This is a genomic window from Psychrobacter sp. PSP (genome assembly GCF_024085615.1).
Classification (GTDB): Bacteria; Pseudomonadota; Gammaproteobacteria; order Pseudomonadales; family Moraxellaceae; genus Psychrobacter; species Psychrobacter pacificensis.
Map to the genome: position 1 here is coordinate 1 of NZ_JABLTF010000006.1, position 115343 is coordinate 115343.

At 43.1% G+C, this 115343-nt stretch carries 92 protein-coding genes, 1 other RNA gene, 2 pseudogenes and 1 other annotated feature (1 of these 96 running past the window's edge); of the genes and pseudogenes, 37 read left to right on the plus strand and 58 right to left on the minus strand.

The features are described from left to right. Positions 1-325: 325 nt before the first annotated feature. Both HL061_RS01430 and HL061_RS01435 read left to right on the plus strand, forming a co-directional pair. Positions 326-1219: a hypothetical protein gene (locus HL061_RS01430; RefSeq protein WP_093071343.1), complete on the plus strand. Its 894-nt coding sequence runs from the start codon at positions 326-328 to the stop codon at positions 1217-1219. 198 nt (positions 1220-1417) lie between these two features. Beyond that, positions 1418-1663 carry a hypothetical protein gene (locus HL061_RS01435; RefSeq protein WP_201605693.1) on the plus strand — a complete coding sequence of 82 codons (246 nt, stop codon included), beginning with the start codon at positions 1418-1420 and terminating at the stop codon, positions 1661-1663. Between the two features lie 30 nt (positions 1664-1693). Here the strand turns inward: HL061_RS01435 and HL061_RS01440 are convergent. Then, positions 1694-2035: pseudogene (locus HL061_RS01440) on the minus strand (transposase); the annotation flags it as partial. Positions 2036-2231: 196 nt separating this feature from the next. On the opposite strand from HL061_RS01440, the gene HL061_RS01445 reads away from it, so the two are divergent. Next, a protein-coding gene (locus tag HL061_RS01445) for an IS3 family transposase (protein ID WP_240366511.1) occupies positions 2232-3451 on the plus strand; the annotation gives its coding sequence in 2 pieces (ribosomal slippage) (positions 2232-2517 and positions 2517-3451; 1221 coding nt in all). Continuing rightward, positions 2507-2623 (plus strand) — a sequence feature (AL1L pseudoknot). It overlaps the preceding gene by 117 nt. A gap of 195 nt (positions 3452-3646) precedes the next feature. Here the strand turns inward: HL061_RS01445 and HL061_RS01450 are convergent. The 8 genes and pseudogenes from HL061_RS01450 to HL061_RS01485 form a co-directional block, all read right to left on the minus strand. Further along, the gene (locus HL061_RS01450) at positions 3647-4099 is read right to left on the minus strand and encodes a hypothetical protein (RefSeq protein WP_045455634.1); all 453 of its coding nucleotides are present in this window, start codon (positions 4097-4099) and stop codon (positions 3647-3649) included. Then, entirely contained in the window at positions 4093-6018 is a 1926-nt protein-coding gene (locus HL061_RS01455; protein ID WP_252962435.1) for a hypothetical protein, read from the minus strand. Before HL061_RS01455 ends, HL061_RS01450 begins: the two co-directional genes overlap by 7 nt. Next, positions 5984-6367, minus strand: a pseudogene (locus HL061_RS01460) (transposase family protein); the annotation flags it as partial. The gene HL061_RS01455 and the pseudogene HL061_RS01460, both read right to left, overlap by 35 nt. An 8-nt stretch (positions 6368-6375) precedes the next feature. Next, positions 6376-6816: an IS5/IS1182 family transposase gene (locus HL061_RS01465; protein ID WP_071001767.1), complete on the minus strand. Its 441-nt coding sequence runs from the start codon at positions 6814-6816 to the stop codon at positions 6376-6378. A gap of 45 nt (positions 6817-6861) precedes the next feature. Beyond that, positions 6862-7311, minus strand: coding sequence for a hypothetical protein (locus tag HL061_RS01470; RefSeq protein WP_252962436.1), 450 nt, complete (start codon positions 7309-7311; stop codon positions 6862-6864). Next, the gene (locus tag HL061_RS01475; protein WP_252962437.1) at positions 7304-8584 is read right to left on the minus strand and encodes a site-specific integrase; all 1281 of its coding nucleotides are present in this window, start codon (positions 8582-8584) and stop codon (positions 7304-7306) included. Before HL061_RS01475 ends, HL061_RS01470 begins: the two co-directional genes overlap by 8 nt. Before the next feature lie 120 nt (positions 8585-8704). Beyond that, positions 8705-9973 (minus strand): integrase arm-type DNA-binding domain-containing protein, encoded by a 1269-nt coding sequence (locus HL061_RS01480; protein WP_045455641.1) that lies wholly within the window; start codon positions 9971-9973, stop codon positions 8705-8707. 1309 nt (positions 9974-11282) lie between these two features. Next, on the minus strand, positions 11283-11768 hold the full coding sequence (locus tag HL061_RS01485; protein ID WP_071001566.1) for a hypothetical protein: 486 nt from the start codon (positions 11766-11768) through the stop codon (positions 11283-11285). Between the two features lie 210 nt (positions 11769-11978). On the opposite strand from HL061_RS01485, the gene HL061_RS01490 reads away from it, so the two are divergent. Further along, complete coding sequence (locus tag HL061_RS01490; RefSeq protein ID WP_071001567.1) at positions 11979-12647, plus strand: hypothetical protein; 669 nt, start codon at positions 11979-11981, stop codon at positions 12645-12647. A gap of 130 nt (positions 12648-12777) precedes the next feature. Here the strand turns inward: HL061_RS01490 and HL061_RS01495 are convergent, their stop codons facing one another. From HL061_RS01495 to yghU, 6 genes are all read right to left on the minus strand, one after another. After that, positions 12778-13533 (minus strand): M90 family metallopeptidase, encoded by a 756-nt coding sequence (locus HL061_RS01495; RefSeq protein WP_071001568.1) that lies wholly within the window; start codon positions 13531-13533, stop codon positions 12778-12780. 378 nt (positions 13534-13911) lie between these two features. Next, complete coding sequence (gene uvrA / locus HL061_RS01500) at positions 13912-16479, minus strand: excinuclease ABC subunit UvrA (protein ID WP_071001569.1); 2568 nt, start codon at positions 16477-16479, stop codon at positions 13912-13914. 234 nt (positions 16480-16713) lie between these two features. Continuing rightward, positions 16714-17958, minus strand: coding sequence for a DUF819 family protein (locus tag HL061_RS01505; protein WP_071001570.1), 1245 nt, complete (start codon positions 17956-17958; stop codon positions 16714-16716). Between the two features lie 264 nt (positions 17959-18222). Beyond that, positions 18223-19839 (minus strand): DEAD/DEAH box helicase, encoded by a 1617-nt coding sequence (locus HL061_RS01510; protein ID WP_093071043.1) that lies wholly within the window; start codon positions 19837-19839, stop codon positions 18223-18225. Positions 19840-20404: 565 nt separating this feature from the next. Next, positions 20405-21487 (minus strand): DUF1176 domain-containing protein, encoded by a 1083-nt coding sequence (locus HL061_RS01515; protein ID WP_093071040.1) that lies wholly within the window; start codon positions 21485-21487, stop codon positions 20405-20407. 243 nt (positions 21488-21730) lie between these two features. Further along, the gene (yghU, locus tag HL061_RS01520) at positions 21731-22570 is read right to left on the minus strand and encodes a glutathione-dependent disulfide-bond oxidoreductase (RefSeq protein ID WP_093071037.1); all 840 of its coding nucleotides are present in this window, start codon (positions 22568-22570) and stop codon (positions 21731-21733) included. Positions 22571-23074: 504 nt separating this feature from the next. On the opposite strand from yghU, the gene HL061_RS01525 reads away from it, so the two are divergent. Continuing rightward, positions 23075-24451, plus strand: coding sequence for a DHA2 family efflux MFS transporter permease subunit (locus HL061_RS01525; protein WP_093071035.1), 1377 nt, complete (start codon positions 23075-23077; stop codon positions 24449-24451). Positions 24452-24607: 156 nt separating this feature from the next. Here HL061_RS01525 and bfr (HL061_RS01530) read toward each other — a convergent pair whose 3' ends face one another. The 3 genes from bfr (HL061_RS01530) to HL061_RS01540 all read right to left on the minus strand — a co-directional run bounded on the left by bfr (HL061_RS01530) (position 24608) and on the right by HL061_RS01540 (position 26207). Continuing rightward, positions 24608-25090: a bacterioferritin gene (bfr, locus tag HL061_RS01530; RefSeq protein WP_071001574.1), complete on the minus strand. Its 483-nt coding sequence runs from the start codon at positions 25088-25090 to the stop codon at positions 24608-24610. A 62-nt stretch (positions 25091-25152) separates the two neighbouring features. After that, positions 25153-25641, minus strand: a complete 489-nt coding sequence (gene bfr / locus HL061_RS01535; protein WP_093071032.1) for a bacterioferritin — start codon at positions 25639-25641, stop codon at positions 25153-25155. A 374-nt stretch (positions 25642-26015) separates the two neighbouring features. Then, positions 26016-26207, minus strand: a complete 192-nt coding sequence (locus tag HL061_RS01540) for a (2Fe-2S)-binding protein (RefSeq protein WP_058025142.1) — start codon at positions 26205-26207, stop codon at positions 26016-26018. 306 nt (positions 26208-26513) lie between these two features. Between HL061_RS01540 and HL061_RS01545 the strand changes: the two genes are divergently transcribed. Further along, positions 26514-26843, plus strand: coding sequence for a metalloregulator ArsR/SmtB family transcription factor (locus HL061_RS01545; protein ID WP_071001576.1), 330 nt, complete (start codon positions 26514-26516; stop codon positions 26841-26843). 127 nt (positions 26844-26970) lie between these two features. Here the strand turns inward: HL061_RS01545 and cysA are convergent, their stop codons facing one another. The 5 genes from cysA to HL061_RS01570 all read right to left on the minus strand — a co-directional run bounded on the left by cysA (position 26971) and on the right by HL061_RS01570 (position 32320). After that, positions 26971-27693 (minus strand): sulfate ABC transporter ATP-binding protein, encoded by a 723-nt coding sequence (gene cysA, locus HL061_RS01550; RefSeq protein WP_075107598.1) that lies wholly within the window; start codon positions 27691-27693, stop codon positions 26971-26973. A 97-nt stretch (positions 27694-27790) separates the two neighbouring features. Beyond that, a complete protein-coding gene (cysW, locus tag HL061_RS01555; RefSeq protein ID WP_093071030.1) occupies positions 27791-28729 on the minus strand; it encodes a sulfate ABC transporter permease subunit CysW in 939 nt (312 codons plus the stop codon). Position 28730: 1 nt separating this feature from the next. Next, positions 28731-29615, minus strand: a complete 885-nt coding sequence (cysT, locus tag HL061_RS01560; RefSeq protein WP_071001578.1) for a sulfate ABC transporter permease subunit CysT — start codon at positions 29613-29615, stop codon at positions 28731-28733. A gap of 227 nt (positions 29616-29842) precedes the next feature. Next, positions 29843-30934 (minus strand): sulfate ABC transporter substrate-binding protein, encoded by a 1092-nt coding sequence (locus HL061_RS01565; protein WP_093071053.1) that lies wholly within the window; start codon positions 30932-30934, stop codon positions 29843-29845. Positions 30935-31192: 258 nt separating this feature from the next. After that, positions 31193-32320, minus strand: coding sequence for a sulfate ABC transporter substrate-binding protein (locus HL061_RS01570; protein WP_252962438.1), 1128 nt, complete (start codon positions 32318-32320; stop codon positions 31193-31195). Between the two features lie 366 nt (positions 32321-32686). On the opposite strand from HL061_RS01570, the gene HL061_RS01575 reads away from it, so the two are divergent. Further along, a complete protein-coding gene (locus HL061_RS01575) occupies positions 32687-33205 on the plus strand; it encodes a hypothetical protein (protein ID WP_071001580.1) in 519 nt (172 codons plus the stop codon). Between the two features lie 104 nt (positions 33206-33309). Here the strand turns inward: HL061_RS01575 and sat are convergent, their stop codons facing one another. Continuing rightward, positions 33310-34572 (minus strand): sulfate adenylyltransferase, encoded by a 1263-nt coding sequence (gene sat, locus HL061_RS01580; protein WP_071001581.1) that lies wholly within the window; start codon positions 34570-34572, stop codon positions 33310-33312. 355 nt (positions 34573-34927) lie between these two features. Here sat and HL061_RS01585 point away from each other — a divergent pair, with 355 nt between their 5' ends. The 3 genes from HL061_RS01585 to HL061_RS01595 are packed head-to-tail and all read left to right on the plus strand — an operon-like array spanning position 34928 to position 37873. Then, positions 34928-36613 (plus strand): nitrite/sulfite reductase, encoded by a 1686-nt coding sequence (locus HL061_RS01585; RefSeq protein ID WP_212563540.1) that lies wholly within the window; start codon positions 34928-34930, stop codon positions 36611-36613. Next, positions 36606-37196 carry a DUF934 domain-containing protein gene (locus tag HL061_RS01590; RefSeq protein ID WP_240366433.1) on the plus strand — a complete coding sequence of 197 codons (591 nt, stop codon included), beginning with the start codon at positions 36606-36608 and terminating at the stop codon, positions 37194-37196. The genes HL061_RS01585 and HL061_RS01590 overlap by 8 nt, the downstream gene beginning before the upstream one ends. Positions 37197-37234: 38 nt before the next feature. Then, positions 37235-37873: a phosphoadenosine phosphosulfate reductase family protein gene (locus tag HL061_RS01595; RefSeq protein ID WP_058025150.1), complete on the plus strand. Its 639-nt coding sequence runs from the start codon at positions 37235-37237 to the stop codon at positions 37871-37873. A gap of 44 nt (positions 37874-37917) precedes the next feature. Here HL061_RS01595 and HL061_RS01600 read toward each other — a convergent pair whose 3' ends face one another. Continuing rightward, positions 37918-38097 (minus strand): SDR family NAD(P)-dependent oxidoreductase, encoded by a 180-nt coding sequence (locus HL061_RS01600; protein WP_240366432.1) that lies wholly within the window; start codon positions 38095-38097, stop codon positions 37918-37920. Between the two features lie 310 nt (positions 38098-38407). Between HL061_RS01600 and cysG the strand changes: the two genes are divergently transcribed. From cysG to HL061_RS01615, 3 genes are all read left to right on the plus strand, one after another. After that, complete coding sequence (cysG, locus tag HL061_RS01605) at positions 38408-40030, plus strand: siroheme synthase CysG (RefSeq protein ID WP_252962452.1); 1623 nt, start codon at positions 38408-38410, stop codon at positions 40028-40030. 153 nt (positions 40031-40183) lie between these two features. Then, a complete protein-coding gene (locus tag HL061_RS01610) occupies positions 40184-41800 on the plus strand; it encodes an exonuclease SbcCD subunit D C-terminal domain-containing protein (protein ID WP_252962439.1) in 1617 nt (538 codons plus the stop codon). Between the two features lie 64 nt (positions 41801-41864). Beyond that, entirely contained in the window at positions 41865-45740 is a 3876-nt protein-coding gene (locus HL061_RS01615; protein WP_252962440.1) for an SbcC/MukB-like Walker B domain-containing protein, read from the plus strand. 135 nt (positions 45741-45875) lie between these two features. Here HL061_RS01615 and HL061_RS01620 read toward each other — a convergent pair whose 3' ends face one another. Both HL061_RS01620 and HL061_RS01625 read right to left on the minus strand, forming a co-directional pair. Beyond that, positions 45876-50720: an NAD-glutamate dehydrogenase gene (locus HL061_RS01620; RefSeq protein WP_252962441.1), complete on the minus strand. Its 4845-nt coding sequence runs from the start codon at positions 50718-50720 to the stop codon at positions 45876-45878. Between the two features lie 146 nt (positions 50721-50866). Beyond that, positions 50867-51148 carry a hypothetical protein gene (locus HL061_RS01625; RefSeq protein ID WP_071001589.1) on the minus strand — a complete coding sequence of 94 codons (282 nt, stop codon included), beginning with the start codon at positions 51146-51148 and terminating at the stop codon, positions 50867-50869. A 139-nt stretch (positions 51149-51287) separates the two neighbouring features. On the opposite strand from HL061_RS01625, the gene purD reads away from it, so the two are divergent. Together purD and HL061_RS01635 are read left to right on the plus strand one after the other, a co-directional pair. Beyond that, entirely contained in the window at positions 51288-52598 is a 1311-nt protein-coding gene (gene purD, locus HL061_RS01630) for a phosphoribosylamine--glycine ligase (protein ID WP_093071009.1), read from the plus strand. A gap of 391 nt (positions 52599-52989) precedes the next feature. After that, positions 52990-54384 carry an AarF/ABC1/UbiB kinase family protein gene (locus HL061_RS01635; RefSeq protein WP_212563533.1) on the plus strand — a complete coding sequence of 465 codons (1395 nt, stop codon included), beginning with the start codon at positions 52990-52992 and terminating at the stop codon, positions 54382-54384. 86 nt (positions 54385-54470) lie between these two features. Here the strand turns inward: HL061_RS01635 and HL061_RS01640 are convergent, their stop codons facing one another. After that, positions 54471-55127, minus strand: a complete 657-nt coding sequence (locus HL061_RS01640; protein WP_093071005.1) for a DUF938 domain-containing protein — start codon at positions 55125-55127, stop codon at positions 54471-54473. 182 nt (positions 55128-55309) lie between these two features. Between HL061_RS01640 and HL061_RS01645 the strand changes: the two genes are divergently transcribed. Together HL061_RS01645 and HL061_RS01650 are read left to right on the plus strand one after the other, a co-directional pair. Further along, positions 55310-55501, plus strand: coding sequence for a DNA gyrase inhibitor YacG (locus HL061_RS01645; RefSeq protein ID WP_093071003.1), 192 nt, complete (start codon positions 55310-55312; stop codon positions 55499-55501). A 41-nt stretch (positions 55502-55542) separates the two neighbouring features. Then, entirely contained in the window at positions 55543-56724 is a 1182-nt protein-coding gene (locus HL061_RS01650) for an aspartate aminotransferase family protein (protein WP_093071001.1), read from the plus strand. A 108-nt stretch (positions 56725-56832) separates the two neighbouring features. Here HL061_RS01650 and HL061_RS01655 read toward each other — a convergent pair whose 3' ends face one another. The 7 genes from HL061_RS01655 to HL061_RS01685 form a co-directional block, all read right to left on the minus strand. Beyond that, entirely contained in the window at positions 56833-57732 is a 900-nt protein-coding gene (locus HL061_RS01655; RefSeq protein WP_071001594.1) for a LysR family transcriptional regulator, read from the minus strand. A 234-nt stretch (positions 57733-57966) separates the two neighbouring features. Then, entirely contained in the window at positions 57967-59880 is a 1914-nt protein-coding gene (dnaX, locus tag HL061_RS01660; RefSeq protein WP_252962442.1) for a DNA polymerase III subunit gamma/tau, read from the minus strand. A gap of 158 nt (positions 59881-60038) precedes the next feature. Next, positions 60039-61565 (minus strand): lysine--tRNA ligase, encoded by a 1527-nt coding sequence (lysS, locus tag HL061_RS01665; protein WP_093070814.1) that lies wholly within the window; start codon positions 61563-61565, stop codon positions 60039-60041. Positions 61566-61648: 83 nt separating this feature from the next. Beyond that, complete coding sequence (locus tag HL061_RS01670) at positions 61649-61999, minus strand: transcriptional regulator (protein WP_071001597.1); 351 nt, start codon at positions 61997-61999, stop codon at positions 61649-61651. Next, a complete protein-coding gene (locus HL061_RS01675; RefSeq protein WP_071001598.1) occupies positions 61989-62297 on the minus strand; it encodes a type II toxin-antitoxin system HigB family toxin in 309 nt (102 codons plus the stop codon). The genes HL061_RS01670 and HL061_RS01675 overlap by 11 nt, the downstream gene beginning before the upstream one ends. A gap of 104 nt (positions 62298-62401) precedes the next feature. Further along, positions 62402-63493 (minus strand): peptide chain release factor 1, encoded by a 1092-nt coding sequence (gene prfA / locus HL061_RS01680; RefSeq protein ID WP_058024705.1) that lies wholly within the window; start codon positions 63491-63493, stop codon positions 62402-62404. Positions 63494-63729: 236 nt separating this feature from the next. Continuing rightward, complete coding sequence (locus HL061_RS01685) at positions 63730-64875, minus strand: beta-ketoacyl-ACP synthase III (RefSeq protein WP_071001599.1); 1146 nt, start codon at positions 64873-64875, stop codon at positions 63730-63732. Between the two features lie 278 nt (positions 64876-65153). Here HL061_RS01685 and pnuC point away from each other — a divergent pair, with 278 nt between their 5' ends. The 3 genes from pnuC (at position 65154) to HL061_RS14010 (ending at position 66851) form a co-directional block, all read left to right on the plus strand. Next, positions 65154-65858, plus strand: a complete 705-nt coding sequence (gene pnuC, locus HL061_RS01690; RefSeq protein ID WP_071001600.1) for a nicotinamide riboside transporter PnuC — start codon at positions 65154-65156, stop codon at positions 65856-65858. Continuing rightward, positions 65830-66408, plus strand: a complete 579-nt coding sequence (locus tag HL061_RS01695) for an ATP-binding protein (RefSeq protein ID WP_240366416.1) — start codon at positions 65830-65832, stop codon at positions 66406-66408. The genes pnuC and HL061_RS01695 overlap by 29 nt, the downstream gene beginning before the upstream one ends. A gap of 152 nt (positions 66409-66560) precedes the next feature. Further along, the gene (locus HL061_RS14010; protein ID WP_227674283.1) at positions 66561-66851 is read left to right on the plus strand and encodes an inner membrane CreD family protein; all 291 of its coding nucleotides are present in this window, start codon (positions 66561-66563) and stop codon (positions 66849-66851) included. A gap of 109 nt (positions 66852-66960) precedes the next feature. Here HL061_RS14010 and HL061_RS01700 read toward each other — a convergent pair whose 3' ends face one another. Next, a complete protein-coding gene (locus tag HL061_RS01700; protein WP_071001602.1) occupies positions 66961-67644 on the minus strand; it encodes a YetF domain-containing protein in 684 nt (227 codons plus the stop codon). Positions 67645-67931: 287 nt separating this feature from the next. Here HL061_RS01700 and HL061_RS01705 point away from each other — a divergent pair, with 287 nt between their 5' ends. The 3 genes from HL061_RS01705 (at position 67932) to HL061_RS01715 (ending at position 70024) form a co-directional block, all read left to right on the plus strand. After that, positions 67932-68846 (plus strand): DMT family transporter, encoded by a 915-nt coding sequence (locus HL061_RS01705; protein ID WP_093070804.1) that lies wholly within the window; start codon positions 67932-67934, stop codon positions 68844-68846. Between the two features lie 176 nt (positions 68847-69022). Beyond that, on the plus strand, positions 69023-69394 hold the full coding sequence (locus tag HL061_RS01710) for an MliC family protein (protein WP_083328816.1): 372 nt from the start codon (positions 69023-69025) through the stop codon (positions 69392-69394). A gap of 300 nt (positions 69395-69694) precedes the next feature. Next, complete coding sequence (locus HL061_RS01715; RefSeq protein ID WP_071001605.1) at positions 69695-70024, plus strand: hypothetical protein; 330 nt, start codon at positions 69695-69697, stop codon at positions 70022-70024. 70 nt (positions 70025-70094) lie between these two features. Here HL061_RS01715 and hrpA read toward each other — a convergent pair whose 3' ends face one another. The 5 genes from hrpA to HL061_RS01740 form a co-directional block, all read right to left on the minus strand. Further along, on the minus strand, positions 70095-74309 hold the full coding sequence (gene hrpA, locus HL061_RS01720; RefSeq protein WP_252962443.1) for an ATP-dependent RNA helicase HrpA: 4215 nt from the start codon (positions 74307-74309) through the stop codon (positions 70095-70097). A 234-nt stretch (positions 74310-74543) separates the two neighbouring features. After that, complete coding sequence (locus HL061_RS01725) at positions 74544-74861, minus strand: hypothetical protein (protein WP_186474445.1); 318 nt, start codon at positions 74859-74861, stop codon at positions 74544-74546. A gap of 1 nt (position 74862) precedes the next feature. Beyond that, positions 74863-75450: a DUF1543 domain-containing protein gene (locus HL061_RS01730; protein ID WP_071001608.1), complete on the minus strand. Its 588-nt coding sequence runs from the start codon at positions 75448-75450 to the stop codon at positions 74863-74865. A 68-nt stretch (positions 75451-75518) separates the two neighbouring features. Further along, on the minus strand, positions 75519-75701 hold the full coding sequence (locus HL061_RS01735; RefSeq protein WP_071001609.1) for a hypothetical protein: 183 nt from the start codon (positions 75699-75701) through the stop codon (positions 75519-75521). A gap of 633 nt (positions 75702-76334) precedes the next feature. Next, positions 76335-77756, minus strand: coding sequence for a DASS family sodium-coupled anion symporter (locus HL061_RS01740; protein ID WP_212563531.1), 1422 nt, complete (start codon positions 77754-77756; stop codon positions 76335-76337). Between the two features lie 388 nt (positions 77757-78144). Between HL061_RS01740 and HL061_RS01745 the strand changes: the two genes are divergently transcribed. Further along, entirely contained in the window at positions 78145-78309 is a 165-nt protein-coding gene (locus tag HL061_RS01745) for a hypothetical protein (protein WP_212563530.1), read from the plus strand. A 64-nt stretch (positions 78310-78373) separates the two neighbouring features. Here the strand turns inward: HL061_RS01745 and HL061_RS01750 are convergent, their stop codons facing one another. The 3 genes from HL061_RS01750 to HL061_RS01760 all read right to left on the minus strand — a co-directional run bounded on the left by HL061_RS01750 (position 78374) and on the right by HL061_RS01760 (position 80024). Then, entirely contained in the window at positions 78374-78877 is a 504-nt protein-coding gene (locus HL061_RS01750; protein WP_252962444.1) for a YoaK family protein, read from the minus strand. A 25-nt stretch (positions 78878-78902) separates the two neighbouring features. Continuing rightward, positions 78903-79079, minus strand: coding sequence for a DUF1275 domain-containing protein (locus HL061_RS01755; RefSeq protein ID WP_240366410.1), 177 nt, complete (start codon positions 79077-79079; stop codon positions 78903-78905). A 135-nt stretch (positions 79080-79214) separates the two neighbouring features. Then, entirely contained in the window at positions 79215-80024 is an 810-nt protein-coding gene (locus HL061_RS01760) for an enoyl-ACP reductase (protein WP_071001612.1), read from the minus strand. Between the two features lie 384 nt (positions 80025-80408). Here HL061_RS01760 and folE point away from each other — a divergent pair, with 384 nt between their 5' ends. Beyond that, positions 80409-81005: a GTP cyclohydrolase I FolE gene (gene folE / locus HL061_RS01765; protein ID WP_212563529.1), complete on the plus strand. Its 597-nt coding sequence runs from the start codon at positions 80409-80411 to the stop codon at positions 81003-81005. A gap of 473 nt (positions 81006-81478) precedes the next feature. Here folE and HL061_RS01770 read toward each other — a convergent pair whose 3' ends face one another. From HL061_RS01770 to ffs, 11 genes are all read right to left on the minus strand, one after another. Continuing rightward, positions 81479-82783: an iron-containing alcohol dehydrogenase gene (locus HL061_RS01770; protein ID WP_212563528.1), complete on the minus strand. Its 1305-nt coding sequence runs from the start codon at positions 82781-82783 to the stop codon at positions 81479-81481. A 183-nt stretch (positions 82784-82966) separates the two neighbouring features. After that, positions 82967-84634, minus strand: coding sequence for a dipeptide ABC transporter ATP-binding protein (locus HL061_RS01775; protein WP_252962453.1), 1668 nt, complete (start codon positions 84632-84634; stop codon positions 82967-82969). 16 nt (positions 84635-84650) lie between these two features. After that, positions 84651-85709 carry an ABC transporter permease gene (locus HL061_RS01780; RefSeq protein WP_071003610.1) on the minus strand — a complete coding sequence of 353 codons (1059 nt, stop codon included), beginning with the start codon at positions 85707-85709 and terminating at the stop codon, positions 84651-84653. A 62-nt stretch (positions 85710-85771) separates the two neighbouring features. Beyond that, complete coding sequence (yejB, locus tag HL061_RS01785) at positions 85772-86842, minus strand: microcin C ABC transporter permease YejB (RefSeq protein ID WP_212563526.1); 1071 nt, start codon at positions 86840-86842, stop codon at positions 85772-85774. A 101-nt stretch (positions 86843-86943) separates the two neighbouring features. Further along, the gene (gene gloB, locus HL061_RS01790; RefSeq protein ID WP_212563525.1) at positions 86944-87723 is read right to left on the minus strand and encodes a hydroxyacylglutathione hydrolase; all 780 of its coding nucleotides are present in this window, start codon (positions 87721-87723) and stop codon (positions 86944-86946) included. Between the two features lie 145 nt (positions 87724-87868). Then, a complete protein-coding gene (locus HL061_RS01795) occupies positions 87869-89701 on the minus strand; it encodes an extracellular solute-binding protein (RefSeq protein ID WP_212564511.1) in 1833 nt (610 codons plus the stop codon). 295 nt (positions 89702-89996) lie between these two features. Continuing rightward, positions 89997-91133, minus strand: a complete 1137-nt coding sequence (serC, locus tag HL061_RS01800; RefSeq protein ID WP_212563524.1) for a 3-phosphoserine/phosphohydroxythreonine transaminase — start codon at positions 91131-91133, stop codon at positions 89997-89999. Between the two features lie 92 nt (positions 91134-91225). Further along, positions 91226-92116: a DNA polymerase III subunit psi gene (locus HL061_RS01805; RefSeq protein WP_071001618.1), complete on the minus strand. Its 891-nt coding sequence runs from the start codon at positions 92114-92116 to the stop codon at positions 91226-91228. Between the two features lie 62 nt (positions 92117-92178). After that, the gene (locus HL061_RS01810; protein WP_252962445.1) at positions 92179-95121 is read right to left on the minus strand and encodes a M48 family metalloprotease; all 2943 of its coding nucleotides are present in this window, start codon (positions 95119-95121) and stop codon (positions 92179-92181) included. Positions 95122-95160: 39 nt separating this feature from the next. After that, on the minus strand, positions 95161-95757 hold the full coding sequence (locus HL061_RS01815) for a LemA family protein (protein WP_071001620.1): 597 nt from the start codon (positions 95755-95757) through the stop codon (positions 95161-95163). 209 nt (positions 95758-95966) lie between these two features. Further along, positions 95967-96063: signal recognition particle sRNA small type (gene ffs / locus HL061_RS01820), an RNA gene on the minus strand. Positions 96064-96315: 252 nt separating this feature from the next. On the opposite strand from ffs, the gene HL061_RS01825 reads away from it, so the two are divergent. After that, entirely contained in the window at positions 96316-97032 is a 717-nt protein-coding gene (locus tag HL061_RS01825) for an SIMPL domain-containing protein (RefSeq protein WP_071001621.1), read from the plus strand. A gap of 106 nt (positions 97033-97138) precedes the next feature. Here HL061_RS01825 and HL061_RS01830 read toward each other — a convergent pair whose 3' ends face one another. Both HL061_RS01830 and glnA read right to left on the minus strand, forming a co-directional pair. Next, positions 97139-97831, minus strand: coding sequence for a DUF4124 domain-containing protein (locus tag HL061_RS01830; protein ID WP_071001622.1), 693 nt, complete (start codon positions 97829-97831; stop codon positions 97139-97141). 222 nt (positions 97832-98053) lie between these two features. After that, a complete protein-coding gene (gene glnA, locus HL061_RS01835) occupies positions 98054-99463 on the minus strand; it encodes a type I glutamate--ammonia ligase (protein WP_071001623.1) in 1410 nt (469 codons plus the stop codon). 810 nt (positions 99464-100273) lie between these two features. Here glnA and HL061_RS01840 point away from each other — a divergent pair. From HL061_RS01840 to HL061_RS01860, 5 genes are all read left to right on the plus strand, one after another. Continuing rightward, positions 100274-100897, plus strand: a complete 624-nt coding sequence (locus HL061_RS01840; RefSeq protein ID WP_071001624.1) for an aminodeoxychorismate/anthranilate synthase component II — start codon at positions 100274-100276, stop codon at positions 100895-100897. Between the two features lie 100 nt (positions 100898-100997). Further along, complete coding sequence (trpD, locus tag HL061_RS01845; RefSeq protein ID WP_071001625.1) at positions 100998-102119, plus strand: anthranilate phosphoribosyltransferase; 1122 nt, start codon at positions 100998-101000, stop codon at positions 102117-102119. Positions 102120-102191: 72 nt separating this feature from the next. Next, on the plus strand, positions 102192-103067 hold the full coding sequence (trpC, locus tag HL061_RS01850; RefSeq protein ID WP_071001626.1) for an indole-3-glycerol phosphate synthase TrpC: 876 nt from the start codon (positions 102192-102194) through the stop codon (positions 103065-103067). Positions 103068-103174: 107 nt separating this feature from the next. Next, complete coding sequence (locus HL061_RS01855) at positions 103175-103906, plus strand: Smr/MutS family protein (protein ID WP_071001627.1); 732 nt, start codon at positions 103175-103177, stop codon at positions 103904-103906. 171 nt (positions 103907-104077) lie between these two features. Next, entirely contained in the window at positions 104078-104710 is a 633-nt protein-coding gene (locus HL061_RS01860; RefSeq protein WP_071001628.1) for a DNA-3-methyladenine glycosylase, read from the plus strand. Between the two features lie 40 nt (positions 104711-104750). Here HL061_RS01860 and HL061_RS01865 read toward each other — a convergent pair whose 3' ends face one another. Beyond that, positions 104751-106721, minus strand: a complete 1971-nt coding sequence (locus tag HL061_RS01865; RefSeq protein WP_071001629.1) for a mechanosensitive ion channel family protein — start codon at positions 106719-106721, stop codon at positions 104751-104753. Between the two features lie 400 nt (positions 106722-107121). Here HL061_RS01865 and HL061_RS01870 point away from each other — a divergent pair, with 400 nt between their 5' ends. The 6 genes from HL061_RS01870 to HL061_RS01895 form a co-directional block, all read left to right on the plus strand. After that, the gene (locus tag HL061_RS01870) at positions 107122-109035 is read left to right on the plus strand and encodes a TonB-dependent receptor (protein ID WP_071003612.1); all 1914 of its coding nucleotides are present in this window, start codon (positions 107122-107124) and stop codon (positions 109033-109035) included. Positions 109036-109369: 334 nt separating this feature from the next. Next, entirely contained in the window at positions 109370-110794 is a 1425-nt protein-coding gene (gene ahcY, locus HL061_RS01875; protein WP_071001630.1) for an adenosylhomocysteinase, read from the plus strand. 13 nt (positions 110795-110807) lie between these two features. Further along, positions 110808-111656, plus strand: coding sequence for a methylenetetrahydrofolate reductase [NAD(P)H] (metF, locus tag HL061_RS01880; protein ID WP_071001631.1), 849 nt, complete (start codon positions 110808-110810; stop codon positions 111654-111656). A gap of 297 nt (positions 111657-111953) precedes the next feature. Then, positions 111954-112820: a 16S rRNA (uracil(1498)-N(3))-methyltransferase gene (locus HL061_RS01885; protein ID WP_071001632.1), complete on the plus strand. Its 867-nt coding sequence runs from the start codon at positions 111954-111956 to the stop codon at positions 112818-112820. 160 nt (positions 112821-112980) lie between these two features. After that, the gene (locus HL061_RS01890) at positions 112981-114693 is read left to right on the plus strand and encodes a GGDEF domain-containing phosphodiesterase (protein WP_071001633.1); all 1713 of its coding nucleotides are present in this window, start codon (positions 112981-112983) and stop codon (positions 114691-114693) included. Between the two features lie 494 nt (positions 114694-115187). After that, positions 115188-115343: the beginning of an acyl-CoA dehydrogenase C-terminal domain-containing protein gene (locus HL061_RS01895; protein WP_071001634.1), read on the plus strand. Its footprint extends 1638 nt past the window's final position; the window shows 156 of its 1794 coding nt (coding positions 1-156); the start codon lies at positions 115188-115190; its stop codon lies beyond the right edge, outside the window.

A 115343-nucleotide genomic window follows, 5' to 3' on the forward strand; every position in this document is an offset into this window, starting at 1 on the left:
GCTTCTGCTTCTTTTAAAATGGATACTATTTGGGTCTCAGTCATTCGTTTGCTCATATCAAAACTCCTTATGGGTATTTTATAAGAAATTCTACGTTTGAGCTGTGTTATTTTAGGGGATAGTTACATCATTATATGCGCTGCTTGAAAAAGTGGATGGTATTGATCAAGATATTATCACATGGAAACAACAGGAGTTACTTTCTCAGGAGGTGTATCGCTTTGGGTATAACATTACTAGTAATAAACTCACATCACTGATCGAAGTGCTGGATGAGACGAGTAGTGATTTGACAGTATATAATTAAATATCAAAGGTAAGTCTTATGAAGCATGATACTGAAAAATATAGAAACGTTTTTGAAAAGATGTCTTCTGAGAAAATAGAAGAGATAAATCGTTTGAATGATGAAGAACATCAAAGGCAAGCGCAGGCTTTTAAGGTTGGTTATAAAAAGGATATTTGCTATCTATGTAATAAGCCCTTCAAAACTATCAGCAAAGATGATCCATGTCTACATTGGTTACTACGACAATGCAAGTTTAAGAAAAAAGACTTCCCAAAAATCTACGAAAAATACGGCTATGGGAGTATCGCTGCATTTATTAGATGGTGCGCAAATCAAGAGCGTTTAATTTCGAATATTAATGATCTTGAAGAAGAAAGGTCAGATAGGAAGATTCTGTCATATACAGTTAAGTGGAAAAACATTGAATGGACGTTTGACTGTTCTAAGAATGATTTTGAAGGACACATAGGAACCTCAATTGACTACCCTCATTATCATTTTCAAATGAGAATTGATGGTAGGCAATTCATCAACTTCAACGAATTTCATGTCCCATTCACTGATCAAGATCTATTCGTATTAAAAAATACTATGGAACAAAGCGACTGGTTTAAACATGATTTTGGGGCCATTGGCTCAGGCATGCAAGATGCTGTAAGTGTCGATTTTGACGATATACTTGAGCATACGTGTCGTTCAGATAATGAAGAGGAAGCTACTTATCATTTTTCGACGATGATAGATGCAAGAGATAACCCAATTTCTGGTGAAGAGATATATCAAATACAGCTGGAAGCTGAGCGAACAGGTAAATCTTTTGCTTTTTTAGCACAAAAAAAATTAAAGGATCGTGTAAAACTAAATACTATTATTAGTCCTGCCGACTCAATTCCCAATATTGCCTGTAGAACAGAGCATAAGCGAAGATGAAAAAATCTAGAAAGCCCATGTGTTCGGAGTTATTTGAGGGATGTTTACATAGACTCATGATGAAAAACTAGTCACCGTAAAATATCGGTGTGTTAATTTAGAAGTACGGCTAAATAACTTTAGTTTACTAAGGATTTAAATGGAAATTAAGCATTAAGCAAATTAGCGAACCCTATGCGACTCTATGGAGAGGCTCATATGAGGTTCCACAAATTAAAATTAGTTGATGGTGAGGAAGCTATCAACAATTTGGATTGCGCTTTCGAGGCAAAGCTAGAAGCATTTCATAGTTTATACGATGTTACACAAGACGGTTTTGATTATTTTTCTCATGGAGATACAGCACTATTAATCCTGCTAAGAAATGCGGTTCATCATCGAAACCATTTATTATTTAAAAGTTGGAATCAAGACATCGGACTAAATAATGGGTATAAAAAATAGAGCCCATCCCAGATTCTGTGTAACTGCCATTTAGATTAAATGCTTACTAATGCGATCATCAAACATAATCATAAAGCGATTAAGGGCAGACGTCCAGTTACGGATCGGCATCGACCACTTTTTGGATGCCTGCTGGGTTGCTAAGTACACCACTTTGAATGCTGCCTGATCAGACGGGAAGACCTTACGCTTATTCACCGCTGTCCGAATCACACTGTTTAGCGACTCTATCGCATTGGTGGTATAGATCACTCTTCTGATGTCTTTAGGATAACCAAAGAACACCGTTAAGCCCTCCCAGTTATTGCGCCAAGACTTGATGACATGCGGGTACTCTTTGCCCCATACTTCATCAAAGTGCTCAAGGTTGGCCGTAAGCATCCGACCATCCCATCTTTTCCTCACTTAAAAAATGCGAGATAGTGTCCACGATTAATAATCGTGGACACTAACATGACAACACAACCACCTAACAAACCCAAACGTAGAACTTACAGTGCTGAGTTTAAAGAACTTTTTGAACCGCCCCGAGATTGTCGGAGACTCAACGCTCCAAGAGAATACGACAATGAAAACACGAAACTATACCCCTGAAATGAAAGAGCGCGCCGTCCGTATGCTAATTGAAGCTAAAGACGACTACCCATCCACCTGGTCAGCCATCAAAGCCATAGCACCAAAGATAGGTTGCACGCCTGAGACCCTACGATCATGGCATAAAAAGCACATTGATAAAACCATTCCTGCAAAGATTCAAGCTCAAAGCCAAGCCGAGCATATCAAAGAGCTTGAACGTGAGAACAGAGAGTTAAAGCAAGCCAATGAAATTATAAAGAAAGCTGCTGCTTTTTTCGCCCAGGCGGAGCTCGACCGCAAACCCAAGTAATGGTTGATTTTATAGATGACCACAAACCACAATATAGAGTCGAGCCAATCTGTAGAGTACTACCGATTGCCCCATCCACATACTATCGTGCCAAAGAGCTAGAATTCAGTCCTGAAAAGCGTTCACAGCGTAGTCAGCATGACGATTTCTATCTTAATGAGATTAAACGTATCTGGCAGGACAGCAAATGCCGTTATGGTGCTCGTAAAGTCTGGAAACAGTTGAAAGCAGAGGGTATACATCCTGCACGCTGCACTGTAGAGCGGTTAATGCGGCAGCATGGCATGCAGGGTGTTTGGCGAGGTAAAGGTAAGATAACGACTAAGTCTCGTGACGATCAAAAGCGTGCTGATGATTTGGTTAATCGTAACTTTAATGCCTATCGCCCTAACCAGCTATGGGTTGCTGACTTTACTTACGTTAAAACATTGAGTGGTTGGGTCTATACTGCCTTTATCATTGATGTGTTTGCTCGCGCTATCGTTGGTTGGAAAGTATCAAATCGTATGAACACTGATATGGTGATGGCAGCACTAAACCAAGCCATTGCAGACAGAAACCATCCTAAAGATGTGATTCATCATAGTGATCGCGGCGTTCAGTACTTATCCATTCGCTATACTGATAAGATGGCTGATTCTGGCGTCATTGCATCTGTTGGTACAACGGGTGATTCATACGATAATGCGTTGGCTGAAACGGTTAACGGGCTTTATAAAACAGAGGTGATTGAATATTTAAAACAGCAGTGGCGGGATGCGTGTGATGTTGAATTAGCAACCCTAGAATGGGTCGATTGGTTTAACAAAACTCGCATTCATAGTACGATTAGTTATGTGTCGCCTTTTGAGTTTGAGAGACGATACTATGATAGTCTTTGTGAGTCAGACAAAGCTGCCTGACTCAAGCAATCCACTCTCCGATATAGTCGGGGCGGTTCAGAGTGGACGTTTATGAGTCTTGCATTGCTAGTTCTACTTGCTATATCAGTCAAATAGACGTAATCGATTACATTAAGCTTGGAAAAAATTAAGACTGTGAAGGTTCAAGATTGGTGATTTGAATATTCATACACTTTATCTGAGTATGACAAGTCACTATAACTTTTTTAAATTAGACTGACTTTTGAATTCAGATATTAAGTAGGGTGCAAGTAAATCATCCAGCTCAAGATTAGTTTTTAATTTTACTTGATTAATAATTTCTATAAGAGTGACAGTGTTCTGATTAAGCTCATCCTCAAGTTCAGTTATTCTCTCTTTTAATCCTTTATTAGTGTCAAGAAGAGCCTGACGTGTTTTTTTGTTGACGTATAGCTGCTCTTCTTTTTCATTCAAATTCAATGGTAAAAGCTGTTCTGTGGTATATCTTTGGATTAATGCTTTGCGTTCTGGCGTACTAAGCGTACTCAGACCGCCTTTAATATGTCCTTTGGCAATAAGTCTCTTATGTAGTGCAGTATTTGAAATAGGAGCCTTCTCAATGCCTTCTTGTACCATATCCTTAAGCTCATTCTCAAGAGCTTCGTTTAACTCATTGCCTCTTAGCATTTGCCTTCTTCCTGATTATTAGCTTTAATCTTTTCATATTCCAGTGAAAACAGCTCAGCAAGTGCCCTAGGCTGAGAAAGCTCAGTATCTATTGCTTTATATATATTTACTGGAATTTTATTACTGTAGCTAACCATGATTTTTTGTTCAAAACGCTCAAGGTTTTGAACTTGCTCTTTTATCCTTAGCGTAAATTCAGAATTATCAGCTAAGTTTTTGGCTTGCTCAATTAGTCTGTTTTTAGTGAGCTTTAAATTTTCAAGCTCGCCCATACGTCCTGTTACCGTAAAATTAACACAGGACACCCCTGATTGGCAGGATAATCGCTTGGGACAACCGTGAGCCGCTATATTGCGCATACATGAGCCAAAGGGTAGGGGGTGTAAGTAGGCATGGGTATCTATAAGTTCTTTCGCTTTGTCTGGCTCTGTAGGAGCTATTTCATTAAAAGCTTTAGCAATATCTTCGAAGTAACCATCACCCATAGATTGCTCAATAAAATTCGATATTTCAATAGTACTATCAAACGTATGTAGATTATTTTTCAAGTTGTTTTCTAGGTCTTTATCGTTGCTAAAGAGCATCAAACCATATTCTAAGATGTCATCAATTGGGCTTTTTGCATTATTCTCTGCAGGTTGCACAGGTTCTGAAACTGCCATTAACTCCTTAGATGTTTGAAATTGACTATTGCTACTAGCTAAACTGGCATTTTGGCTGATTTGCTTAATACTCAAGTGTTGGTAGTGTTTGTTTTGCTCAATATCAACCCGACCCATTAACATTGCTTGCAAGTGGTCTGAGATCTCAGCAATAGCTAAAAAGGTGTTAATATTATGGCGTGGAATATGGCTCGATATTTTAGAGGTTTGATTATCGCTATCTTTAAGGCCGTACTTTTCAAATACTGATTTATTTCTACCTGTACCTAAAAAATTATTTATGACACGGTTCTCTAGTATCGTAATATTTGCTTTATTGATTATACCCTGGGATAAGGTGGTGCTACCATATTGAACTATAAACAACAGATTCTCATAGGGAATATTGACTATACGACCCTCAAACTCAAATTTTTTGTTTATAGGTTCTTCGGTAGCATAATTTGCTGTTGATTTAATAAATTTACTTAAAGTTTTTTTACTATAAAACTTTAGCTCACCTGTTCCATCATTAATTGTCTTATCAGGTTTTACTTGAGCATGTTTGAATACATTTAATATTGCATCTCTTCGACCACCACGACCTCTTGTTCTTTTTCTTGAGATAAATAAATGATCGATTAAGTCATCTAGCTCGATTAAATCATCAGGAATTTCATCAATACCCTTAGGAAGAAGGTCTTTTAAATTTTTCTGCCTCAAACAAACTAGGTGCTCTCGATATCTTTCGGTAATTTTTAACGTATCTTGTATAATGCTTTTAACCAGCGTAGTAGAAGAAGGCTCAACCCAGTGAATTCTCTCTCCAGCTCCTTTTGCACCATAATATTGTATCCCAAGCATATATTGCACTTTATCATTAACACTTATAGGCTTATTAGTTTGCAGGTCTAATATAGGCTTTTCAATTAAACAGTCTTTCTTCAGCATTATTATTTCAGTCGAACGGAATCCTGTCACGATAGATAAAAATAGTGAGTTTAGAAGTATTCTTTCACCTTCACTCTGACAAAAATTTTTGAGCGAAGCAATGTTTATAAATGTCTGAATCGAGATTAATTTTTCTGTGTTTATTTCATTTTCATCAATATTTTTATATTCAAAAAGCTCTTTGGTTATTTTTGCTTTTGGTGTTCTGTTCTGTTTACCAAAATATTTTAAATCAACTTCGAACTCTAGCTTCTTAGAAGTGAATCCATATTTATTAGACCTCTTGCAAAAGTCATAGTCTAAGCTCGGAATTAATGATACCAGCAAACAGCTTCATTCTAAGATCATAGCGCTGACGACGGTTGCGATATTTATGAGCCACGATTTTGAACAACTTGATTAAGCCTATTTTGTGCTCAACCACAATACGGAACTTTGCCAGATAGTGATTGGCCTGTTTGCATATCTCCAATAACTGACCACCACGAGGTTTCTTAAATGGTGTGAAGGTTTGCTTATGTAGATTTGCTATACCCTGATAACCACTGTCTGCTAGATAGTTAGTATTCTCAGGCAACCAATCAGGACAAGTATCTTTATACAGCTTAAAATCGTGGATTGACCCTTTGCAGGTTTGTACATCAAGTATCAACCCTGTTTGCCAATGAACGATAACCTGCGCTTTTAAGGTGTGTTGTTTTTTCTTACCGCTATAGTAGTCGCTTTGGTTTTTTTTGGACGCTCAATAGGGGTTTCGGTGGCATCGACAATGACGACTGACCAATTGGTATCCTCATCGACACGACTAGGCAGCTTTTTAGGCAATTCAAACTTGCCAGAGTCAATCAGGATGTCTTCTACTTTACGAATGATACGGCTAGCAGAAGACTCATGAATACCAAAGTCCATACTGATATGATAAAGCGTGCGGTATTCACGCCAATAAGTCAGGGCTAATAGTATTTGTGCTTTAAGACTGAGCACACTTGGTCTGCCTGATTTGGTCTTAGATGCTTCATGCTCTTGCATGGCCTCAAGCATGTCATAAAAGGTGGCTTTATGAATGCCAGTGTAGCGTTTAAAACCAGCGTCACTTTGTTTGAGTAGCTTATTTATGTTTGGCATGGTTCCTAAAAAGTTATGAGTGTCTTCCTATTTTAATTCCCTTTGCTACTTTTGCAAGAGGTCTAATGTATAGTATTCTGTATATTTAGATTCATCTACGGCTAAATCTAAAAGCACTTCTTTGAAACTTAGATAACTAAAAGAGTTGTCATTTTTTATTAACTTATGAAATTCAGACCTGACTTGTTTAAAGTATCTTGATAAATAAGCAGGGCTATTAATTTGGGAGTAGTAAGCTAAAAAGAACTTTAATAACTTAATCTCATGCTTATCTAGATAATTTTCTTCAGTAAAGTCTATGTACTCTTTTCTACCGGAGTAGAAAAACTCCCAAGTACTTGAGGTAGAATTGATAAATTTCGTTTCATATCTATCAGCAAGCATAAATCGAATTATAGTAGGAATATGTAGACTTTCAATTTTACTTATCTGAGCCTCAGAAAATAAACGATGACTCGAGTAGTTAGGAAACTCTAGTGCTAAATTATTAGTCATAGTGTGCACCCACTTTTGTAATTCGATGTATATTAGATAAGTTAGCATTTTCCGAGATAAATCGGCTAGCATATAAGTATGGCATAGTACTGTTGAGTGACCACCCTGCCATCTTTCTTAAACTTTCAATAGCATTCTCCATTGCCTGCGCCTTGTTGTAACTGTCCAAATATGATTGATAACTATGTTTAAGCATCATATACGCCCATGTATGACGAAGAATATGAGCTGAAATTTTATCAATTGAATCTACATAATTTTTGTCAAAAAATTGAGGATGCTTGCTTTTTATCTTCTCATTTATCGTAGCTATGAGCTTTTTAAGACCTGATTTACTAAGAGGTGCGTAGGGTGCTTGTAACGATAGAAATAGCATGTGACTTTTAGAATCTTGAGATCTGATATTGTTGATATACATGTGAATAAATTGAGCATCACGTTTTTCTAATAATATGGTTCGAACGGATTGAACGTTTTTCATCTGCGGCTTCGATATACGGTTATCTGTTCTATCTTGTGTATCAGTTATAACGAGATAAGTATTACATGTTTTTAAATCAGTCTTAATTGAGTTAAGAGTTAAAAGTAACAGCTCGCCAGTCCTCAAACCGTAGTTTAAGAGCAGATGTACAATGAGAAAGTTTCTTAACTGCGCTTCCTTACTCTTAAATAAAGGTTCTATTGCTTTTGGCGAAATAATAGAATATAGAGCTTCTTTTATTTCCTCTGTAAGGCTTTTAAAGTTTGTCCCATTTTTATGGGCTTTATGGTGATTAGAGGACAAGTTTTTGACAAGATCAGACTTTTGGGAAAGTGTAGATTTATATCTAACTATTTGAGGGCTTATAGATTTACCGTGTACTTGACTAAAGGTATCTAATAAATAGTTTAAATAGCTGAGGATAGCCCGCAAACGATGTGCAAGCGTATTGTAATTAATTGAAGGATTGCTCCCTAATCTAATTAGCTTTTGGTCAACTACCCGCATATTTTCCAAATATAATATAAAGCTGTCTATTTCTTTAATCATCAAATTAGGGTTAGATTTATGTTCACGGAAATACTTGCAGAATGACTGATTATGTTTTTCTTCCCAGAACTCGTACCACTGCTTAATGCCCTGCAAGTAAGCTCGTTGTGTTGATTCACTTTTAAACTTCAATGAGCTATTAATATAAAGCATAGGATATAAGCAGGGAAGTGTAGTAGTGCTATCAAACAATAGACTAAGCTGAGCTGAGTTGTTTAGAGTAATAGATTTTATTTTCAGCATTTGAATCAAATCCTACGAATATATGAACTTTTATATAGGTGTCTCTTATGATTTAATATTATATTAATACTCTCTACAAAGCAATGAAAATTGAATGATATAATCAGCTTAAAGTAGTTTTCATACAGAGTCTCGCAGCTTATCTATATAGTCAGCCCAATCTTGCATCATGAGTATTCGAGTATCGATTTCATCCAATCGGTTATAAGCGCCACCATGCGTATCCTTTATTCGATGTCCTAATTGCAGCTCAGTCACAATATCTGAGTAACGTAGTTCAGATTGTTCCATAAGCAATGTTTTGGCCGATGCTCGAAATCCATGAGCACACTGAACATCTTTGTATCCAAGCCTATGGAATATCTGTACTAGAGTCGCTTTACTAATATAGCTATTGCTTGAGGCACGCATCGATGCAAACACATATTCTTTATGACCTGTAATTGCTTTTATTCTTCGTAAGCGTTCAATAACCTGAGTGGCTAGAGGTACAACTAAGTGCGATACCATATCCTCACGACCTTCGCCTTTAGTAGGAGAAAACTCCCATAGCTTGTTATCCCAATCTATATCTTGCCATCGCATAGACCGCAAATCGATACTACGCACAAAAACATATGGTAATAAGTTCATTGCTTCCAATGTAATCTTACTTGCACCTTCAAAATTAGACATATCGTTTAGGAGAGTGGCAAACTGATCAGGCTTAGTGATGGCTGGTAAATGGTTGCCTGAGCTGGCAGGTGCGAGCTCGCCACGCGTATCAATAGCTATGTTTCTATCGCATAATCCTCTTGCAACAGCGAATGAGAAGACTTTTTCAGTATAAAGCCGAGTGCTTGCACCAACGAAGGTTGCTTGATTTTCATTATTCTGAATCGCCTCACACACACTTAATATCATCTCGCTCGTGATATCGTTCATTCTTAAGTCGCCAATCTCGCGACACATATATCCTAGACATAAATCCCAAAATTTAAGGGTAGATTCACTAAACGCACGCTTTCTAGAATTGCTACGATTACGACTTGATGTTTTGTGGTCTCGCCACGCTTGTGTAATTTCAGAAAATGTGGCGTTCTTTAGATGAGCATACTTATTGACTTGTTCTTTTTTATGGATAGCTTTAGGGTCAGAGCCTTGTGCGACCATCTTAAGTATACTTTCTGCTTTATGCTTAGCTTCATATAGACTGATTTCTTCGACCTTACCTAGCATCATTCTAGGACGCTTACCATCGATATGCGGATGAGCGTACCTCAAGTAATATTCTTTTTTACCATTTGGATAAATACGAATACTTAGGCCCGCAATACCTGAGACACTAACCGAGTAATCTTTATCTCGGCATTCAAGTATATTAATATCATTTAAATTGTCGACAGCCATAATGCACATCCGTAAGTTTTATAAGCAAGGTAAATTGTGAATGTTAATCTATTAACTCTATACTGAGATTTAGAATAATCTTTGCACATACTTTATAAATTCTGAAAAAGTATCTTTTGGAAAATATAGATAGTTATTGGACACTGAAATGGACACGGTTATTAATCTATTAAGACATAAAACCCTTTAAAATTAAGTATTTTAGGTACAATTATCCCCAAGTGAAGGTTGGGGATAATTATAGTATAGTGGAGAAAGAGGGAGTAAGCTATTTTTTTTGTTGATATATATGGCGTTTGAAGGAATAAACTTCATATAGATTAAAAGTAAGAGTGCTGTTTGCTATTGGCAATAGAGTCCTTCGACATATTTGCACGAAAAACCGTGCTCCTGTACTCGCACAGAATACCTTAATCAGGGTGATAGTACTGTTCTGTGCAAATTTGGAAGGTATCAACTCAATGCTTTAGATTAAGATATCTCAGTAAGAACGAGAGATGTTAGAAAAGACCAATGAATGTTTCACTAATCAGGAAGGCTGTTTTGGTGACTCTAAATGGAAACGTAGTTAGCTATGATAATAGCAGCTATAAGGTGTATATAGACTTGGACTTACTGAGATGCCAAGTAGGAGTATTATCAGAGCTTGTATACGTTCTTATCAATGATATAGAGTAATAGGCATTCAGAAGGGTTATTGCTTTTACTTTGAGCTGATTGTCACTTGGTGGCTAATACTTCTGTACCTAACGTAGTTCAAGCACATTCGCATTAATCAGGAAGTCGGCTAAGCTACCAACAATCGATTGATGAGTGATTTGTTTATTAGGTGATGATTAGGAGTGACAGATTATTCAGAGGGCTTATTGTGCAGTATGAAGGTAGTAAACTTAGCAATGATGAGTAGAACAAGTTTATCAAACAGGTTAACTAGCGACATGGTTTAATACGTTAAGCTCGATTACAAATACAATAGGATTAATGATAGCTCTGTACATTAACTCCTTAAGACAGCTCAGCTAGTAACTGTATTAGTGGTGATGAAGATGACTTTATGAATAGGTAATACGTATGAGAATTAATCAATCATCAACCAATCTTTATAGGGATTTATCATATAATTATAATCCCATGAACTTATTGTATGGTACCCTTAGTTTAACATAATATACATTATGCGAAAACATACCGGCGGTTTCAGTATAAGAGTAAATATCAATCTGCGTCATATCGTTTCTATATTTAACTGCGTATTTTTAAATTTAAAATAGCTTGGCGCTGACATTTTTAATATCAATTCAGTTTTCTACTAACGACAAGTTTCAAGCAAATGCTTACTCAAAGTTCCACCATCTTCATTTAAGCTAACATCTGCGATTTGGCAATCTTTATCATTGCATGTCAAATCATAATAAATATTGCTACCTTGCGCCAAGCTGACTTTAACCAATCCTTTATCAGTCATCGAAAACTTCTTGTCTTGAGTATAATCAGGGTCTTGAGAATCCCACAGCACATCATAATCAACATTGCAGGACGTTTGATTTTTATCAAAGTAATCTTGTTCTAGCTGCATGGCTGCTTGTAAATCAGCATTGGCATATTGCTGTAGCACTATAGGATTACTCATACCTTGGTCATCGATATCTTGTTGGTACATTTTTGTGATGGTCGTGATTTTCATATCAGCCACAGCAGCTTGTTTCTGAAATGCTTTTGTCACATCTGCTGTGGCAGTACCGACAGTTGTCAGTGCTATGGTTGATAGTAATATCAGCGATTTGTATGTTGGCATGTCGTTCTCTACGAGCTTTTATCTTATAAGTGTTACGGTCTATTACATCATAGCCATATAACGACTCTGCTGTATTATCGTATCATTCAGGTTCACTCATCAAAATTCCGATTACATAGCGCTTTTATGCTCTTTTATCTATTGTGATGACAACTTTTAGTGGCTTATCGTGACGTTTATTTCACTAATAACTGTGGTAAGGATGCTTTTATGATAATACTACCTACCTTTTTCAAGGAGAAATCTGCGGCATTGGCCTCTAGTAGCCTTTTATTGCTTGCTTTGACCGCGACTGGCTGCCAGTCCGCTTCTGAGTCCAGCGAAGCGATTGTCGCTCAACCTACCAGCACCTCAGCAACGGCTATAAGTACTGATATCAGTCAACAAACCCTAAAGCAGCAAGCGTTGCGTATACAGCGGGCACTCGCCAATAAGGATTTTGCTAGAATTACTGATGATATTCATCCCACACGTGGCGTCCGTTTTTCGATGTATGCCTACGTGCGCCCTGAGTCAGACAAGGTTTTTAGCCGCGCGCAATATGCACAGTATTTGCAGCAGTCCAAAATCCGCTTTACTTGGGGTGAACGTGACGGCTCTGGTGAGCCATTAATCATACCGCTACCAGAGTACCTAGACACTTGGGTAAAGGCCAAAACCTTTAATGACGCTACCCTTAGCGTCAATGAGTTTCAAAAAAGTGGCAATAGCATCAATAACCTAAATAAAATATATCAAAACTCTGATGTCGTTGAGTTTTACTATAAAGGTAGTGATGAATACAGCGGTTTAGACTGGCGGGTGTTGCGCTTGGTGTTTGATGAGTATCAGGGTAAGCGTTATCTCGTCGCTGTCGTTAACGATCAGTGGACGGTTTAAATAACAGCGTAAGCATCTTTATGGTCAGATAAATTATATTAAACAAGGGCAATGCGTCATATATGAAGCACTGCCCTTTTTGTCTCTTTATCATATTGAATTATATTTAATTTTTGATATATATTTTACTTTATGCTTTTGGCTGAAGTGGACTTTGCTTAAAAAACTTCACCATAATATCGTAAATGTCAGGATAAGCATCCACTAGCTTTTGCGGCGTCTCAAAAAATACTTCGCTCAATACCGCAAAAAACTCGGCAGGATTGGTCGCACCATAACGATCTAAACCTGACTTACGATGCGTTTGAAAGTCTTCGAAATCTCGCGACATGATTTGTGTCCAACGTGCAGGATCCATGTCAGGCTGCATCGGTGGAAAGCCATTAGCGCGGCCATTCATCATATCAAGCTTATGCACAAACTCGTGAATCACCACATTGTGTCCGTCACGCTCACCTGAGTGCTTGGCATCCTTCCATGAGAGAATGACAGGACCTCGCTGCCATGCTTCCCCACTACGGTGCTGACTGCCCTCATGGACGATACCAAATTCATCTACCGTTGTACTCTCACTTTTGTACGAACCTTGATAAATAATAATAGATGACCAACCGCTATACCACTCAAGGCTGAGGTTTAAGATAGGCAAGCACGCCTGTAGTGCAATGGATTGTCTGACCGCATTAGTAATCTCAAAACCTTGTGCACCCACAATCGACTTATCATCCAAAAACAAAGTCGCCAAGTCAAACAAGCGGCTTAGCTCGTCTTCAGTCAACCTATCCAATATCATGATACACTCAGCCGCCCGCGCCCAGTCTTCATGCGTGAACTTGCTGTTGTCCAATATACGCTGCTCACGCCAGTCTTTTATGATGTCAAACATACACTTTATCCCTATTCTTCTTAGTATATAGGCCAGCCGTTCTACGTATATTATAGCGATAACCAGTAGCACGCCATGATAATTACTATATTAAAATGTATAAAAACGCCGCTCATAAATACATTACTGAGCGGCGCAGACTGTCATCCATACATTATGTTTTAAAATTGATATTGTAAGCCTAACTGTAATGACAGTTTAATCTTACCCAAAGGTCGCCGTATTGATGAGGGTGATGAGTACTTTAATACCATCCGTCATCAATGGTCAGATGCGTTGCGTCGCACGTTAGTTGAATTGCCCAAATGCCCTGATAATTATTGGGGATACCCTTCACTCTTAGACCCAATTTGAAAACTGGTCGTCACATCAATAAAATCACACCAATAAAAACGGTGCGGTGCGACTGTCTTCTGATTGGGCCACGTCTTCTGGCGTACCTTGAGCGACAATTAACCCGCCCTCATCACCTGCCCCTGGCCCCATATCAATCACCCAGTCGCTATTGCTGGCCACTTGCATATCATGCTCAACCATGATGACGGTGTTCCCCGCATCGACCAAACCGTTTAATTGCGTCATCAGCATGGATACATCAGCAGGATGTAAACCTGTGGTTGGCTCATCTAAGATATAGAGCGTATCGCCTCGTTGCGTGCGTTGTAGTTCAGTGGCAAGCTTAATACGCTGTGCTTCACCCCCTGACAACTCAGTGGCGGGCTGCCCCAAACGTAAGTAGCCAAGCCCCACTTGCAGCAACGCATCCAATGCGCGCAAGATAGGCGCTTCATCAACAAAGAACTCATGAGCCGCTTCAACGGTTAAATTTAATACTTCAGCAATGTTTTTATCTCGATACGTGATGGTAAGTGTTTCTTCATCATAGCGTTGCCCGTGACAGACCTGGCAAGGTGCATAGACACTTGGTAAAAATAGCAGCTCCACACTGACAAAACCCAAACCTTCACAATTTGGACAGCGGCCTTTTTTGGTGTTAAACGAGAAACGTCCAGCGTCATAGCCATGTGCTTTTGCTTGCTTAGTTGCGGCAAACAGCTTACGCACATCATCGAACAATCCTGTATAGGTTGCTAGGTTTGAGCGCGGTGTCCGCCCAATCGCCTTTTGATTGATATTAATAAGACGACGGACTTGCTCCATGCCAGCGACGATTTCACCACCAGTGACTGTCTCAAGCTCTTGCTCAAGCAAATCTGCCTCACCTACAGGCGCTTCAGTAACCGTCTTTTGCCCCAATACTTCACTGATAAGCTCTACCAATGCTTGGCTGATAAGACTCGACTTACCTGACCCTGAGACACCCGTGACACTAGTCATCACCCCAAGCGGAAACTCAACATCCAAGCCGATTATATTATTGCGCTCGATATTTGCGAGTTTCAGCCACGCTGTCGGTTGCCTTGTGTCAGATTTTGACTGATGATTCGCCGTGTCGTTAGCAAAGAGATATTGACCCGTATGCGACTGCGCAACCTCACGTAGCCCTTCTACAGGCCCACTATAGACAATCTCGCCGCCATGCGTGCCAGCCTGTGGCCCGACATCGACCACCCAATCAGCATGCCCAATCACACTCACGTCGTGCTCAACCACAAACACCGAGTTACCAGATGCGATCAACTCATCTAGCGCCCCAAGTAGCGCCTGCGTGTCAGCAGGGTGCAGACCTGCTGATGGCTCATCAAGGACATAAACCACGCCAAACAGTTGCGAGCGAATCTGGGTCGCTAATCGCAATCGCTGTAGCTCACCAGGCGATAGTGTTGGTGTGGTACGCTCAAGTGACAGATAACCGAGCCCAAGCCTTGTTAGTGCCTCAATACGAGAGAGAATATCACTGGCAATACGCTGGGCAACGATGGCTTTTTCGCGGTTTGGTGTATCATCAGCTATCTTGGTATGCGCTGTTTTCTCAAGTTTTTGGGCCATGTCCGTCAATGTAAGCTGTGACAGCTCACCGATATCGAGTCCTGCAAATTTAACCGACAGTGATTCTTTCTTAAGTTTTTTGCCGTGACATTCTGGACACTCGGATATCTGCATAAATTGCGACACGCGTTTCTTGGTGCGCGGGCTTTGAGTGGTGGCAAAAGAATGCAAAACAAAGTTTTTGGCACTGGTAAACGTACCCATATAGTTTGGCTTTTCCCCTTTCTCAATGGCCTCCCGTGTCTGTTCTATATCATACTCAGGATAAACAGGCACTGTTGGTGTCTCATCGGTAAACAAGATCCAGTCGCGGGTCTTCTTTGGCAGGGTGTGCCAAGGTTTATCAATATCATAGCCGAGCGTGGTCAATATACGGCTCAGGTTTTGACCTTGCCATGCCGGTGGCCATGCGGCAATAGCTCGCTCGCGAATGCTTTTGGTATTATCTGGTACCAGCAGATCCTCGGTGACCTCAAATACACGGCCGATACCTGAACACGTGGGACAGGCACCATCTGGCGTATTGGGCGAGAACGCATCGGCATACAGCATCTCTTGGCCGGCGGGATACTCTCCGGCTCGTGAGTACAACATACGAAGACCATTAGATATGGTTGTTACACTACCGACGGACGAGCGTACTGACGGCGTACCCCGCTGCTGCTGTAAGGCAACTGCTGGCGGTAACCCTTCTATAGTATCGACATCGGGTTCATCAACCTGATCGATGAGCCTTCTGGCATAAGGCGATACTGAATCAAGATAGCGCCGCTGTGACTCGGCAAATAGCGTACCAAATGCCAGTGATGATTTTCCCGATCCAGATATACCCGTAAAGACCACTAAGGCATTGCGCGGTAAATCCACATCGACGTTCTTTAAATTATGAACACGCGCACCTCTGACCTGAATATTTTCTTGATTAGGGTTGTATAGAGCGTTCTTGACGATACTTGTCTTATTTTCTGTTGCTTCTAATTGTTTTGGATTGGCCATGACGCTATTTTTCCTATTGAGACACTATTTATTGCTAATGTATTTATTATTATTCATCTGAGTAGCAGGAAGGTTAACACGTACTCATGCAGGGGTGTGGCAAAGCTTACGTATCAATAGCATCGATAGACAAAACGACAACTTAAGTCATTAGGCACCTTATAATAAAAAAACCCGCAATCATTGCAGGTTTTTTGAGGAAAAAATGCTATCAGAATATGGATAACCTAAACACTAACCCACTACCAAGCGCATCAATTGGGTACTGATATACCCGCCAAACGTACCCACCGCATAGCCCATAATACCCAAAAACACGCCAACAGGCGCAAGCGATGGATGAAAAGCCGTCGCGACGATCGGTGCCGACGATGCGCCACCTGTATTGGCATTAGAACCTACCGCCAAAAAGAAAAACGGCGCACGGATAAGTCTGGCAACCCCAAAGATAATCACCACATGGATACTCATCCATAAAAAGCCGATAAGCAATAGCCGCCACTGCGAGACAATACCTGCCAAATTAATCTGCATACCAATCGCGGCAATCAGCACGAAGATAAATACGGTACCCATTTTGGACGCGCCCACATGGTCGAGTCTGCGAATCTTAGTAAAAGAAAAAATGACGCCTAACAGAGTAATAATGACCACCATCCAAAAGAATGAACTGGCAAAACTATATTGCACCGCCCATTTATATGGGGCAAAAAAGTCAGCAATTTGTCCACCAACAAAGTGCGCCACTCCTACCATGGCAAAGCACAAGCCAAACATCACCATCAAATCATTAATGGTGGCTGGACGGGCATGATCGCGCTCATAGCTTTCGACGGCTTTAATGACTTTATCAATACTACTGGTATCAGCGCGCAAGAATCGATCGATCTTTGCGCTGTGTTTTGCCATCACCAAGATTGCGAGTAACCACAATGAGGCATTGGTGGCATCCACCAAGATCATCATGCCAAACAAATCATCACTGACCCCAAACAGCTCTTTCATTGCCGCTTGGTTAGCTGCACCGCCGATCCAACTGCCTGCCACGGCTGAAAATCCACGCCATAATGTATCATCGAGGAACATTTCAGGCGATACCCACTTAGCTATTCCTAAACTAATGGGACCGCTAATAACAATAGCGATACTGGCGGCAAAGAACATGGCAATCGCTTTCCAACCTAATCCTAGTATTTTGGGAACATCCATGGATAAGGTCATCAATAGCAAACTGGCTGGCAGCAGATACGTCGCGGTAAATCCATAAATCTGTGAACCCACCCCATCGGCGAACATCCCTAAGCTATTTAAAGTAGCAGGTATAAAGCAGCACAGCACAATACCGGGCAATACCGCATAAAACCGTCGCCAGAATTTACCCGGCAAACCTTGGGTATAGAATACTAGGCCAATGATTGCCATAATGATACCGAAAGCTAATGGCAGGCTATCAATTGCTAAAGAGGAGGTAGTAGGCATCAAGGCGCTCCGAGGCAAACAACTGGCAAAAGTGAATCAGTATAGACAAGCTAAAAAACTCGTGCAAGCAGCCATGTCAATGATCTTAATAACTGCTGAGCTCTAAACGAATCATAGTTAGTCATGCCTGCAAAAGCTTAACTATACCATCAGCGAACAATGGGTCACACACAAAAAAGCCAGATAACAAGTATCTGGCTTTTTACTACTTTAGACGATTAATGAATTAGTAATTAGTAGCTTTAATCGTTCGTTATAGCGATATTATGAGTTTTTACCACGGTTGCCACCGTTTGGACGACCTTGACCACGGCTGTCAGAACGATTTGCTGGGCGACCTTGGCTGCCACTTGGACGACCACGGCCTGTAGCTGCACGGTCACCGCGCTTGCCCTGATATGGTTTACCACCAAAACGGTCTTTTGGCTTACCTGATGAATCACGTGACTTGCCAGCACCTTGGCCTTGGTATCCACTATCATTGCTGGCGCGCTGGCCTGTTGCTGCGCGATCGTTTGAGCGACCACGGCCACCGCCAGTAGACTTGCCAGCATAACCACCGCTTGAGCGTCCGCGACCACGGCCACGCCCGCGTCCTTTGTTTTCGCTTGGTACGTAGGTTTTCTTAGGCTCCATGCCTTCGATAACGCACACTTCCATCTTGCGATCTAAGTAACGGTTGATGGCGGCCAATTGTGGACGATCGTCCATGCTGCATAGGCTGATAGCCACACCAGTACGGCCAGCACGGCCACAACGACCAATACGGTGGACGTAATCTTCAGTCTGACGTGGTAAATCATAGTTGATGACGTGCGAGATGGCTGGCACGTCAAGACCACGGGCAGCAACGTCAGTCGCTACTAAGATTTTTACCTTACCATTACGCAAATCTTGAACGATGCGGTTACGCTTGCTCTGTGGCAGGTCACCATGTAGGAAGCTTGCTTTATGACCCGCTTCTTGTAGTTGTTTTGCCAATTTTTCAGTGCTACGTTTGGTTGCAGCAAAGATAATGATTTGATCCATCTCTTGTTGGCAAACGATTTTGTCAAGCAAGCGGTTTTTGTGATCAAAATCATCACAGTAGTACACTTTTTCTTCGATGTGTGCAGATTCTACTTTGATTGATACGCGCTCAGGGTTCTTAGTGAAGCTGGCAGCGATTTTACCGACTGGGCCATCCCAAGTTGCTGAACACATGATCGTCTGACGATCGATTGGCGCGGCGCTTAAGATATCACTGATGTCATCAGCAAAACCCATGTCTAGCATACGGTCCGCTTCATCTAGTACCAACACTTCAAGGTTTGATAAATCCACACGGCCTGCTTTTATATGGTCAAGCAAACGACCAGGCGTGGCGACGATGACCTGTACACCTTTACGTAGGGCGGTGATTTGACCGTTGTAAGGCGCGCCGCCGACCAAGGGCACGCAGAACAAACCGCGCATGTCTTTTGAATACGTGCGTACGCTGTCATGCACCTGCTGAGCAAGCTCGCGCGTTGGCGTTAGGATAAGTGCTTTGGTCAGTTTATCAAAGCTGGTGGCACGGCTTAAGCGATCGAGTACTGGGATTACGAATGCTGCTGTTTTACCACTACCTGTTTGCGCTGACAATAAAAGGTCACGGCCGGCTAGTGCAAACGGAATGGCTTGTTCTTGGATAGGGGTTGGATTGGTATAACCGATGCGATCAAGCGCGGTCAAAATCGGCTTGGCAATATTAAGATCGCTAAAGGTTGTTTTGTCTTCTGAGGCCGCATCTGTTGCTGCTTGAGCAGTAGCGTCATTGTTAGAGGTGTCAGTGTTTGCAGTAGTGTCGTTGCTTTCGATGATACCGTTTTCAGCGGCAATTGCAGATAAGATGTCAGTCATAGGAATCCTTGGTAAGTATAAGCTGCTGTAAATTCAGCAAACTTGATGCATACCACTGATAACCGTTCATTACGCTGCTTTTATTAAAGGTTACCGAGCAACATAAAAGTGTCGATAATCAGAAACCAAGCCATTAGAGCTTAGCGTCTTTATAATAAATGCGTTCGTGCTGTCTGACGTATTTTGGTGGTAGTGCCGAGTGTCTTATCCATGCTTGATATACGCGCATTATCAATGCTTTGTCCAAAGCAGATAATCGCAAACAGCAACCAATCTAGACCCTATATAGGTCAGTAGATAAGATATGAGTCAAAAATAACTGATATGTTTAAGACGTTATTTAAGTACACAAAATCATCGGCAACAATTACTTATGGTCATCCTAGACCCAAAATCGCAGGCGATGTTATCAATCTCATAATTCACGAAAGCCTAAGCTTGCGTGGCGACGCAGTATAGCACAATAAAAAATTATGTGTAGCCATTTATTCAATTACTAAGTAAATAGCCCGAATAAGTCCTCTATTGAGCATGCTAAACGTCTCATTCAACAAAAAATCGGTGATTATTTGACTACTTTAACATCCGTGACATAAGTCGGCAGCTGCCATGCCCCGCCCGCTTCAATAAGACGGCACAGTCCAGTGGTGCTTTCATGGCTTTTCTCAAACGCGCGGCCCGTCCACACCCAATCGACTTGACTCATACAGTCGCCAATACCGCGACCTTTTTGTACTGAGCTAAGCTTACCTTTGTCGTAATTGGTGGCGCTAGTCGTGACCAATGTCGGCTTGTAAGGTTTGCTATCATTGATCACCCACACCCCACTACCCACATTGTAAGCAGCTGTCCAACAATCATGCTGTGCCAGCAGCTGTGAATCATTTAGGCGACTGACACGCCAAGGTGACTTGTCTGATAGATTTGGGCAGTCAGCATCGGCATCTTTCATCGTTCCTTTCATCAATGAGGCCAATTGAGAGGATCTCATGACAAACTTTTTATCGCTAGCAGCAGACTTACCACTAGGCTCTACAAAACGTAGTACAGGTACTGCTTTAGGGGGTAAGACATTACTATTAGATTTGGTCGCATTATCATGGTTCATCAGCGCACTTGGCGTACCCACGCGTCCTTGGACATCATCGGCCTTTAACATGACCGCACTAGCTCCTCTGTCTGAGAGTTGCCAGCGCGAGTTACGTAATGCGAATGTGATTTTGCTTGATCGCTGAAGGGCGCTAACTAAGGCGGTAACTTGCGCTTGGGTTAGCTCAGCACTGCCTGCGGCTGCAGAATACGGCTTGGTTTCACCATAATTTCGATCGTTAATAAATAGTGATATCCGGTGACGGTTACCTAATTGCATTAAGGCTTTAGAGGAGCTGTCTTTGGTACCACCAAGCTTGACTTTGCCATCTACAGCGGCGTTTGCCCCTGCACGGCGGGTCAATAAGACAGAGACAGGAAATTCACTATTATTTTCTGCTTGATAGCCTGCTATCCGACAAGTACGGGTATTATCACAGACCACCTGCCAATCTTGGCTGGTAAACTCAGTTTTGGCGTTCACCATACTCGCTGTACCAAACAAAGCCATACTAACTGCTGCAAGCATAGGTAAGCGCATTTTATTATTGTGTTTCATAATCCATTACTCATCAATCAAATAAGTATAAACACCTGTCTGTCACGGTGATAAGCGGTTATCTTAACGCTTTAATGTTTCTATCTGTTGTTCTAATGTACCATTATGTAAATACAAAAGAAAGTGGTCATCAATTTTATATTTATTATTTTAAATATAATAAAAATAAGCCGATAAGTGCGTAACTTAAACTTACCAGCCTAAATGTCATTGAAAATAATTAAATGATGCTCGTGCTAATAATTAATCGATTGGTTTTAACTCTAGCTCCACAGCACGCTTGACGGCAGGTCTCTCAGCAATTTTTTTCGCCCAGCGCTGTATGTGTTTGTAGTCTTGTACTTGCAAAAACTCTGCCGCATCATATAGCTTACCGAGTACCAACTGTCCATACCATGCCCAAATAATCATATCGGCAATATTATAATCAGCTTCATCATTACCGCATAAATACTCACTGTCTTTTAGATGGGTATCTAATACATCAAGCTGACGTTTAGTCTCCATGGTGTAACGATTAATTGGATATTCTAACGGCTCTGGTGCATAGGCATAGAAATGTCCGAAGCCGCCACCTAAAAAAGGCGCACTACCCATTTGCCACATCACCCACGACAGACAGTCTGCTCTCGCTTTTCCTAGCGATAAAGGTAGGAATCTATCAAATTTTTCTGCCAGATACATCAAGATAGCGCCCGACTCAAAAAGAGCAATCGGCTCGCCAGCGGTACCAGCAGAATGATCGACCAACGCTGGAATTTTTGAGTTAGGGTTAATCGCTACAAACCCTGAGCCAAACTGTTCACCTTGCGAGATATCAATTTTATAAGCATCGTACTCAGCACCGCTAATACCAAGCTCTGCCAGCTCTTCTAATAAGATATTAACTTTAACACCATTGGGTGTGTTCAGTGAGTATAGCTGTAGCGGAGCATCGCCTACTGGTAGCTCTTTATCATAACGAGCGCCAGAGGTTGGGCGATTGATGCTTGCGAACTTACCGCCGTTGTCTTTGTCTTGTGTCCAAACTTTAGGCGGTACATATTTATCGTTTTGTGTGTCACTGGTTGATGCATTACTCATAAAATATCCTTAGTTATTATTGCCATTATTTTTGGTTATATTAGCTTTTACTTATCTTAGTACTGTTTTTCTTGATATAGTCAATCCTAAATAAAACAGATACATTATATATCAAGGTGGGACTGGTCTAAATTTTCCTTGCGTGCTGTGCCTAGGCTGCTCGATGCTGCGAAAAATTTATCCCAGTCCCACTGTATCGTTTTTATACTGAATTCACTATAGCCATGCTAATTTCTCTATTAATTACCATGCTATTTATTAGCTAGGCTTTACTATAACGATAACCTCTGCTGATATTAAAGTCTTCTCTTGTAATCAATGTTACGATTTTACTGTGATTAATGACATACCACTCAATGACCCAAGCCCGCCATAATGCTTCGTTACCTTGAGGCACTTTAATTACCCTCTAAGCTTTCTTATACTACTCAACTTATATCGCGCAATCTGTTCGTAAAGACGCGAACCTCACGATTTTATAATAAGATATCCAATGGGATTGACATGCTGACGCTCACCCCAGCTCAAAATAAATACCTACCCTATGTGTTAGCAGTGGCGCTATTCATGCAAATTCTGGATGCCACTATCCTGAACACCGCACTGCCGCAGATGGCCTTGGCATTAGATGAGTCACCGTTAAAAATGCAGTGGGCCGTTATCAGCTATGCATTGACCTTGGCAATTTTTATTCCAATTAGTGGGTTTTTGGCAGACAAATACGGTACGCGCCGCGTTTTTCTCTCTGCTATTGTGATATTTTGCATCGGCTCACTGCTGTGCGCGATGGCCTCTACTTTAAATTTTTTGGTCGCATCACGGGTGATACAAGGTATTGGCGGCGCTATGATGACCCCAGTTGGGCGTTTGATTTTAGTAAAGTCCTACCCACGTAATCAGTTATTGACGGTAATGAATTTTGCAGTGATTCCTGCCTTGGTCGCGCCGCTGGTTGGACCCTTGCTTGGCGGGTATTTGGTCCAATATGCCAGTTGGCACTGGATATTTTTGATCAATATTCCGATGGGTGTGGTGGGGTTTGTCATTGGCAAAAAACTCATACCTGCGCTGTTTGGGGATAAGCAGTCTTTAGACTGGGTCGGTTTTGGGCTGTTTGCATTGGGTGCGTGCGCCTTAACCTTGGCAGTTGAGATGGGTTCAAAAGTGGGTCACGGTTACAATGCGCTATTGCTAGCTGCCGCATCGATTGGTTTTTTACTGGCCTATGTATGGCATGCCAAACGCCATGTTGCGCCGCTATTTTCTTTGACACTCTTTAATGTGCCCACTTTTCGTATTGGTATTACTGGCAATCTATCCACGCGTATTGGCATCAGTGCCGTGCCTTTTTTATTACCATTACTATTACAAGTCGTTTTTGAATACACGCCTTCGCAGGCAGGCTGGTTATTAGCACCCATTGCAGTTGGTGCACTTGGGATAAAACCCTTTGTCAGCAAAATTATCCAGCGTTACAGCTATCGCGTGGTATTGGTATACAACACCCTTATTTTGGGTTTACTGATTATTGTACTAGGACAGTTCTCAGATGCGGCGCAGTGGCCATGGATGATTCCGGTGCTGATTGTGATTGGTGTTTGTAACTCAATCCAGTTCAGTGCCATGAATACCATCACTATCGGCGATCTACAAGGGGCACAGACCAGTAGTGGCAACAGCTTAATGGCCGTCAATCAGCAAATGGCAATCGGATTGGGTATTGCCTTTGGTGCCGCACTGCTCAACTTGTTACGTGATCGGTTTCAAGTAGATACCTTACTTGCTTTTCAGGTCACTTATTGGATACTGGGCGGCTTTACTATTCTCTCAGGATTGGGCTTTTTACGGTTAAAACCAGAAGATGGGCGTGGTTTGTACTAACTACCTCGGTAAATACTTAAAAGCTGATTGCCGCATATAAGCCTTTAGTGGTTTCTAAACGTAAAAAGCCAGCGTGTATTTTGGTTAAAAACCAATCACACGCTGGCAAGTTTGTTTCATTGCTGATTGAGACGAATGCTAATTAAGACAAATTACTTATGGCTCGTCATCATCACTGATTTGTGATTGAATATAGCGTTCTGCACCCATACTTTCTATCAAATCTTCTTGCGTCTCTAGCCAATCCTGGTATTCTTCATTACCATCTTTTATCGTAACCAGTAGGTGACGAGACACATAGTCAGACTTTGTCTCGCATAGGGTAATCGCATCCGTAATGATACTGAATTTTTGTTTTTCTAAACGCAAGTTGCAATCAATCACTTCTGGCACATCCTCGCCGACCAATACCTTACCCAATTCCTGTAAGTTAGGTAAACCACCTAACAGCAAGATACGCGCAATCAAATCATCTGACCATTTCATCTCAGCGATAGACTGCTTATAAAGTGAGTCGTTAAGCGCTTCTAAGCCCCAATGACGGACGATACGTGCGTGCAAGAAATACTGGTTAATCGCAATTAATGATTGACCAAGTACCTTGTTTAATGCACGAATGACCTCTTTATCCCCTTTCATAATCTCTCTCCCTTTCTTATTTATATTAAATACTATAGTTTTTATTCGTATCTATGATGATATCAAACAAGATTAGGAGTGACTTCAGCCATCTGGGTCTGTAGATAATTAGGCAGACCAATCATGTCAATTAAGCGTAACTGTTGTTCAAGCCAATGCGCATGGTCTTCTTCCGTATCTTTTAGCTGCTCAACAAGCATCTCACGTGTGACATAGTCGTGCTCTGCTTCACAAAGCGCAATGCCTTCTTTTAGATGTTTTTGTACTTTATATTCTAAATCAAGATCAATCTGTAGCATCTCAGGAACCGTGCTGCCGATATTGACCTGATCGATCGTCATGTTAGGTGTACCACTCAGCATGAGAATGCGACGAATAATTGCTTGTGCGTGTAGTGTTTCGTCTTCCATTTCATGATGGATACGATCGTACAATTTGCCATAATGCCATTCAGCATACATCTCTGAGTGAATAAAATACTGGTCACGTGCCGCCAGCTCGCCGCCTAACAAGAAATTTAAATAATCAATAACTTTTTGACTGCCTTTCATAATGCACACTCCTCTATATGTTTTTGCCGATCTATATATTCATATTTTTATATATAAAGATACCTAAATACGTAAACTGATCAGTAAAGGGTCAAATCAATAAAACGTCTTACAATCTTTGACAGATATAGTAGCATACAGTCGTCACCTGGCATGTAATGTTGTGAACTAAGAATAAGATGCTAATTGAGAATTGTAATTAGCTACAGTTGTCAGTTACGATACTTGATACATATTGATAGCAGCGATGTTGGCATATCTATGAGGTTATATGGACGCCTGCTATTTACTCCTTATGTATAATAAAAGAATAGATGCAATATATTGAATATATTTGGTTGGATTAGAGATAAGATCGACTAAGCTAAAAGTAGTTATACTGCATACGCTAAGACATCGAGTGCTGCGTGATGTTCGTCTAAGTAATCATTGACCATAGGCTCACAGCATCCACAGCAAGTTGCAACGTCGAGAGTGTCTTTTAGACCATCAAGGGTATCTACACCAGAAGCAATGGCTGCTTGGATTTGCTTTTCTTTGACGTTATTACAGATACATACGTACATGGATTGGCTCCTCTGATTACCACTATTTGATAGCGACTACTTGCTTAGCATCACGCTGATTACATGCAGTATAATAACGATAATTGTTATCATTTTCAATAACATTCGGAACTTTTTTGGTCGTGATGGTACAGTTGTATTTCGCACCATTCACCTATGTAAGTGGCTATAAGCGTCCATGTAACCGAATATTATAGAAGGTAGTAAATTAACGACGAACTGTAATTTTGCTTATTTTTTAATCGATTTTCTAGATAACTGCTATTATATTGAACCCCTATAAACGAAGTCCATTGGAATTTTCCTATGTCTGATAATAATTTTACGATACGACCTATCGATTTGTTCAAAGTCCTATCTGATCAAACACGCCTAAAAATATTTCAAATTCTTTTTAAAAAAGAAGCACGTTGCGTGGGTGATTTGGTAGACATGCTTGATCAACCGCAACCAACGATATCGCGTCATTTGAACCATTTGAAAAAACTGGGTATCTTAAGCTGTGTACGTGACGGTACATGGATGTGGTATGAAGTCGCTGATGACTTACCAGAATGGTGTCAAGACATCTTGAATATCACTTATGATCAACTCTCTCCAAGTGATTCAGATAAAGATGAATCGAGACTTGCTTAAATGTTATAGATAGACAAGTGTAGTTAATTGCATTCTGTATGATTCAACAAGCCAAAAAAAATCCTACCTAAGTAGGATTTTTTTTGGCTCATCAGTTATGAATGACAATGAGATAAAAGCTGAGCCGCTAAGCCAAATCTAAGAAGTCGCTGATAAAGGCATTGGCTGGCTGGTGTATCAGCTCCTCTGACGTTCCTACTTGCTCTACTCTACCTTGATTCATGACGACGATCTCGTCAGAGACGGCGCGGGCTTCTTCTTGATCATGGGTCACCATGATACTTGTGATACCAAGCTCGTGGTGGATATTCTTTAGCCAAGTGCGCAGCTCTTTACGTACTTTGGCATCTAACGCACCAAATGGCTCATCCAGCAATAGTAGCTTTGGCTTGACCGCAAGTGCCCGTGCTAGCGCAATACGCTGACGCTGACCGCCTGACAGTTGGTGCGGATACGCATTGGCAACTTGTGGGAGCTGTACCAGATCTAACAGCTCTGCCACGCGCTTATCGATATCCGCTTTGCTAGGACGTTCATTCTTTGGTAGTAACGTCAATCCAAAGGCAACGTTATCTGCGATGTTCTTATGACGGAACAACGCATAATGCTGAAACATAAAGCCAATATGACGCTTCTGTACTGGCGTATTGGTGACATCCATCTCATCAAACAGTACCTGTCCAGAGTCGGCATATTCCAGACCCGCAATGATACGTAGCAATGTGGTCTTACCGCAGCCTGATGGACCTAGCAAGGTCGTCAGCTTGCCAGTTGGCACAGTAATATTGATATTGTCTAAAGCCGTAAAGTCACCAAATTTTTTATTAACGTTGCGAATCTCAATGCTCATAATGGTATCTCTTATAATATCTTTTGTCGTATTGAGACTGATGTCTTAACGACTGTGTCAATATGATTGAACAATCCTGAATACTTACCCAAACAACTTATAGCTTACTAGCACTCTCAGCCGTTGACGTCGTCGCATTGGCACTCACTGGTAGCTCAGGGGCAGCCGCCAAACGTTCAGACTTAGCAAATTTTCGCTCTTGTACTTTGGTCATGACTTGCTGAATCAGTAGCGTCACTAAGGCAAGTGCGGCAAGTAAGCTCGATAAGGCAAATGCAGCGGTAAAGTTATAATCATTATAGGCAATCTCAACCAATAGCGGCATGGTATTGGTCTCACCGCGAATGTGACCAGATACCACACTGACCGCACCAAACTCGCCCATCGCACGTGCATTGGTCAAAATCAAACCATACAGCAGCGCCCATTTAATATTAGGCAATGTCACATGCCAAAAAGTCTGCCAGCCAGTCGCACCCAAGGTTAATGCGGCTTGCTCTTCAGAGTCGCCTTGGGTCTGCATCAATGGTATCAGCTCACGTGCCACAAACGGAAAGGTCACAAATAGCGTCGCCAGAATAATACCAGGCACCGCATAGATGACTTGAAAACCCATACTTTCAAGCCAGCCACCAATCGTAGAGTTCATTCCGAATAGCAGCACAAACATCAAACCGGCAACGACAGGTGATACGGAAAATGGTAAATCAAGTAAGGTGGTGACCAGCTGCTTACCTTTAAACTGATAGCGTGTGACCAACCATGCAATCGCAATACCCATGACCATGTTGATCGGTAAAACAATCGCCGCTGTGATCAATGTCAGTTTGATCGCTTGTAATGCCTCAGGGTCAACCAATGACGCAAGATATAACTGCCAGCCGTTTTTAAAAGCCTCATAAAACACAGCCAATAATGGCACCACCAGCATTAAGACCATAAACAGCACAGCGATCACAATAAAGGTACGGCGTATCCATGGCGTGTCTTTGGTCGCAGCGTTGCTTTGGTAGTCGTAGCTATTAGATATTTGCATATTAGCGAGCTCCTACGCGGCGTGACAGTTTCCACTGCATGATATTGATGGTCAATAAAATCACAAATGAGATGAGTAGCATAAACAGTGCAACCGCAGAAGCGCCTTGAACATCGAACTGCTCAAGTTTACTGATAATGATGAGCGGCAAAATCTCAGACTGCATCGGAATATTACCCGCGATAAAAATAACGGAGCCATACTCGCCAGTAGCACGGGCAAACATCATACCTGCACCCATTAGTAGTGCAGGCAGTAGTTCTGGCAAAATCACTTTACGAAAAGTGGTTAAGCGATTGGCACCCAATACGGCTGCGGCTTCTTCAAACTCAACCGATAGCTCTGCGAGTACTGGTTGTACTGCACGGACGATAAAGGGAAAGCTCACCACAACCAATGCTAGCCAAATACCTATCGGCGTAAAGGCGACCTGAATATCGAACTTGGCAAACCATTGACCAATCAAGCCATTAGGCGCGTATAGCGTCGCAAGCGAGATACCTGTAACGGCGGTTGGTAGTGCAAATGGCAAATCAACCAAGGCATTAATTAACGACTTACCCCAAAACTCATAGCGGACAAGTACCCACGCAACCAGTGTACCAAAGACCATATTGGTCAGCATCGCCAAAAATGACATCCATAAGCTGAGCTTAATTGCAGCAGTGACTTGCGGCTGGGTGATGGTTTCCCAAAAACCCGTCCAACCCATCTGAGTTGTGGTATAGGCCATCATGGCAAACGGTAGCACCACTAGTAATGACAAACTAAAGACAGTGATGCCCATGCTCAGACCAAACCCAGGTAGCACATTGCGCTGACGCAAGCGTGTCAACCACCCTTTTTTGTTGGTGGGTTTGCTGGCAGAAGAAGATGTTGCACTCATAGTGATGTCCTATTGCCTAACTGATGGTACTTAGCGAGGGTGCTCACCGTAAGACCATTATTATCACAACTGTTATTAAAATTATTATTGGTCGGCTTACAATATAAAGGACATAGTGCATACGACCATGTCCTTTATGGGGTGCTTAATGACTGACTGTACGATTAACTGCTTCAACCAGTTTTAGTGGTTAGCGCACTAGCAGTTCTTATATACGTAGCAGGCGATTACTGCGGCGCATTAACAGCCAACTGATCAAACACACCGCCATCACTGAAGTAGGTGCTCATGATCTCATCCCATGTGCCAAAGGCATCGTTCGGGCGGAAAGTTTCAACAGGTGGCAATTTGTCACTGTTTTTGTCAAGAACGCTCTTAACGCTAGGACGTAAGTATAAATCGGCTGCTAGTTGCTGAGCAGGCTCACTCCACAAGTAATCAAGATACGCTTTGGCCGCGTCTGTGGTACCTTTTTTGTCTGTTACCGTCTTCACAACTGCCACAGGGCTTTCTGATTTGATTGAGTATTTTGGATAAACGATATCTACTTGACCCGCACCAAAATCAGTCGCTGCAAGGTTGGCCTCGTTTTCAAAAGTGACCAATACATCACCGATACCGCGCTGTACGAAAGTCGTTGTCGCGGCACGTCCGCCGTTTTCATAGACTTTGACATTTTTTAGCATGTCTTTGACGTAGCCTTGAGCTTTTGTTTCATCTTGATTAAAAGCATGTAGACCATAACCGTAAGCGCCTAAGAATGCATAACGACCGTTACCTGTGACCTTTGGATTGGCCATGACAATCTCAACACCGTCTTTGGTCAAATCTTCCCAGTCTTTGATATTTTCTGGATTGTCTTTACGTACCAAAAATACGATCGTACTGGTAAACGGCACTGCGTTATCAGGGAATTTGCTTTCCCAATCTGACTCAACCAAGCCTTTTTTCTCAAGTAGCTCGATATCAGAGCCTTGGTTCATGGTGGCAACATCGGCTTGTAGACCATTTGCGACAGACAATGCTTGCTTACTTGAGCCGCCATGTGACTGCTTGATTAGAATCTTGCTGTCTGGATGCTCAGCTTTATAGTGCTCAACAAACAAAGGGTTGTAGTCTTTATAGAAGTCACGTGCCACATCGTATGAGACATTGAGTAGCTCAATATTCTGCCCTTCTGTCGTCGCTGAACCGTCAGCTGCCGCCTCAGTAGTCTCACTGTTGCTACAGCCAGCTAGACCCAATGTCAGAGCAACGCCAGCAATGCTCAAGGCACTAAGGGTTTTACTCTTTTGTTGATAACGAGCTACGTCTGTCATAAATACCTCAAAGATGTCTGTTGTGTAATGCAAGTATGCTAACAGCGCCATCTTATTATGTTTAATGATGAATATGCGTATGTTATTGCCAAAAGGGAATAACAAGCAGGCAAAGCCAATCATATCAATAATTTATGAAAATTATATACGCATAACCAACTGTTTTCTGATTTTAACATTGGATACGTCTTATCTATCTTGTCCGTGTTTCACTGATAACGGCCAAGACAGATCATTCTACAAGCCAGAAATTAACGACTACTTAGTACTTGCCAGCTGATCGAAACGACCACCGTCTACAAAGAAAGTATCCATAATCTCTGCCCATGGGCCAAAGACGGCGACAGGCTCAAACGTTTCAATATCAGGTAATGTGTCCTTGTGGGCGGCAAGTATTTGCTCATCACTCGGACGCATATACATTTTTGCCATCAGCTCTTGTGCAGGCTTGTCCCACAATCCTTTTAGATAGGCACTTGCCGCTTCGGTCTTGCCCGCTTTATCAGTCACTGCCGTGACGACTGCTACTGGGTTGGCAATCGTAATCGTGTAACTGGGATAGACAATATCGACCTGACCCATGGCAAATTGCTGAGCGGCCAAATTCGCCTCATTTTCGGTGGTGATGAGTACATCACCTAGACCGCGCTGGGTAAAACTGGTCGTCGCAGCACGTGCGCCATTGTCATAAGTGACCACGTTTGCCAACAGCTTTTTGATAAAGTCATTGGTTTTAACAGGGTTGTCGCTACTGTTTTCTTTGAATTGGTGCAAGCCATAGCCATAAGCACCCAAAAAGGCATAACGCGCTGTACCACTGGTCTTGGGATTGGGCGTGACCACATCGATATCGTTACGGGCTAAATCTGACCAATCCTGAATGTTTTTTGGATTACCTGCACGAACCAGTAGCACCATAGTGCTGGTGTACGGCACAGCATTATTGGGTAGTGCCTGCTGCCAATCAGAAGCGACTAAACCTTTTTCCACCAACAGATTCATATCACTTTCTTGGTTAAAGGTGACCACATCTGCTTGCAAACCATTGGCAACAGAGAGCGCCTGCTTGCTTGAACCGCCATGCGACTGATTGATATTTACTTTGCTGTTTGGATGGGCTTTTTGATAGTCAGTGCTAAATAGCGCGTTATATTCTTTATAAAAGTCGCGAGATACATCATAGGAGACATTGAGTAGATTGACATCCTGCGTCTCACCATTAGCGTTGTTTTCTGCCTCGTTTTGCGCCTCTTCGGTTGGACTACAACCTGTCATCATGATCGCTGCTGCGAGCATGCCGCTAGTGGTAAGTACCCGCGCTTTTATGTGTTTATTATTGGTTGGCTGGATGCTAGCCATGCGGAATTTTTGGAATTTTTTTTGCATGATGCTCTCGATAAAGGTGGTAGAAGCGTGTTGTCAAAATTTTGACCATCATCATAGGGCTTACAATCATTTGAGCTTGGTTCTTTTGACTTTTACTCTGTTGATTTCGGTTTTCGGATGATGAAAGCTATGCTAGCAGCATAAATAGCAAACGCTTAGTGACGAATCCGCTTATCAAGTCTTGATGTTGGCATAAGCACTTAGCATGTGCTTTTAGGAAATTATGGGAAACGTGAGGTAAATCATTGCAGGCAGGCTTATTAAATAGGCTATAATTTAGCTAGGCTGTACCCTCATTCTATATGGTAGGGCCCATGCGCCAATGCTATATCCATTTTACCGTCTTATTTAACCAAAGGCCTTTTTATGACTCTTTCGTCCCATCGCTTACATTCTATTGCAGCATTAACATTGATAGCCACTACCCTAGCTGCCGTAACAGGTTGTCATAATGTGACGCCCGCGGTGAAGAGTTCTGCGAACAATGCTGTAGCGGTTTATTCAATTCCAGTGGATGTTATGAAAGACTATATTTCTGGTGATTATGCTTCTGCGGATTATGACAAACGCGCACAAGGCTATGACTGGGTTGGCGTCATGGTGCGTGCAGAGAGTGACCAACAAATCGATATAAAAGTTCGCTCGCGTAGCGATATCAAAAAACAGACTTGTCAGTTTGATGGTAAGGCGACATTAATGGGGCAAGACGCGGCACACGGTACAATTTTTCAGGCACAGGCAAATGACAGCACCGTCTTTTTTCAATTTAAAGACAATATGCTGACGATTGATAGCCCAAATAAATATGCGCTGAATTACTTTTGCTCAGGCGGTGCCTCACTTGCGGGAGAATATCAAAAACTGACAGAAGATTTAGCGATTTGATAGCTCACGCTAACTGCGGTGAGAGATGCTAAAAATGACAAAAACAAAAGGTGCCAGACCATAAGTCTGACACCTTTTTTATGCTTGAAGATTTTAAAACTATCTTAAACTGCAGAAGCGCCAGTCAGCTTAACCTCAGCGCGTTCTTCTTTAGCAATACCGGCATAGTAATTACGCAAAATCTCTAGCACTTCTGGACGGCTAAAGTTGTCGGGTACCTCCAGATCTTCTGATAGCGCTTTACGCAGTTTAGTGCCTGAGACTTTGACGTGCTCGCTTGCATCGTGCGGGCAAGTTTTATCAGAGGCCATCGCTTGACACGCATTACACCAAAAGGTCCAGCCAATTTTTAGCGGCTGGGTGATGAGATCGTCTTTGCCAACCTGTTCAAAAATGGTTTGTGCATCAAACGCGCCATAGTAATCGCCCACACCAGCATGATCGCGACCAACGATCAGATGACTACAGCCATAGTTTTGGCGGAATAACGCATGTAATAAGGCTTCACGTGGACCAGCATAGCGCATATCTAATGGATAACCCGCTTGAATGACTGTGTCTTGTTTGAAGTAATTATCAATCAAGGTTTTGATGGCTTCTTGACGCACTTCTGCTGGAATATCACCTGGTTTTAGTGCGCCGAGCAATGAATGAATCATCACGCCATCGCAGATCTCAATTGCGATTTTGGCCAGATATTCATGTGAGCGGTGCATCGGGTTACGCGTTTGGAAAGCCGCCACAGTCTTCCAGTTTTTCTCTTCAAAGATTTGACGCGTTTGCGCGGGCGTTTTATAGATACCAGGATAACGCGTTGGGAACTCGCCCTCGCTCAGTACTTCTACGCTACCTGCAATATTGACCTCATCTTGATCCAACACTTGCTGGACGCCTGGATGCTCTGGATCTGTGGTGGTAAATACTTGCTGACACTCGTGTTCTTTATCAATGGTATAGGTCTCTTCTACTGTTAAGATGCCCATAACTTCACCATCTTGTGCGACCAATGCCACTTTGTCGCCTTGACTCAAACTATCCGCCGTCGCTTTTGGTGCAGACAAGGTGATCGGAATGGGCCAAAACAAACCTTTATTATCCCCACTTTGCAAGCGCATGTTGTCAACCACACCTTGCCAATCAGCTTTATTCATAAAGCCATTTAATGGTGTAAAGCCGCCAATACCGAACATGATCAGATCACCACGCTCGCGTGAGCTTAAGGTAATGGTTGGTAAGGTGCTGGCAAGCTCTAGGGCTTGCTTGCGTGCTTCGCCTTCTAACAACAGTGGCTTTAGCTCGGCACTGCCATGTGGTGGAACCAACTTTGATTGAGTTTGGCTTTGGGTCTGAATCTGGGTCTGAGACATATCGTTATTAAAACCTCTTATTAGAAAGAATGGTTGGAAGAGATGAGCAAAAATACGAAAGTGATTAAATATACAAAACTGAGAAGAAAGCCGTCGATAGATAAGAAGTAGCGTACTAGTGATCAGGCGTTAAATTTGATAAGCATAGGCTACCTAACTTTCGTTATGAAAATTTATGCTGTGTTTGGATATGGATATGTCTGAAAGGAATTTATGTTTATAGATAGAAGCTTATATGATGTGACCCTGAATTGTTTAAATTGCGATTTGTGGTAAAGTCTATCACCTACGAGCACAGATATTAGATTGCTGCCATCGCTGCTTTTAAGACCAAAAACAAAACTGAGATTACGTCATGTATCAATATAATTACGCTGACCAGACGTTAGTAGACGAACGAGTTGCCCAATTTCGCGACCAAACCGCACGATTTTTGGCAGGTGAGCTGCCAGAAGAGCAGTTTTTGCCACTGCGATTGCAAAACGGCTTGTATATCCAGCGTTATGCACCGATGCTCCGTATTGCCATTCCTTACGGCTTGCTTGCCAGCTATCAGCTACGCAAATTGGCTGAGATTACCCGCAAATACGACAAAGGCTACGGGCATTTCACGACTCGTACCAATATTCAGCTGAACTGGCCAAAACTAGAAGAAGTGCCAGACATTTTGGCAGAATTGGCAACGGTACAGATGCATGCCATCCAAACCTCAGGCAACTGTATTCGTAATACCACAACCGATCCTTACGCTGGTATCCATAAGGAAGAAATCGCTGATCCACGTCCTTATTGCGAAATCATTCGTCAGTGGTCAACCTTCCACCCTGAGTTTGCTTTTTTACCACGTAAATTTAAAATTGCAGTCATCGGTACCGAAGCGGATCGTGCGGCAACGCAAGTACATGATGTGGGTCTGCACGTCGTTACCAATGACGCAGGCGAGCTTGGCTTTGAAGTGATCGTTGGTGGTGGCTTAGGACGTACGCCTATTATTGGTAAAACAATTCGCAAGTTCTTACCGCGCGAGCATTTGCTCAGTTATCTTGATGCGATTTTGCGCGTCTATAATTTGCATGGTCGTCGTGACAATAAATACAAAGCCCGTATCAAGATTTTGGTCGACAGCTTAGGCGGCGATCAGTTTGCCAAACTGGTAGAAGCTGAGTGGGAGGCGCACACCAAAGACGGTCCGCTGACCTTGACGGATGACAATTTTGACACCGCTGCCAGCTACTTTAGCATGCCTGATTATCAATCATTTGATGCGCTCGCAGTACAGTCTGAGTTACAACAACAACTAAACGCTGATAAAGACTTTGCCAATTGGTATAACCAGAATACTGTGGCACATAAGGTGGACGGTTACCGTGCGGTCGTAATCTCTTTAAAAGCCGGACTGGTGGACGGTCGTTATGTGCCATCAGGTGACTTGAGCGATGCGCAAATGGATGCGCTTGCCGATTTGTCTGATCGTTATAGCTTTGGTGAGTTGCGCGGTACGTATCAGCAAAATCTGGTATTCGCTGATGTGCAAACCAATGAGCTTTATGAATTGTGGCAGCAGTTGTCAGATTTGCATTTAGCACGTGCCAATATCAACACCCTAACCGACATGATTGTCTGCCCAGGTTGGGATTATTGCTCACTGGCCAATGCGACTACGCACAATATCGCTGAGCAAATCGAAAAGCAGTTTGATGATTTAGATTACTTGTATGATCTTGGTGATATTCGCCTAAACATGTCAGGCTGCATGAATGCCTGCGCCCACCATCACACAGGTGATATCGGTATCTTGGGTGTGGACAAAAAAGGCGAGCACTGGTATCAGATTAGCCTTGGCGGTAACTCTAGTAATGACGCCAAATTGGGCAAAATCTTAGGAAAAGCGGTGCCAGCGGATGATGTGGCCAGCACCTTACAAACCATTTTAGATGTGTATCTCGATATACGCGGCACTAACGAACAAGATGTTGAGGGTTTTGGTGACGTGATTGACCGCGTTGGTATCGCCCCCTTTAAGGAGAAGGTCTATGGCTAATCATCATGTGCTCGATAGCCATGGCGCAGACATCAGTGGCGAAGATACTTGGCAAGCACTAGCGACAGCGCAGCTGCCTGACGGTATCGCGTTATCAAACCTGACCTTACTTGAGCTGTTACACAAACAAGAAAAAGTTGATGTACTTGTCCCATTAGCAGATTTATTAAATGCTGATGGAAAACTGGCAAACGGTTTGCTCGCGCAAGTATTTGATATCCTCAAGCAGCACAGCAGCCGATTGGGTGTGTGGATCACATCCAACACCGATGCTGATGATCTGTCTGATGTAAAAGACTTTTTATTGACGCAAGACTTGATCGTCATTCATGTCCCAAGTTTTGTGGATGGTCGCGGTTTTAGTTTTGCACAGACTCTGCGTCAGCTCGGTTATGAAGGTGATATTCGCATGGCAGGCGCGTTTGGTCGTGATCAAATCGCTTATTTGCTGCGCGCTGGTGCTACTAGCTTTGTACTCAATGAGCATGATGCTAAATCTGATATTAGCCAAGCCTTCACTGCCCTAGCCAGTAGCTATGATGGTCGAGACGCTTCAGCATTACCGATGTTCTCAAAAACCTAAACTCGATTTTTATATTAACAATTATTAAGGAATGTATTATGAGCCAATTACACCCAAACCTAGATATCGACCAAGCAAACCAAGATTTGCAAGGTAAATCACCTGAGCAAATCGTTGAGTGGGCATTGACGCAAGCCAAAAACCCAATCATCACCACCAACTTCCGTCCTTATGAGTCAGCGATCTTGCATTTGGTTGCCAAGCAGCGCCCTGACATCACGGTATTGTGGGTAGATTCAGGCTATAACACCGATGCGACCTATCAATTTGCCAACAAATTGATTCGTGATCTTGATCTCAACGTCGTGACTTATATCCCAAAACAAACCGCTGCACACCGTGATTCAACCATGAATGGTATCCCAGGCATTGATAACCCGCAACATGGCGAGTTTACTGAACAAGTGAAACTTGAGCCATTCCGCCGCGCCCTTGCTGAGCTAAAGCCTGACGTATGGTTTAACGCGATTCGTAAAGACCAAACCGAGTTCCGTCAAGGGCTTGATGTACTTAGCTTATCAAAAGACGGTGTATTGAAAGTAGCGCCATTGTTTGAAAAAACCGATGCTGATTTGGACGTGTACTTAGATGAGCACAACTTGCCAAACGAGCATGACTACTTTGATCCAACTAAGGTAGAAGAAAGCCGTGAGTGCGGTCTGCACACGCAGCTGTAATTTTATTTTAGTGTTTTCTGAATGAAAAAAGCCCTTTCTTTAATTTAAGAGAGGGCTTTTTTATGATTGACGATCATATTTGCAACTACTAAAGCTATTTGCGACCTAAATAATAGCGCCGCCACCTCATCGCGTCCTGTGACGACGACTTTAGCACCTTCATTAGCAAACGCCTTTGCCGTCGCCGCGCCCAACCCTGAAGTGCCACCAAATATAATCGCCACTCTGTCTTATAGTTTCATAGTATGCTTACTCTTTTTAAATATTGTGAATTATTGATATACGATTAATGATCTTAAGACATGCTAGCACACCCTAATTTTGGGATATGTTAGCGAGTATTAGATAATTTATTGATTTAAGAAAGTCATTTAATCTATTCCTATTAGCCAGAAAAATATCAATTAATATTTCAAAAATGAATATACTAATGCCAATTCATTAGGTGAGAGTGTGTCTGTGATACCTCATAATGGCGGCATTCCTTATATCTTTTCTACTTTTATAATAAATAATCCAATATATGGTGACACTATGAACACCTTCCCGCTATTTTTTAAATTAGAAGGCCGTAAAGTGCTCATCGTGGGCGGCGGCGAAGTGGCACTGCGTAAAGCGGACTTGCTCAGCCGTGCTGGCGCGTGCATTACGATTCTTGCGCCTGATATCAGCCACGAAATACGAGAGTTACTGAGCGACAATAAGCACGAGTTGATTGAAAAAAACTATCACAAATCCTATATGTCAGGCGCTCGCGTGATCATTGCCGCGACTGACGATGAAGCGCTTAACCATGAGATTTACGCAGATGCGACTGAGCTAAATATCCCGGTCAATGTGGTCGATACGCCGCCATTGTGCGATTTTATCTTTCCAGCCATTATTGATCGTAACCCTATTGTCATCGGCATTTCATCAAATGGTAAAGCGCCTGTATTGGCACGGCTATTACGGGCACGCCTTGAGACCTTAATCCCGCAAGGCTATGGTAAATTGGCCAAGCTGGCAGGAGATTTTCGCAGCGAGGTAAAGTCCAAAATACCAACGCTGACGGGACGCCGCCAATTTTGGGAGCGTGCGTTTGAGGGTCAAGTCAGCCAGTTGATGTTTGCTGGTAATGAAACCGAAGCGGCTGCTCAGTTGCAAGCGGATTTAGATAGTACTGCCGCTGCTATTCATGATAAAGCCCATGCTGCGGAAAATACAACGCCTACGCTATCAGACGAGTCAGAAAAAAAATCACCCCCCGTAGGCGAAGTCTATATCGTTGGCGCAGGCCCTGGTGACCCAGAGCTTTTGACATTTAAAGCGCTGCGTTTGATGCAGCAAGCAGATATTGTCTACTATGACGCATTGGTATCTCCACAAGTGCTGGATCTTTGCCGCCGTGATGCAGACAAAGTGTTTGTCGGTAAAAAACGCAGTAACCATACTGTCGCGCAGCTTGGCATCAATGAGTTATTGGTCAATAGCGCCAAAGAAGGTCGGCGTGTGGTTCGATTAAAAGGTGGCGATCCATTTATCTTTGGTCGTGGCGGTGAAGAAATTGAAAGCCTGCGCGCTCATGGTGTGCCGTATCAGGTCGTACCAGGGATCACCGCTGCCAATGCCGCTGCTAGCTATGCTGGCATACCCTTAACTCACCGTGACCACTCACAGTCCGTACGTTTTGTGACAGGATTCTTGAAGGCAGGCACGCCCAACAACAACTTTAAAAACTTCTTGAACACCGATGAGACGGTGGTCTTTTATATGGGTCTGCATTCGCTGGCGCGCTTGACTGAAGGCTTGGTTGACGCTGGTCGTAGCGCTGATACGCCAATTGCCATTGTCTCTAATGCCAGTATGCCCAATCAGCAAGTCCTAACAGGTACGCTTGCCAGCATCGTCAGTCAGCAAGAAACCGCTCAGCTGCCGACGCCTGCCCTGCTTATTATGGGCGACGTGGTCAGCTTGCATCATGATTTGGCTTGGTACAATTTACAAAATCAGCAGCACAACCAAAGCAGCGATGATATAGCTAAAAACTGGTTACGTGAAGGCTCAAGAGGTGAAGCAGTCAAACAGTCCATAGATCAACAAGCTCATGCGCTATCGATGATTGCAAATCTTGCGACAAATTCAGGGGACGATCTAGAGCACCTCATCATCGATTAATCCTCTGTGTTTTATTATTACCTGTACCGCAAAGCGACCCTGTCAATTATCTATTGGTAGGGTTTTCTTTTTGCAACAGAGAAAACCTCAACGATTCTTGCTAGAATGGAAGCTACCTAATTAATGTTCTGACGTTTAATGATAAGCCAAACTATGCCCCTATCTATTGCTTCTAAATATATCTCTGTTAGACCTTTAAAAATATTGCACACGTCCGATTGGCACTTGGGGCGCAGGCTCTATGGCCGTATGCGTTATGATGAGTTTGCAGCGTTTTTGGGCTGGCTTGAAACCACCATTAGCGAGCAACACGTCGATGTACTGATTGTCGCCGGTGACATTTTTGACACCATGACACCGAGCAACCGAGCGCAGGCTCTGTATTATGAGTTTTTGGGGCGAGTCTCACGCTCCTGTTGCCAGCATATCATCATCGTCGCAGGCAATCATGACTCACCGACATTTTTGGATGCGCCAAGCAATGTGCTCAAATTTTTGAATGTCCATGTGATTGGGACTGCTTGTGATGATTTAGAAGATGAGGTATTGGTCTTAGGTGATGATGATAACAATCCTCATTGCATTATCGCCGCTGTACCCTACCTGCGCGACCGTGATGTACGTAGCAGTAGCGCTGGCGAGTCTGCGGATAGCAAAGACGCCAATGTTATCAAAGGTATTCGCGCCCACTATGATGAAGTAGCAGCGATTGCTAGAGAACAGCAGGCCAAATTAATAAAAGCTCATCAACGGCATATCCCTATCATTGCCACAGGTCATCTATTCGCCGCTGGTGGCAAAACAACCGATGATGACGGCGTGCGCGATCTCTATGTTGGCTCACTTGGCAAAATCTCCGCTGATATGTTTGATGAGGGTTTTGACTATGTCGCCCTTGGGCATTTGCATGTCCCGCAGCGGGTCGGCGGCCGTGAGACCATTCGCTATTCAGGCTCGCCGATTGCCATGGGTTTTGGTGAGGCGCGCCAGCAAAAACAAGTGTTGCTCATACAGTTTGGCGCAGTAAAAAACGAGTTTAGTGATAAAAAACCAATGTCAAACAATACCGCTGCTCGTACCATTGCAAGCAATGCGCCTCAGATCACCCGTACAGTTGCTACAATTGAAACATCGGTAGAAAAAGCGGCTAAAAAAGTAGCCAATCAGACGAGTGGTTTTATGGATGATTTGTTTGGCTTTGATGATTCAGTAAACAATGAGGGCCGCGACAAAAGCAATGTAGACGAACACCATGTAAAGCAAGAAAGCAAGGTTGATGACCTCAATTCAAATGATGTTGACTCAAAAATGACCTCTCCACCGCAGCGACTACATTTTGACAAATCATGTCAGATGCAGATCGCTTCCTTACCTATTCCCACGTTTCAAAAACTGGCACAAGTCTCAGGTGATCTACAGTCTATCCAACAGAAAATTGATAGTACTGCTCAGTCTTTAGATGACACGGAGTCTGTTTGGCTCGAAGTGATTTACACAGGTGACGAGCTGGTCAGCGAGTTACGTGAGCATATCCAGGCGATGGTAGATGGCTTGCGGTGTGAGGTACTAAAAATAAAAAATACCCGCACTTATAATAAAGTGCTAAACCAGCAGCAAACCTCTGAGACACTACAAGACTTGGATGAGGAAGAGGTGTTTGAGCGCTGTCTGCTTCTGAACAAGGTCGCAGATGAACAAAAAAACGCCCTGCGAGAAGCCTATCAGCAAATCATATATAACTTGCGTCATGAAGACACTCAGGCGGAATAACAGCCGCTCATGTCAACTACTTTGATAACCACTCTATAGACCTATCTAAAAATAAGACCTGCTCATGCGACTGATTGAACTGCGACTAAAAAATCTCAACTCCCTAAAAGGCGAATGGCACATTGACTTTAGTGATCCTGCTTTTTTGAATGAAGGCATCTTTGCCATTACTGGGCAAACAGGCGCTGGCAAGACCACCATCTTAGATGCGATTTGTCTGGCGCTATATGGTGAAACACCAAGGATCAACAGTATCAGCAAAAGCAGCAATGAAGTAATGACGCGGCAAACAGCGGAATGCTTCGCTGAAGTCGTGATTGATTTAAATGGTGAGCAGTACCGCTGCCGTTGGGGACAGCGCCGTGCTTATAATAAGGCAGATGGCAATCTGCAAGACGCCACTCATGAAATTGCTAAGATAAACGTTGATGACTCATCAAAAAAAGATGAGCTGTTAGAGAGCACGCTAAAACATACCAAAAATAAAATAATTGAACTGACTCGGATGGACTTTCAGCAGTTCACTCGCTCTATATTGCTGGCTCAGGGCAGTTTTTCAGCTTTTTTGAAGGCAAAAGCTGACGAGCGTGCCGATATTTTAGAAAAAATTACAGGCACTGATATTTATGCCACCATTTCAACACATGTTCATAATAAGAAGCGCACTGAAGAAGAGATATTGAGTAAACTGCAATATGGTTTAGATGGCTTGGCACTTTTAGATACCGAAGAAGAAGGTCAATTAAGAGCCGATTTGCAGTCATATCAAAGCACCCAGAGTACGCAGCAGCGAGAAATTCAAGATTTGGTCGAAAAGATAAAGTGGCTAGATAGCGTCACAGAATCAAAAGAAAAACTGAACACTTATCAAAATGATCTAGCGCAGGCTCAGCAAGCTCAGCAAGACTTTATCCATGACGCTACCCGCTTAACCGCTGCCAATAAGGCGTTGGAGATTGATAGTCAATACGGAAAGCTTGCCTCTGACCGCAATAATCTAAAACGTTTACAAAATGAACAGCAAGGAATTAACGATACGCTGCCGCAAACACAGAATAACTTACACCAAGCGAACGTGCTGCTAGATACCGTAAAAACTCGCGTACAAGCCGCTGATGAGGCGCTGCGATCCACCTTACCTAATATTAGAGAAGCGCGTAGGCTAGATATCGACATTACGCAGCAAACGCAGGGATTAAAAGAAGCGCAGCAAAGGGAGAATACTTTATCGGACCATACTCAGCGCTTACGCCTAGAGATTGATCACCATCAACAACAAGCAGTACAAAATAAATCCCAATTAGCAGATATAGCGCGCAATCTTAATGGTGCAAATGACTTAAATGACATCGACGGCGATATTGCTAATTTTAAGAGTTATTGCACCAGTTTAAAAGCACTACTCCAAGACAATGCTGATTTAAATATCAACAAGGCCAACCAAAAACACAATACAGACCAGTATCAAAGCCATCTTAGAACCTTGTATCCACTACAAAAGGATCAAGCGGCTAAAGAAAAAGCTCTGCAAGCTCAGATCGAGGAATTACAACAAAAGCAAGCCGAATTAATTGAAAGACAGTCTCTACCTGAGATACACAGCGAACAAGAACAGATAGATGGCCTCGATCGTCAGCTTGAACAAATAGAGTCAAAAGCAGATAAGCTCAATGAGCTTCGCGCACAGATCAAAGATATAGACACTGAGCTACCAGTAATACAAGACGATCTGGTAGTGCTGGCTGATATCATTACTAATAAATCATCCACTATCCAATCCACTAAAGACAAGCGGCAAGACAAACAAACACAGTTATATCTACTACAAAAAGTAGCCACTCTAGAAAGCCACATTGCTGATCTAAAAGACGGTCATCCTTGCCCGCTGTGCGGATCGCTTGAGCATCCTTATGGCGCAAACCACCCGCATTTGATATCAGATACCGAAGCAGATCAGATTCAGCAACAAATGATAGAGCTGGACACCACCATATCCGATTTGGAAAACAGCTTATCTGTACATCGTATCAGTCAAGCAACCAAACAGCAGCAGCTTGAGCGACAGCAAAATCAGAAAAACCTACTACAAGATCAAGCACAAAAACTGGCAGCTGATATCAAGCAGTCAGTGAGTTTAGTCCTGAAGGAAAACTACTCACCTTTTATCGCGGCAATGATACAACCATTGCAGCAATTTGAGACACATGTAGATATAATACCGGTGTTAAAGAGCACTCAACATCAATTGACCGAACGTAAAGCATCACTTAAAGGCACGCTGTCCAATTATCAGAGGCTTGGCGAGAAGCTCGCTACCATGCGCGAGGACATTAGCGCATTAGCACAACAGCAGCATAAGCTGGCAAGCGATATTAATGGGATTGAGACGAATATCAAAATAACATCCGTGAGTATAAATAATACAGATAAACACATTCACGATAATTTCTCTGAATTAACCACCCTTAAAAATGACATCATTCAGCTCTTAGAAAGATACGCGGCTGGCACGTTTCAGTCAAACGCAATCGCGCAGATACGCGCCTCGAAGCCAACTTTACATCCCCTGATGGAAAGTATTGATAGCCAAGTTATCCTAAACGAGGCGGATTATCATACGCATATCACGACATTGCGTCAGCAGCACGCAGCGCTTATAACCATAAAAAATGAGCTTAATAATTATAAAGAGCATCAGCAAAAGCTAGCGACAGAACTAGGCGGTCTAGAAATACAGATCGATACCAAACAAACCCAGTTGGATAAAGACCAACAGGAGCTTGATAGTCTGGTTCAACTCGTGATTGAAAAAATAAAGGCGCTTGAGCAGCTACAAACACACAGAGTCAATGTCTTCGCCGACAAAGATCCCGATGCAGAAGAGCAGCGTTTGCGCGAGGCATTAGAACAAGCGAAAACCGATCAGTCCGTTGCCCAAAGACAACTAGACAGTGCTGAATACACGCTCAAGCAGCTAAAAGACCAACGAGAGCAGATCACCCAGCAAATCAAAGCAGCAGCTGATACCGTGCAGGTTCTAGAAAACCAGTTCCAAACGGCACTTGCCTCCTCCAGCTTTGATACGGAAGCAGAATTTTTGGCGGCGCGCTTGCCTATGGATGAGCGTAATGCACTCAAACAGCAGCAAGAACGTATTGATTATGCACACAAGCAAGCGCAATCCTTATTGAAAGAAACCGAGAAAGCATTAGAAGATAAGCAAGCTAATCCGCTGACAACAGACGATAAAGAAACGCTTATCCAGCAGCAAGCGCAAGTCCAAGAGAAGTTTAATAGCTGCATTGAGTCAATTGGTGCAATCAGTCAGCAGTTACGAGACAATGAGGATAAGAAAAGCACGCAACAGGCACAGATTGATGCCATCAATGCCCAAAAAGAGAAGTTACAAGTGTGGCAACAGCTACATAAATTGATTGGCTCGTCTGATGGCAAAAAGTATCGTACCTTTGCTCAAGGACTTACCTTTGATCTGATGGTTAATCATGCCAACACTCAGCTGCAAAAAATGAGTGATCGCTACCTGCTGGCTCGTGATGACAATAGCCCGCTTGAGCTCAACGTCATTGACAATTATCAAGGTGGCGAGATTCGTAGTACCAAAAATCTCTCAGGCGGTGAAGGCTTTATCATCAGTCTGGCGCTCGCATTAGGCTTGTCACAAATGGCGAGCCAAAATATCCGCGTGGACTCGCTATTTTTGGATGAAGGTTTTGGTACCTTGGATGAAGAGTCTTTGGATATTGCGCTAGATACGCTGACCAACTTGCAACAAGAAGGAAAATTAATCGGGGTGATATCCCATGTACAGGCGCTAAAAGATCGTATCTTAACCCAAATTAAGGTCGAAAAGCTCTCAGGCGGCTTTAGCCGAATTAGTGGTCAAGGATGTCACAAAGTTGTCAGTGAAAAAGCCTCGTAATTTAAGCTATTCAGTTTGCTACTTTCTACTCTACTTTCGATTAAACGATTTTGTTTAGACAATAAAAAACCACCAAACATTAAGAACGGTGGTTTTTTTGAACTTACAGATATTTATTTCTTAATGAGTAACTGATTATTTAGTGACTAAACCACTCAGCTCACTCATTAGTACTGACAGCGTTGACAGACCAATTTGATCTTCTTCATTGTTGCTATGCAGCTCATCTAACTTATTCATCTCTGTCGTGACTGCTGCAAGCTGATCGACGTGTCTTGCTTTCCATTCACTAAATGCTTGCTTGGCATCTGGTTTAGACAGTACCGCATCCATTAGTAGGCGCAAGCTACGTGACAACTCGTTCACTAACGCATGGCGTGCACGGCGATCCCAGTAGTCTTGCTGCGGTAAATTGGCAATATTGTCCATCATCCAATCTAACTGCAACACTTGATAGGCTTCAAAGTATAGGGTTGCAATCTCATCAACAGGACGCTCATATTGCTCAGCTAGCAATGCAGCATCAAGCGCATCGACATGATACGGTAGCATCGCAAATAAGGTAGCATCGTTGTCAGACAGATCTTTTTGCATCAAACGCTCGGTGTCTTCTTGCAGATACTGTGCAAACTGCTGCTCAATAAAGCCACTTTGCTTAGTCAGTTTTTCAACACTATCGCTAAAGCGGCTAATCATATCAGCAACTTGCAAGTTTTGACCGAAGGCGTTGATGAACCAGACCACACCGCGCTCAAGCGCATCACGTAGACGCAGCTCAAGGTTCAGCAGTAGTGTTGCTTCAACTTGGTTATCTAGTGCTTCTAATGCTTGCCAAGCGCGCGATACGTTGAATACATCACGGCTAATCGCATAACCACGCACGATAGTCGCTAGGGATTGATCGGTTTCCTCAAACAGACGGAATAGCGCCTCAATACCTAAGCGGTTGACCACACTGTTGGTCAAGTAAGTGCTGATGATTTCACGATGCAAGCGGTGCTCAGTCATCTCATCAAAAAAGCGTGATGCAAGCTCATCTGGGAAGTACTTACGTAGCTCGTTAATGAAGTACGGATCATCTGGTAAATCAGATGATAACAGATTGTCATAGACCCACATTTTGCCATAAGCCAAGACGACGGCGAGCTCAGGATTGGTCAGACCGGTATCTGCTTTTTGACGCTTCGTAATCTCTTCGTCTGATGGTAGATACTCAATTGCACGATCCAGGCGCCCTTCACTCTCTAACATTTGGATGAAGCGCTGATGATCGCTTAGATTGGCTGCGGCGCGAATATGACTCAGCTCAATGGCTTGTGGTTGCAAGTAGTTCTGACGTAGTACCAATTCTGCTACGGTGTCAGTCATACTCTCAAGCAATTCATTACGCTGCTTCAGCGTCATATCGCCTTGCTCGACCACTTTGCCAAGTAAGATTTTGATATTGACTTCATGATCCGAGCAGTTTACACCGCCTGAATTATCGATGGCATCTGTATATATGCGTCCGCCCGTTTGAGCGTATTCGATACGACCTTGCTGGGTTAGACCTAAGTTACCACCTTCACCAACGACGGCTGCACGTAGCTCATTACCATCGATACGTAGCGAATCATTGGCACGATCGCCAACATCGGCATGCGTCTCATTTGCACTTTTGACATACGTACCGATACCACCATTCCAAATCAGATCGACAGGCGCACGTAATAACGCACTGATCAAATCGTTCGGTGTAAGGCTGTCTGCACTGATATCAAAGAGCGATTTCATCTCAGGACTGATAGCGATAGTCTTGTCTTGGCGCGAGAATATCCCACCACCTTGACTGATCAATGATGCTTCATAATCTGCCCATGATGAGCGCGGTAGCTCAAACAAGCGTGCGCGTTCCGCGTATGAGGCCGCCGTGTCTGGATTAGGATCAATAAAGATATGCAGGTGGTTAAAGGCAGCAACGAGCTTAGTATGCGTTGAGAGCAGCATACCATTACCGAATACATCCCCACTCATGTCACCAATACCGACCACGGTAAAGTCATCACGGTTTTGGATATCCATACCGCGCATACGGAAGTGACGTTTGACCGACTCCCAACCACCGCGCGCTGTGATACCCATGGCTTTATGGTCATAACCTACTGAACCACCTGAAGCAAAAGCATCATCCAGCCAGAAGTTGTACTCTGCTGCGAGTGCATTGGCGATATCAGAGAAAGTCGCTGTGCCTTTGTCCGCTGCGACAACCAAGTACGGATCATCTTCATCATAGCGTACAGTGTTGGCTGGCGGGACGATCGTTCCATCAACGATATTGTCAGTCACATCAAGCATACCGCGTAGGAATGTCTGATAACAGGCAATGCCTTCTGCTTGGAACGCTTCACGACCATCAGCCATGCTTTTGGTTTTGACAATAAAGCCGCCTTTAGAGCCAACAGGGACGATTACTGCGTTTTTGACCATCTGTGCTTTGACAAGGCCAAGTACTTCGGTACGGAAATCTTCCATACGATCTGACCAGCGCAGACCACCACGGGCGACTTTGCCACCACGTAGATGCACCGCTTCAACGCGCGGTGAATACACAAATATCTCAAACATGAGCTTTGGTTTAGGCAGATTTGGAATGTCTGCTGCCAAGAACTTAAACGACAAACGATCTTTGCGTTGACCGTCGCAATCTACTTGATAGAAGTTGGTACGTACCATCGCATTGATCAAATCTAAGTACCAGCGCAAGATACGATCTTCGTCTAGGCTATCGACATCTACTAACGCAGCAGTGATTTTCTCTTGAATTTTCGTTGTTTTTTCTTGGCGCGTCTCATCACTATATTCAGGGTTCATGCGCGCATCGAACAAGCTACCCAATGCCACACTGATATCACTGTTTTTAACAACAGTTTGCTGAATATAAGCACTGGAGAATGGCGCACGAGCTTGTAGCATATAGCGAGACAGCGCACGTAATACGACGACATCGTAAGTGTCGAGCTTGGTCGTTAGTACCAACTCATTGAACGAATCGCTCTCAACACGGCCTGCCCAAATTTGCTTGAGACTATCTTCGAACTGACCACGCACGACTTGCATATTGACCGTATCGACATGCTCTAGCGTCAGCTCGTACTCTTGCATCCAAATAGGCTGCTCTGGCAAATCAAACTCATAAGTTTGTGCTGAGATAACCGATACACCAAAGTTTTCAAGTATTGGTAGTACTTTTGACAAGATAACAGGCTGCTCGCGACCGTATAGCTTTAGGTGAAGTTGGTTACGTGCATCGCCTGTCGAGTGGTATAAATGCCAAATCATTGGGTTTTCTGCGGTCAGTCCCGCCAGACGCTTCGTATCTTCGACTGCGGTACGAGCATCAAAACGCTCTTGGTAAGCTGCAGGAATATAGTCTAAAAAGCGACGAGTCAAAGCGTTGGCTTGTTGCTCACCCACATTATCGAGTAGCATTTTTTGATAATTATCATCCCATGACTGCATAAGTGCTGACAATTTGGCTTCCAGTGTCGCGATATTAACGTCATTCACTTGACCTGGGACTGTACGCACATGGACATGGACGCGGGCGTGCGCAGATTCATTGAATTCAGTGGTAAAACCTGAAGACAGACCGTTATAAGCATCTTTTAGAACGTTTTGTACTTTGATGCGTAGCTCAGTGTTGAACTTATCACGTGGAATATAAACCAAGCACGAGACAAAACGTTGGTAATGGTCGATACGGCTAAATAAGCGTAAGCTCTTTTTGTCTTGTAATTGGCTAATACCTGAGACAATTGGGTACAGCTCTTCGACGCTGGCTTGGAACAGATCATCACGTGGCAAGGTATTAATCACATGCATCAATTTATGATAAGCATGACCACCACGTGGCAATTCTGCCATGGCCATAATCTTGTTGGCCTTTTCGCGTAGTAGCGGTATTTGCTGTACGGTAAGCTGATACGCTTGTGATGTCAGCAAACCGATAAAGCGATACTCACCAATCAATTTACCATTATCATCGAACTTATGGATACCCAAAAAGTCCATATATACCGAGCGATGTATCGGAGATACACGGCTTGATTTAGACAGCATCAACACGCGCGGCTCAGTTAATAATTGTTTTAGCCCTTTAGGCAGTTGATTGAAGCTTTCTGATATTTTGTCTTCTTCTGAACCGCGCAATAGACCAAGACCGCTATTACCAATGGCAAATAAATCCAAATTAGTAGGTTCGGCGACTTCGATTTCGTGACCGCCTTCTAAACGGTACTCGCGATAACCTAAGAAGATAAAGTGGTCATCTAATATCCAATCTAAAAATGCTTGGATTTCTTGTTGTGAGTAGAACACTTCTGGCAGTGGTTTGCTAGACAGCTCAGCTTTAATGTCATTTAACTGCGCACGCATTTGTTTCCAGTCACCAACGACAATATCAAGCGTGTCAATTTTAGACATAAGCATTTGTTGTAATGCTTCCAAGTTTTCATTATCTTGATACGCAATTTCACAATGAATCAACGACATATGAGAAGTGGCACTTTCATGTGCGCCTTCAACATAAGTAATCTGGCCGTCCTCATCGCGTTTAACACTTACGATGATATTGTAAGTACGATGCACATCGATACCTTCAGCTTCAAGGCTCATCAAGATCGTATCGACTAAAAATGGTCTATCATATGCCACGATCTGAATGACCGTGTGCGAGCTATGAAAGTGCTGCTCTTCTGCTAAGGGATTCAATACTGCCAGTTGTGGTTTGCTGCAATCATAGGCTTTGAGCAATGTAAAGTGATGTAGCGCCATGCCCGCCAAATCAGCATTACTGATCGCCTCTGCAGTTTCTTGATGCAGCGGCTCATAGTAGCTATGGATAAAATGATCAAATAGCGATTTGTCTTTTTGTACATAACTGGTAGCAATATCGCTTATCTGGCTAATGCGCTCTTTTGCGATACTGAGGGAGTTTGGCATTGTCCTTCGTCCTTTTTATAGGTTTGGTTTATCTATTTATGTTTATCAATCTGTGTTAATTACCGTCATTGCATATAGGGCTTTATATAGTCAATCAATATTAAAAGTGGTATAAGGCAGACGAGTGCAAGTACTACGGTAGTAGGCTAAACGAGTCTAACGCTGTAACACTTTAATAGTGGTTCGACTATAACTTGTGATGCAATGGCAATATATCCAGTCACGCGACTTATTCTTTTATTATGACGTCTAAAGACTTTCTCCTTTTTTACTCTTATTTTTATGAATATGTAGCCATCAGGATTTAATGCCATCAATATAGTGAAGTTTAACGCACCTGCGGCGCGAGCTAAAGCGTACAACATCATTTCATGAATCAACGACATGTCGATAACCTTTGCTAATGAGACAATGATGTTCAATGCCATAGCATTAGCATTCGAGATTAGGTGCTGGCAAGTGGATACTCATAGTAATCAATACTGTTTTTTTGTTAGAATATGCCGATATATCTACGAGCGTACGAATAGCTCATTATTAACTTTAATGCTAAGGGCAAGAGGTATGATGAATATTTTGGTGATTGGTTCAGGTGGTCGTGAACACGCGCTGGCATGGCAGTGTGCAAAAGATGACAATGTCGAAAATGTCTATATCGCTCCTGGTAATGCTGGCACGGCCCTTGAACCTAAATGCCAAAACGTTGTCTTAACGTCTACTGATGCCAGTGAGCACAGCGCTGTTATCGAATTTTGCCAAAACAATGATATTGACATGGTCATCGTCGGACCAGAAGCACCTTTGGTCACTGGTATCGTTGATGCGTGCCGTGATGCTGGTATCAAAGCATGGGGTCCAACAGCCTACTGCGCTCAATTAGAAGGTTCGAAAACCTTTGCTAAAGAATTCATGGAACAAAACAATATTCCAACGGCTGCTTATCAAGGATTTACAGACGCTACTGCTGCCAAAGCTTACGTTGATGAGCAAGGCGCGCCTATTGTTATCAAAGCTGACGGGCTTGCTGCTGGTAAAGGCGTCATTGTTGCTGAGACTATTGAGCAAGCGCATGAAGCGATTGACGATATGCTAGCGGACAACAAATTCGGTGATGCTGGTAGTCGTGTGGTCATCGAGCAGTTCTTGCAAGGTGAAGAAGCCAGCTTTATTTGCATGATTGATGGTGACAATATCTTGCCAATGGCGACCAGCCAAGATCACAAACGTGCTTTTGAAGGGGATACGGGTCCCAACACTGGCGGTATGGGTGCTTATTCACCTGCGCCAGTCGTGACCAAAGACGTTCATGACAAAGTGATGTCACAAGTCATTCAGCCAGTCGTCGATGCGATGAAAGACGCAGGACACCCTTATACTGGATTTTTATATGCTGGTCTTATGATTGATAAAGCAGGCGATCCTTATGTCATTGAATTCAATTGCCGCTTTGGTGATCCAGAGACGCAGCCTATTTTGATGCGCCTGCAGTCATCAATGGTAGACTTGGTTGCACAAGGGTTGGCAGGTCAACTGCCTAGCGAAGCCAAATGGGACAACCGCCCTGCTCTAGGTATCGTAGTTGCATCGAAAGGCTATCCTGAAACATCATCGAAAGGCGATGTGATTGCTGGCTTGCCAGAGCTGGACACTACGAACGATAATGCTGTTAAAGTATTTCATGCTGGTACGGCATTCTCGAATGACAATGAGAACGAAGTTGTGACTAACGGTGGTCGTGTATTGTGCGTGACTGCTTTAGCAAATAATATTTCTGAAGCTCAGCAAGCAGCACTAGCAGTCACTGCTGCGATTAGCTTTGATGGTGCGCAATATCGCCGTGATATCGGGCATCATGCCATTGCTCGTGAAAATGCTTGATGAGTTAATCCTTGTCAGATAACGTGAGTTTTTCACTCCATATGTCTGATTAAGCAAATATGACTGATACGCTATACATTATTTGACCTAGCATCATGCATGCTAGGTCTTATTTTTTGACAGTCATTTTTAGGTCTATTTTTGATGAAATGCTCATAAAAAATGAGATGGCGGCTTAATGATAGACCAGACATGAGCACAACTCTCAACATTAAATCGGTAAAATATCACGCAATTATTTTGACTTACAAAGTAACTATCAACAGCCTGTGTGCGCTCATAAAACCCATGCACTTTATATGATACAATTTTATACCCGTGCATCACATCTCCCTTGTATTGTAGGTCTCGAACCCGCAAATCAATACCAACTGGATGAATGATTATATTTATGGCAAATGATACGTCTAAACCTTCTAACAATAAGCAATCAATCGATAGTCTAAAAACCTCAGGGTTTGATCGCCGCATGTCGATTGCTAAAACCTCCTTAAATATTGGTCGTCGTTGGGCGGGTAATAGTGTGTCTGGCATGTTTTTGAATAAAGAAGCACGGACCGCACGTAACCAAGCATTTATGGAAGCTCAAGCGAGTTATCTGGCATCAGAGCTTGGTAAATTGAAAGGTTCAGTTGTCAAAATTGGTCAAATGCTAGCCATCTATGGTGAACATATATTGCCACCAGAGATTACGCGTGCCTTGCAAACGCTCAATGATGATACGGCGACGCTTACCTGGCCGACAATTGAGCAAACATTGCGCCAGCTATTGGGTGAAAAACTAAATGAGCTCGATGTTGACCCTGTTCCTATTGGAACGGCTTCTCTTGCCCAAGTCCATCGGGCGACAGTATTAGCAACTGGTGAACAAGTCGTGTTGAAAATTCAGTATCCGGGGGTGGCCGATGCCATCAACTCTGATCTTGCCCTATTTAAGCGACTACTAAAGGTAAGTAACATCGTCCCCCAAACGCGCGCTCTCGATGCTTGGTTTGAGGAAATACGGGACCTACTCCACCATGAAGTCGATTATGAAGCAGAAGCAGCAACAACAGAGCGTTTCTACGATCGTTTAAGCAATGATCCACGTTATATCGTGCCTAAAATTAATCGTAATTATTCAAAAAAACGTCTGCTATGTATGTCATATGAGCCAGGTATCACTGTCGTGTCTGAAGCACTACAGCTATTGCCTCACGAGCGCCGCAGTGCAATTGGTCAAGCTGCCATCGAAATTATGATGCAAGAGATTTTTGTCTGGGGTGAAATGCAGACGGATCCTAATTTTGGTAACTATTTAGTTCGAGTTAGTGAAAGTACAGACGATATTGATAAACTTGTTTTGCTAGATTTTGGTGCAATTCGTCAATTTGATAGTAATTTGCTTACGATTGCCCGTGGACTATTGAGGGCAGGATATCACCACAACCATCAGGCAATGACTCTAGCGATGACGGGTTATGATTTCTTCGATAGTATGAGTGATAAAGTACGCTCTGATATTGCCTCATTGTTCCTATTGGCTACCGAGCCATTCAGTGATCCTGAGAAAAACGATGACATCCCTACAGATTGTTTGGATGAGCAAAATCGCTATATTTGGGCCAATAGCAAATTGCATTCACGCTTATCCACTAAAGCTACTCGTGCGATGCAATCTTTTGAATTTAACCTTCCTCCAAAAGAATTTATGTTTATTAGCCGCAAATTTATTGGTGCATATACTTTTTTAACAGTGCTTGACGCACATACCAACCCTAATACCTTGGTCAAACCTTATTTATAGTTTTTAGTAGTGCGAAATTTTGGCCGTCCTTTAGTGACGGCTTTTCTGATTTATATTTTTCTGCTTAGGCTATTTTTCGCCTATTATTAAGCTTGCCAATTATCAAACCGGGTTTTATACCATTTTGGCTTACGGATGCTTAACTCCCAGCATACCTCCTGCCGCGCTAGGTACTTCACTTCAAAATGCGTACGCTGGCTGTCGACAGGCACTCGGTAGCGATTATTTGGTAGGCACCAAAGCTTAGCTGCTTGATGCTCTGCATTGTCCATATAAGATTGAATATTGGTGGCCAGTATTATCTCTCCCCCTACTTGCAAGCGAGATAGTAGAAACTCAAAAAAGGGCATATTTAGCCATTGCTGATTGGGATTATGCTGTTCAGGATTGGGATAAAGAATAAATATTTTAGCCACACTATTGGGTTTTAGCGCATGCACCGTCCAAGCAATCGCATCTGCATGGATCGCATCTAGGTTCGATAGGTCTTGCAGTGTAGCCAGCTTTGAGAAAGCATCAAACTTATTGCGTGTGCGCTCAATGGCGATCAAATGCTTATCAGGATTTTGCAGGGCAAAGCTAAGTGCATGCTTGCCCTTCCCTGCTCCAATCTCCAAGATTAACGGCTTTTCGTCTTTATTATCACTGATGATTTTTGGAATCATAAAGTCGCGCGGTGCGGAGAGTCGTTGTGGTTGAAAGGCACGCGCTTGCTGATGTGTGAACTCGATATTGTCTATCATCTACTATCCTTAAAGCATTTGTCTTTTGTCATTATTCTGCCCCATGCTATTATATAGCCAATCTAATTGAATAGTAATATAACGACAACTAGTACTCCTCAATTCATCACAATTTATATGATAATAAATAACTATCGTGCGCAAATGATACTAATAACATCAAGGATACTCCCACCTTTATTATGACTGACTCTAATACCAACACTGCACCCAAAACCTACCCTTGCCCACGTTGTGGCACTCAAACTGCTTGGCAAGACAACAAATATAAGCCATTTTGTAGTGGTCGCTGTAAGCTGATCGACTTAGGTGCTTGGGCAAATGAAGAATACACGTTACCTGCAGAAACCACACCTTTTTCTGACGAGCTATAACCTACCTCTTTACTCAATTTATTATACCAAGGATGTTTTACATGTCTGCTACTTACCTAATGCCCACTTATAATCGTCAACCGATCAGCTTTACCCGCGGTGCAGGCAGTTGGCTCTATACAAAAGACGATACGCCATACTTAGATGCCTTAACTGGTATCGCGGTATGTGGATTAGGACATTGCCATCCACAAGTGACCGACGCTATTCAACAGCAGGCAGCGACCTTGGTTCATACCAGCAATCTGTTCGGTATCGACTGGCAAGAGCGCGCAGGAGAGAAACTATGTACGTCAGCTCAAATGGATAGTGTGTTTTTTGCCAATAGTGGCGCTGAAGCAAATGAAGCGGCACTAAAGCTTGCACGCCTGTATGCGTCGCAACAAGGCTTTGCACGCCCAAAAGTCATCGTGATGGAGCAGTCATTCCACGGCCGTACATTACTATCACTATCGGCCACTGCTAACCCAAAAGCCCGCGAAGGGTTTTATACTCTAGATGACGACTTTATCCGTGTGCCATTTGGTGACATTGCCGCGATAAAGCAAGCGGCGTTAGACCATGAGGACATCTGCGCCATTTTTGTAGAGCCGATCCAAGGTGAAGGTGGTCTTAATACTGCGGCCAATGGCTTTACCTATTTAGAAGAGCTACAAGCAGAGTGTGATGCTTATAACTGGTTATTCATGCTTGATGAGGTGCAAACCGGCAATGGTCGTACTGGTAAATATTTTGCCTATCAGCATAGCAATGCGCGCCCTGATGTATTGACGACTGCCAAAGGCTTGGGAAATGGATTTCCAGTCGGCGCTTGTATGGTACGTGGGCGTGCCAATGGATTATTTGGTGCAGGGAGTCATGGCTCTACTTACGGTGGTACGCCATTAGCCAGTCGCGTGGTACATAGCGTGTACGATGTACTTGCAAATAGCGACATCATGGAGAATGCGGTGACGGAAGGATTGTTTATCCGAGAAAGTCTCGTCAATGCACTAGGACAACACGGCGTAAGTAGCCGCGGTGCCGGTATGATGATTGGTATTGCGCTACCTGAAGACATGGATTGTAGCCAATTGGTAGATCGTGCCCGTGACGAGCAAAAACTTATCATCAATGTGACAGGTGGCCATGTGGTACGTTTGCTACCACCGCTCAATATGAGCCGTGATGAAAGCACACAAGTCGCTGAACGATTGATCAACTTATTAAAGCCAACATTCTAAAGCTTGCTTGAATATGTAGCATGTAATAAAAAAGCCTATGGACAACTCTATCCATAGGCTTTTTGCTGACCGATTATTGAAACAACCAATATTTAGTCTGCATAACACTTAGTTTGCATGAAAATATTTCTTCAGTACTTCTAGGCAACGAGTGATTTTAGCTGGTTGTTGGTCGCGGTTTAAGGTAACGGCATATAGTACAAAGCTCGGCAACTGATAACCAGTCAATACCTCTACCAACTCTCCACTCTCAAGCTCTTTTTTGATGTCCATTTCCATCATTCTCACCAAGCCATGACCTTCTTTAGCTAAGGTTGTCGCCATGAAGACATTGTTGGTGTAGATACGTGAGTTCATTTTTACACGCGTTTTTTTGTTGGTCTCTGTCTGAATCATATCAATCTGATTGGCATCTTTCATGATTTCAATACAAATTAATTGATGATCAGCCAAATCTTTTGGTGTATTAATCTTAGGATGCTGACGCAGATATTGGGGTGAAGCCACGAGTAACTGGCGCACATCGGTGAGCGGATAGCTACTTAGACTCGAGTCATTAATCGATGGACTCATGCGAATCGCGATGTCGATACGTTCATCAATCATATCGATATAATGATTGTCTGCGAGATAAGTGACACTCAGATCATCATGCGCAGCCATCCATGTAGAAAGCGCTGGCAATATATGATTTACGCCAAGCTCAGGCGTCGTCGACACCCGTAGACTACCTGCTAGCTCATCACGCAATTGATTAACTTTGATTCGACCTTGCTCAGCCGCGCTGACCACATCTTTTGCCGACTCATAAAAGCTCTCACCAGCTTCCGTTAAGCTGAGCTTACGAGTCGAGCGATGCAATAGCACAACGCCAAGCTCATTCTCTAGTGAACGAATTTGCTGACTGACTGCACTAGTAGTAATACCAAGCTCGCGAGCAGAACCACTAAAAGAGCCGTGTCCGACCACACTGGCGAACACAGCCATACCGCGTAAATTATCCAACATATTCTCACCTAAACTTCATTTCAGTTTTTAATATAACTTAACCATTATAACGAATTTTAATTTATATTATCGTTATTAAATATTTTTCATTTTTTAAGAAGGCAAATTGCTTATTCAAAAAAAACAAAAAAATATCAAGGCGATAGCACAATATCACCTTGATATTTTATATAAAACCATTGCTAAAACATATCTATATTTTTAAATGATGTTAATAACAGCTTTTTTTGAAACTTAATATAGCTGTACCTTACCCATTTTTCCTTCACCGCGCTCAGTCAAATATTGCATGACGGGTGTATGTCGCAACTTCATCTCAGCAACCGTTTTGGCTTGCTCCAAACGTTTTTGCTGGCGACGCTCTGGTGTTTTGTTATCGCTTTGCATAATACTACTATCAATTTTTAAATCAATCTCTGCACTTGTGAACTGTTGCTGCAGCTTAGCAGCTAACTGCTGGAAAGTCGCTTGTAAATGTCTACTATCGACACTGGTCAAAAAAGTGGCTGTGCCATTACATTGACCTACCATCGTACCTTGACGGGCAAGTGCCAGCTCGTCCTGTGCCAACACTTCTGCCTCACGAGCTGTCTGTAGCCAGTAATCCCATTTTTCCGAGTTCCACTCCCCTGTCAGCTCTTGAGGGGCGCAGCGTAATAAAGTACGAGGATCTTCATCTGATGGTACTGCTAACTGAGAATCATTTGCGTCAGGCTCAACAATTGGTTCAGGCTCAACAATTGGTTCAGGCTCAACAATTGGTTCAGGCTCAACAATTGGTTCAGGCTCAACAATTGGTTCAGGCTCAACAATTGGTTCAGGCTCAACAATTGGTTCAGGCTCAACAATTGGCTCAGGGCCAGTAGCCGCTGACAGTGTCACATCATTATCATCAATAGTGCTTTGAGGCTCATCTAGAGGCTGTGGATGGTAGTCAACATCGTAAGCCTCTAATGGGGCTGAGGCTTCATGCGTCATAGCATTTGGAACCGACTCTGCTGCTGCGATAGAGGCCATATTATTGCCATAGTTATCAGTCAACACTTCATCGACAGGCAAAGGGCGAAACGCCAGCAGTCGCAAAATGCACATCTCAAGCGCTTGCATCGGCGTACTAGCAAGCTTGACGCCTTCACGTGCTTGTACAACAATTTCATAGTATAGCTGTAGCACATCAGGGCTAATATGTTGGGCAAGTGTATAGATGTTTTTGGCTTGCGCCTCATTGACATTGAGAGCGACCTCAGGCAACAGTTGGGTCAATGCCAATTGATGGAGTAGCTCAGCAAGCCCATCAAACATACTCGTTGCATCAACCATTTGCGCGCGCATTTGCTCAATATGCGCGGCAACAGCGGTTTTGTCATGGTTATAAATATCTGTGATCAATCGTACCAAGTCGGCAGAGTCAATAAGACCAAGCATTGCATTGACAGTGGCATCATCAAGTGACCCTTGACCAAATGCAATGGCCTGGTCTGTCAGTGACAATGCATCACGCACAGAGCCTTTAGCCGCACTTGCCAGTTGCCAAATGGCAGGCTGAGTATACCCAACCTGCTCTTGGGTTAAAATATTTGCTAGATGCTCGCTAAGTAATGTTTGTGGTAATGGACGCAATACGAACTGCAAGCAGCGCGAAATAATCGTAATCGGTAATTTTTGTGGATCAGTGGTCGCTAGCAAAAACTTTACATGCTCAGGTGGCTCTTCTAACGTTTTGAGGAGTGCATTGAAGCTGTGGGTCGACAGCATATGCACCTCATCAATGAGGTACACCTTATATCGCCCTTGGCTTGGCGCATAAGGCACATTGTCAAGCAGCTCACGCGTGTCCTCGACCTTGGTACGAGAGGCGGCATCAATCTCAATAAGATCAATAAAACGTCCCTGATCAATCGCCACACAATTATCACAAACACCGCACGGCGTGCTAGTAATACCCGTATCACAGTTCAAGCATTTAGATAAAATACGCGCAATCGTCGTCTTACCCACACCTCGGGTACCAGTAAACAGATACGCATGATGCAAGCGATTATAATCAATCGCATTAATCAGCGCTTGCGAGACATGCGTCTGCCCAATCAACTCATGAAAGTTTTTGGGTCGATATTTGCGAGCTAAAACTTGATATTGCTGCGACATAGCTATCCATTGTGCCAAGTAATTAATATTCTTATTTTTAATACGATTTTTCGGTATTCATTATAGCAAAAAGCCAGCGCATTCGTCTGGCTTCTTGCTGATTTGATTATGACTCAGCCGCGCTTAATAAGCGGCTTTGGTTAACGACTCATTCATCATTAATCGTGTTTGCGGCGCATGTGTGGGAATAAAATCACATCACGGATACTGGCAGAGTCAGTAAATAGCATCACAAGGCGATCAATACCAATACCTTCGCCTGCTGTTGGCGGCAGACCGTAAGACAATGCTTCGATATATTCTTCATCAAAGTGCATGGCTTCATCATCGCCTGCATCTTTTTCGGCAACCTGACCACGGAAGCGCTCAGCTTGATCCGCTGGATCATTAAGCTCGCTAAAACCATTCGCCAACTCGCGACCACCAATAAACAACTCAAAACGATCGGTAATCTCAGGATTGTCATCATTACGGCGTGCCAATGGTGACGTTTCAGCTGGATATTCAGTAATAAACGTTGGTTGACGTAATTGATGCTCAGCCGTTTCTTCAAAGATGATGGTTTTGAGCTTGCCCACACCGAACACCTCTTTGACCTGCTGTTTAAGGGTCACTGAGGCGTATTGTGCCAGATAGTCACGATCGTCGATACGTGACATATCAAAGTCTTTGGCATATTTTGCAATGGCGTCAGACATGGATAGACGAGCAAATGGCGCTTTTAGGCTGATGGCTTCTTCTTGATAGGTAATCTCTGTCGTACCCAAGACATCTATCGCTAGCTGATTAAACATGCGCTCAGTCAAGTCCATCAAATCATGATAATCAGCATAGGCTTGATAAAACTCAATCATGGTAAATTCAGGGTTGTGTCGGGTTGAGACCCCTTCGTTACGGAAGCTACGGTTAATCTCAAATACTCGCTCAAACCCACCAACGACTAAACGCTTGAGATAAAGCTCAGGCGCGATACGCAAGTATAATGGCATATCCAAAGCATTATGATGTGTCTCAAATGGACGAGCCACCGCGCCACCTGGAATGGGATGCATCATTGGCGTTTCAACTTCCATAAAACGCTCATTCAGCATAAACTGACGAATGCCGCTGACGATCTGACTGCGAACCATAAAGGTATCGCGAGTCGTCTCATTGGTCATCAAATCAAGATGACGGTTGCGATAGCGCGCTTCTACATCTGCTAGGCCATGGAACTTATTTGGCATCGGACGTAGGGTCTTAGTCAACAGCGTAATCTCTTCAATATGCACATATAAATCGCCTTTACCTGAGCGACCAATATAGCCTGACACACCAACAATATCACCTAAATCCAAAGATTTGATGCTTGCACGCGTTTCCTCATCAAGCTCTTTACGTGCCACATATAATTGGATGCGACCTGTCATGTCTTGGATAACGATGAATGAGCCACGGTTTAACATGACACGGCCCGCCACATTGACCTGTGTTTTGTCACCATTCGCCGCTTTTTCTTCAATTTCTTGTTTTGACACACCATCAAAAGCCGTTTGCAAATCTTTTGCATAATGGGTGCGTTTAAAGGTGTTTGGGTACGGCTGTTTATCTGAGGCAGTGATATCATCTAGCTTGGCTTGAAGTTGCGCGATCAGTTCATTGGTGTCTTCTGGCGCTTGGGTTTGGTCTTGGTTATTTGTTGACATAAAACTCTCATAATACGATAGCCGTAAACTATCTTTAGTTAATATTTGATACTCAAAACAATAGTATCTCAAATAGAGGAGACCTAGTGAATAAGACTTTCATAAGGAATGTGCAGCCCTTCATGTAGTTTTCTTATCATTGGCAAACTCAATCGGCGTTTACGATTTAATACTTCAGATACTTTACTTGCCGATCCCAAATAAGGTGTCAAATCCTTTCTACTTAAATTTAGATTTTCCATCTGAAAAATAATAGCATCGACAGCTTCGGCATGTTCGATAGGATAATATTTGTTTTCGTAAGCTTCAATTAAGGTTACTAGCACTTCACGCTCGTCAGCCTCAGGTGTACCCTCATCAGCTTGAAACACAGCTTGTAGCTGAGCAAATGCATGTGCTAGATCTTGATCATTACGAATTGGTTTAATATTCATTGACAACCTCCACATCAATTTTATCGTATTCACTATGAGTACCGATGAACTTGACCCAAGCAATACCAGCCTGATACTGCATCTCAACCACCAATCGGTATTTATTGCCTGCAATATTAAAAACGACTCTATTATTAGCGCAAATACTCGCATTCTTAAAATCGTTTTTGATATCTTGCGGCGATTGCCAACTGGCTTTTAGTGCAAAATCATGCCAAGCTTCTAGCTGACCTTTTGCATCACCATTGTTAGGCTGTTCCCAGAATTTACGTAAACTGCTTTTGGCAATAACTCTCATATGACTTAGTGTATAGTATCCAATTATATTCCCAATTTGGGAATATGGCAACGCTAATCGCTATACCCCTTCTTAACCTCACTCGCATAGTTCACCGCTATGGCTTACATTTCGCCGCCGATGCTGGCCATCAAGTCAGCCTGATGCTCACGTAACAGTGCATCAAGAATCTCATCCAAGTCACCTTCCATGATGGAGTCAAGCTTGTATAAGGTCAGGTTGATACGATGATCGGTCATGCGCCCTTGCGGGAAATTATAGGTGCGAATACGCTCTGAGCGGTCGCCACTACCGACCAAGTCACGGCGTATAGAGTCCGCTACATCGACCTGCGCTTGTACTTTGGCTTGCTGGATTTTAGAGACCAGCATTTTCATCGCATGTGCACGGTTTTTGTGCTGGCTACGCTCTTGTTGACACTCTACCACAGTACCCGTGGGAATATGCGTCAAACGTACGGCTGAGTCAGTGGTGTTAACGTGCTGACCACCCGCGCCACTTGAGCGAAAGGTGTCCATCTTAATATCCGCAGGATTGATATCAACGGTATCATCGATTTCAACTTCTGGCATGACTGCAACCGTACAAGCTGACGTATGCACGCGACCTTGACTTTCGGTCTCAGGGACACGCTGTACACGGTGAGCGCCAGACTCAAACTTTAAACGTCCATAGACGCTATTACCCGATACGCGAGTAATGATTTCTTTATAACCGCCGTGTTCACCTTCGTTCGCGGATAGAACTTCAACAGTCCAGCCCTGGGTTTGCGCGTATTTTTGATACATGCGGAACAAATCACCAGAGAAAATCGCTGCTTCATCACCGCCCGTCCCAGCACGAATCTCCAAGAATGCTGGCACCTTATCGTTAGGATCTTTTGGTAGCATCATGACATTAAGCGCTTCTTCCATCTCTACAATGGTATCACGTGCCGTTTCAATCTCATCGAGCATCATCTCTTTCATGTCAGGATCTGTCGCGTCAGCTAGCATCGCTTCTGCATCGGCTTGATCCGTTTCTGCATTCAGATAGTTCTGCCATAAGGTCGTGATGTCCATCAAGTCGCTGTGCTCGACAGACAATTCGCGAAATTTATTATTATCACTGATGACACTAGGATCTGATAACAAGGCGGTGACCTCTTCATAACGGTCTACCATCTGGTCTAAACGCAGGCGTAAGGATTCTTTCATAAAAGGACTTTTAATTGGATAAGAGGAATAAGCTCGTGATTATAGCAAATTTTTTGGGGTAAATTAAAACCTCTAAGCATTCTTCTCAATATTCGCAGCAATCTTGTCACTATACTCTCAAATATCTCTACTTATTCTTAAATAAAGATACTTGGTTCTGATACCATTAGTAGACAAAAAAATAGCTAAGAAGACTCTTAGCTATTTTTATCTATCAAAAACATCGTATTAAAACGTTAGACTTTACGAACCAATACTGAGCCAATAGAATAACCGGCACCAAATGAGCAAATAACACCTAGATCACCTGACGCTAGCTCATCCTTATAGCGATGGAATACAATCATTGGGCTCGCTGAGCTGGTATTGGCAAATTCAGCAATCACGCTTGGTGCGATTGATTTGTCAGCATCTTTACCGATGACAGTGCGTAAAATCAAATCTATCATGTTGGCATTAGCTTGATGTAGCCACATCATCTTAACATCAGAGGTCGGTATATCATTTTCTTGCAGATGCTCAGTGATAACTTCAGACACCTTTGGACAAACTTCACGGAATACTTTGCGACCATTTTGCAAAAACAGTTTATCAGTGACCGGCGCTTTGATGTCTGGATACATCTCCGTTTGCGCGGCTAGATACTCTGAGCGATCCATAAAGCCATATTCGTTTTTGATGTTGGTCGAAAACTGAGTAAATAGCTTAGCGTTTAGAATCTCATAACCCTTTGGCGTGTCTAATTCTTCAACAATAGTCGCCGTTGCTACATCACCAAAAATAAAGTGGCTGTCACGATTGCGCCAGTTTAGATGCGCCGAGGTAATCTCGACATTGACCACAGCCACACGTTTGGCAAGACCAGAGATGATAGAACCATGCGCTTGTGATAGGCCAAACGTTGCCGCACTACACGCAACGTTCATATCATAAGCGAAGCCGCCAACCATACCAATGGCATTTTGGATTTCAATAGCAACCGCAGGATAAGTGCGCTGGAAGTTTGAGCAAGCAAGGATAATACCATCTAGATCGTTGGCCTCAAGTCCAGCATCAGCCAATGCGTCTTTTAACGCAGCCGCGCCCATTTCTGCCATCACAGACAGCTCTTCACCTAAGTTACGATAGGCAATGACTGGTGCCATGATTTCAGGGTCTAAAATACCGTCTTTTTCCATCACATAACGTGATTTGATACCAGATACTTTTTCGATGAAAGCAGCTGAAGAAGGCTCAAGTGCCGTCATTGTCTCTGCAGCTATCTCTTCAGCATGTTCGGTATTATAGTTTTCAACATACTGGTTAAATGACTCAACTAGCTCTTCGTTACTAATACTGTAAGGTGGAATATAAAGACCAGTGCCTGTGATACAAGTCGTCATGATACGCTTCCTTGTCTACTACTGTGGTGCTTGGAATAAGCATAAAAGTGGAAAATAATAGCCATTCAAATTCAGTGAATAACTGTAAACTTAAAATCAGTGTGTTTATTATGCCTGAATATTAAATTTTTTCTAATGCTTTGTTACAAATAATCTGTTTCTGGCGATAAATAAGCAAAGACTCACGTCATTCTTTGATAGCTACGTTATAATTAGCGCCATTTTGCTCTGTATAACCACCCAAACACATCGATACACGCTCATCTTTAGGAATACTAATGGCAGAACTTCTTACTTGGTTATTTGGTCAATATGCGGATTACTCCACGACATTTATCGTCTTAGAGTTGATTGCCGTGGTTTTTGGTGTGGCAAGTGTCTTGCTTGCCAGCAGAACCAATATCTTAGTCTTTCCAATTGGCTTAATCAGCACTGCGATATTTGTATATTTACTATGGAAATGGCAGCTGTTTGGCGATATGTTCATCAATGCTTACTATACGGTGATGAGTTTATATGGTTGGATTAACTGGTCAAAGAACAAAAAGAATCAGCCTATAGAGACACATGAGTCAAACAACGTCCGTATTGAGCATTTGCATGCAGGCGATGTACCTATCTTGTCTGCTTTGGCAATAGCAACCATGTCTTTTGTGGCGCTGATATACTATTTCCGTCCGGTGATTAATAACGGCTTTAGTTTTGATGGTGCCGTTCTTGGTGTACATTTATTCACTTGGGTGGACTATACTGACATGCTCACCACGGCTCTGTTTTTGATGGCCATGTGGCTTATGGCACGGCGCAAAATTGAGCATTGGATACTATGGATCATTGCTAATGCGATATCAGTACCACTATACTTTTATAAAGGCTTTACTTTTACCGCGCTACAATATGTAGTCTTCACTCTCATTGCAATCTGGGCCTATTATGAATGGCAACGACGCTACCGTGTACAACCTCGAACAGCATACGCCTGAATCTGTCATTACTGTCGCAGTTTTGGGCGCAGAAAGTACGGGGAAAACAACCCTGTGCCGTGATTTGGCAGCGCATTTCGATAGTCTGTGGGTGTCAGAATATATGCGTACTTACTTGCAAGCGAAGTGGGATGATGAGCAGCTTACTTGTACATGGGATGACCTGCTACCTATCGCACAAGGTCAGATTGCGTTAGAGAACAAACTGGCTAAACAAGTCACCCAAACGTCTAATGAAAACCGCTATTTGTTTTGTGATACCAGTCTGTTTGAGCTAATGGTCTACTCTCATTGGTATTATGGTAACTGCCCCACCGCTCTTGAGCAAGCAGCATTGGCACATCATTATGATTTGATACTATTGACTAAGGTTGATATACCTTGGGTGGCTGATGACCTGCGAGACAGTCCGTACCAACGTGATGAGATAAGCGCCTATTTTGCCAGTCAATTAAGCAAGCATCAAAAACCTTTTGTGCGTATTAGTGGCGATAGAAAAGAACGTGTCCGGCAAGTAATCGCGCAGCTCGCTCATCTCGGTAATCCCTAGAATGGTTTTCCACATACTATTCATCTTCCTTGCATATTTTCTCGCTACCTCCTCTCTATGATGTCTATTAACGCCGCAGCCAACTGTATCAGCAGCTGTGGATTCAAGACATTTAGGAGGCGCCAACATGCAAAAACACTATTAACCAAATTATTTTTTATGTCCTATTGCTACCACTTGCTGAGCAAATTGTCTTTTGGCAAGTATATACTATAGCCGCTAGCGCGTGCGTGGGACTTATTGGTTGGTATAGCTACTATGTATTTGGCGGTTTGAAACGGGCTTTACTCTTTACCGCAACACTTGCTGGACTATATGTTGCCTTTTTCGGCATTTTAATTACAGAAGATCTCAATCTATTACTGGGCGCGATATTCTGCTTTATGGTACTTGCCTGTGTCATGGTGATGACTCGCAAACTTGACTGGTACAAAGTCACATAAGCCAAGCGCTGTATAAATAAAGTCACATAAACTGATAATAGTTTGAATTAATGCTGCCTTAGCTTAGTTGATAAGGCAGCATTATCGTTATATTAGCCTAGTCGTTACGCTACTTGACTATCTGATTGTTTAACGCTTTAGCCCAATTATTGCAATCATCCTCACAGCGCGGGCAGCATTTATCAGCTTCTAATATTTGCTCGACATAACCACAATACATGCAGGCGTAATGAGCCCCTATCTCTACTTGCTCAACAGCTTGATATTGCTTGGGAAACAGCGGCATGCCGTAAACTGTATTTTCAGAGGAATGCAATAAAATACTAAAGTTGCCGTCCGTCTCAAGCAAACCGATGCGCACTTGACCCAAATGCTCAACGCCCTGTTGACGCATTTCAGCAAAAAACTCATCGTGAGACATTTTGCCTTTCTTAATTTTATCGAGCACCAGCATGCTATCTTCTACGATATAAAGTGACTTGCCTTCCAATAAGTCTTCAAAAGGCTGCCATTTCATCATAACCCACGTACAGATTCGGTAAAGAACAATGACTGAACCCATGATTAGTACGGCTTGAATAATCGGCAAATCCTCAGTAAACATAGGGTCACCCGCGATAGAGCCAAGTGATAGGATGATGGTCAGCTCAAAGATAGAAAGCTGACGAATGCCGCGCTTGCCAGTGAAGCGCAAGAACGTGATAATTAATACAAACATGACGGTGACACGTATTAAGATTTCAACGGCAAACGACCAAGTTGTGTCATGAATAAAAATACTTGCCCAATCCATATTCTCATTTCCAATTTATTTATCTGATGTATTGTGTTTAATGAATGATGTTCTAATAGTTCGTTTGATGCGAAGCACATCATCCCTATTTTCAGACCTTATCGTCAATACAACTATCGTTATTCGTATTTAAGAAAGACTTTTTGTCACAAGTACGACAAAATATACTGTCTTGTGAGACGGCAATTGTTTTTGCTCAAAAATACGTTATCGTTATATTCTAAATTCACCATTGAAACGCTATGCAAGCCTGTTTTATGCTCCCTTATTCATTGTAGGAATTATTTTTGAAAGCCATTGTTTATACTACTATTGCCTTGATCGCATTTGCTGCAAACTCCCTGTTTTGCCGGATGGCGTTGGCAGAAGGTTATATAGATGCTTGGAGTTTTACGGTCATTCGTCTGCTCAGTGCGACTGTTTGCTTAGTGTTTATTATGACGATTCACGCCTACAAACTACAGCGTCAAGTACTCGCCTCTGACAAGCCTTCTGTTGATGCTATCTTAAATGACAAAGGCAGTTGGCTTAGTAGTGTCAGCTTGGTCATTTACGCGTTATGTTTTTCGATTGCCTATGTAGAGCTTAATACTGGTACAGGTGCTTTAATTTTGTCTTCGGCCGTTCAGATTACGATGATTGGCTGGGGTATCTACAAAAAAGAGCAGCTTAGTGCTGTACAGTGGCTGGCATTTATCGTCGCAGTCGCAGGATTTGTGTATTTGATGTTGCCATCGGCGGCCGTTCCATCACCCAACGCTGCAGCATTGATGGCACTGAGCGGTGCGGCTTGGGGAGTATACAGCATACGCGGCAAATCATGCATCTCACCGCTACGAGCGACAGGGTTTAACTTTGTGCGGAGTTTGGTGGCCGTTCCGATATTACTACTGGTGGGCCTAATGTATCTGGATGAAATAGGTTTAAAAAACATCAGCTTAGAAAGTATTACCAGCGAAGGGATATTGCTCGCCTGTGCGTCAGGAGCGATCGCATCAGGGCTGGGTTACAGTATTTGGTATACGGCGATGCCATTGTTAAAAACCACACAAGCGGCGATCGTTCAGCTGTGTGTGCCTGTGATTGCGACTGTACTAGGCGTGATATTTTTATCTGAGCAGCTGACGCTCAACTTTCTGATCGCCAGTATAGTCATCTTAGGGGCGGTACTGGTATTTATGTTAAACAAAAAAACAGTGTAAACAAAAAACCAAATATCGCTCAATCACTTAAACGACCAGGACTTAGCAAATCACGAAAAAGACAGAAATAATTACCTTAGTAGACTCTAACCATAACACGAAATTACATTCGAACATGTATCATATTGCTCAGTATAACAACGCACATTCACTTACCAACTTGAGGAATATCGTTTATGAAAAAATTACTTGCTGTTGCTCCTTTTACCGTTTTGTTAGCCGCTTGTGCAACCAACGCTCCGACCACCACCGCCCCAACCACTGCTGCCAAACCAGTCGTTCAGTCATTTACCTGTGAAGACAACGGCATGATTACTGCCGCCTATGCAGCGGATGGTCAAGCGGCCAACCTAAACGTCACCTTGCCAAAGGTAGGTCTACAAGACGCAAAAATCACGCTAGAGCAAGCAGTATCAGGCTCTGGCGTACGTTATGTAAACAATGTAAACCCAAAGACCACCTATGACTGGCATACCAAAGCAGACTTTGGCATTATGACCATCGCCTCAGACAATGGTCAACAGTATCAAGTAAACTGCCAACTATAGTTATTGACTATAAATAATGTATTGACTAGTGTTTTTACACTTATGAATGATGAGAGTCAGTAGTGAAGCTACTGGCTCTTTTTTATTGTACCAACCGCAATCAAGACAATCCCAATGTTGGGAGATAATGACTGATACCTGACATCCACGCCCTAAAAAGACGTGGCTTTATGGTGCTTTTTGATAAAAAATGATTGACTTCTCTTATATATTCGATATATAACATATAATATATTCAAAATATTGGATATAGCGTAGTTTTTTATGCACATTTATCGAAAAGCTTGGGGAGGAAATGATATGATTCGTTTAAGCTACACTCTCAAATGCTGGGCGCTAGCCATTACTTATTTTTTAGTATTTTACTTTATGGTCGTTATGAGTGACCCAGGCTTTGGCAAATATATCTATATGCTGGCCCTCAGCACTCTACTCTTCCCCATTGCCAAGCGTGCAGTGGATGTGATGACAGATTTTTTTACCCCAGATCTCGAACTATTTAATGGATTGCTGCCGTCAATTCTGATTAACGTGGTGATTTGGATACTGACACCATTTATCGTAGCACTGACAGTGATTGCGTTCATGCTTTATAGTATGGGCGTGCTCACAGAAAAGATGAGTCATTAAAACCTACTTAAATAAAAGGCCGGAGTAGCAATTGCTGATCCGGCCTTAACATTCAAAGAAACTTTTAGTTCTAGCCCACCTTATCCCACATTTTACTAAGACGCTTGGGCGAAACTGCCACACGAGTTTTCATCGGCTGAGCAAATAGCTGGATACGATACTCCTCCACCATCCAGCGATATTCGCTAATAGCTTCTTTGTCCGCACGCCCTGCTAGCCGCTCCATATGCAAGTCAAGCGCGTAGACACCATCAAGGTCGGCATCCAAATTATGCTCAAGACGCTCTAAGCGAATCTCTAGTGCCTCAAGATAACGTGGATACTGCTGCCAATGGCTATAATCCATGCGGTAAACAAAATCAGCCAAATACAAATCTTCTAATTGATCTTCGATATCATCGATAGATTCCCCAAATATCTCGCGGTCTAACATCAACAGACTCTGGCGAATACGCTGCCAGCGCGTATAAACATTTTTCAGCGTTTTTATGACGCTTTGACCGGTCAATAAGAAGTTATTTAACACAACTTCTAGCGTCTGTGCATACTCTTCAGGCGTAAACGGTAACTCCTCGCTCAATCCAACTGCGATATCGTCAGCGCTCTCAGGCAGGCTCTCGGTATGATCAAATAACACATAATGCTCTTCAAGCGTAGCATCCAATGTAGCATCAATGACGATTGTTTTTAGCTTTTCCATATCACCAAGCGGTGCAAATGCCAGTTTGAATATTTTATCCACTTGACTGGTGAGCTGTTTTTTCTTTGCGCCAAGCTTCCCTTTGATCAAGGTCAATACGCCGATACGATGCGCTTGTAGTGCGGCATTGACATCGGTGTACTGATGGATCGATACCGCTTCGCCTGCTTCATCAGCCACGAGCGCCGCAAACTGCTTCATAACCACGCCTGCACTATGATGATTTTTGCTAAAGGTAAAATGCTCAGGGAATTCAGTATGCGCGCCTTGTTGCTCATTCACCGCTTGACTGGTCTCAGAGGCATGACGAATCTGTAGCGTTTGTAGATCACGACCTTTTTCGATAATGCGGTTTTTGTCATCGACCACACAGATTTGTGGCTGCAGATAACGATCAATCGTGGAAGGGCTAAAGCTCTCTGGCGTCACCGACATAATACCGCGGCGATTGAGCGCTTGGCACAGCTGTTTTAACAGCCCTTGTCCACCTTGCTGCTGCAGCTCATCAAACAAATTATCTGCGGTATCAGGTATCGGGACGATCTGACGACGGATATCTTTTGGCAATGATTTGAGCAACTGCAATACCAGCTCGTAGCGCCAACCAGGCACACCCCATAGTAGCTCAATGGCGTCGAGCTGTGGTAATGCAGCAAGCGGTACGCGTATGGTCACGCCATCATCATCACTTGCTGGATCAAAGACATAACGCAGTGGCAGCTTTAAATCGCCCAGCTTCCATACTTCTGGGAAATCGCCCGTGGTCGGTGCTTGACTAGTGAGTACATCCTCATCGGTAAAAAACAGATACTTAGCATCGTTTTTTTCTACCTCTGCGCGCCAGTCTTCAAACGTTTTGCGGCTGGCGACGTGTTCAGGAATCTTTTTGTCATAGAACTGATATAGCGTTTCTTCATCAACCAATAGATCACGGCGACGTAGCTTATCTTCGATGCGCTCAACATGGGCAATCTTGTCCATATTGTGCTGTAAAAATGGCGCATTACGACCGAAGTTACCAGTCACTAACCCATCACGAATGAAAATCTCTCGCGACTCGACCAAGTTTACTTGCTCATAATTGGTCAGCTGCTTGCTAATGATGATCAAGCCAAATAGACTAATCTGCGCGTATGCTTTGACCCGTCCTGTTTTTTTGGACCAATGCGGTTCAAAATAATGATACTTGAGCAAGTTTCCTGCCGCTGAGATGATCCACTCGGGTTCAATTTTGGCAACGGTACGCATAAATACTTGCGAGGTTTCAACCATCTCAAACGCCATCACCCAAGGCGGTATTTGTTTAAATACCGTACTCGCTGGGAATATTTTGGCTTTTTGCTGACGCGCTGCCAAATACTCACCGCGGCTTTCAGTCTTATGCGCAATAATAGACAGCAGACCCGTCAATAACGCTCTATGCAAATTAGCATATTTGACCGCTTTTAACGCTTCGTCTTCGATTGCAGTCGGGTCATTCTTAGCGACATTTTTATCAGACGCTTGTGCATCACTGGTATCTATCAGCTTAAGATCTGTCACCATTTGTAGCAATTGACGATGCGTTTGATGCCATTCACTAACATGCGGGAAGCTCAGATAGTTCTTTTTCGCAAACTGCTTACGCTGATTACCAGACAGTTTATTGCCGTCTTCGTCTTTTTCAAACAGTGCCTTCCATAGACTCAAATAAAACAAGAAATCTGAATCATCTTGACGGAAGACCGCATGCTTTTGATCCGCTTGCGTACGCTTGTTGGCAGGGCGCTCACGAGGATCTTGCACAGCGAGCGCCGCCACCACGATAAGCATCTCACGTATACAATCAAAGTCAGAACCAGCCACCAGCATACGTGCCAGCCTTGGATCGATTGGCATACGTGCCATTTTCTGACCTGTTGCGGTCAAGCGCAGGTGATCAAGCCCCTTTTGCCGTTTTGATGGGTTTCGTTTATCTTGAGTACTGTCCTTTTTGGACGTAATGGCTCCTAGCTCATCAAGCAACTTGTGACCATCTGTGACTAACCTACTATCAGGTGGCTCGATAAAATCAAAGTCATCGACACTGCCCAGACGCAGATTGGCCATCTGCAATATCACAGATGCCAAATTGGTACGTAGAATCTCAGGCTCAGTAAATTCAGGACGACCGTTGAAGTCCTCCTCAGAATATAAGCGAATACAGACACCTGGCGCGACACGGCCACAACGACCTTTACGTTGGTTGGCAGCCGCTTGCGAAATCGCTTCAATCGGTAGACGCTGCACACGTGAGCGATACGAGTAACGCGAAATCCGCGCAAACCCCAAGTCAATCACATAGCGAATACCCGGTACAGTCAACGCAGTCTCAGCAACGTTGGTCGCAATGACAATACGTCGACCTCGACCTGATGGCTGAAAGATACGCTGCTGCTCTTCATACGTCTGCCGTGCAAACAGCGGTAGCACCTCGGTATGACGTGGGCCATGGCGCTCAAGCACTTCTTGCATTTCACGAATTTCTGCTTCAGTCGCGGCAAATATCAAGATATCAGCCTGATCGGGATGGCCTTTATTTTGCGCGTCGCTAAAACATTCCTCGACAGCAGCAACCACCGCACGCGGCAGGTTCTCTTCAAAATCATCATAGCTGTCATCTTCTGAGCTGTTTACTGGCTCATCGGTCAGCGGACGATAACGAACTTCTACTGGAAAACTGCGTCCCTCGACGTTAAAGATAGGTGCAGGAACTTGCCGTTTTAGCTTGGCATCATAATGACTAAAGTACTCACTAAAGCGCGTGGTATCGAGGGTCGCTGAAGTGATAATGACTTTTAAATCTGGGCGCTTGGGTAGCATTTTTTTGAGATAACCCATAATAAAATCGATGTTCAAACTACGCTCATGCGCCTCATCGATAATAATCGTATCGTATTTACTCAAAAAACGATCGTGACCCAGCTCAGCCAGCAAAATACCATCGGTCATCAGCTTAACAATCGATTGCGCGGAGCCTTGCTCATTAAAGCGAATCTTAAAACTAACCGTATTACCTAAAGGCTCACCCAGCTCTTCGGCAATACGGTTTGCAACGCTACGAGCCGCCAATCGCCTTGGTTGCGTATGCCCTATCTGTCCGGTAATACCGCGCCCTGCCAGCATGGCAAGCTTAGGTAGCTGCGTTGTTTTACCAGAACCTGTCTCACCCGCCACGATAATGACCTGATTATCAATGATCGCTTGTACCAGATCTTCTGCGCGTTGACTAACAGGCAGGTCAAGATTTAATTTGGCAGGTAAGTCACTTGGGATGCTATCAATACGTGCCTGCACTGCTTTTTGAGAGCGCGTTTTTATCTTGTCGTATTGGGCACGCTTCTTGGTAAGGGCCTCGTCGTGATTGTTTTTTTGCTCAGAAACATGATTAGCTTTTTTGTTTTTGGACACCGCAGCGCGCGCCAGCTCTCGTTCGAGACGGCTTAAGTAATAGCTATCTTTAGCAAGTACTGGTAAATCATTCAGTAATTCCGCTGGTCGCTTTGCACTGTTAGTTTCATCTACGGTAGATGTTTTTAGACTGGTATTTTCAAAAGTATCAGACATATTTGCTTAGGCTATTTATTATGTATAAGTGGTTAGATTATGGAGGCAAATGCAGGGTGATTCAAGGTAGTTATGATGCTTGTATGATGCTTAGTTGCAAAGCTGAAGTTTTTTCTATGGCTATGAGGACGATAATGCCTCTATCTAATAATCAGTATTAAATCAAGACACACTTAGACCATAAATATTAAATTTCACACCATTAAAGGCATAGAAATGGTCTAAATGAGAAAACTAATGACTAACAGTATAAATAACCTGTTGGTGAGTCGCAGCCCCCACAAAAAAGGTATGCATTTTTTGCAGTGCCAGCCTAGGAAAAGGAAGATGTAGTGACAGTATCAATTTTTCAAACCCTAACATCTCGTTAGCTAACTCTTTCGCTACGTCAGGACGAATCTGCGGGTTTTCATAAATATTGTTAATTAACCACGTTAATCGTGGAAATTTTGCGTTATCGTGAATCTGATAAAGGATGGGCAGCATATCATCAGATATCTGACAGCGCGCTTTGCGGATTAGACCACTTTTATAATACATATCTAGTGACATATTAGGATAATTTCCTTAGATTTTTAATACTCAGATAACCCACATATTCTTTATCTTCTTTGATATCGACACCGCCTGCATCAACGATAGGCTCAATCAACAGCTGAGCATTTGAGAGCAGATCATTCACGTTATAGATATCATCTATATCGACCTCAAACTTATCATCAATATGTGAAGCGGCGTCGAACGGCGATGCATTATCTTTAAAAGTGAACTGTTTATAAAACTCGCTTTGTTTGGCTTGCTTAATGGCCTCGGCTTGACTGGGGGCAACGATCAGAAGCTTATAATGAAACTCTTCAAAACTTCCCTGCTGATAGCCGCCCAAATTGATAAAAAACAGCTTTAAGTTAGCATCTTTGCTTACCTGCTCACCTGATTTAACCAGTTTGATCGCATAGCCATCAACTTTAGTAATCGCTCGATACGAATCAATGTGCCATTTGTTTTTGACTTCTGGCCAATGCTGATTGATATCCTCTACCAGCTCGCTGACGTGATTGGCCACACCAAAAAAGATGTCATGCTGTTCAATCAGGCGACCTTTGGGACGGCCACCAAGTTGAGCCATATATAAAGTTAACATGTAACGCCGTCCTTATAAATTTTTCATTGTAGCTAATTTTAATTGAACATAATATCGAGCGCGTCTTATTACAATACCCGCCCTGTTTTTAAAGCAAATGCCCAATCTCTACGTTCATTTTTGAGCGCCAGTTCTGCTGCTGCTTCATGATCATAAGCGATCTTAATATGCTCAGTCTGCCAGCGTTTACCTCGCGGTGTCTCTATACAGGTTATCAGCGCGTAATTGCGCTTTTTGATATCGGCAAGCACAGCGTCAAGCGCAAAGACATTGATATGGATATCTGAAATATAGTTAGATTACTATAAAATCGATACAATAAGATTCAACGTTATTTTTCGCAGCCTCTGGAGACGCAGTCACAGCAAGCAAGAAAAATAGTGTTGAATCAAATGAATTTATTGTCCTGTATTGTTTTTATTTAGACTTGACTATAGCAGCGATTGTAATGCAATTTTTATTATTGAATGTCGTCATAATGTCTAGGGCGTGTTGAACATTCGACCATGGCACTGACAGCGACTATTTTTTAGGCGATTCGATGTTAAAAATAATAAGTTTAGTCATTCTAAGCGCTTATTTTTAACGATGAAGCGGCAAAAAAGAGTCCTGTCCCCTGCTTTTATCGTTGGGGCTGATGCTAAAATTGCCCCATACTGCGTTACAAATCTCGCTAAGGCATCTGCATTATCGTCGCTTTGTGCCTTGTCTGGAACAATTTTAGCGATCAGCAGTGCCTATTTGCGAATGTTCAACACGCCCTATTATCCCCATAAGTTATAATGTAATAAATTAAGAGAGTATAAAAAATAAAAACCTGATGCCTCATTAATATTGGGACATCAGGTTTTATTTATCATGGTAATGCTAATGGTTCGTTAGACTTATAATAGGAAGAAATACGCCCAACACCCAACGATAACAGTAGAGATAATATTAAGGATGACACCTGTACGTACCATCTCTGTTTGTTTGATCAAACCGGTACCAAACACGATAGCGTTTGGCGGCGTCGCAACTGGTAGCATAAAGGCACAGGATGCACCGATACCAATAATAAGTACTAAGACTTCGCTCGGTATACCCATATGCTCGGCAATTGCCGCAAATACAGGGACTAAGAGCGCAGCTGATGCCGTGTTTGATGCAAACTCTGTTAAGAAAATAATGAAGGCTGAGATTGCAAGCATCACAACCAATAGTGGCGCGGTTTGTAAGCCATTAGCAACCGTCTCACCCAGTACTAATGACGCACCTGATACTTTTAGAACATTTGATAGCGCAATACCGCCACCAAATAACATCAATACACCCCAATCTGTGTTGTCTGACACTTGTTTCCAAGACACCAGACCCAAACTCACGACCGCCACTGCTGCCAGCAATGCAACAACGGCATCTGTATCTTCGATACCAACTGCAGCACCAATTTGCTTAGAGAGTATCCAGCTCACCGCTGCCACAATAAAGACAATAATCGTCAGCACGCGCGGTTTGGTCCAATGAATAGTTTCATCTTGCTGTAGGGTCATCGTGCGGTTTAGATTAGGCTTTAGAAATAGGTACATCGCGCCCAACAATACTGGTAATAGTATCAGCATCATTGGAATACCAAATTTCATCCAATCAACAAACGCAATATCCAAGGCTTTTGCGGCGATCGCATTTGGTGGCGAGCCGACAATCGTACCCAAACCACCGAGACTTGCTGAATACGCAATACCGAGCAGTACAAACACAAATGTACCGCGATCTTCTTTACTATCAACTTGCGTCAAAATACCGAGGGCAAGCGGTAGCATCATTGCCGTTGTCGCCGTATTTGAGATCCACATTGACAAAAAAGCAGTCACGCCAAAAATCAATAGTACAGCGGTACTTAGCTTACCACCTGATAACGAAAGAATTTTTAGCGCAATCTTTCTATCAAGCTTTTGTACATGTAACGCGGCCGCCAAGGCAAAACCACCAAAGAAGAGATAAATAATGGGACTGGCAAAGCTTTGCAGACCGACTTCAGCATTAAAATCAGGAATGCCAATTAATGTTCCAACCACAACCACCAAGATCGCAGTGATTGTGACGTGTATCGCCTCAGTGAGCCATAGCACGCCGATAAAAAACAGCATTGCTAGCCCTTTGTTAGCACTGACCTCAAATGGCAATACACTGTAAATAATAAAACTAATGATTGCCGCAATGGCGACCACGATCAATCCTTTTCCCGTTCCCTTTGGGAATGTATCCGTAAATAAATACTCGTTACCATCATCAGGAATATGGCTATCCAGCTTTTTCTCTGACATAAATTATCCTTATCGCATCCAAAGTGAGTATGAAGTCAAAATTATTGCAACACACTTATTGTAAGACATCATGATATTCATATAGCGAACATTACGCGCGAAAATATCATATCAGAATAACTTATATATGAATACATTTTGATTATTTTTGTTTTTTTAGGATGTCTGTTTGATTCGTTGATGATAATCACCTCTCGACTTTGTGAGATTTTTCAATAGTAACTCTCTCACTACTTTGTTCTCACTGCTTTGAATGGACGCCTTGGTTGATAAAAATTACATAAAGCATTCAAACATTCATCATTTGGGGCTATACAAGTAAAAACCGATACCACATAATCTTAGGGTTAGATAGATAATCATCAATAAAAACAAGAGGAATGACACTATGGCAGATGCAAATAAAACCGATGCAACCACAAAAATGGCGCCAAAAGACATCAATCAAGATAGTCTGGCCAAAGAAGATCAACAGCGTACTGACGACTCAGCGCTAGATATGATGCAAGGTATGCATGAGCATGAAGATCATCAAGAAGAAGACGAAAAATAAAAGATGGCAGAACGGCAGATAAAGCCAGTTATCTAGTATTAACAGCAAAAATAAGAAGCGCTTGTCATGATGATGAGCGCTTTTTTAGTTTTGTTTCTCTTTGTTCTGGCAAGTGGTTGGAGACATAGTTATATATAAATGCTGCGGTTAGAACGATTGCGATGGGTACAAGCAACGCATCATAGCCAACTTTGGCAAACAAAAAAGCCCCTATTGTACTGCCACCGCAGAAGCAATACCAAATAACGGCCTGAAAGCCCAATGTCGGCTTACTAATGGAGCGACCCGCAAGCCAGTTACCGATTGCTGCACCCATATCGGATGTCAGTCCTGTCAAATGCGTCGTGCGAATAACTGCTCCACTATAAGTGGCTACCATCGCGTTTTGTAATCCGCAGGCCATCGCTGCTGCCAATTGTCCGAGATAATCATGCTGCTGATATGACCAGTAGGCAGCTATTAGTAATGCTGCTTCAAAATATAGCGCACGCCCGTAACGACGGCCTAGTGTTAAGGATGTCTGCCCAATGACAAAACCGCTTAATATTGCCCCTGACAAAAAAGACAATAGTAGCGCTCCGATATACAAAATACTATGAGAATCTGAGTAAGCGATAAGCGATAGCTGCTGCAAACAAGCTGACATTACCGGTGACATGCGAGACCGATAAATTGGCAAATCCCATCAATGCAGTTGTGTTCACGCAGCCAGCGCTAAATGCCAATACCGCCCCACCCCACAATATCCACTTTGGTAACTTGGTTATCATATTTGTCACCTAAAGGTCTACTGCCAAAAAGACTCATAGTATAACGAGAAAAGGCAGCCAATTGGCTGCCTTTTCAATTTCAATAGCTGAGTGAATCATTGATAATGACCATCAACGCAAAAAATACTTAAATGATTATTGCGCTGGCTCATCCAGCATCATCAACTGCTCACTGATAGCGACGGTATTAAAGCCTGCATCAACAAACATGATCTCACCCGTGATACCAGATGCCCACGGAGATAATAGGAATAGTGCTGCGTTACCTACTTCCATCTGATTGACATTACGTTGTAGTGGTGCGATTTTTTCGCTGATATCGAGCATTTTACGGAATGATTTGATGCCACTAGCAGCTAGCGTACGAATTGGACCTGCTGAGATCGCATTGACACGGATACCGTCGCCGCCCATAGAAGTCGCTAAGTAGCGCACGCTGGCTTCAAGACTGGCTTTTGCCATACCCATGACATTGTAGTTTGGCAATACTGAGATACTGCCTTCATAAGTTAATGTCAGCATAGAACCATGACGCATTGCAAGCAACTCACGAGCTGCTTTTGCCAATGCCACAAAGCTGTAGCTAGAGATATCATGTGCTATGTGGCTGCCTTCACGCGTGGTGGCACTCACAAAGTCACCATCGAGCTGATCCATTGGGGCAAAACCAATGGCGTGTACCACACCATCAATACCATCACCCCAATGCGCGGTTACTTGCTCAAAACAAGCAGCAATCGACTCATCAGAGGCGACATCACACTCTAGCACCAAATCCGCTTCGAACTGTTCGGCAGCCATGTCCACACGCTTTTTGATTTTATCATTCGGATAAGTCAGGATCAGTGAGGCGCCTTCGCGGTGTAGCGCTTCTGCAATAGCCCAAGCGATAGAGAGTTTACTTGCGATGCCAGTTACGACAAATCGTTGTCCTTGCAATAGCATAAGATTTCCTTTTGAATCAATCGAGATGATTTAGAATATAGGTTTATTTAGAGTAATCAGAAAGTGACGCGTCATGAAATGATGCAAATCAAAAGATGACTTATTATACACGAATTCATTTAAGTAAACAGTCGTAAACTGTACTTGGTTACTATCATTAGTATCGCAATAATACTAATGAAATATCATCATGGTCACCGTTCTAATTGCATCTCTGACAGCCCTGTAATGACTAAACTCTGAACTACTCACCACAGCAGTATGAAGTTCAGCAGATTTCGAGTATAATCACAGCCCTTCCCAGCTTGCACAATTTTATAAGAATCCTGACATGATAGGATTCAACGTTAAGCTACACCCACATTTTGGATGGCTGCCAAACTTATGAGTAACACCCCAATAATAACCCCAGATTATAAAGAAAGTACTGAATCCTATCGCCAACTGATTGGTTCGACTGGCGAAGACTTGAATCGTCCTGGTTTATTAGACACACCTGTACGTGCGGCAAAGGCTTTTGCTCACTTAACCAAAGGCTATCATCAAAGCATTGAAGAGGTGGTCAATGATGCTGTCTTTCCATCAGCCAATCGTGAGCTAGTACTGGTACAGAACATTGAGTTTTATTCATTGTGTGAACATCATATGCTACCGTTCCATGGTGTCGCGCATATTGGCTATCTGCCTGACGGCCAAGTACTGGGGCTGTCGAAGTTTGCCCGTATTGTCGATATGTTTGCTCGTCGTCTACAAATACAAGAAAACCTGAGTGAACAGATTGCACAAACCATCATGGATGTTACTGGCTGTCGCGGCGTGGCGGTGGTCATGGATGCCTCGCACATGTGTATGATGATGCGCGGTGTCAGCAAACAGCATTCGACTACACGTAGTACTGCGATGCTTGGTGAGTATCAGCACAACAATCAAGCCCGTAATGAATTTTTGGGTGCCGTCCCTAAGCGCCAACCGTCGTTTTAAACTATTAATATTTTAGGCTGTTATGAGTAACAACAAACAAAAAGGACGCTAATGCGTCCTTTTTGTTTTAGCTATACAAAGTAAGATTTCAAGTTTTAGCAAATCAAGCTCATAGTCTTTGCCGTATACGCCAGAGTCTTGTAATGATTGTTACGATAACTAGGTTAATCATTGTAGACGATAATATGCGATTCATAAAAATTTCCCAAACATAATATCATTTAACCATCGTAACGCTTATGTATCAATAAAATATTCCTGTATTGTTATATACTTGCAATTTATTAAGTCGTAGCACAAGATAAATTACAAGATGATTTGATCATGACACAGGCTTTAGGATAGTTAACATATAGAGACAAACTATTTTATTTCAATATCTTATATTGTTTTAAACGTGTTAAAAAAGCCTATCCTCAAAAGAGTCATAGGCTTTTTTTGTCTATCATAAGTCTATCAGTACAAGTACAATGCTATGATGCTTTCTGAGTGTCTTTATCAGCACTCTCATCACTTACTTGCTTAATTTTCGTTAAGATTTCCTTAATTTCAGCTGCTGAGAGATAGGTTGGTACGGCATAAGTATCGCTGACTTCTTTTGCTGCTGCTTTTGCAATATCATCAAAATCACTGGCCTGCATACCGCTAACAGTCGGATCAATATTTAAATTTGCGATAAGCGCTCTGACTTGTACGATGAGATGATCTGCTATTTCTTTATCACCATGACCAGCTTGGCCGTCTGCTACCATACCCGTTCTTTTTGCCAGTGCGGTCAGTCTCTGCTTGCTTGCTTTACGATTAACATCAAGCACATAAGGCAACACGATCGCATTAGCACGACCATGAGGAATGCTATAGTAGGCACCTAATTGGTGAGCAATGGCATGCACATAACCCAAGCCCGCTTTGTTAAAGGCGATACCACCATAATGGGCGGCAATTCCCATCTCTTCTCTTGCTTTTAGATTGCCACCATCTTTGTAAGCTAATGGTAGATAATGCATGACAGATTTGACGGCAGAGGCTGCATAGTAGTCCGTCTCCACGCTGGCATTGGCACTCATCCATGCTTCTAATGCATGGGTCAATACATCAATACCCGTATCAGCGGTGATGTGTGCTGGCATACCTTTCATGATAATGGGGTCAATCGCTGCGGCGAGCGGCACCATTCTTGGATCAATAGACAATGCTTTTTGGTGTGTTTTATCATCAGATATCACTGCACCAAGGGTTGCCTCTGAGCCAGTACCCGCTGTTGTAGGCACGCAATATAATGGCGCCGACGGCTTTCTTGCTTTAAGGATCCCAATCAGTTGCTGAGGCTTGCATTTATTGCCTTGAGACATAGCGATCATTTTGGCAGCATCGATCACTGAGCCGCCGCCGATGGCGATAATAGCGTCGCAATTTGCTGCTATAGATTGGCGCAGTCCTTCTTCGACTACGTTAAAAGTAGGGTCTGGTGTAATGCCATCATAGACATGATAGCTGATATTTTTTGCATCTAGATAATCAGTGACTTTTGCAGGGATACCGAGTTTGTTTAGCACGGCATCAGTGACGATAAAGACATTGGTATTGCCTTCATTGATGAGCATGTCGCATAGCTCATTACAGGCAGCCTCACCGACAAACAACATCGGTCTTCTGATAGGTATCACGTAAGAGATTGCTTTTAGCACTTTAGCGCGTGTCTTAGCCACTGCCAAATAACCAGCATACTGCAAGCTGTTATTCTTTACTAATTTAGTAATACTGTTTTGTTTTTTCATGGGTACAAAAATCCTTTTTAATGATGATTTTAACCGCGATAACAATAGTTTGAGCTAGTTGATAAAGGCTAAACGACGTTTGCCAATAGCAGAGTAGATAAGTATATGTACAGCAAGGATGTTTGAATAAAGCAAACCACTGTCTAGCATGATTGTACCACTGCCTTTTTTGGTATGTCGCTATTATTGTGTACTGCTCGCCTTTAATAACTGCTTGGCATACGGATGCTGTGGCTGGCTAAAGATATCTTCTGTGAGCCCAGACTCCACGCATGCCCCTTGTTTTAGTACCATAATATGCTGACATAGTGCGTGTACTACTTTGAGATCATGACTGATAAAGACATAACTTATTTGCAGCTTTTGTTGAATTTCACGCAATAAACTGACCACCGTTACCTGCGTGGTACTGTCAAGCGCAGAGGTAGGCTCGTCCAATATAAGTAGGCTCGGTTTCATGATGAGTGCGCGCGCCAATGCCACGCGTTGACGTTGACCGCCGGACAGCTCATGCGGATAACGCTGCGCGAATGCTAAAGGCAAATGGACGGTAGCCAAACTCTCCATCACCGCCTGCTGACGCGCGTCTTTATCCACGCCTTGTACCAACAGTCCTTCTTCCACAATTTGCATGACCGTCATACGAGGGTTGATACTGGCAAAAGGGTCTTGAAACACCATTTGAATCTGCGAGCGAAAGTTACGTAGCACTTTTTTGGACAGTGCTGAGATATCTTGCCCATTCACCACTATCTGTCCATGCACTCGTGCTTGATTGCCAAGCAGCTGACTCAGCGCCAGTGCAATGGTGGTTTTGCCAGATCCAGACTCACCGACGATCCCTAATGCCTGCCCTTTTTGCAAGGTCATATCAACAGCTTTGACCGCATCAAACCAACGTTTTGTACTCCCAAATAGACTTTTTTCGATTGGGAATTGTACGTTGAGATTGCTCACTTTTAATACAGTTGATGGTCCATCTGCATGATCTGCTACTGGCTGTAGCGCTTGACCGAAGTCTTGCTGAATGAGCGTGCGAGTATAATCGGCTTTAGGCTGATCAAATACCGCCGACGTTTGACCCTGCTCAATCGTTTGACCTTGCCGCATAACGATAATCTCGTCGCTATAACGCTTGACTAGATTGAGATCATGGCTGATTAATATCATCGCCATACTGTGCTTGCGTTTAAGATCATCTAGTAGGGCCAAAATCTCATGCTGTAATGTCACATCAAGTGCAGTGGTTGGCTCATCAGCAATCAAGATATCAGGCTGCTGAGCCAATGCCATCGCAATCATTACTCGCTGACGCTGACCACCTGACAACTCATGTGGATAACGATTCAACTTGTCAGAGGGATCCGTGATATTGACGTCATTTAGCAAGGCAATGCTGGTGGCTCGCCATTGTTTTTTGGGTACGCCGCTTAAACGCAGTGATTCAGCGATTTGTTTTGCAACGGTATGTAGCGGATTTAGCGCTGTCATCGGCTCTTGAAATACCATACCGATCCGCTGACCACGAATAGCACGTAGTGCGGCATTACGCGATTTGTCATTCGCTATCGGTAGTTGAGACATGCCTGCCGTGCTTGCCAGCTGAACCTCACCCTTAATCGTCAAATTCTCTGGTAGCAGACCTAGTAGTGCAAGACTGGCAATCGATTTGCCAGATCCTGACTCACCAACGATAGCCAGAGTTTGCCCCTGTCTTAGCTCATAAGATAATTCATCGACCAGCTGGATGCCTGTAGCAGTTGTGATACTTAGGCTATCTACTGTCAGCACGAGCTTGTCTTGCGCGCGATTAAGATTTTCAGTTGGCGCGTTGTATTGCTCGGTAGCCATAATATTATCGGTCATATCAAGAGCGCCTCGGATCAAACGCATCACGCAGTGCTTCGCCAACGAAGATGAGCAATGACAAAATAAAGGTCAAACTAAAAAACCCTGATAAAGCCAGCCAAGGGGCATCAAGGTTATTTTTTCCTTGTACCATCAGCTCACCTAAAGACGGCGAGCCAGGCGGCAACCCATAACCCAAAAAATCCAGCGCAGTCAACGCAATGATATTAGCTGTTAATATAAAAGGGAGCTGAGATAAACTTGAGGCTAACGCATTGGGCAGAATATGTCTGAGCATGATTTGGCTATCAGACACACCGAGATTGCGCGCGGCACGCACATAATCAAAATTACGAGCACGCAAAAACTCTGCTCTTACCAAACCGACCAGCCCCATCCAACCAAATAACAGCATCATGGCAAATAGCATGATAATACTGGGACTAAATAAACTGACTAAGATAATAATCATAAATAGCTGAGGCATACCGCCCCACACTTCCATAAAGCGCTGCCCTGCCAGATCTACCCAGCCGCCATAATAGCCTTGTATTGCACCGACAATAATACCGATGAGAGCACCAGCGAGCGTCAGCGCCAGACCGAACAACAATGAGACGCGCATACCATAAAGTATCCGTGTCAGCACATCGCGTCCCATATCATCAGTGCCAAGCCAGTTCTGAGCGTTTGGAGCCGCTGGATAAGGCAGACCAAGCTCGACATTGGGTGTCTGATCAGCAAACGGAATAGGCGGCATTATATAAAACCCTTGCTCATCAATCAGCGACTGCACTGCAGGATCTTTATAATTGGTTTCGGTCTCAAATACACCGCCAAATGTCGTTTCAGGATAGGCCTTTAATACCGGAAAGTAATAGTCGCCTTGATATTGCACCAGTAAAGGTTTGTCATTGGCAATGACGTTAGCTGCCATGCAAATGACAAATATCACTGCAAAAACAAACAGTGATATTACCCCAAGACGATTTTGGCGAAAGCGATTTAAACGCGCTTGCCAAATGGGGTTTAAGCGCTGCTTTTTCGGTAGCGCTACCTGAGGATTGTGCTCAGGCATTGGCGCTTTATCTGGTTCGCTATTAATAGTACTGCTCTTTGATGAAGATTGATTATTTGACATTAGCGCCCCTCAAAATCAATACGGGGATCAATTAAGTGATAGCTTAAGTCGCTGATTAATTGCAGTAGTAGCCCTACCAAGGTGAAGATAAATAGCGTGCCAAATATCACTGGATAGTCGCGTTGTTGAATGGCCTCAAAACCTAACAACCCCAACCCATCTAGTTTAAAGATAATCTCAATCAAAAAGTTACCGGCAAAGAAAATACCAACGATAGCGGCTGGGATACCTGCGATGATAATCAACATAGCATTGCGAAATACATGACCATACAACACCTGACCCTCACCCAGTCCCTTTGCGCGAGCGGTCAATACATACTGCTTGCCCAGCTCTTCTAAAAAGCTAAATTTGGTCAGATACGTCAAGCCCGCAAAACCACCTACGGTACTGGCTAGCAGCGGTAGTGCCAAATGCCAAAAGTAATCTTTCACCTTACCAAGCGCGCTGAGCTGGTCAAAATTTTCGGACGTGAGCCCTTGTAGCGGGAAAATATTCCAATAGGTGCCACCTGCGAAAAATACCAATAAAATAACTGCAAAGACAAACACAGGTATCGCATGTCCAATAGCCAGCAGCATGGCAGTGGCTTTATCAACCCCTGAGCCATGATGCATCGCTTTATACACGCCCAGTGGAATGGCAATCATATAAATAAGCAGCGTACTCCAAAGACCAAGCGATATCGAGACTGGCAGCTTTTCTATAATGAGATCGGTCACCGACTGCCCTTTAAAAAACGACTCACCAAAATCGAGCTGAGCGTAGTTTTTTAACATAAGCCAAAATCGCTCTGGAGCGGATTTGTCAAAGCCATACTGAGCATTAATAGCAGCGACCATTTCCTCAGAGAGACCGCGCGTTCCTTGATAAGTGCTGTCATTGCCACCTGCACTGCCCGCGCCAATATTACCACCAAGTGCGTTGTCTTTTGCCCCCTGCTCAATAAGCGCAAGCTGCTGCTCAACAGGTCCGCCTGGTGCCGCTTGTACGATTACAAAGTTGGCAAGCAATATCAAAAATAGTGTCGGTAATATCAGCAGGAGTCTTTTTAAGATATAACGACCCATAATAGCGACTTCCTAAATAAAGAGAGAGGGCGATGACGACAGCAGTATATTCTTTCGTGCTAAAGGTCTACACAAATATATCTATGTATTAAAAACTTGCATTAAAAATTATTTTTCAGCTCGCGTAACGCTGCAAATACCGTCAAAGAGTTATCATCGTCGATAGTTACTTTTGATTTAACCCCTGCAATCACACTTGGCTCTTGGGTACGCAAAAACACGTTGATCGCACGCTCATGCTCTAGCGTCACTGGCAGTGTCGGCACACCTTGTGCCGTTTGTGCCTCAGCTTGCGCTAATGCTTGTTGCATTGCCTCGTTGTCAGGTTCGATAGACAATCCAAAGCGTATGTTACTAGCCGTATACTCGTGCGCAGGATACAGTAGTGTCTCATCAGGTAATTCATTTAGACGTTTAAAACTATCATGCAATTGCTCAATCGTACCCGTAAAGACACGTCCACAACCTGCACTAAACAACGTATCCCCGCAGAAGCAGTGCTTTTGCCCATCAATATCTAAGATATAAGCCATGTGGCTGGCGGTGTGTCCTGATACGTCCCAGACTTGTGCAGAGCAGCCCCATGCACTCACCGTGCTGCCATCTTTAATAGTTTGATCCTCATCAACCCCATGCTCACTATGCGCAACCAGATGGGTCATCGGATACGACTCCTGCAATTCTGCGACACCACCAATATGATCATGATGATGATGCGTGGTCCAAATCGAGGTTAGCTCTAGTCCATGCGTCTCTAGATAATCGATAACCGGCTGGGCTTGACCTGGATCAATAACGATCGCCTGCTTATTATTTTCATTAATTAATGTCCAAATATAATTATCATTAAACGCTTTAATGGGGTGAATACGGATACTCATGTCAAATCCTTACCAGTAGTTATTTTTTTACTCGTTATTTTGAATTATTTCGTTTTGATTTTACTTCTCGCTTTTACTGCGTGGTAACAACCTATGCGTTTGGCAGTCAGCTATTACTAGACCAAATCCTGTCAAAAGGTACTGCTTACTGCTTCAAATATTTGTTGATGCGTCCTTCTGCTTCTTTGTCCACCCACCAGTAGTCGATGCCGACGGCGTTGGTCGGTAATGTGTCCGTATGACGGTATTGGTTCCAATAAGCAACATTGGTGCCAGACTTGCCATACAATGGTACGACATAATGACCCGCTCGCAACAACCGATCAAGCACCTGCGTATATAACACAATTTCGTCACGATTTTTGGCATTACCAAGATTAGCAACCACCTCATCGACGGCTGCATTTTTGATACCAGCACTATTGTGATTGCCAGGCTCATCAGCCGCCGCACTACCCCAAAATGCAGCCTGCTCAGCACCAGGCGATAGACTTTGGGCAAACACATCGACGACCATATCATAATCAAAACGGCGCGTTCGCTCATAATATTGCGGCCCATCCACTTGGCGCAAGGTTGCCTCAAACCCTAAGCGTTTTAAATTACGAATATAAGGCAACAAGACACGGCCCATGGTCTCGCCTGTCATCAAAATCTCAATTTGGGCGGGCTGACCATTCGGCTGATATAGCGTCATATCATCATAATAAAATCCAGCATCTAGCAATAACTGCCGCGCTTTTAGTAATCCTTGTCGATTAAAGCCATTGCCATCACTGCTGGGTAGCTGCCATTCTGCTAAGACGGCTTTACGCTGAATCGGTTCAAGCTTAGACAATAAAGGCGTTAACACCTGCATCTCTTCACTAGACGGTGTACCAGTTGCCGCAAGCTCCGACCCGTGAAAGAAGCTCTGCAAACGTTCGTACTGTCCATGAAATAATGTCTTATTCATCCATTCAAAATCATAAGCAGCCGTTAGGGCTTGGCGCACCCGAATGTCCTGAAAGATTGGGCGGCGCAAATTCATCACCAATGCCTGCATGGGCACTGGGTTTTGACTGGTTATGGTCTCTTTTTTGATAAGACCTGCTTTCACTGCAGGAAAATCATAACCACTCACCCAATTTGATGCTTTGTTTTCGGGGCGAAAACGGTACTGGCCAGATTTAAATCCTTCAAAGGCAATCTCATCGCTTTGATAATAAACGAACTTAATCATGTCAAAATTATAACGACCACGATTGACCATCAAATCACGACCCCAGTAATTGGGATCACGTATGTAGCTTACTGAACGCCCCGCATCGACACGTCCCAGCTTATAAGGCCCACTACCCATTAAGGGTGTCAGGCTGATCTTTTCAAAATCAGCCTCAATTGAGGATTTGGCAAAAACAGGAAACTGCCCAACCGTCAGTAGGATTTCTTTGTTTTCAGCGGAGGCAAAGACAAATTTGACTTGCTGCTCGTCGATGACTTGAACGGCTTTGATATCAGCCAAATAGCTACGAATAGACATCGGACCTTTGTTTAATATTGCATCAAAAGTCGCTTTGACATCATGACTGGTCACAGGCGTCCCATCCCAAAAACGGGCAGCAGGATTGATGTGATAGACAATCCAGCTGGTATCGTCTGGATCATAGGTTACCTTACTTGCCAGCTGTGGATACATGGTAAACGCTTCATTTAACGAACCTGTCATCAAGGTATCATACAGATAGTCGGTGCCGATCATTGGCACGCCCGTGGTCATCCACTTATTGGCACTATTAAAGGTACCACGCGCATCTAGCGAAAGCGTGCCGCCTGAAGGCGCTTTTGGATTGGCATAGGGCATGTAAGGCGCATTGATGTATTTCGTAGGACTGTTATGTCCAAGCGCTGTCGTTGTGATAGGCGCCGCAATACTGCTCGATATCCAGCTGACAGTGATGGCTAGCAAAACAGCTTTTAGCAGAGCATTTTTTCTTATCATAACGTTATAACAAACCTCTATGCTAACCAATGCGAGTATCAAAAATTAAGCGCTGACGGCAAAATAGCCTGATAGCAAAATTTCATCATAACAAACTTAGGTTTTTTAACCTAATATTTTGCCATGTTACGCGGCGTCAGTGCGACATCCATCAGTATGACATCATTGGTATTAGATATAATGATGGTAGATATTGAACGCTTTTTACTCAAACTGTGCATCGATAAATATACTCATAAAAAAAGACGCAACTTATAAAAGCGGCGTCTTTTATTTTAAAGTCTAGTATGGCCTATGCATGCTTTTTTTCAAACGCAATCATAAAATCAACCAACTGCTGTACCCACTCAAGTGGTACGGCGTTGTAAATACTGGCTCGCATACCGCCTACGTCACGATGACCTTTTAGATTTAACAAACCAGCTTTTTCTGACTCTTCTAAGAACACTTTATCAAGGCTGCTGTCTGCTAAAGTAAATGGCACGTTCATGATAGAGCGATACTGAGGATCGACTGGGTTGTGATAAAAACTACTCTCATCGATTGTCTTATAAAGTAAATCGGCTTTTTGCTGGTTGATTTTGCCAATAGCAGCCACACCACCCTGCGCTTCCAACCAATCAAACACCAGTCCTGCTAAGTACCAAGAGTACGTCGCTGGCGTGTTAGACATAGACTCTTTGTCTGCTTGGTGCTCATAGTTCAGTAGCATAGGACACCATGCGCTAGCCTGCCCCAACAGATCATCACGGATGATTGCAATGACCAATCCTGCAGGACCGATGTTCTTTTGGGCACCTGCATAGATCATACCAAATTTAGACACGTCTATCGGCTGTGACAAGATACAAGATGACATATCGGCAATGATTGGCGCGTCTACTTGTGGTGGCTCAAATATCTGTAGACCATGGATAGTCTCATTGGCACAGTAGTGAAAATAAGCGGCATCGTCACTCACAGTCCACTCACTTTGGGCGGGTACAGTCGTAAAGTTGTCCTCTTTGCCAGTCGCGACCAAGTTTATCTTACCCAGACCAAGTGCTTCATAGCGCTGGGCTTCTTTAATCGCCTTACCTGACCATGCACCCGTCGTCAAATAATCGCCGCGTCCGCCATTTAGCAGGTTCAATGGAATGGCAGAAAACTGCAAGCTAGCGCCGCCTTGCAAAAACAGCACTTTATAGTTGTCTGGTATCTCCATAAGCGTGCGTAGCTTAGCTTCTGCTTTGTCAGTAATTGCCATGTACTCTTTACTACGGTGGCTGACTTCCATGACCGATAGGCCGCGACCTTGCCAGTCGAGCAATTCGCTCTGAGCACGCTCCAATACGGATGTTGGCATGGTGGCAGGGCCAGCACAGAAGTTTGGCAGACGATGCGGCGTACTATTATTAGCAGTGGGTGTAGACGTTTGGGTTATAGACATAATCACAGTCCTAGGTATGATGAAATAAAGAAGCGACCTTTATTTCAGTTTGTTGATAAAAAAATTTACATCGATATCAGTTTTAATATCACTCAATGAGATATGCGCTCCCACAGCTGACGTTTAGCATCACTATCTGCAATCATGTCATCTAATGTAGGCACAGTCATAAGGTTGGGGTGCTGAAGACCTTCAGGTAGTACTGTTAAAGCAGCAACTTTTATCTCTTCGCGCAGACCAATTCTAAAGATATATCCAGCAAGGCTGGCATTGGCAAGCTCTACTGTGTCCATACCGGCGCAAATCGGAAATGAGGTCGTCTCATGAGTCATTGAGAGTGCTTGAGTGATATTATTCCATAGCTTTTGGCTATCACTATTAAGTGCCTGAATATCAACCAATATCACCCAATCTCCATAGCGTCCACCTTGTAAGCTAAATGGTGCTACCTTTTTCAAGCTGTCGTCATTTACACTATCACTATTATGACTGCTTTGAGATAATTGCTGTGGCGCAATAGGCGCAGTTGTTGACTGCACCACTTCATCTATAAAAAATGCGGCGGTTTGGTTTGATTCGATATCTGGACTATTGTGAAGACGAGGTGCATCTGAAGTAGCAGATATCTCATTGCCCATACTATCAAAACTATAGGTGACTGGGCTTTGCTCGGTGGCTGCCTGTTCATGAATACCTAGACCATGAGCATCGTTATTCACATTGTCATGGTTGCTGCTATAAGAGTCATTCGTATCATAACCACTGGTCGGCTGAACGACTGTCTCTATAGCAGCTCCAGCACTCGCGGATTCAGTATCAATAGAGCCAGTATTTGAGTGTTCAACCGAATCTATCGTGATATCCGCTATATTTACGGTACTTGACTCAGGCCGCACCCATTGATTGATACCCATCATCGCTAGGATTTGGCGCTGCTGCACACGGCGCTGCAATACATTTAGCGGGTCTTGGATATCACTCATACGACTCTACTATCCTAATTATGTTGTCTATATAGTTTTTTAGATGATTTTGGTAGTTCTTATCAAAAAAGCTGCCGTACGCCTAGCCAACGCTCTGACATTGCGATCAGGCAATCATATTCATCTTGGCTGATTATCGTATCGTGTAACATCACGGTATGCAATGTACTTAGCCATTGTCGATACTCATGATGAGCAGGTCTTATCGTGCTATCGTCATTATAATCTATTTGACTACCATCCTGTTGTCTCTCTGGATAATTAGTACTACCCAAAGTATTTATGGGCCGCTTGATAGAATGAATAGTAGAAATAGGAACCGCAGCAATAATCGCTAATAATTGAATACTATTTAAGTGTTGTGCCGTTAATAACAACCATTGCAAGTTGACATCGCTCACTGTCGTCAAATCAATATCAACCAAACGCGCATGACGTCTTAAATCTACAATGTAATGCGCCACACTCTCATCACCTTCACTCAATAATGAGCGCTCATATATTGAGATCATCTGGCCTTTAGCGTCTTTTGATAGCCGATACGCCAGTAAAACCACCATCGATATCTGAGCATCGCTCAGTGCTTCAAATACTTGCCCTGAAGGATCTAGCTGTACCCTTACGCCTTCTATACCAGTTTTGAGTGTCTGTGATGATAGAGCTTGCGTATCCGTATCGTGTAAAACCTCAGACAATATCGGTAGTAACTGCTGTAATTGTAACGCTTGCCATAATGACAGTATGGATGATTTTTGCCTCTCTACAGCTAATGAATGATTAAATGAATTCGCTGCCGAGTAAGAGCGATCACTCGATATTTTTTGATCTACAGAATCACAAGCTAAGCTTTTAGTTAAGTCAGATGTCAGCTGTTGGTGAAATAACTCAACCATACCTTGTTGGTAACGCAACAACATCGTACGGCATTTTGCTTGTTTTTTATAGTACTGATCGCTTTCGTGACTGTGTTCGCTGTCACTTCTAAGCTTTAATTTTTTGATATGTATTTCAGATAAGTCATGACGACGTAACTGGGCTAATGCGAATACAATCAAAGCACTGTCCAAACGTCTATCCAAATTGGCCACTATGGCCAGTAGCTTAGCATCTATCCTATGGGGTAATACTTGCTTATGACTAGTAGAGTCACTTTCAATAGAAAAGCCCTCACCCCAAATATCTGCCAAACCATATAATGCATTTGTTGATAATGGTTGATGCTGATGGCAAAGCATGACCGCTTCTATTAGCGCTTGTGCACCAAGTGGATGATAAATATGATCGAGTACATATTGCGGGAGTGACACCTTTTGAATATCGCTCGCTTCAATTAATGTATCTTCTGGTAGGTCAGCGTCAGGTTTGGCCTGCCAAGGCTTCAGCAAATTATCGGTATCTATAGGTGCTATTTCTACCTGCAAGCGACCATTGATAATTGTATCTACCTCTTTAGTGAACTCGAGACCTTTATCTGTCTGGCTTTCACTGTTACTTGCAGTGTTATCAAAAATAGCGTTCTGCTTATGGTTTTCTTCTGCATCAATATCGAACAATGATCGATGCGGCAATTGAGACTTTTGAGACTTTTGAGACTTTTGAGACTTTTGAGACTTTTGAGACTTTTGAGACTTTTGAGACTTTTGAGACTTTTTCTGTGAATTTTTGCTTAGGCTATTTTTTATTACAGCTCCCCAATCACCTAGATGGCGCTGCCGATATATTTCTTTTATCTTCTGCTGATTGATCCGCTTTTCTTTAACGACTTGTACGGCAAACTTACGATAGGCATCAGCATTAATAGCACTCATACGCTCCGTCAAGCTTGGATGAGTGGCAAACCAAGACACATCCCCCAAGTCCGTGCCACTACTGGCAAAGAAAAAATGGCTGAGTCCGTTGATATCAGCAACACTCGATAATCGTGACCCAATCGGGTCCTGATGAATGGCTTTTAAGGTTTCTAGGATCGCAGGCGAGCGCGTTAATTGTACGCTGGTTGCATCAGCAAGTAACTCACGCTCACGATTAAAGCTATGCTTAATCAACTGAGCACTGGCCATACTTGAGAAGCTCAAACCATGGAGCAGTAGTGTCCAGACACTACGGGGTGCTCTGTGAGGCATCGCTGGTGTATTTTGTACCCATCTAGACTGATGCTGGTGAGACTGCTGTTGCCAGTACGCTACCCACTCGCTGTGGGTCGTAAAGTGAGTAGTCTGAGCTTCGGTATTGCGCGCGCGTCCATCAACGTGTCTCTGTGATAGTAGCTTATGCGATACATTGTGATTATCAGCATAGCGAGTATTAGGAATGGGATCGCTCCAATCATATAGTATCTGTAAACCAGCCAGTACCACCATCAGCTGTAGATTGAACGTGGCATCCCCATGCAAGATATGACCATACTCATGACCAATCAGCCCATATAATGCTTCATCAGACAATTTATCTAGCGCGCCTTGGGTCACGATAAGCACCATATCTTGACGATGGCGACCAGCGACAAAGCCATTGATTCCTTGCTCATTGGGTAGTACGTATAAGAGAGGCGCAGACAAACCTGATGCAATCGCTAACTGATAGGCAATCTCATAATAACGACGATAGACTGGTGGGAAATCACGCTCGCTTCGTACTGCTATATGATGTGAGCGATAGTGAACTTTTTCTTTGATTTCATATTGATGCGCGACCCCATGACTGTGCTCCCATGGTTCCTGACTGTTATCAATAAACAGTCTGACCGCCCCTACTCGCTGGGCAATAGCGCGTCCCCCCGCTCGCAAGCGCCGATATTCTAAAAAACTCCCACCAACGAAACTGCCTACTATAAAGAGAATGACTAGCATCAATACCCAATGATATATACCACCCGTGAATATCGTTAACAGCAGTCCCATGATAGCCAGTGCCACCACGATATGGGCGAGCACAATAAGGAAAAACAGCCCATACAGTAATAGACTGCGCCGTGTACGTATCCGCTGTTCACCAAAAAAATCCATTAACTGGGCTGCCTAACCTTGGCCAAATTTATCTAAATCTTAGCCCAGATTAACATTCGGTGCTTTAGCAATGACATCTCTGTCTGCAAATACCAAGGGGCTAAGCGGACGAAAACCAAAGGTTGTACTGACAAGATTGTTAGGGAACACTTCACGATCATTATTATAAAACATCACACTATCGTTATAGTGCTGACGAGCAAAACCGATTCTGTTTTCGGTATTGGTCAGCTCATCCATCAACTCTTTGATCATACTGTCCGCTTTAAGCTCAGGATAGGCTTCTACCACTGCCGAAAACTGACTCAACGCTTTGGACAACATGCCTTCTGCTTTGGCAAATAGTGCCATGTGCTCTTTTGAGTCTGGCTGATGCTTATGCGAGTCTTGTAGGTTTTGAGCATGATTACGTGCGCTAATAACTCGTGTCAGTGTCTCTTCCTCATGAGTCAGGTAACGCTTAGCTGTTTCGACTAGATTTGGAATCAAATCATGGCGACGTTTGAGCTGCACATCTATCTGCGCAAAGCCGTTCTTTGCTTGGTTACGTGCACGCACCAATTTATTAAATATGGACACCCCAAACATAACGATTAGCACCACAAATATAATGAACAGCCAAACAAACATCTTCATAACCAAACCTCAAAGTGTCTAGAATGTTATTAAAACTTAATACATTGTATTTTAACGCATATTAATCAATGACGCTTTTAATTTAAATAAGAAATCGAATGAAATTTTAGACAAAAAAAAGCCCTTTACAATGAAGGGCTTAATACAGAATACCGGTATATTAGGTACTTTATTAGAATATCTATCAAATTTTAGGCAAAAAAAAGCGACTCCATCAGCACATCCTCGGCACACATCAAATCTATTACCGTTGCTACCTTCCGGTCCTGGCGGGATTCATAGAACAATGTTGCGAGGCTACCAATGGAGCCACCGGATGAGATTATACAAGGATTTTTTAATTTTACAACCCCTATCTCAAAACTGTTTGTTTTAATCGAAAAATAACCCAGTAACCTAGCTCACAAAATTCTCACAGCAACTTATACAGATTTTGTTATTTTAGTGAATGAAGTTGCACACATGTCAACACTTAAAAATAAGAGGTACAACTTCCTTTGTAAATACCTTTTGAAAGTATTCATATGAATACCCTTAACATTGATTTAGGAGATAACCATGAAAAATGCTCTATTGAATAAACTGGCCATCGCTTCTGGTACTGCTTGTTTAATGACAGCCATGATAGGTAGCGCCCATGCAGAGCCAACAGGCTATGACCAACTGACGTTTCAGACAGAAGTAAAAGAAGAAATCCAAAACGATGAAGTACGTGCCAGCTTATATAAAAAGGCTCAGACAACGGATGCCAAAACTTTAGCCACGATGCTTAATACGTCAATCAATAATGCCATGAAAATTGCCAAACGCTACCCAAGCGTGACTGTGAGCACTGGGCAGCAGCGTACCTATCCACGCTATGACAAAAACGACAAAATCATTGGTTGGACAGGTCAAGCAAACATAGACTTGAAAAGTACAGACTTTGCAGCAATCAGTCAGCTGATTGCGGATTTACAAGAAACCTTAGTCATGGATAATCTTAATTTTGGGGTTTCAGACACCAAAAAAGATGCATTAGAGCAAAAACTAATGACAGAAGCGTCTCGCGCCTTCCAGCAGCAGGCCAAAAACCTGACGCGCGCTTGGAATGCACGCGGCTATCGCGTCGTGAATGTTAATTTGAATACCGGTAGCAACTATCCACGCCCAATGTATAGCGCTATGAGCATGAAATCAGGCATGGCAGACGAGTCGGTACCAAGCCAAAGCTTTGAGTCTGGTAATAGCACTATCTCAGTGACTGCCAATGGTACCATTGAGCTGACCAAATAAGTAAATGACAACAGGCTTATTTAAAGCTCAGTAGAAGCAATACATAAAAAGGGCAGACGCGATGATCACGTCTGCCCTTTTTATTTATATATTACTAATGACTTTGCTATTGAGATACAGCGTCATTACCGCGCATTTTTAACAAGACCTTTTGGTGCCATGGCAAGCGCTCGTAAGCAAGCAGCTGCTCGGCAAGCTTCTTTTTCTTTTGTAGAATCAAGGTGTTTTGAATGACATGTACCGTACGATTGACTTGCTGACGGGTTTGTCCTGATACTGTTTTTACGACAGCGCGAATACTATGTGGGCCTGGCTGCAGATCAACTGTCGCAACAGAGGCACTCAGACCTTGAGCAATTTCTTTATCATCCAAATATATACTCACTTGATCGCCATTTTGTAATGCAGGCTTTACGTCAAGCGCGATGACGATACTCTGTGCAGGGCGCTGATAGGCACGCTCTGTACTCGGCTCAATCATACTCAACTGATAGTTGATATTCACCGCAGGTTTGGTGGCAGCGGCAGCTGGAAGATCAGTATTGCCTCTGACCTCACTTGGCATTCCTTTGGGGGCGCTACTTTCGCCGGTATTAACGCTGGTCTGGCTGACTTGTTTTCCTGCCTGCTCCTCATAAGACTGCGGACGATCGGTAAAGGTGATTTGCCCTGTTTGCTCATCAATCACTTTATAGATGGGTGCTGCGTTGCTGAGAGGCGCACAAAGACTAGCCATGATAGCCAATGCTCCTAACTGTATATTACCTCGTAACAAATCTCGCTTTGATAACAAACTCATAGTCAGTCAACCTAATTAGTATTTACTATTAATATACTTTTATAAGAACTATTATGCGACACTTTTGGTGCAAAATCAGTAGGATTTGATGTGAAATCAATGGTATTTAAAAAAATATCATCCATTTATACCACTATCTTTTCCAACAGGTACAAAAAAACCAGCCAAAATTCACTTGACTGGTTCTTTTTTATCGAATTAACTTAACGGACTAATTCGTTATTAGCAGCTGTAGTACATGTCAAACTCGACAGGGTGTACAGTCACGTTTAGGCGTTGTACTTCTTCTTCTTTCAATGCAATAAACGCTTCTAGCATGTCTTTAGTGAACACATCGCCTTTTAACAAGAAGTCATGGTCATCTTTTAGTGCTTGTAGCGCAACATCTAGACTCTCTGCAACCGTTGGGATTTGCGCTTCTTCTTCTGGTGGCAAGTCATATAAGTTCTTGTCAGCCGCTTCACCTGGGTGCATCTTGTTCTGGATACCGTCAAGGCCTGCCATCAATAGCGCAGCAAATGCCAAGTATGGGTTCGCCGTTGGATCAGGGAAGCGCGCTTCGATACGTACCGCTTTCGGGCTGCTCACATGTGGCACACGAATAGACGCCGAGCGGTTAGACGCTGAATAAGCAAGCTTGATAGGTGCTTCATAATGCGGTACAAGACGCTTATAGCTGTTCGTTGATGGGTTGGTAATCGCATTCAGCGCACGAGCATGCTTGATGATACCACCGATGAAGTACAATGCGGTCTCAGACAAACCAGCATACTCATCACCAGAGAACGTGTTTACGCCGTCCTTTGAGATTGACATATGCACGTGCATACCTGAACCGTTGTCACCAACGATTGGTTTTGGCATAAAGGTCGCTGTTTTACCAAACTGGTGCGCCACGTTATGGACAACATATTTCAATTGCTGAACTTCATCCGCTTTACGTACCATCGTGTTGAATGCAACACCAATCTCAGACTGGCAAGAAGCCACTTCGTGATGATGAACTTCTACGCGGCCTTCACCAACGATTTCTTCGATGCGTTCACACATGACAGAACGCATATCGTGTGAGCTATCGATTGGTGGTACTGGGAAGTAACCGCCTTTGACGCGTGGACGGTGAGCCATGTTGCCCCACTCATAAGTCTCATTAGTTGACCAAGCCGCTTCTTCAGCCGTGATCTTGTGGCTGACGCCAGACATGTCAACTGACCATTTTACATCGTCAAATACAAAGAACTCAGGCTCAGGACCGAAGTAAGCCGTGTCACCGATACCAGTCGACTTCAAGTACTCTTCAGCGCGGCGTGCGATAGAGCGTGGGTCACGATCATAGCCTTGTAGTGTTGATGGCTCGATAATATCGCAAGTCACGACCACAGTAACCGCATCAAAGAACGGATCAACGAACGCCGTTTCTGGATCAGGACGCAAGATCATATCAGACGCTTCGATACCCTTCCAACCAGCGATAGATGAGCCGTCAAACATTTTGCCATCTTCCATGACATCTTCATCGACAGTCGATGCTGGGAAACTGATGTGCTGCTCTTTACCGCGCGTATCAGTGAAGCGAAAGTCAACCCATTTAGCATTAGAGGATTGAATAAGATCTAATAATTTGTTCGACATACATAATCTCCGTTGTGTTGGTCACGTTATTGCAATTTAAAATTGTTGGTGCCATTTCTTGTGCAAGAATTCCAGATGTCCTTCCAATACCAAACAGCGCATTCGATATTATGCTTATTATCAGCACTATTTGTCGGATTAGTCAAGACACTCACCTAAGACGCTTTCTTAATTAGCCCAATAGTCATCTCAATGGTCTACAAACATCTTAAGTCAATTCTCATATCATTCTAGCAATATATAACTCGTCATGCTGAACTCTTCTGGCACTTATGAATAATTATTTTTAGACCCGTTTTTATGGTCATCAATAATCATACCAACTTCAATGCAAAGGCTATGCCAATATCTCAAATAAATTACTATTTACCTCACTTAAAACAATATTTTACAATAATTACAGTGACTTACGCCAAATAATTTTTATATAAAAATATATTTTTGCTAACAACCTTTATGTTGAGAGGTTATTCGACGCACTAGTTGTGATAATTTTGCACTATATTGGTGCTAAGAAAATCTTATAATTATTATATTGTTCTTTTACGGTGCAATAATAAAATATCGATTTGCTGATTTTTCTCTGCTCGTGAAATCATTATGATGAGAGAAAACTATTTTTATGTAATGCTTATTTAGCTAGCCCATGCTCTGCATTTGATAGAGGACAAAATAGTGGTAAGATAACCGCGCGCCATAATGCCCTCTGTCGTTATCATAGCTGCTTTTGTTTGGTAACTAAAGCCTTGAACAACGGTAGGCGTATATCCCATATTACAAACAGAATAAAACTGATAAGTTGAAACCTTCATGATTTTGATGATCGATAATTACGACAGCTTTACGTACAATATCGTACAATATTTTGGTGAATTGCAGCAGGACATCACCGTTTGGCGTAATGATCAAGTTACTATCGAGCAGATTCGAACGTTAGCACCGGACGTGATTGTTATTGGCCCAGGTCCATGCGACCCTGATCGTGCGGGTGTTTCGCTCGAAGTTATCGAGACATTCAAAGGCATTATTCCGATACTTGGTATTTGTTTGGGTCATCAAGCGATTGGGCAGGCGTTTGGTGGACAAGTCGTCAAAGCGGGCGAAGTTATGCACGGACGGTTATCAGCCGTCTATCATAATGACCAAGGCGTATTTGCCGGACTACCAAACCCATCGCAAGTCACACGCTATCATTCACTTGTCATTGATAGGCATACCCTGCCAGATTGCTTTGAGCTGACCGCATGGACGCAGAACGTTGATGGTAGTATTGAAGAGATCATGGGTATTCGCCACAAGTCACTTGCCATAGAAGGCGTCCAGTTTCACCCTGAGTCCATTTTGAGCGAAGCAGGTTATCAACTACTTAATAACTTTTTACACACTTATGGCTTGGCAAAACTAGCATCAGATGCGCTACCACAGGTAGGCTAGTTTTGACTTAAGAACCTGCTTTCATTACTCTATCTCAAATCATAGATAGATTCACATAAAAAATAGATTCACATAAAAAACAATCATAAGCGAGATCATCATGAGTACGACAAAAACAGAAGAAGCTCACACGCCAGAGGATATTGCAAAACTGTCTGATGCCCAAATACATCAATTATTGACGACGGCTTTGAGTAGAATCTTTCAGCACATCGATTTGACCTTTGATGAGATGTATCAAGTGATGCTGATCATCATGCAAGGTAGATGTAGCGACGCGATGATGGGCGCTATCTTGACAGGTCTACGTATGAAAGGTGAATCTATCGATGAGATCACCGCATCAGCCAGTGCGATGCGTGCGCTGGCTGCCAATATTGAGCCAAAAAACTGCGACTATTTGGTCGACATCGTTGGTACTGGCGGTGATGGTGCCAACTTATTTAACGTATCGACTGCATCGGCATTCGTTGTCGCGGCGGCTGGCGCACAAGTTGCCAAGCATGGTAATCGTGGTGTCTCAACCAGATCTGGTAGCTCAGATTTGCTTGAGCAAGCAGGCATCAGTCTTGCGCTGACTCCAGAACAAGCAAAAGATTGTATCGAGAATGAAGGGGTTGGATTTTTGTTTGCGCCCAACCATCACAGCGCCATGCGTTATGCCAATCCTGTACGTCGTGAGCTAAAAGCGCGTACCATCTTTAATATTTTAGGCCCATTAACCAACCCTGCTGGTACGCCCAATTTAGTTATTGGTGTCTTTACCGCGCAGCTGTGTGAGCCAATTGCCAAAGTCATGAAAAACCTAGGCGCACGGCATGTCATGGTCGTCGGCGCAAAAGATGGTTTGGATGAAATCAGTCTAGCAACCTCGACCACAGTTGCTGAACTAAAAGATGGTGAAATATCCGTTTATGAGATGATGCCAGAAGATGCAGGTATCGAATCGCAAACCCTGATTGGTCTCGATGTCGACTCTCCTGAACAAAGCCTTGCACTGATCCGCGCTGCTCTATCTGGTGCTGATACCCATGACCGTGCTGTACTTAAAGCCCGCGATATGATTGCTTTGAACGCAGGTGCGGCAATATATACCGCCGGACTTGCCAGCAACTATCCTAATGGCGTTAGCCGAGCTCAAAAAATTATCCAAAATGGTGATGCTTTACTCAAGCTTGAGTCTTTGGCCAAATACACGCAGCAGCTAGTGATTGAGGGTTGATTTATACGCACCAATACAGTGCAAAACTATATATCACTACCTATTTACCTTTAACAATATTCGGATAACAGCATGACCACAACTCATTCAGACATACCTTCGGTACTACAGCGCATTGTCGCAACCAAAGTAGAAGAAGTAAAAGCAGCTCGCGCGGCGCTATCCCTTGCAGACTTAAAAGCGCAAGTCGCAGCTGCTAACAAACCGCGCCGAGGTTTTGCTGCTGCCCTACGTGCTGCTAGCCCTGAAAATAATGGTGTTGGCATTATTGCTGAAATCAAAAAAGCCTCGCCATCTAAAGGCGTTATCAATCATAATTTTACCCCTGCTCTATTTGCGCAGCAGTACGAGCAAGCGGGTGCCAGCTGTCTATCAGTGTTGACTGATCGCGATTATTTTCAGGGCGATGATACGTACCTTATTCAAGCGGCAAATGTCTCAAGCTTACCAATACTTCGCAAAGATTTTATGATTGATGTCTATCAGATATATCAATCTTACTTAATGGGTGCTGACTGCATCTTACTCATCATGGCCTGCCTAGATGACACACAAGTACAAGAGTTGCACGCGCTCAGTATTGAGCTTGGTATGGATGTGTTGATAGAAGTGCATACACAGTCTGAGCTTGATCGGGCGCTACAGCTACCACGCTCAGCGCACAATATTTACGGTATTAACAATCGTGATTTAAACACGTTTGATGTGGACCTACAAACCACGCTCGATTTGAAAAATATCTTAATCGAAGCACTCTCTGCTGATGCTGATAATGCCGATCAAAAACCACTGATCGTGACCGAGAGCGGCATTCATAGCAGGGATGATATTCGGCTTATGCTAAGTCATGATATTCAGCACTTTTTAATCGGTGAACAATTTATGAAAACCGATCATCCGGGACAAGCGTTACAATCCTTACTTGCGGGCGTCGCAGTAGACGAGTAAAGTAACTCAATAGTTCAAGCCTCAATAGAATCAGATAGCTTGAATAAAATATTTACCCTATAAATGACTCAACTTTTCATTCATCAACCAACGATACGTTAACTTTTATGTCAAACTCTCTGTTTTCAAAAGAAATGCAAGACCAACTTAAAGAATTAAAAGGCCAATTGAGTAAAGGCCGTGATACCAACTCACCTGAAGGTGAAAACCAAAAGCCCACTGAGCCTGTTACTTTGCCAACGCAAAAGCAAGTGAAAAAGACCGTCAAGCAGCTAGACAGTGAACATGTTGACGATGACAAAGTACTGTTCATGCAAGCTATGCATGGTGTCATTCAGCTAGAAGACAAAAACGTACGCTCACCTACTAGCACGGCAAGAGTAGGCAAACCTGATGCCGCAACACTATCAAAACGTGCGGCCGCTCAAGGCAGTGAAGCCAGCGATTTAGGCGCAGGCTTGTCAGACATGCAAGCCCTACTGAACCCTGTCGCCGCTGAAGCTTACCTGTCATATAAGCAGCCAACCTTGCAAAACAAAATCTTTGACCAGCTCAAAAAAGGCAAGCTGCGTTGGTACGATGCGGTAGACATCCATGGCTGTACGATAGAAGAAGCACGTGACGCCATGACTCAGCTACTGAGTCAAGCGAAGCAAAAAAATGAAACCATGGTAAAAATCGTCCACGGTAAAGGTAGCGAAGCAATTCTAAAAACCTGTGTCAATGGTTGGTTACGTCAATTGCCAGAAGTATTGGCATTTTGCTCTGCACCGCCAAAAGACGGTGGCAATGGCGCGGTATTGGTACTGCTCAAAAAGCCTAAAACAGATGGCGAATAGAAGTCATCGCTTATGATAACTCTATTAAATAAAAAAGGACTGCTTACTTGCAGTCCTTTTTTTATCGATTATCCACCTGTCAATCCTTAACGATTATTCCTTTGATATTCACCTATCAGCCTTTACTATTGAATTATCCACTCACTATTTAACTACCAAAGTGACATCAATATGAGCATACAAACCATTGAGACACCCCAAGAGCTATCCGAAAACATCAGCGCATTGATTGCAATTGAGCCAAAATTCGCGGCTATCTACGAGCAAGTTGGTCTACCTGATCTTAGGCACAATGCAGGTGGGTTTGAGCAATTAATGAGAGCAATGGTCGGTCAGCAGTTGTCTGTTGCGGCGGCGGCAAGTATCTGGAAGCGGTTGGTTGATGCTGCGTTGACAACGCCGTATAAAATCGGTGAAGCAACTGACGAGGCTTTAAAAGCTCAGGGATTGTCTAAGCAAAAAACTCGCTATATCCGCTCCTTAGTGGATCATAATATCGATTTTGCAGCTTTAGAAAATATGCCTAATGAAGACGCCATCAAAACGCTTACGGCGGTCACTGGTATCGGACGCTGGACCGCTGAGATGTACCTGCTCTTTTCTTTAAAACGCGCAGATGTGCTTGCTGTTGACGACTTGGCCATCAAGGTTGCGGCGATGGAGTTATTAGGCTTAGCAGAACGACCAACACCCAAGCAGCTTAACAACCTCACTCAGCACTGGTCACCGTATCGCAGCGCTGCCAGCTTACTGCTCTGGTCATACTACGGCTTATTACGCAATAAAACCGCAGTACCTTTATAGCTGACCGTGTAGAATAATTGCCTATATGGAAAAATCACTTCTAAGGCTGATTCCATATAGACAAGCTAAATTTGTTTTTAGTATGCTTAAATTTGCTTTTTCTTAGCATACGACTTTTGTGTTTGAGCGCTTTGAGCGCACCCTTTCTACTGACAGTTGCCATAGATGACTTTTGGTTATTTGCCATATCATCGTTAGCATTGTCGGTGTCTTTGTTGATAGTCACATCATCAGAATTATTATCATCATTGTCTTCTAAACTGACATTTGTTTCATTGCTATTCGTATCGCTATGGTCTTCTGAGGCGTCATCCTCTGTTTTAACAATATTGTTTTCCATATGATGTTCAAGCTCCGCTTGATTGACAATCAGCTGCTGGGTTGGCAATGCATGTTCGACATCATATTTTGCGACTTGGTTTAATACATCAACGAACACCACGTTTTGCTTATCATAAAACTCCATCACATCATTGGCATTGATATATGCCTGTAGCTGAATGACGTAGCAGTCTTGGCGTAGCTCTAAAATATTAACTTGATTCCACTCTTGGTTGGTCATCTCATGCTCTTTTAAAAACTCATCTAAGTCTTTGACCATCTTGAAGACCACATCGATATCCGCAGTACGCTTCAGATACAACTGATGAAAGAAGCGGAACATATCACGCGAGGTAAAGTTTTCAATCTGCATCGATGAAAAATCACCGTTTGGCACCGTGACAACGGTCCGTGTCAATGTGCGCACACGTGATGAGCGAATACCGATGTCAATAACAGTACCTTCATAAGTGCCAAATTTGCAATAATCACCGATACGTACTGGTGAATCCGCGACGACTACGACACTACCAACAAGGTTTTCAATGGTCTTTTGTGCACCAAGTGCCAATGCCAAACCACCCACACCCAGTGCAGCAATACCTGTGGTTAAGTCAAAACCCAAATTACCAAAAATGACAATGACCGCAAATATTAAGAGTAGCGCTTTGACGACTTTTCGGAGCAGTCCCAAGATTGAGACACGCTCAGTATAGTTTTTCTTATAGCTTAGGTTGACCGCTCGAGTAAATATGGCATCAATAACTCGTAATAGCAGCCAAGTTAGCGCAAGCCAAGAAGCAATATCAGTAAAGCGATTGACTGGTTCGCGCAGCGTGACGGACACACCTGCATAGACCATCACTTCAGATAAGATCAGCGCCATAATGACCACAGAAAGCGGCAGTATCACTTTGTCAGGTAATGGCAAAGGCACGCCGCGCACACGAGGATAAACAATCCTCAATAGATGGTATAACAGCCATACTGCGATATAAGTGAGGACAAAGCTACTCACAATCATGGATAGCGCAGCAACCAAATCAGCCAGCTGATAACCAAAGAGCTTTTTGCCATCTAATGAATCCACCGTGTAGCGCGATACCAAGGTCGGCTCTGAGTTTTCTATCACTTCCGGTATAGAACTCAGCGTCTCACTCGAGAACTGCCAATACTGCTCGTTCTCCTTGGAGACCACTCTTTCTAGTAACAACGACACACTTTTTTCACCGATGTTAATCACACCGACATTTTCTTGACTTGGTGGTAGTTGATCGGTGAGATTGCCCTCAGGGGTATTACTGATTTGCAAATCAGGTTGGAATCGCCCACCCGCATCAAGCGCTTGTTTAAACTGACGTACGACAGTCGTTGGGTTATCGGACTTGGATAAATTTAGATAGTTACTTGCCAGCAAGTAGTCGTTTTCGCTCAGCGCACTGATAAAACCCTGTACAGTATGACGCGGTGTATCTCGCCCAAATGAATCAGGTAAAGGTGTAGCTACCGTCTCCTCACTACTATCACCATTCACGCCAAGCGCGCCCGCATCCACAGCAAAAGCAGTATGCGGCACCACCATACTCAACACGGCAGCCAGCACCAGCGCTATGACTATAGAGGATATTTTGATGATGGAATTTAGGAGAGAGGACGCGGTACTGGGAGTCAGATTATGCTGAGTAGACAAAACAAACCTCTTAACTTTATGAGTGGCACAATGAAGAACACATAATATCGGCACTATGATAACAATTATTTATAACAGCAGTGCTTTTGATTATAGGTTTTTGTCGCTAACTGTGTGAGTCAGTTGTTTTTAGCGCTCTGTGCAATCCATTCCGCTTACTAAAATAATAGGCGTTAATAAAAAAGTAGCTCTCTAATTAATAATCAGCATCTCATCATGAATTATATTCATCCTACCGTGAAGAAACATTAGGTTAAAGTGGTTTATAAAGGCGGAACTTTTGTAGATAATGAGCGCAGTTTTGCTTATATACTGTTTTTTGTAACTTTTGACACCTTTTACGTCTTAATAGTTATTTTTTATGTCTGTATTTTTTAATTTGATTATTTTGGAATTGACCATGTCTTTATCACGTTCATCTTCACGTACCTATCTTCGCCTAAGTATCTTAAGCACGCTTGGTTTATTTGCAGTCAACACAGCAATGGCGGCGACCCCTGAGATAATCAATACTAACGATAGCGAGATGCCCCAAGTTGAGCTTGACAAAATTGTCGTAACAGCCACGCGTACGCCTACCAAAACCAGTAATGTGATTGCACAAACTCGCGTGATTGATAAGGAAGAGCTACAGCGTTATCAAGGTCAGACGGCACTTGACGTTTTAAAACGTCAGCCAGGGTTCAGTCATTACACCAATGGCGGCTCAGGGACTACCTCAAATTTTTATATGCGCGGTTATGATAATAAACAAATATTAGTACTTATTGATGGTATACGGTATAGCTCGTTAAGTGCGGGCGGCGCCGCGTTAAACTTGCTACCTGCTGATCAAATTGATCGAATTGAAGTTCTCTATGGAGCATCAGGTTCTAGCATCTACGGTGCGGATGCGATGGGCGGTGTCATTCAAGTATTCACTAAAGGCGGCAATATAAATCGAAGCAGTATGTCAGTTACCGCTGGTGTCGGCTCAAATGATCAATACTTATACGGTGCTAGCGCACAGTTCGCTAACGAGACTGGCACGACATTGAGTTTGTCAGCTAGTCACAATGAAGATGACGGCATTAGCGCCAAGCTGCCTAATGCAGTTGGTTATAATAAAGATGAAGATGGATTTGAAAGCGACAACGTAAGTATTGCTTTAAATCAACGTATTAATGATCAATGGTTGGCAGGCGCCAGTGCTTTGTACAGTAAATCCACTACCGATTTTGATGATGGTGATTATGAGAATGCTCATGCTGATCAAGAAAACGGTAGCGCTCAAGCATACGTAGATTGGCGTTATCTACCAGGCTCTTCACTTAAATTACAGTATGGTCACTCAATTGATAAAAGTGACTCTTCTAGCGAATACGGTGGAGTGTTTGACAGCAAACAAGATCAAATCAGCTTAGTAGGTCAACATCAACTTGCGGTCGGCCAAGGCGTTTACGGCGTTGAGTACCTAAATCAAAGCCTAGATAGTAGTGAATATGACATTGATGATCGCGATGTGACCAGTACCTTTTTAGGCTATGTTTTGGCAACTAACCAGTTCGATGCCCAAGCTAATATACGTTTTGATGACAACTCACAATATGGTGATGAAACCACTTATAATTTCGGCGGCGCCTACCATATTAACCCTGAATGGCGTATTGGTACCAGCTACGCAAAAGGGTTCCGCGCACCTACGTTCAATGATATATACCCTGGATATGGTGGCAACCCTGATCTACAGCCGGAAACCAGCGACAACTATGAAGCCTTTGTTGAATACAGCACACCATTACAAGCTACACGGCTGACTGGCTATTATAATGATGTTGATGATCTAATTTCGTTTCCAGAAGGCACAGCTGTCAATGTAGATAAAGCTGAAATTAGAGGTGTATCATTAACATCTGATTGGGTTATTGATAGCTATTTATTTGGTGGTAGCTATGACTATCAAGATGCTAAAGATAAGAGTGACTATACTGGCAGAGTAGATTTTAGTCAGAATGCCATAGATTACAGTGGTAACCACCTTCCTTATCGTCCTGAACATAAAGGATTAGTCTACATAGGCTACCGTTTACCAAGTTTAGATATACGCGCTGAATATCAGTATGTGGGAGACTATTACAGCAGAATTACCAATACTGACGCTCAATTTGTAGACAATTATGGATTGCTGAACATCAGTGGTAACTATAAGCTTACTGATAACTTGTCTATGACGGCACGCTTAAACAACATCACTAACGAAGATTATATAACAGATATTGGCTATAATACTGACGGTACTAACTTTTTCACCTCTTTAACCTATAACTGGTTCTAAGCCTGTCTAGCAGTATAAAAATCCTATCATTATCAAAATAAATTAAGGTCATCAATCGATGGCCTTTTTTTGTATGAGTAAATACTCCAAACGCTTACTATTTATATCAAGCAAAAGGTGACAATTAACCACTCATCTATTACAATAACGACCTCCGAGAGGTGTTGCGCCATAACAGTGATTTACCGCATTAACATTCTATCGTTATGCAGTCACAGGTTATGTTAGGCTCGGTTAACTGTTGGCTACCTATTCTTGGTCATCAACAGCGCAAACAACGGCACCTGCGTTTTTATTCTTTTTATCATTCGTTAACCACTGATAGGAGCATATTATGGACGCAGTGTCTACTACACCCTCTGCCCATACGATCGATCCCTCTTTTACTGACTATAAAGTCGCTGACATCAGCCTTGCTGATTATGGCCGCCGTGAAATTACCCTTGCCGAAGCTGAAATGCCTGCCCTAATGGGCTTGCGTCGTCGCTACGAAGCAGACCAGCCGCTAAAAGGCGCGAAAATCGCTGGCTGTATCCACATGACTATTCAGACTGCTGTCCTCATCGAGACACTAGTCGCACTAGGTGCGGAAGTCCGCTGGACCTCATGTAATATCTTTTCGACCCAAGACCATGCTGCTGCTGCGATTGCTGCTGCTGGCATCCCTGTTTATGCGTGGAAAGGCGAAACAGAAGAAGAGTACGAATGGTGCCTACGCCAGCAAGTACACGTTGGCGGCGAAGCCTCAGGTCAGCTGTGGGATGCCAACTTAATCTTAGATGATGGCGGTGATTTGACAGCTCTTGTTCACAATGACTATCCGCAAATGCTCGATATTATCCATGGTATCTCAGAAGAGACCACCACTGGTGTACACCGTTTGGTTGAGATGTTGAATAAAGGTACATTAAAGGTGCCTGCCATCAACGTCAACGATGCAGTTACCAAGTCTAAAAATGACAACAAATACGGTTGCCGTCATAGCTTAAACGATGCTATCAAACGTGCTACCGATATGTTCCTTGCTGGTCGCCGCGCTTTGGTTATCGGTTACGGCGATGTAGGTAAAGGTTCTACGCAAAGCTTACGCCAAGAAGGCATGATCGTACGTGTGTCAGAAGTGGATCCTATCTGTGCCATGCAGGCATGTATGGATGGCTTCGAAGTATTATCACCATACATTGACGGTGACAACACTGGCGGCGCGGACAATATCAATAAACGCTTGCTTGAAGACACAGACTTGATTGTCACCACGACTGGTAACTATCACGTTTGTGACCGTCATATGCTAGCTGCTCTTAAGCCTGGTGCGGTTGTATGTAACATTGGTCACTTTGATACCGAGATTGATACTCAGTTTATGCGTGATAACTGGCGCTGGGTTGAGATCAAGCCACAGGTGCATCAAGTATTCCGCTCAGACGATGAAAACGATTATTTGATCTTGCTTGCTGAAGGTCGTCTAGTGAACTTAGGTAATGCTACTGGTCACCCATCACGCGTCATGGACGGCTCATTTGCCAACCAAGTATTGGCTCAAATGTATCTGTTCGAAGAAAAGTTCGCTGATCTGCCGACTGATGAGCGCTTTGATAACTTATACGTAAAAGTATTGCCTAAGAAGTTGGACGAAGAAGTGGCCGCTGCTATGGTTGCAGGCTTTAACGGTACATTGACTAAGCTGACCCAAAAGCAAGCTGAATATTTGGGTGTGCCTGTCGAAGGTCCATTCAAACCTGACACTTATAAATACTAAAAGGAGCCTGACTGTGAGTAAGCCTGCTTTCTCCTTTGAGTTCTTTCCTGCAAAAACTGAGCAAGGTCACGAAAAGCTTCTTAGCACTTATGATGAGCTAAATAAGTTGTCACCGGCGTATTTTTCGGTGACCTACGGTGCGGGCGGGTCAACTCGTAGCCGTACCTTAGACATCGTACAAGCACTAAGTGCGCGCAGTGAGACTGAAATTGCGCCGCATATGTCTTGTATCGGCGATGACAAAGCGCAAATCGCTGAGTTACTTGAGTTTTATAAAAGCCTAGGCATCAGACGTCTTGTCGCACTACGTGGCGATTTGCCATCCGGTCAGGTGGGTATGGGTGAGCTGCCATTTGCAGTAGATTTGGTCAAGTTCATTCGTGAGTACTCAGGCGATCACTTCCATATCGAAGTGGCGGCCTATCCTGAGATGCATCCACAAGCGCGTAGCTTTGAGTTTGATGTTGACAACTTGGTGAATAAGTACCGCGCTGGTGCCAATGCATCAATTACGCAGTTTTTCTACAATGCAGACAGCTATCTGTATTTGCGTGACACGTTAGAAAAACGCGGTATCGATACCATTGCCCAGCCATTGGTAGCTGGCATCATGCCGATCACCAACTCTAGTAACCTGATACGCTTTGCTGATAGCTGCGGCGCTGATATTCCGCGTTATGTGCGCAAGCAATTGGCGGATTTTGGCGATGACAGCAAATCTATTCGCGAGTTTGGTTTTGATGTGGTGTATCGCTTATGTGAGCGCTTAATGAGCGAAGGCGTGCCAGCCATGCATTTTTATAGCATGAACAAAGTTGAGCCAAATAAACGCTTGGTTGAAGCATTAGGACTTACTGTTTAATACTTGATAATCTTGATAATTAAACAAGTATATAATGAATTTATAACTAACTGGCGCTCTTCGGAGTGCCAGTTTTTTTATTGGAAAATTTTATCTACTGGACATTCATGTATCAAAAAACACATTTCATCTTAATGTATTTCTTAAATTTTTCTGACTATATGATAATGTCGTTTATCCGTTGAGCGCTGTTATCTGGCAGTAAGTATCATAAAAGGAATGCCTTTCGTGGCATCAAGTGATATTCTATTGGGTCAATAATAACCACTCACAATCAAATAATAGGAATAAGACCAAGTGCGACGTTTTTTTTATGCCATTAATAACGACAATATTGATGCTATGCCTTTACCTAAGTTGGGTGACCTACCTCTAGGGAGCCACGTTGAGTTGCCAGACAGCATCGTCCATCATTGGTGCCGAGTGCTGCGTGCAAATATCGGTGATCAAGGTATCTTGTTCGATGGATTTGGTGGTGAATATAAAGTAGAGCTAAAAGCAATCAGTAAAAAAAACGCGACGGCTACCCTCCTCACTCATCTAAAGGATGATCGTACGGCGCCTATTATTAGTAAAATCGGCTTAGTAATGAGTCGCGGCGAGCGTATGGATTATGCGGTACAAAAAGCAACCGAGCTTGGCGTCACGGCTATTCAACTGCTTAGTAGTCATCATGGCGAGGTCAATCTGAAACCTGCACAAATCGAGAAAAAACTGGCTCACTGGCAACAAGTCGCTATAGCAGCCTGCGAGCAATGCGGCCTGAATCGCCCACCTCTGATACTTGCCCCACTATCTATCAATGAATGGCTGAATCAACCTGCGTCTGATGCGTTGAATACAGCAACATTGGTCAGTCCTATCGTCTCTATACTCAGCCAAGACACTTATTATCAAGTGCTACGTAGCGCTGCAAATCTACGTATGCAGATGAGTGTGCCAGCAGCAGGACAACCTGCAAAACCCGAGAAACTGGCCTCAGTTCTCAAGCAAGAGTCTCCCTATATTGAACTATTGATTGGTCCTGAAGGAGGTCTCAGTGACGATGAATGTCAAAAAGCCGAATCTGTAGGTTTTATGCCTTGGCAAATTGGCAGTAGGGTATTACGTACAGAGACAGCACCCGTGGTTGCATTGACTACTTTACTCGCTTTGTATGGTTAAAATCAGTATTATTAATGAGATTTACTATCATTTATAGACACTTTAAAATAGAACTTTTGTTTTATACTCTGTAGAATCAAAAGTGATCTTAGTTTTAATTTAGTAAATTGAATCACAGTACTTATTTTTTATAAGCCTTTATTTTTTGTGAAACATTATTATGAGCAACTTTGACCCCATTCCAGTATCGATTAAACAGCGACTCATGGCCCAACTGTGTGAGCAGATCGAAGATGCTATTTTTGTGCTAGACAGTAATTTACGCTATCTATCTGTCAATGCCAGCTATGAGCTTATGATTGGCTATAAAGAATCCTTTTTGGTCGGTCGTCCACTCGGTATTTACGCGGCTGAATTTTTGTCAGAAGAAGAGCAGCTTATCCTAAAAGAGATTAAGGATAATTTAAGAGAGTCAGGTTTCTACAAGTTGGATTTTTCCATGGCCAATCGCTATGGTGAGACGATCGATTGCCAAATCACCTATCGTAAAATTTGTATCGACCAAACGGTGTTTCATGTAGGTATGCTACGTGACATGTCTGCCGTCGTTAAAGACAAAAAGCAGGTTGCTCATTTACTCAACTACGATCAACTCACTGGATTGCCCAATCGCAAAGTGTTTTTGAGTCAGGCCAGTGACGTTTTATTAGACACCTATCAAGAAGTTGTGATTGTACGTCTCAATATAGACCGCTATCGCAATCTGGCAAGCTTGCTGGGATCTGAGGGAATAAACACTTTAATACAGAAGTTTGTGAAACGTATCAAAGAGCTCCATTTAGAGCATTTACGCTGCTTTTCCCACTTTGGCGGGGATGACTTTGCGTTATTGTTTGAGTGTCAAGATGGCAATATGGTACGTCATCAATTAGATACGCTCATGCAGATGTGCGAGATACCCTTCACAATGAATGGAAACGCGGCCACAAATTCAAATATCTACTGCCATATTTCTGTAGGCGTCAGTTACTTTCCCAAAAATGATGCTCAGGTAACAGGACTGTTGAGCAAAGCAGAAAAAGCCTTACAGTATGTCAAACAACACGGCGGCGATGATATCCGTTGGTATGACAAAACGATTGAGGAAGCCACTTCAGGTAGCCTACAGTTAGAAGCCGATCTGAGAGCAGCATCGGCTGAAGGACAGTTCATACCGTATTATCAACCAAAATTCTTATTGGATACGGGGATTATCACAGGGTTTGAAGCCCTAGTTCGCTGGCAACATCCCACTCGCGGTCTACTAAAACCAAAACATTTTATCGATGCTATTTTGACCCATAAGCTCTCGTTTGAGCTGTTTTCACAGATGGCTAACAAGATTGCCAAGCAGTTATCTGAATGGCAACAGCAAGGGTTTTGTCAGCATATCTGCATCAATGCCGATGCGGCCGAATTTAGTCATCCTGAATTTTTTGACATGGTGAGCGGCCTATTGGTAGAGCACAATATTGCGGCGTGTCAGTTGCATATCGAAGTGACTGAATCCTCTTTGATTCAGCGCCATGATGATGTCAGAAAACAACTCAACTCTCTCAAAGAATTGGGCGTCCGTCTTGCCTTAGATGATTTTGGTACGGGCTATGCATCCTTGAGTTATCTGCAAGACTACCCCTTTGACTTTATCAAAATTGATAAAAGTTTTATCTCAAAAATTGATACCGACCGTACTCAGCATGCCATTGTAAAAGCCATTCTAGACTTGGCAGATGCTCTAAACATGCATGTGGTGGCAGAAGGTATAGAAACCGAACAGCAGCGCGATGTGTTGCTCGATATGGGCTGCAAAAATGGACAAGGCTATTGGTTTGGCAAACCTGTGCCCGCTGATGTGGCCACTGAGATGCTGGTCAAACAGTATGCCACCGAATAGCTCTTGTTTTCTGGGTATCATAAAACCGTTTATTGGCGACTTTGACTCTAAAGCGGTTTTTCTTTATGTGAACGTTATTTTTATGATGAAAATTGGCTGATATAACTCTGAATCTTTGATCTGTCCTATTGTATATCGGTCAATGTTTCATAGGGTTATTAATGATTCAGATTGAGGCCTAACGTTGATTGCACAATCGATGCAAGACAGGTTCATGACTTATCAGTGCTTTCACCAAACTTGTATAATCGCTAATGAAAGCCTATCTTTTATAGTGAATTTGTTAGAGCACATTTAATCTTTCTTTGACTCTGACAATCACCACTCTTTTCAACACTATTTTATGTAATCGATAGCATGGTTGACCTGCTTCACTGTTTATCATTTATTTAGATTTCCAGACTGGCTAGGTAAGAATAACGCACTAGAGGATAGTGCGGCCATATGCTCATTGTTGGCTATGATCGGTTACATTCTAAAAAGGACAGGAAGTTATGCAATACAAAGCGCCCTTACGTGATATTCAGTTCGTGATGCATGAACTACTCGATAGTGAAAGCCACTACAAAACATTACCAGCGTTCCAAGAAGCTGACCGCGAGCTAATGGACAGCCTATTTGAAATGGCTGCAAGCTTTGCTGAAAACGAG

Coding starts and splice junctions, on each gene's coding strand:
- sat (WP_071001581.1), bottom strand. CDS start 34,572: ATGTCTCAGACCCAGATTCAGACCCAAAGCCAAACTCAATCAAAGTTG.
- HL061_RS01540 (WP_058025142.1), bottom strand. CDS start 26,207: ATGTACGTATGTATCTGTAATAACGTCAAAGAAAAGCAAATCCAAGCA.
- HL061_RS01640 (WP_093071005.1), bottom strand. CDS start 55,127: ATGATAGACAATATCGAGTTCACACATCAGCAAGCGCGTGCCTTTCAA.
- HL061_RS01595 (WP_058025150.1), top strand. CDS start 37,235: ATGAGCCAATTACACCCAAACCTAGATATCGACCAAGCAAACCAAGAT.
- HL061_RS01480 (WP_045455641.1), bottom strand. CDS start 9,973: ATGGCTGTCGACAATTTAAATGATATTAATATACTTGAATGCCGAGAT.
- HL061_RS01615 (WP_252962440.1), top strand. CDS start 41,865: ATGCGACTGATTGAACTGCGACTAAAAAATCTCAACTCCCTAAAAGGC.
- HL061_RS01890 (WP_071001633.1), top strand. CDS start 112,981: ATGAGCAACTTTGACCCCATTCCAGTATCGATTAAACAGCGACTCATG.
- HL061_RS01525 (WP_093071035.1), top strand. CDS start 23,075: ATGCTGACGCTCACCCCAGCTCAAAATAAATACCTACCCTATGTGTTA.
- HL061_RS01650 (WP_093071001.1), top strand. CDS start 55,543: ATGTCTGCTACTTACCTAATGCCCACTTATAATCGTCAACCGATCAGC.
- HL061_RS01740 (WP_212563531.1), bottom strand. CDS start 77,756: ATGTCAGAGAAAAAGCTGGATAGCCATATTCCTGATGATGGTAACGAG.
- lysS (WP_093070814.1), bottom strand. CDS start 61,565: ATGTCAACAAATAACCAAGACCAAACCCAAGCGCCAGAAGACACCAAT.
- HL061_RS01685 (WP_071001599.1), bottom strand. CDS start 64,875: ATGACGACTTGTATCACAGGCACTGGTCTTTATATTCCACCTTACAGT.
- HL061_RS01450 (WP_045455634.1), bottom strand. CDS start 4,099: ATGCTAAGAGGCAATGAGTTAAACGAAGCTCTTGAGAATGAGCTTAAG.
- HL061_RS01495 (WP_071001568.1), bottom strand. CDS start 13,533: ATGTTTGACATCATAAAAGACTGGCGTGAGCAGCGTATATTGGACAAC.
- cysW (WP_093071030.1), bottom strand. CDS start 28,729: ATGCAAATATCTAATAGCTACGACTACCAAAGCAACGCTGCGACCAAA.
- HL061_RS01855 (WP_071001627.1), top strand. CDS start 103,175: ATGTCAAACTCTCTGTTTTCAAAAGAAATGCAAGACCAACTTAAAGAA.
- HL061_RS01435 (WP_201605693.1), top strand. CDS start 1,418: ATGAGGTTCCACAAATTAAAATTAGTTGATGGTGAGGAAGCTATCAAC.
- HL061_RS01590 (WP_240366433.1), top strand. CDS start 36,606: ATGGCTAATCATCATGTGCTCGATAGCCATGGCGCAGACATCAGTGGC.
- HL061_RS01730 (WP_071001608.1), bottom strand. CDS start 75,450: ATGTTAACTTTATATATGGCTCAACTTGGTGGCCGTCCCAAAGGTCGC.
- prfA (WP_058024705.1), bottom strand. CDS start 63,493: ATGAAAGAATCCTTACGCCTGCGTTTAGACCAGATGGTAGACCGTTAT.
- HL061_RS01675 (WP_071001598.1), bottom strand. CDS start 62,297: ATGAGAGTTATTGCCAAAAGCAGTTTACGTAAATTCTGGGAACAGCCT.
- purD (WP_093071009.1), top strand. CDS start 51,288: ATGAATATTTTGGTGATTGGTTCAGGTGGTCGTGAACACGCGCTGGCA.
- HL061_RS01670 (WP_071001597.1), bottom strand. CDS start 61,999: ATGAATATTAAACCAATTCGTAATGATCAAGATCTAGCACATGCATTT.
- folE (WP_212563529.1), top strand. CDS start 80,409: ATGAGTAACACCCCAATAATAACCCCAGATTATAAAGAAAGTACTGAA.
- serC (WP_212563524.1), bottom strand. CDS start 91,133: ATGTCTATAACCCAAACGTCTACACCCACTGCTAATAATAGTACGCCG.
- dnaX (WP_252962442.1), bottom strand. CDS start 59,880: ATGTCGCAGCAATATCAAGTTTTAGCTCGCAAATATCGACCCAAAAAC.
- trpC (WP_071001626.1), top strand. CDS start 102,192: ATGACCACAACTCATTCAGACATACCTTCGGTACTACAGCGCATTGTC.
- HL061_RS01490 (WP_071001567.1), top strand. CDS start 11,979: ATGATAATACTACCTACCTTTTTCAAGGAGAAATCTGCGGCATTGGCC.
- HL061_RS01635 (WP_212563533.1), top strand. CDS start 52,990: ATGGCAAATGATACGTCTAAACCTTCTAACAATAAGCAATCAATCGAT.
- HL061_RS01620 (WP_252962441.1), bottom strand. CDS start 50,720: ATGCCAAACTCCCTCAGTATCGCAAAAGAGCGCATTAGCCAGATAAGC.
- HL061_RS01565 (WP_093071053.1), bottom strand. CDS start 30,934: ATGACAGACGTAGCTCGTTATCAACAAAAGAGTAAAACCCTTAGTGCC.
- HL061_RS01830 (WP_071001622.1), bottom strand. CDS start 97,831: ATGAGTTTGTTATCAAAGCGAGATTTGTTACGAGGTAATATACAGTTA.
- HL061_RS01755 (WP_240366410.1), bottom strand. CDS start 79,079: ATGATAACCAAGTTACCAAAGTGGATATTGTGGGGTGGGGCGGTATTG.
- HL061_RS01775 (WP_252962453.1), bottom strand. CDS start 84,634: ATGGCTACCGAGCAATACAACGCGCCAACTGAAAATCTTAATCGCGCG.
- hrpA (WP_252962443.1), bottom strand. CDS start 74,309: ATGTCTGATACTTTTGAAAATACCAGTCTAAAAACATCTACCGTAGAT.
- HL061_RS01825 (WP_071001621.1), top strand. CDS start 96,316: ATGAAAAATGCTCTATTGAATAAACTGGCCATCGCTTCTGGTACTGCT.
- yejB (WP_212563526.1), bottom strand. CDS start 86,842: ATGGGTCGTTATATCTTAAAAAGACTCCTGCTGATATTACCGACACTA.
- HL061_RS01465 (WP_071001767.1), bottom strand. CDS start 6,816: ATGCCAAACATAAATAAGCTACTCAAACAAAGTGACGCTGGTTTTAAA.
- yghU (WP_093071037.1), bottom strand. CDS start 22,570: ATGAGTAATGCATCAACCAGTGACACACAAAACGATAAATATGTACCG.
- pnuC (WP_071001600.1), top strand. CDS start 65,154: ATGGCAGAACTTCTTACTTGGTTATTTGGTCAATATGCGGATTACTCC.
- ahcY (WP_071001630.1), top strand. CDS start 109,370: ATGGACGCAGTGTCTACTACACCCTCTGCCCATACGATCGATCCCTCT.
- bfr (WP_071001574.1), bottom strand. CDS start 25,090: ATGAAAGGGGATAAAGAGGTCATTCGTGCATTAAACAAGGTACTTGGT.
- HL061_RS01475 (WP_252962437.1), bottom strand. CDS start 8,584: ATGCTGAAAATAAAATCTATTACTCTAAACAACTCAGCTCAGCTTAGT.
- gloB (WP_212563525.1), bottom strand. CDS start 87,723: ATGAGTATCCGTATTCACCCCATTAAAGCGTTTAATGATAATTATATT.
- cysA (WP_075107598.1), bottom strand. CDS start 27,693: ATGAGCATTGAGATTCGCAACGTTAATAAAAAATTTGGTGACTTTACG.
- HL061_RS01625 (WP_071001589.1), bottom strand. CDS start 51,148: ATGGCATTGAACATCATTGTCTCATTAGCAAAGGTTATCGACATGTCG.
- HL061_RS01545 (WP_071001576.1), top strand. CDS start 26,514: ATGTCTGATAATAATTTTACGATACGACCTATCGATTTGTTCAAAGTC.
- glnA (WP_071001623.1), bottom strand. CDS start 99,463: ATGTCGAACAAATTATTAGATCTTATTCAATCCTCTAATGCTAAATGG.
- HL061_RS01745 (WP_212563530.1), top strand. CDS start 78,145: ATGGCAGATGCAAATAAAACCGATGCAACCACAAAAATGGCGCCAAAA.
- HL061_RS01575 (WP_071001580.1), top strand. CDS start 32,687: ATGACTCTTTCGTCCCATCGCTTACATTCTATTGCAGCATTAACATTG.
- HL061_RS01805 (WP_071001618.1), bottom strand. CDS start 92,116: ATGAGTGATATCCAAGACCCGCTAAATGTATTGCAGCGCCGTGTGCAG.
- HL061_RS01430 (WP_093071343.1), top strand. CDS start 326: ATGAAGCATGATACTGAAAAATATAGAAACGTTTTTGAAAAGATGTCT.
- HL061_RS01780 (WP_071003610.1), bottom strand. CDS start 85,709: ATGCCTGAGCACAATCCTCAGGTAGCGCTACCGAAAAAGCAGCGCTTA.
- HL061_RS01840 (WP_071001624.1), top strand. CDS start 100,274: ATGATTTTGATGATCGATAATTACGACAGCTTTACGTACAATATCGTA.
- cysT (WP_071001578.1), bottom strand. CDS start 29,615: ATGAGTGCAACATCTTCTTCTGCCAGCAAACCCACCAACAAAAAAGGG.
- HL061_RS01505 (WP_071001570.1), bottom strand. CDS start 17,958: ATGCCTACTACCTCCTCTTTAGCAATTGATAGCCTGCCATTAGCTTTC.
- uvrA (WP_071001569.1), bottom strand. CDS start 16,479: ATGGCCAATCCAAAACAATTAGAAGCAACAGAAAATAAGACAAGTATC.
- HL061_RS01700 (WP_071001602.1), bottom strand. CDS start 67,644: ATGGATTGGGCAAGTATTTTTATTCATGACACAACTTGGTCGTTTGCC.
- HL061_RS01860 (WP_071001628.1), top strand. CDS start 104,078: ATGAGCATACAAACCATTGAGACACCCCAAGAGCTATCCGAAAACATC.
- HL061_RS01655 (WP_071001594.1), bottom strand. CDS start 57,732: ATGTTGGATAATTTACGCGGTATGGCTGTGTTCGCCAGTGTGGTCGGA.
- HL061_RS01725 (WP_186474445.1), bottom strand. CDS start 74,861: ATGTCACTAGATATGTATTATAAAAGTGGTCTAATCCGCAAAGCGCGC.
- HL061_RS01610 (WP_252962439.1), top strand. CDS start 40,184: ATGCCCCTATCTATTGCTTCTAAATATATCTCTGTTAGACCTTTAAAA.
- HL061_RS01485 (WP_071001566.1), bottom strand. CDS start 11,768: ATGCCAACATACAAATCGCTGATATTACTATCAACCATAGCACTGACA.
- cysG (WP_252962452.1), top strand. CDS start 38,408: ATGAACACCTTCCCGCTATTTTTTAAATTAGAAGGCCGTAAAGTGCTC.
- HL061_RS01710 (WP_083328816.1), top strand. CDS start 69,023: ATGAAAAAATTACTTGCTGTTGCTCCTTTTACCGTTTTGTTAGCCGCT.
- trpD (WP_071001625.1), top strand. CDS start 100,998: ATGAGTACGACAAAAACAGAAGAAGCTCACACGCCAGAGGATATTGCA.
- HL061_RS01645 (WP_093071003.1), top strand. CDS start 55,310: ATGACTGACTCTAATACCAACACTGCACCCAAAACCTACCCTTGCCCA.
- HL061_RS01870 (WP_071003612.1), top strand. CDS start 107,122: ATGTCTTTATCACGTTCATCTTCACGTACCTATCTTCGCCTAAGTATC.
- HL061_RS01715 (WP_071001605.1), top strand. CDS start 69,695: ATGATTCGTTTAAGCTACACTCTCAAATGCTGGGCGCTAGCCATTACT.
- HL061_RS01470 (WP_252962436.1), bottom strand. CDS start 7,311: ATGACTAATAATTTAGCACTAGAGTTTCCTAACTACTCGAGTCATCGT.
- bfr (WP_093071032.1), bottom strand. CDS start 25,641: ATGAAAGGCAGTCAAAAAGTTATTGATTATTTAAATTTCTTGTTAGGC.
- HL061_RS01760 (WP_071001612.1), bottom strand. CDS start 80,024: ATGCTATTGCAAGGACAACGATTTGTCGTAACTGGCATCGCAAGTAAA.
- HL061_RS01815 (WP_071001620.1), bottom strand. CDS start 95,757: ATGAAGATGTTTGTTTGGCTGTTCATTATATTTGTGGTGCTAATCGTT.
- HL061_RS01570 (WP_252962438.1), bottom strand. CDS start 32,320: ATGCAAAAAAAATTCCAAAAATTCCGCATGGCTAGCATCCAGCCAACC.
- HL061_RS01770 (WP_212563528.1), bottom strand. CDS start 82,783: ATGAAAAAACAAAACAGTATTACTAAATTAGTAAAGAATAACAGCTTG.
- HL061_RS01510 (WP_093071043.1), bottom strand. CDS start 19,839: ATGACTGACATCTTATCTGCAATTGCCGCTGAAAACGGTATCATCGAA.
- HL061_RS01585 (WP_212563540.1), top strand. CDS start 34,928: ATGTATCAATATAATTACGCTGACCAGACGTTAGTAGACGAACGAGTT.
- HL061_RS01810 (WP_252962445.1), bottom strand. CDS start 95,121: ATGGATTTTTTTGGTGAACAGCGGATACGTACACGGCGCAGTCTATTA.
- HL061_RS01515 (WP_093071040.1), bottom strand. CDS start 21,487: ATGAAACACAATAATAAAATGCGCTTACCTATGCTTGCAGCAGTTAGT.